Genomic DNA, 85,743 nt, shown 5'->3' with positions numbered 1-85,743 from the left:
CAGCAGATCGTCACTGGAGATGCCAATTTTCGCACCGATTTCCTGAATCGGCTTCTTGTTCGCCTCACGGGCGATTTCGATGTCGGATTTGTAGCTCATTGGGCAGGGTCCCTGATTGAATGCCGTGCGTGCCGACGCAATACGTCGGTGCTGATCAATCCATACCGTCGTGTACAATCGCAATGGATATGAATTCCGACATAATCATGGCGTGAAACGGCGTTGACCCAGTTCTGGCGCTGTTAGCGCAACATTCCGAGGCTTATAAGGGTTCCCACGCGCGCTGATCCGGCACAAAAAGCGAGACGGAGTCGTTCAGCTTCAACGTTCCCGGACGTTCGATCCAGGCCGTGACGCCACGACGGCCCCTGGCAGCGGTTTTGAACGTCTTGCCATAGCCTGGAATGTCAGATTCCATTTCTTTCCCTGGATAAATGCAAGGGCGGTTCTCCATATCAACGGTCATCGTAAGCCCATCGGGGGCCTGCAGCCGCGATGAGGGCGGAATATGGGTAAAATCCGGTATTCCCTTTAGCACGATCGACGCCCCCAAATAGGTGGGGTCGAGCGTTTCCAGCCCCATTTCACTTGCGATATCGTCCAGTTCTTCGGACGACAGAATCGTCAACTGACGCACATTTCGAATTTCAGTATCTTCGGGGTACAGGTTCTTCATACGCATACATGAGGCGCGATTGACCCCTGCGTGACGTGCGCCTGTTTCCCCGGTAAAATCAAGATCCAACCGATCGACCGGACGGGCGCGCAGCGAGCCACCTGACGGGACATGCCCCAACCAGACAACCTGCGCCGAATACTCGGTTTTTCGCATCACCGGCATGTGGGGCCTCGCTCCAAATTCCTGACAACGGCTCTTCGTACCGTACGTATCCCGACTGTGAAGTGAAGCAAAAAAGACCCGGGACAATGCCCGGGTCTGATGTACTTAAGCTGAAGGTTCCGGCTCCATCCCACCATCGGGCGGAGACTTCTTGACCTTTGTCTTGGGAATCGCCGTCACGCTGGGCGCGCTGCCCTCGTCGGGATTGTCACCATCATCATCACCCTCGCTGGGCGATTCACCGTTCATGACGCGCTTGATCTCGTCCCCGGTCAGCGTCTCATATTCCAGAAGACCCTGTGCCAGACGCTCCCATTCCTCGTTCTGTTCGGTCAGAATCTGGTGGGCGCGCTCGTAACCCTGCTGGATCAGACGCTTCACCTCTTCCTCGATCAGCTCTTTGGTATGGGCCGAAACCGAGAACCCGGCGGTATTGCCAGAGTATCCATCATGCGCCTCGGCATAGTCGATATTGCCGACCTTGTCCGACATACCCCAGCGCATCACCATGGCGCGCGCCAATTGGCTGGCCTGCATGATGTCACCGGCTGGGCCGTTCGAAACATGGTCTTCGCCGTACTTGATCACCTCTGCGGCTTTGCCCGCCATGGTCATGGCAAGCTTCTGCTCACATTCGTCACGGTGATAGTTCAGGCGATCCATTTCCGGCAGCGAAACAACCATGCCCAGCGCACCACCGCGCGGGATGATCGTCGCCTTGTAGACCGGATCACACAGCGGCAGAGTCAGGCCGACAACGGCGTGACCCGCCTCGTGATAGGCGGTCTTTTCTTTCTGATCCTGGGTCAGCACCATCGAGCGACGCTCGGCCCCCATCATCACCTTGTCCTTGGCATTCTCAAAATCTTCCATGGTGACAAAGCGACGGCCCACGCGCGCGGCCATCAGCGCGGCCTCGTTCACGAGGTTCGCCAAATCCGCTCCCGAGAAGCCTGGTGTACCGCGCGCGATGATGCGCAGGTCCACATCGGGGCCCAGAGGCGTCTTACGTGCGTGAACGCCCAGAATCTTTTCGCGGCCTTTGATGTCGGGGTTGCCGACGGTCACGTTGCGATCAAACCGGCCCGGACGCAGCAGCGCAGGGTCCAGAACGTCCTTACGGTTGGTGGCCGCCAGAATGATCACGCCTTCGTTGGCCTCGAACCCGTCCATCTCGACCAGCAACTGGTTGAGGGTCTGTTCGCGTTCGTCATTACCACCGCCATAACCGGCACCACGATGGCGACCCACGGCGTCGATCTCGTCGATGAAGACAATACAGGGCGCGTTCTTCTTGGCCTGTTCGAACATGTCGCGGACACGGGATGCACCGACACCAACGAACATCTCGACAAAGTCGGAGCCCGAGATGGTGAAGAACGGCACACCTGCCTCACCCGCAATGGCACGGGCCAGCAGCGTTTTACCGGTACCCGGAGGGCCAACCAGCAGCGCGCCCTTCGGAATCTTACCGCCCAGACGGCTGAATTTCTGCGGGTTGCGCAGGAATTCCACGATCTCCTCCAACTCCTCCTTGGCCTCATCAATGCCCGCGACATCGTCAAAGGTCACGCGACCATGCTTTTCGGTCAGCATCTTGGCCTTGGACTTGCCAAAGCCCATCGCGCCGCCTTTGCCACCGCCCTGCATCCGGTTCATGAAGTAAATCCAGACACCGATCAGCAGCAGGAAAGGCAGCAGCGTGATCAGGAAGGACTGAAACCCGGATTGCTGCTGTTTCACGGCCTGAACGGGAATGTTCTCATCGATCAGCAGCTTGGTGACTTCGGCATCGGCGGGTTTGATGGTGACATAGGTCGCGCCGCTTTGCGTGGAATAGCGAATCTGTTCACCGTCCAGCGTCACATTTTTGACTTCGCCGCTTTCAACTGCGCTGACAAAATCGGAATAGGTTCTTTCATTGCTCTGAAGCGTTCCGCCCTGACCACTGAAGAAATTGAACAGTGCAAGGATCAGCAGAAACAGAACGACCCAGAAGGCGATGTTACGAGCGTTGCCCAAGGAATATCTCCCAAAAGATTTCGGCAGGTGCGGGTCTGCCGGTTTGCCCTATAAAATAGAGATGATTCAAGCATGTTCAATGCGATAAAAGCGAAGAGTAAAACTCGGGCCTTTGTGGGGCCATTTCGGCTGTCCAACCGTTGGAATAATCAACTAGGGGTGCAGCAAGCAGGTTTTCACCGCTCCACACGGCAGGCGAGGCCAAAAGCGCCATACGTGGTTTGCCCAATGCGCGCCATTCCGGCACCTGCGGCAAACCAGTCTCACCCAGCGCACGCACCTCGGCGCCCACGGCCCGAGGGCCGGACAGAACCCAGCGGTCATCCCAAAGCTTTTCCGGGTTGGTGATTTCTGTCGCCACGGCGTTTAGCTCTCTGCAAAACCACATTTTATCGCCGTGTGGGATCAACAAACAGCCCGCCAGTGTCAGGGTCTTTGCATCCCGAACGGCTGCCACAGCCTGATCCACCGCAGCCCCGCGCGGCGGATAGCCCGGTCCTGCAATCCACGCGGTGATTCCAACGATCAGCCGTCGTTGGATCTCTGCCGGAAGCCGTTCAAAGCCGTTGCGGTCCACGCAGACGTCCCCGCCATCAACTGCAGTAACCCGTCGTGCGGATTCCTGCGTATAACGCGCCAGTGCTTCACGCGCTTGTGCAAGATTTTCGGCCACGCGCGACAGCGATTGTGCAGAAATTCCCAGCGGTTCCAGCCCTGTCAGGGCTTCACGCGCTTTGATCCGATCGAATTTGAAGTCCTGATTCGACGGGTCCTCGATCCAACTTGCACCTCTCCGTGACAGGTAGCCGCGCAGGGTTTGCCGGGTGATTCCCAACATCGGGCGCAGCAGCGACACGCCGTTTTGGTCCCGTACCCAAGGCATCCCTGACAATCCCGTCACTCCAGCCGCCCGGCCTAACCGCATCAGAACAGTCTCGGCCTGATCATCGGCTGTATGTCCCAAAGCAATCGCCGGGATGTCATTGCGGTTCGCCCAGTCGGTCAACAATCGGTACCGCGCCTGACGGGCCTGATCCTGCAGATTGCCTGTGCCATCCCACCCCTGCCACCGCAGCGTTTCGTGCGGGATATTCAATCCAGCGGCCTGTTCGGCCACGCAAATAGCCTCAGATGCCGATTCGGGGCGCAATCCATGATCCACGGTGGCAGCGAACAGATCGACCTGCTCGGCCTGAGCGATTTCATGCAACAGATGCATCAGCGCCACCGAATCCCCGCCACCAGACACGGCGATACCCAAACGTGGCGGCAGTCGGTCAGGAAGCCGCTTGCGGAGTTCAGATCGAAGTGTTTCGGCCTCGCCCGTCAAGAACAGCCCAGCGAAGCCATTTCCTGAGTGGCGGCGGATACTGTGGCCGAGGCCGGGAACCGCACGCCAACCTCTGTCAGGGTGATACAAGCCTGTTCGGTTTGTCCCAGACGCCCCAACGCGGCACCCAGTTCAAACAGGGCCTCGGGGGCAAACGCACCCTCGGAATCGCCGGTAAAGCTGGCCAGGAACGCCCGTGCGGCCTCACGCGTGTCGCCCAATCCGTCCAGCGCCTGCCCGCGCTTCAAATGTGCTTCGGGCGCAAGCGGGCTGCCTGGATACGACGAATCGAACTGCGCGAACTGGTCGGCTGCGGCCTGAAAATCCCCTTCAGACAGGGCCAGCGCAGCAGCTTCGAAGTCTGATTGTTCGCCGATCGCCAGTTCCCCCTGCTCACTTACCGAAGAGGGCGTTGGTGAAATGGGTACCGCAGAACCGACCGTAGCTCCTGAATCACCACCCAAGGTCGAGGTTTCGCCAAGCGTACTCAGATCTCCGCCTTCCAGTTCGACCAGACGGAACTCCAGGTCACCGATCCGGTTGGTGCCATCGGTCACGACGTTCTGAACTCGCTGATTTAGCTGCTCGGTCTGGCTCGTGAGGCGTTGCAACTCGGCCTCGATCGCGTCGACCCGTTCCAGAATGGAACTGCCAGACAGGTTCGGCGCCGGAGATCCGGTCGTCGAAAACTCACGCTTTAGGCGTTGAATCTCCACGTGCAGCACTGTCAATTCCTGACGGATATCCGCCAGCGTCTGCTGATCCTGTGCTTGTGCCACACCGGCGGTCGCAATAACTGCGGCCAGAACCCATCCTGCAAGTCTCATCGTTTTACCCCAAGGTTGAACCGGTCAGCACCGTAACCGCGCGGCGGTTCTTGGAATAGCATTCCTCGGTGCTGCAAATCTCAATCGGGCGTTCCTTGCCGTAGCTGACTGTTGTCAGGCGGTTCCCTGCCACCCCGCGCGAGATCAAATAGTCGCGGGCCGCATTCGCCCGTTTCGCGCCCAGACCAAGGTTATACTCGCGTGTGCCTTGTTCGTCTGCATGACCCTCGATAGTAGCCACGAAATCCGGGTTGGCCAAAAGCCAATCTGCCTGCCCCTGCAAGACCGTTTGCGCCAGCGGCGTCAGTGTGGACTGATCCACTGCAAACAATACCCGGTCGCCAACAGTTTGCTGGAAATAGGCGGGCGAGCGCGGATCGCTGGGCGAGCCCGGCGCAATGGCACCATTTGCGCCATTTCCAAAACCGCCACCCAGTGCCGATGGATCGTTGTTGGTGCAGGCGGCGATTACACTCAGCGCGCCTATAGCCAGAACTTTGCCCAATACGTTCATTTCAAGTGCCTCGTTGTTTTATCGGTTTATTGCCGTCTCTGTATCACAGTGCAGGATTTTTGTGAACTTTTCCAACCGCCTGCCCCGATCAATTCTGCAATGGCCCCCAAGACGGATCGCTGCCGCCATCCGGAGTGCGCACCGGATGCAAGTTCCGCCCCGAAATATCCACCGAATACAGCGTCGCCCGCCCGCTGGCCCCCTGCGTTTCGCGGGTGAACATGATGACGCGGCCATTGGGGGACCAGGTCGGCCCCTCATCAAGGAAGGATGAGGTCAGCAGTCGTTCTTCACTGCCATCCGTACGCATGACACCGATGTGAAAACGGCCCTTGTTCTGCTTGGTAAACGCAATCAAATCGCCACGCGGCGACCAGACCGGGGTGCCGTAGCGGCCTTGACCAAAGCTGATCCGTGTCGCCTCACCCCCATTGGCGGGCATGATATAAAGTTGCGGTGTGCCCGAGCGGTCGCTTTCAAACACGATCTGCGAACCGTCCGGGGAATAGCTGGGCGCGGTTTCAATGGCCGTCGTATTCGTCAGTCGAACGCTTTGGCCCGAGGCCAGGTCCATCTTCCACAGGTCGGTATTGCCGCCCTGAATCAGCGAATAAACAATCGAGCGGCCATCGGGCGAAAAGCGTGGGGAAAAGCTCATCGTGCCTTCTTGCGTCTGCAATTCGGTTCTTTTCACTCGGTCGACGTCCAGAACATAGATACGTGGCTGACCGGTTTCATAACTGGTATAGAGCAACCGATCGCCCGACGGCGAAAAGCGCGGGGCAAGGACGATGGCGGCACTGTCAGTCAGGTACTGCACGTTGGCTCCGTCATAATCCATGATCGCCAGACGTTTCAGGCGCTGATCCTTGGGCCCGCTTTCCGAAACAAAGGCCACGCGGCTGTCGAAATATCCGCCCTCTCCCGTGATGCGGCTGTAAACCTGATCGGCCACTTTATGCGCCATGCGCCGCCATCCTTCGGTGGTGCCCGCAAATTGCAGACCGTTGCCCAGTTCCTGACCCGAGAACACATCCCACACCCGGAACCGCACAGTCAGGCGGTTGCCCGAGACATTTACGGCACCCGTCACCAGCGCATCGGCGTTGATGGCTTTCCAGTCGGCAAACTGGACCGGCGCATCAAAACTGCTGACCCGGCTGATAAATGCGTCCGATGAGATTTCGCGGAACAGCCCGGTACCGGTCAGGTCGGCGGCAACGACCCGAGAGATGTCGTTGGCATATTGCGCCGCTGCTGGCCCGTCAGGCACGAAGTTCGGCACCGCAAAGGGCAAGGGTTCGATGATCCCCTGATCCAGTTCCAGACGCAGCGGTCCGCTCTGTGCGTATACCGGCGCTGTCAAAATCGTCAGGCCAAGCAATAGGCTGATCAGAAATCTCATCATTTGATCCGCATCCTCTCGGGATTGAATGTAATCTCAATATCTTGCCACTGAGCATATTTGTCAGCAGGCAGGTCGTAACCTTTGGCACCACAGCGCAATATTGCCCGTCTGGCGGCTTCGTAAGCTTGTTTAGCAGACGCCGTTGTTCCGCCCGAGCTATCGATCATACGCAGGCTACCGCCCTCCACCTTCCCTTCACGAGTCAATGAAAATCCAACGACTACAACCGTTTGCAAGGCATCCGTGGACAATGACCCAACGTTCCAACACTGCGACACGGCCAGACGCATTGCATCTTTCTCACCGCTTGTCAGTGGAGGACCAGAAGGCTCACTACTCTCCTGCAAAGCCTCGGCCAAAGCATCTTCAACGGCGTTTTCGTCAACTTGTGTTGGTGGCGTCGGCTCCTGCTCCTCAGGTTCTGCCACTACCGGATCTGCCGGTGGCGCGGGTCGGTTTGGCCGCACCTGCGGTCGCGGGGACGTACGCGGAGCGTTCTCTTTGGTTTCCTCGGCTTCGGTCACGATCTGATCCGTGGTCTCTTCCGGAGCGGTTTGATCCTGCTGTTCCTGCTGGGAATCGGCACCCTCATCCAGCGACACAGCGGGCGTTTCCACTTCGTCCGGTTCCGCCTCGGGCGGTGGTGGCGCAATGGGTTCCGGTGCAACCTTGTCAGCGGGGCGCGGCTGCGCCTCGGGGCCCGGAGCCACGGGCAGCACTTCGGTCACTGGCTCGGGCTGATCCAGTGTCGGCGCTTCGTCGACCACTTCGGGTTCTGGCGGAACCTCGACCGGTTCGGGTACGGGATCGGGCTCGGGTTCAGCTGGGGTCACAACCTCGGGTGGGGTTTGTTCTTCTTCAACCGGTGCGGGCGGTGTCACATCTTCGGTGGGCACTTCGGGCGGTTGCAGGGCAACGGGTGTCGACACCTCAGGCGCGGTACGCTGTGCGGTTAAAGCATCGAACTGATCAACCGAGACCACCGACACCTCCTGCACAGCCATAGGCAGGGGTTCGGACCGGAACGTACCGCCGAAAAAAGCCCATCCAATCAAGACGACATGGGCAACAGCCGAGATCTTGGTGCCGGTATCCACCGCGCGGCCTCACTCTCCACCTTCGTCCAGGGCCGGCCCGCCGCTATCGGTCACAAGACCCACATTGGAAAACCCACCCGCATTCAACGCACCCATTACCTGCATCACCTGCGCGTAAGGAATCGCCCCGTCGGCCCGAAGGAACACACGGTCACTGCTGCGTTCTGCCGCAATGGCGCGCAGTTTGCCAATCAACTCTTCGCGCACCACGTCCGTCGTCTGGATCTGCACTCGTCCATCCGCGGTCAGTGTTACGGTCAGTGGTTCTTCGTTATCGCCGGGCAAGGCACTGGCCGCCGTTTTCGGCAGGTCTACAGGCACCCCCACGGTCAACAATGGGGCCGCGACCATGAAGATGATCAGCAACACTAGCATAACGTCCACAAACGGCGTCACGTTGATTTCGGCCATTGGCTGCGCCCGGCCGCGACGCCGCCCGCGTCTGCGCCCGTTCCCACCACCGTTTTGCTGAACTGCCGCGCCCATCGTTAGCTGTCCAATTGTCGCGACAGGATGGTGGCGAACTCGTCAGCAAAGGCTTCGTACCCGCCAACGATCCGGTCACTATCCGCACTGAGCTTGTTGTAGAAAATGACCGCCGGGATCGCCGCCAGCAAGCCCAGACCCGTGGCCAGCAACGCCTCGGCAATACCCGGCGCCACAACGGCGAGGTTTGTATTCTGTTGCTCGGCAATCTCGATAAAGGCGTTCATGATGCCCCAAACGGTTCCAAACAGACCAATAAACGGCGCGGTCGAACCGACGGTCGCCAGAATGGGAAGGCCCTTTTGCAGCGTCTCAGCCTCTTTCGCGATGGCAACGTCCATGGATCGGTCGATCCGCGCCGTGGCCCCGGCGATCAGCCCGCCATCAGTGCGATGAGACCGCCGCCATTCGATCATACCGGCGGCAAAAATCTTTTCCGAACTGCCATCAGGCTGCGTTCCAATCTGTTCGAACAGCTCATCAAGGGGGTTCCCTGACCAGAAGCTTTCATCAAACACCTGGGCCTCACGTCGTGCCGCGCGGTAGTTGATCAGCTTTTGAATGATGATGCCCCAGGACCAGATAGATGCGCCGATCAGCATCAGCATCACCAGTTTGACGATAAAGGTCGCGCGGGCATACAGCCCCCACATGGAGAAATCGATCTCCTGCGCCAGCGCCAGCGTTTCAGCTTCCATGAACCTGCTCTTTGTTTTGCCTGTTGGCCGTTCGTTTGGCCTTGTTTTGCCAAACGCTAACCCAGATGGTCCTGAAAAGCCAACAGAACCACCCCAACTCCGCAATTTGTTACAGCAATGCGCGAATCTCTGCCGGAAGCCGCACCGGTTTGCCCTGTGCATTCATGCAAACGGCGGTGACAGTAGCACGAAAAATCTCGGTTTCGCCCCTTTTCACCAACTGCCCCATCGTAAGCCGAACGCCCGAGCGTGAAATGAAATGAGTTTCGATGGTCAACTCATCGTCGAACTTGGCCGGGGCCAGGTAATCCGCCTCAATCCGCCGGATGACCCAAACGATCCCATCATCGCGCATGGCGTTTTGGTCATTGCCCAACCGGCGCACATAGTCCGACCGGGCGCGCTCGATGTATTTCAGGTAATTCGCGTGATAGACCACGCCGCCCATGTCGGTGTCTTCATAATAGACCCGAACCGAATAGATGTGCTTTTGCGGGTCGGTCATACTGGCATTCCATCCTGTTGAAATCTTTGGAACGGGGCAGGACATGCCTCACACAGATGCAGGCCAACGCGCAATCCCTATAAGGTTACAAAAAATCAGATCACCCAACACTTGGTATCGAAATTTATCCCCTAGCTGGCTAGGCTGACCAAATAGAGATTTGAATTTAAAGGGGATCCCATGGCCACCCCCCACCGAGAAGAGGGCAAATTCCCACTGCCCTTCCTGCAGGGTATCGTGCCGATCAAGCGGTCGTCCCTGCCGACTGAGGTTCTTGCCGGACTGACCTTTGCCTGTCTCGCGATCCCCGAGGTGATGGGCTACACCAAAATCGCAGGCACCCCAGTGGTGACGGGACTGTACACGATCCTGATACCGATGGCGCTGTTCGCCCTGTTCGGATCATCGCGGCATCTTGTCGTGGGGGCGGATTCCGCCACGGCGGCCATAACTGCGTCTGCTCTGGCGGGTATGGCGGTGTCAGGATCTTCGGAATATCTGGCGCTGGCCTCTCTGCTGGCGCTGATGGCAGCAGTGCTGTTGATTGCCGCGCGCCTGATCGGCCTTGGCTTTCTAGCCGATTTCCTATCTCGGACAGTACTGGTTGGCTTTCTGACTGGCGTAGGCATTCAGGTCGCCACGGGAGAGGTGCCCGGAATGCTGGGGATCGAGGCGTCGGGCCACGGAACGCTGGCCAAACTTCAGGGCTTGATACAGCACTATGACCAGACAAGCTGGCCAACGATCGCGGTATCCTTGTCCGTTCTGGTCGTCGTCATTGGGTGCAAAAGTTTATCGCCCAAAATACCGGGCCCGCTGATCGCAATTTTGGGCATCATCCTTTGCAGTTGGACTTTCCAGTTCAGCGCGGCGGGCGTCACCGTGCTGGGCGCGGTTCCCGGTGGCCTGCCCGCCCTTTCAATCCCGGATGTGGATTGGAACTGGGCTCTGTTCAAGCAACTGACCCCTACCGCCCTGTCGATCTTTGTGGTGATCCTTGCCCAGAGCGCCGCAACCTCGCGCGCTTATGCGGCCCGGTACGAGGACAAGTTCAGCGAAAACACCGATCTTGTCGGGTTGGGTTTTGCCAATCTCGGCGCGGCCTTTACTGGCACTTTCGTCGTCAACGGCAGCCCCACCAAAACCGAGATGGTGGCCAGCGCCGGAGGCCGCAATCAAATCGCACAACTGACGACGGTGGCGATTGTTCTGGTGGTAATCCTGTTTCTGACCGGGCCGCTTGCGTTCCTGCCAAATGCCGCGCTGTCCGCGGTAGTTTTCCTGATCGGTGTAAAGCTAATCGATTTGAAGGGCCTTGCTGCCATTTATCGTCAGGCACGGTCAGAATTCTGGATCGCGGTGGCCACAGCAGGTGTTGTGGTTCTGATCGGGGTCGAGCAAGGGATCATCCTTGCCATGGTTTTGTCGCTGATCGACCACACGCGCCGGGGGTACCACCCCAAGAACGCGATCATCGCCCAAAGCCCTGATGGCGGCTGGCATGTAAGTCCCGTCACCACGTCAAATCAGTTCAAACCCGGCCTGATGATCTATCGCTTTTCCCACAGCATTTATTACGCCAACACGCAACGGCTGTCGGACGAGGTCGCTTCAATCGTCAATAGGGCCGACCCCAAGTTGCGGTGGTTCTGCATCGAAGCTTCTGCCATTGATGATGTGGATTTCACCGCAGGTTACTCATTGCGAAATATCCACGGCTTGCTGCAGTCCAAGAACATTCGACTGGTTTTTCTGCTAGTCGAACCGGATGTCCGCAAAGAACTGGACCGCTACGGTGTCACCGATCTGGTCGGGCCTGACGCATACTTTGACACCGGCAGCGATCTAATTCAGGCGTTTCAGCACCAGAGCAAACCACCTGCCTAGGCTTTATTGCGGCGCTTGTAGCCGCGCAAACAGCCTCAGCGCGTGTGACGCATCCTGCGCAGCCCCGGGCAGGATCGGGTCATAGGCCGCGCGGATCACCTCGGCGATTTCGGGTCGCAGAACGGTTGTTTCCCCGGCAACAGCCAATGGGGATTGGGTCCGAAATGCGGTGTCCGACCACAGCAAGATGGTCTGCACCACCTGGCTAAGCGCGAGTGTTTCCGCCGGAACCTTGGACAGTTCCTTGTCCATTCTCAGAAAAACAAAAGCCGCGCGGATCGCTCCATCTTCTTCAAAGCGGAAAATCCGGTACTGGTTGGCATCCGCAGCCATCAGACGATCCACCAGGTGTGCCAGATCGGGAATCAGCCGATCCAGATCGGGAACCTCCAGCAGCTCTTTCCAGTCTCGGAAAAAGAACACCATGCAATTGGCACCCAGTTCCGGATCCGTTTCGGCCATCTTGTGCCCGGCTAATGCCACCACGGCCTCGATCGCGCCTTTGACGGTTGCCAGTGTTTCATCCTCAACACCAAAGACAATCGGCACGATGGGGCGCCCCCAACGGGCAAACAGAAACTCACCACTTTCGCGCGTAAAAAGCGCCTCGATCTGATCGGGTGTCACGCCCTGCCCCTTTTCTGAATCAAATACGGCCGCCGGTGGCATAAAATCTAATGGTGCGTACTTCAACCAAACAGATCGCTCTGTCCCTTTGGCGCGGCCATGCCCAGATGCGTCCAAGCCTTTTGCGCTAACATCCGGCCGCGCGGGGTGCGTTGGATTAGACCCTGTTGCAACAAGAAGGGCTCGATCACCTCTTCCAGCGAGTCGCGGCTTTCCGACAGCGCCGCCGACAGGGTCTCGATCCCCACCGGACCACCCGCGTAATTCTCGGCAATCAGCTTCAGATAGCGCCGGTCTGCACCATCCAGCCCCAGATGATCCACGCCCAGCCGCGTCAAGGCCCCGTCCGCCAGTTCGCGCGTGATCCGGCCGTCGCCTTCGACAATGGCGAAATCGACAACTCGCCGCAGCAGCCGCCCAGCAATCCGCGGTGTTCCGCGCGAACGTCGCGCAATCTCGCGCGCACCGTCATCATCCGCAGGTGCCCCCAGTTTTCGGGCGTTGCGGGTGACAATCTCATGTAACTCGTCGACCGTATAAAACTGCAGCCGGGTCGGTATCCCGAAGCGGTCGCGCAGCGGCGTGGTCAGCAGACCCATCCGCGTGGTCGCACCGACCAGCGTAAAGGGCTGCAATTCAATCCGAACGGTCCGGGCAGCAGGGCCTTCGCCGATCACCAGATCCAGTTCGAAATCCTCCATCGCCGGATACAGCACTTCTTCGACCGCAGGGTTCAGACGGTGAATTTCGTCGATAAACAGCACGTCCCGCGTTTCAAGATTGGTCAGGATCGCCGCCAGGTCCCCCGCCTTGGCCAGCACCGGCCCCGAGGTCATGCGGAAATTCACCCCCAACTCACGCGCCATAATCTGCGCCAGCGTGGTTTTCCCCAGCCCCGGAGGGCCGTGAAACAACGTGTGATCCATTGCCTCGCCCCGCTGACGGGCGGATTGGATAAAGATACGCAGATTGGCGCGCGCCTCGGCCTGGCCGATGAATTCGTCCAGACCCTGCGGACGCAGGGCGCGGTCATTATCCTCGGGCATCGGCTCGGGCCGCAGGGTGGGATCTGCATCTACCATTCAATCACCCCTTCGGAGCAAGCAGTTTCAGCGCAGCTCGGATCAGATCAGCCTCACCTGCGTCAGGCAGGTTGGCTGCCGCTTCGGCCACGGCGGATGCCGCGTCAGACGGCCCATACCCCAGATTTGACAGCGCCGACAACGCCCCTGCCGAGGCCGCCGCAGCCCCCGAAGCCTGCTTCACCGCTCGCTTCGGCGCAGGTGCCGGTTCCGCCAGTTCGACAACCTCTAGCTCTGGGCCGTCCATTGCCTCGGTCACGGTTCCACCCATGGCCATCACACCTGGCGCCTTGTCCTTGAGGTCCAGCACTATGCGCTGCGCGGTCTTTGGTCCGACACCCTTGGCCGCCTTAACCGCGCCCCAGTCGCCCAGAGCAATTGCGCGGCTGACCCCATCGGGGCCCAAGGCCGAAAGGATAGCCAAAGAAACCTTGGCCCCAACCCCCTGCACCGAGCACAGCAGCCGGTGCCATTCCTTTTCAACCAATGACAGAAAACCATAAAGCTGCATCAGGTCCTCTCGCACCACCATGTCGGTGTAGATCGAGACAGCCTCACCCACCCCCGGCAGCGCCGCCATCGTCCGGTCCGAGCAATAGACGATGTAACCTACGCCACGCACGTCGATCAGCACGTGATCCGCCGCGCGATAATCTAGCCGCCCCGTCAGTTTCCCAATCATGCCCGCACCTCTTTCATGCGCGCCTGTGGCGCTGTGCCGTAATACGAATGACAGATGGCAATCGCCAGCGCATCCGCCGCATCTGCCCCTTTGGGCTGACACCCCGGCAGCTGTAGTTTAACCATGTGAAGTACCTGCTCTTTTTCGGCATGACCGACACCCACAACCGTTTTCTTGACCCGGTTGGGTGCATATTCCCCCACCGGCAATCCGGCCTGCGCCAGTGTCAGCAAGGCCACTCCGCGCGCCTGACCCAGCTTTAGCGTTCCGGCCCCGTCTTTGTTGACGAAGGTCTGTTCGATAGCTGCCTGATCAGGTTGATGCTCGGCGATGACCTCAACGATCTGATTGTGCAGCGACAACAACCGCTCGCCCAAATCGTCGCCGTCTGATTTGCACAAACCGTTGGCAACATGGGTCAGGCGGCTGCCATGTGATTCGATGACGCCCCATCCCAGGGTCCTTAGCCCCGGATCAATGCCCAGAATTCGCATGTCGTGCCTCGGCCTGCTCGGGTTTTTTGTGATCTTTGTTTCCGATTAGCACGAAGCGTGAACATTTTCCAAGCGAATTGACGCGAAGTCTGAAAACGACACACCTAACCCACCCGCGACAGCGCAGCCTGTTTGCGACAGCGAAATGCCTGAATTCGACACGTTTCATGACCGTTAAATGGCTAATAAATTAAGGCTTTTTTAGAAAGAACCACCCTTGCAAAAATTGCATAGGACACATGCAATTTCTGCTCTTGCGCGGCCAAATCCACGTCACTAGATGCCCGCTTAGTATCAAAACTGTAACACCAACCAGAAGGAAACAGGATATGGCTGCATTGGACACCACCCGCGCCACCACTGGCTCATTCGGCCTCGTCGGCCGTATCGGCGCAACTTTCGCATCGGTCGTAAACGCCGTCGCAGAATGGAATGACGCCCGTGTAACCCGCAACACGCTGAGCGGTCTGACTGATCGCGAGCTGGAAGATATCGGCCTGTGCCGCGGCGATATTGACGTCGTGGTGGAAGGTCGTCGGTAAGACGCAACCATCACTCATTCGCCCCTTTCCTCCCTTAGGGGCACAAAAGAACGCCGCGCATTTCACGATGCGCGGCGTTTCTTTTCAAAGCTGACCGAATTCAGCGAATGAGGCTATTGATATTCGTCGCCAAAAACTCTGACACGGGGTCAATCTGCATGACCCAGGCGCCGGCCTGTTCAACCGACGTACCCTGCGCCAGACTATCAACGCGATATTGATAGGCCGAAGCGCCAAGGCTGGTTAGCAAAAAGGTCTTGAATGCAAACAGCCCAGCAAGACAGATCAAGAGCAGCTTAGCCGGAACCGCAGATTTGACTCGCTGCGGTTTCATCACCACCAGGCCATCTTTGCGCATCGTGGCGCGATAGCCCCGGCTGAGCTTGGCGTGTTTCTTGTTCAGGCGATGAACGCGCTGACCAAATTCCAGTTGTTTTCCCGTCATGGCAGCCTCCAATAAACCGCCCCCGTAACCACGTCCTGACGGTAGTTACAGATTGCGACAAAAAAGAGGCAAGAATCCATGAAACTCCTGAAAATGGTCTAAATTACGCCCTGTTTGCTTAAGATTAGCGTTGTCCATTCACCAATCTCATCTCTTTTAGTTAAATTGAACCCGTTTTGTAGATAAACCGAGATCACATCATCGGCCTGCTCATTGAGGATTCCCGAAAGAATTGCATATCCTCCGGCCCGCAGATTCGCTCCGATTTCAGGGGACAAGGCAACCAATGGACCTTTGAGAATATTGGCAAAAATCAGGTCGTAAGGGGCGTGCGACTGCAGATCCGGGTGATCGAATCCAGCGGCTTCGATGCATTGAACCCTACCGGCCATATCGTTGGCTTTCAGATTGGCTTCGGCCACATCTACCGCAACCTGATCTATGTCGCTGGCGATGATATCACCGTCCCAAACCCGCGCGGCGGCCATGGCCAAAACGGCAGTCCCGCAGCCGATATCGGCAACTTTGGATGCCGTGAATTCATCGTCCAGCAGGAAATCCAGCGCCTTGAGGCAACCCAAGGTCGTGCCATGGTGACCGGTGCCAAAGGCCATCGCGGCCTCAATCAATAGCGGGATGCGCCCTTCGGGCAGCTTATCGGCATCGTGGCTGCCATAGACGAAGAACCGCCCTGCCTCGACCGGGGCGAGTTCGCGGCGCACATGGGCAACCCAATCGGTTTCGGGCAGTTCCGAAACCACAAACGGCTTGGCCTCGAAGGCCGCGGCCAGAACGGCCAATGCGGTGTCATCGGGGGCTTCGGTGAAATAACCGCCAACTTCCCACAGGCCCGAGCCGTCCTCGACCTCGAACACGCCAACGCCCGTGGGTTCCGGGTCTAGCCGCTCCATCGCTTCGCCCAAACCTTCGGCGGCTTTCCTGCCGGTCAGAGTGGTAAGCGCAGTGAATGTGGGCATGGGGGCCTCCTGTCTCAGTTGAAACAGCGCCTAGGGCGTGGGCCCGCCAAGGTCAAGCAGTTGCACTTATTCTGCTGGGGCCGGGGCGTATTTCGACAGGATGGTTTCGTTGCCAGCCTCAGGATGGCGCGGGATCAGCAGCGATAAGCCCAGCGACACCATCGCCATCGCGGCGGCCAGTGCAAAGACCGCTCCAGGCGAGGCCACCCAAAGTAGGCCCAGCAACGCAGGCAGGAACACTGCCGCGATGTGGTTGATGGTAAAGGCCACAGCCGCCGTGGGCGCGATATCGGCCGGATCGGCGATCTTCTGGAAATAGGTCTTCAGCGCCAAAGCCAACGCAAACAAAACGTGGTCGATCACATAGAGGGTTGCGGCCAGTATGACGCCCCAGCCAAACCAGTAGATGCCGCCATATGCAGCGAACACGATGGCCAGACCGGCATATTCAAAGATCAGCGTACGCCGTTCACCGAACCGTGCCACCGCCTTGCCCAGCAACGGGGCGGCCATCATGTTGATCATCAGATTGATCAGATAGAGGCTGGTCAGTTCATGCACTTCAAATCCGAACTTCTCGACCATCATAAAGCCTGCGAAGACGACGAAAATCTGCCGCCGAGCGCCAGCCATGAACTGCAAGGCATAATACAGCCAGTACCGGCGACGCAGGACCAGTTTCTTGGTCTGCGGCGTAGGCGCATCAAACTGTGGGAAAGCGAACAAGCAAAACAGCGCCAGCAGGGCCGTTGCTCCACCTGCCGCCATAAACACGAAGTTATAGGACAGATCGAACCGTTCCCAGGTCAGCACGATCAAACCATACACAACCGCCGTAGCTGCCGAGCCCATTGCAACCAGCCAACCCAGTACCTGCGGTGCGCGGTCCTTAGGCAACCATTGCAGTTGCAGCGATTGGTTGACGGTTTCGTAGTAGTGAAAGCCTATCGAGCTGAACAGGGTAACGAACAGCAGCCCGCCCAAACTTGGGAACCACGCCGTCACCGCCGTTGCCACACCCAGCATCATCAGCGAGATCATCGCCAGCACTTGTTCGCGGATAAAGATGATCACCGCGATCACGCCAATGGCGAGAAAGCCAGGAATCTCACGAACCGTGTGCAACAGGCCGATATCTGCACCGTCGAAATTGGCAACCTCGATCACGAAGTTGTTTAACAGCGCGCTCCACGCGTTGAAGGCAATGGGCATGGTCAACGCCATTACGAACAAGAGCGTCACCGGGCGGCGCCAGAACGGAAGGCTCTGTGCCTCAGCAAGGGGCATGGGTTTCAGCATGAGACCCCTCTACGCCCATTTATGCTGCTTGGCGAGAGGAAAGCTGCACATGCACAATCGCTCTGCGCCAGTGCAGAGTCAGTAAAAGCTCTGCGGGTCGATATCCACAGTCAGTCGGATGTCGCCTTTCAGGCGCAATGGGGCGATCCAACGGGCGATAGCGTCTTGAATAGGCGCACCTTTCGGGGCTTTGACCAGCAGGCGTACACGGTGTCTGCCCCGGATACGCGCGATGGGCGCGGGGGCCGGGCCGAACACCTGCGCCCCAATCTCGCGCAGCGGTGCATCGTTTCGGGCCATGGCATTGCCGATATCAAAGACAGGGCCGACCTCGGGCCCGGACAAAACGATCCCGGCCATGCGCCCGTAAGGCGGCACGCCAGCCGCCTGCCGCCCTGCGGCCTCGGCCTTCCAGAAACCTTCCTCGTCACCCGACAGAATGGCGCGGATCACCGGATGTTCTGGCTGAAACGTCTGTAACAACGCCTGCCCCGGCTTGTCCGCGCGCCCAGCACGACCTGCGACTTGTCGCATCAACTGGAACGTGCGTTCGGCGGCGCGCAGGTCGGCGCCATGCAGGCTGAGATCAGCATCAATAACTCCCACCAAGGTCAGTTTGGGAAAGTTATGTCCCTTGGCCACCAGCTGCGTGCCGATAATGAGGTCGGCATCCCCCTCGGCGATCTCCTCGATCTTGGCCTTCAACGCCCGCGCCGATCCGAACAGATCAGAGCTGAGCATCGCGATCTTAGCTTCGGGGAATGTCGCCTCGGCCTCTTCTGCCAACCGTTCGATCCCAGGCCCGACAGGGGCCAGCTTGCCTTCGACACCGCACGAGGGGCAGGCGTCAGGCATCGGTTTGGTCTCACCACATTGATGGCACATCAGACGCTTGAGAAACCGGTGTTCAACCATCCGCGCATCGCAGTGATCGCAGCCAATCTGTTCGCCGCATGCCCGACACAACGTCACCGGCGCATAACCGCGGCGGTTGATGAACAAGAGCGACTGCTCGCCCCTTTCGATCCGCTGCCCCACCGCCTGCCGCAGGCTCCGAGAAATCCACGTGCCCGGCTGCATCTGCTCGGCCCGCATGTCGATCGGCTTCATCTCGGGCAGTACTGCCGCCCCAAACCGCGATGTCAGGTCGAGCCGCTCATACTTGCCCGCCTCGGCATTGGCCCAGCTTTCCAGCGACGGCGTGGCGCTGGCCAGAATCACCCGCGCACCGCAAATGGCCGACCGCAGAACCGCCATGTCACGGGCGCTGTAATGCACGCCGTCTTCCTGTTTGTACGAGGTGTCGTGTTCTTCATCGACCACAACCAAACCCAAATCCCGAAATGGCAGGAACAACGCCGAACGGGCCCCCACCACCAGTTGCGCGTCGCCCTGCCCGACCATCCGCCAGACCCGGCGGCGTTCGGTCATGGTCGCACCCGAGTGCCACTCGGCCGGGCGCGCGCCAAACCGCGCCTCAACCCGCGTCAGGAATTCGGCGGTAAGGGCAATCTCGGGCAACAACACCAGCGCCTGCCGACCCATCCGCAACGCCTCGGCCACAGCTTCCAGATAGACCTCGGTCTTGCCTGAGCCGGTCACCCCCTTCAGCAATGTCGTGCCATAGTCGCCGGTCCGCTGACCAGTCTGCAACTTTTCAACCGCTGCCGCCTGATCCTCGGTCAGGGTCTTGCCCGGCAGATCCGGATCCAAATGTGGATAGGGCAAATCGCGCGGGCTGTCCTCCTCACGCACGGCACCCTGTTTCACCAAGCCTTTGACAACTGACGATGTCACACCAGCCTGTTCCGCCAATTCCTTCAGCGTAAATGCCAACCCGCCATAGTCCCGCAGAACCTCCAGAACGCGGGTCCGCGCGTCGGTCATCCGGTCTGGCTCACCTTGTCCAAGGCGGTAAATCTTGCGCATTGACGGTGGATCACCCAGTCCAGGCGCGCGCGTCGCCAACCGCAGCATTGATGGCATCGGAGTCAGCGTGTAGTCAGCCACGCGCCCCAGAAACACGCGCATCTCTTCGCGCATCGGCGCAACCTCAAGCACGCGGATCACCGATCGGGCCTTGCTTAGATCAAAGCCGCCCTGCCCTGGCCCCCACACCACGCCTAGAACCTTGCGCGGGCCCAGCGGCACCTCGACAAACGCGCCCAGAAAACACCCGCCCTCGGGCGCCTTGTAATCCAGCGTCCGGTCCAGCGGCTGTGCGGTCAGCACGGCCACCAGCTCACCTTGGTCGAAATACTCCTGAGTGCTCAATGCATATCCTTGGGCCAGGGGGTTTCAGCATGGGTCTCTTTGAGGTAAAGGCATCCGCGACCAAGGCCAACCCATCAAAGGACTGCCCTCATGAAATTCTTCGTAGACACCGCCGAGATTGACGCCATCGCCGAACTGAACGATCTGGGCATGGTGGACGGCGTAACCACCAACCCTTCGCTGATTCTGAAATCTGGCCGCGACATTCTGGAAGTGACCAAAGAGATCTGCGATCTGGTCGACGGCCCCGTGTCCGCCGAAGTGGTTGCGACCGAAGCCGACGATATGATCGCCGAAGGCCGCAAGCTGGCCAAGATCGCGCCGAATATCGCTGTCAAAGTACCGCTGACATGGGCCGGCCTGAAGGCCTGTAAAACGCTGACCGACGATGGCCAGATGGTTAACGTGACCCTGTGCTTCTCAACCAATCAGGCGATTCTGGCTGCCAAGGCGGGTGCAACATTCATCTCGCCCTTTATTGGTCGTCTGGATGATATCAACCTCGACGGCATGGACCTGATTGCCGACATCCGTCAGGTCTATGACAATTATGGGTACGAGACCGAGATTCTAGCAGCCTCGATCCGCACGGTGAACCACGTGACAGATAGCGCCCGCATCGGTGCAGACGTAATCACCGCACCACCCGCCGTGATCAAAAAACTGGCCGATCACCCGCTGACGGACAAGGGTCTTGAAACCTTCCTGGCTGATTGGGCCAAGACCGGTCAGAAAATCCTCTGATCCTGTAACGCACCCGCGCGGCGCCGTCAGGCGTCGCGCCCGGCCCAACTGCAGAATCTGATCTTTTGATCAGGGCATTGCAGGCGGGAGCTTTTCCGACACAGCCCAAGTTTAATTCTACTTTTGCCTGTATTTTTTCCAAGGCAAATGCACCAACCCGTGTTATAAGCCGCTCAACAAAAAAAGACCGGACGGGACATGAGCAGCAACACCAAACTCAAGGATAATCTCCGCGCCGCGATTCTGGCTGAACCGGACGCTGTGCTGGACGACAAAGATCTGATGCAGGCGCTGGTCGCCGCCAACGAACAGGCGCGCGGTGACAATGTCATCGACCTGCGCGGCATCGCCATGCAACGGCTTGAGGCGCGGCTGGACCGGCTTGAGGACACGCACCGTTCGGTCATCGCAGCGGCCTATGAGAATCTCGCTGGCACCAATCAGGTACACCGCGCCATCCTGCGCCTGCTGGAACCGGTCGAGTTTGAAGATTTTCTGCGCGCGCTAGGCAGCGACGTGGCCGAGATTCTGCGCGTCGATCACATCACGTTGGTTCTGGAAACAACAGTGATGCAGGAAGATCAGGCAATCGAAAAACTGGGCGGCGTACTGACCGTGGTCGAGCCGGGCGCAATCAACGCCTATCTCAGCCAAGACCGCAGCGGCCCCGCACGCGAGGTTGTTCTGCGTCAGGTTCCAAATCCAAATCCTCGGATTTTTGGGGCTACGGCCAATCAGTTCAGGTCCGAGGCCTGTTTGAAATTGAATTTGGGCGATGGGCGCTTGCCCGGCATGATTGTCATGGGATCCAAAGACGCCAACCATTTCACTCCGCAACTGGGCACTGATCTGCTGTCGTTTTTTGCCAGTGTGTTCGAACGATCAATGCGCCACTGGTTGTCATGAGCCTGATCTCTCCGGCCTGTCGCGATGCGTTGCAGCATTGGCTGGACAGTCTGGGGGCGTTGGCAGGACGGTCTGAGAATACGCAGACCGCTTATCGCGGCGATATTACAGATTTCCTGTCCTTCATGACCCTGCACCACAGCGAGCGGCAGGGTCTGGCGGCGTTGGCGCGGATCACGGTATCCGACATGCGCGCCTGGATGGCCGATCAACGCGCGTCTGGCGTGGGCGCACGCTCGCTTGCCCGCAAACTTTCGGCCGTCAAAAGCTTTTATCGCTGGCTGTCCGAACGTGAGGGGTTTGAACCCACGGCCGTGCTGTCGACCCGCGCGCCGAAGTTTACCAAGAAACTGCCCCGGCCACTGGCCGAAGACGCCGCCCGCGCCATGATCGAAACGGTCGAGCTGCAATCGACAAGCGATTGGGTCTCCGCCCGTGACGTGGCGGTGGTCACGCTGCTCTATGGCTGCGGCCTGCGCATTTCCGAGGCGCTCACACTGACCGGCGCAGATGCCCCCCTGCCGGAGACCCTGCGCATCATCGGTAAAGGCGACAAAGAGAGAATCGTCCCGGTTCTGCCCGCGGCCCGCGCAGCGGTGGACCACTACCTGCGACTTTGTCCGCACCTGCAGGCCAAGGACAAAGCACTGTTTCGCGGTGTACGCGGCGGCCCGCTGAATCCACGTGCGATACAGGGGGTAATGGCCAAGGCCCGAATGCAACTCGGCCTGCCTGCAACAGCTACACCGCACGCGATGCGACACAGCTTTGCCACGCATCTTCTGTCCGCCGGAGGAGACCTGCGCGCCATTCAGGAATTGCTTGGACACGCATCGCTTTCGACCACACAGACATACACTGCTGTGGATACAGCGCGGTTGATGGAGGTCTACAACCGCGCCCATCCCAAAGCGTGATGTCTCTACATCGTAAAGCTGGGTACTCACTCTAAACTTGCTTTTGGTTTGCATCTGCCGAATGCATCGTACATGAACCCTGCATGACTCTTAGATTCAAAGCCCTTTCCGTCCATCTGTTCACTGCCACAGGTGCTGTTTTCGCAATGCTGGCCATGTTGGCGGCCGTCGAAGAAAAATGGAGCCTGATGTATCTATGGCTGGTGGTCTCGTTCATCGTGGACGGCATCGACGGCCCACTGGCACGGCACTACCACGTCAAAAAGAACGCACCCGAATTCGACGGGGTGCTGTTGGATCTGATCATCGACTATCTGACCTATGTGTTCATTCCGGCCTTCGCGCTGTTCAAATCCGGGCTGATGGATGGCTGGACCGGTTGGTTTGCCATCATTGTCATCACTTTTGGTAGTGCGATGTATTTTGCAGACACTCGCATGAAAACAAAAGATAATTCATTTTCTGGCTTCCCCGGTTGCTGGAACATGTTCGTGATCGTCATATTTGCGTTAGAGCCCAATTTCTGGGTCATCCTGCTGCTGGTGTCGCTGTTGTCCCTGGCGATGTTCCTGCCGCTGAAATTCATCCACCCGGTGCGGACCGAGCGGTGGCGTGCGGTGTCGCTGCCGATGGCTTTTGCCTGGACCTTTTTTGCAGGCTGGGCGGCCTGGGTCGATTTCCACCCCGAAAGCTGGGCGCACTGGGGTCTGGTGATAACTAGCTTGTATCTGGTCTTCGCAGGAATAGCGCAACAGATCGTCCCGCAGCGCAAAAGCGCAGGCTACAAGACCTCTTGAACCTCGAACTCGGTGCCGTTGTGGGTGAACACGTCACCCTCTTGCAGGCCGACCATGGCCAGATAAATCGGGCTTTGTGTTGAGATGCCCATGTAGGTTTTGCCGTCCACATCGAACCGCGTGGTCGAAACGCAGACCACGAAGCGGCGATTGTTGAACTTGACGACGGCCCCGGGCTGCACCCTATCGGTGATACTGAAATCGGTGTTTTCAATCACATCAATCTTGGCGTGATGGGCATGCACAGGAGCATCAAAAGCCGCCGCCAGATCCGCGTTCTCGCGCGAGGCCGCGATATCGTCCTTGTCATGCCCTTCCCGGTCATCCAGCTGAGAATCCTTCAGGAAAGCGTCGTAATGGGCCTGTGCCGTCGCCAATTCCTGTGCTTCCAATGACATCAGTTTATCAATGATGGCCTTTTTTCGGACGGCCGGGTCTGTTGAGGCAGTCATGCAATGCGATCCCTTGAATTCTCTATCTGATACAAGTTGAGCCTCAACCAGCCGGATTGCAACAGATTTCCGTGATCAGATCAGCAGGCCCGCTGCCCGTTCATGGCGCAGCAGGGCGACTTTGGTCTCAATCCCGCCATCCCCCGAAAAGCCACCCAGACTGTTGGCAGCCAGTACCCGGTGGCACGGGATAATCACCGGAATCGGGTTGGATCCGCAGGCCTGCCCCACCGGTTGAGGCGGTTGGCCCAGTTCCTTCGCGATATCTCCGTAAGTCCGTGTTTCGCCCAGCGGGATGGCAAACATTAGATCGCAAACCTGCTTTTGAAAATCGGAACCAGTTATGCGGTATGGCAGGTCAAACTGGTCCAGTTTCCCCTGATCATAGGCCTTCAGCTGTGCGGCGGCCTCTTGCAGCAGCGGGGTCTCGAGTCCCTCATCCCGCCCATTCCACACAAGACGTGTGACGGCGCCATCAGTTTCTTCGACGCCAAGGCGACCAAACTGGGTATCTACAGCAATCATAGGCATGACCGCAGCGTTTCAGATCGCCAGGCTGGGCGCAAGAAGAGAAAACCCCCGGCGTGTGGGCCGGGGGTTCAAAGATTAGCTCAGCGCCTCGTCGCAGCGTCCGCAGACGCCTTCATGGGCGTGGCGGCCCACATCGGGCAGGATTTTCCAGCAACGCTGACATTTGTCGCCCTCGGCCTTTTCGAACAGCACCGCGACGCCTTCGATTTCCGGCACGCGGAACGCCTCGGCCGGGGCCGGGTCGCCAGTGACGGTCAATCCGGACGTGATGCACATGTCATCCACGTCGAAGGTCGCCAGCAGGTCACGGGTGTCGCCATCCTCGACATGTACGATCGGGGCGGCTTCGAGACTGGATCCGATCACCTTGTCCTGACGTTGGATTTCCAGCGCGGCGGTTACAGCCCGGCGCACACGGCGAACCTTGGCCATGTTGGTTTCCAGCTCCGTATCACGCCACTCGGTGGGAGTACCCGGGAAATCCACCAGATGAACCGAACTGTCGTCGCCGGGGAACCGCTCCAGCCAGACCTCTTCCATGGTGAAGACCAGAACCGGGGCCAGCCATGTGGTCAGGCGGTGGAACAGGATATCCAGCACAGTGCGCGCGGCGCGGCGGCGCAGCGTGTCGCCGTCGCAGTACAGCGCATCCTTACGGACGTCGAAATAGAACGATGACAGGTCAACGGTGGCAAAGGTGAACACAGCACTGAACACGCCCTGGAAATCGAAGGACGCATAGCCCTTGCGCACCTGCTCATCCAATTCCGCCAGACGGCTGAGAACCCAGCGTTCCAGACGCGGCATATCCTCGGGCGCGACGCGGTCGGCCTCGGTGAAGTCGGCCAATGAGCCCAGCATGAACCGCATGGTGTTGCGCAGACGGCGATAGCTGTCGGCGGTGCCTTTCAGAATTTCCGGCCCGATCCGCTGGTCAGCGGTATAGTCGGTCTGGGCCACCCACAGGCGCAGGATATCGGCACCGTATTGCTTGACGACCTCTTCCGGTACGATGGTGTTACCCAACGATTTGGACATCTTGTTGCCCTTGGCGTCCAGCGTGAAGCCATGGGTTACCACATTGCGATAGGGCGCACGGCCCTTGGTGCCGCAGGCCTGCAGCATTGACGAATGGAACCACCCACGGTGCTGGTCAGTGCCTTCCATATAGACATCGGCGATACCGTCCTCGGTCCCATCTTCACGGTCTCGCAGAACGAAAGCGTGGGTTGAGCCGGAGTCAAACCACACGTCCAGCACGTCGAACACCTGATCGTAGTCGTCGGGGTTGGCGATACCGTCGAGGATTTTCTCTTTGAACCCGTCGGTGTACCAGATATCCGCGCCGTCTTTCTCGAACGCTGCTTTGATGCGGGCGTTCAGGTCATCGTTACGCAGCAGATAGTCCGCGTCAGTCGGCAGCGCGCCCTTCTTGGTGAAACATGTCAGCGGTACGCCCCAAGCACGTTGGCGAGACAAAACCCAATCCGGGCGCGCTTCGATCATGGAATACAGGCGGTTGCGACCGGTTTGCGGCGTCCATTTCACCAGTTCGTCGATGGACCGCAAGGCACGTTCGCGGATGGTGTCGCCCATCTCGCCCATACCGTCATCCAGCTTGCGGTCGACCGAGGCAAACCACTGCGGTGTGTTGCGATAGATGATCGGAGCTTTCGAGCGCCACGAATGCGGATAGCTGTGCTTGATCTTGCCGCGTGCCAGCAGACCACCGACCTCGACCAGCTTGTCGATCACGGCCTTATTGGCGTCACCTTCGCCACCTTTTCGGGACAAGATGTACTTTCCGCCAAAGAACGGTAGATCGGCGCGGAACGAGCCGTCATCCATTACATTGTAGGTGATGACCTGCTCGAGCATGCCCAGATCGCGGTAAAGCTCGAATTCTTCCATACCATGCGACGGCGCGCAGTGGACGAAGCCTGTACCCTCGGTATCGGTCACGAATTCAGCGGCACGGAAGTCGCGGATGTCATCCCATTCGCCGTCGCCACCTTCGGCACCGGCCAGCGGGTGGGTCAGTTGAACATTGACCAACTCATCCGTCGTCACGTCGCGGACGCGGGTCCACTGATCGTCGTTCAGACGGGCGCGGCCCAACACGTCAGCGGCAAGGTTGTCTGCCAGCAAGAACTTGTCGCCGACACTGGCCCAGCATTCCTCAGGTGCGCCGGTGACTTCGTACAGGCCGTAGGAGATATCCTTACCGTACACGACCGCCTTGTTCGACGGCATGGTCCATGGAGTCGTCGTCCAGATCACGACAAAAGCATCATCCAAGTCGCCTGCATTCACGACTTTAAACTTCACCCAGATGGTGAAGCTTTCCTTGTCGTGATACTCGACCTCAGCTTCGGCCAGCGCGGTCTTTTCGATGGGCGACCACATCACCGGCTTCGAGCCCTGATAGAGCGTGCCGTTCATCAGGAACTTCATGAACTCGTCCGCGATCACGGCTTCGGCATGGTAATCCATGGTGATGTAGGGATCGGGCCAGTTGCCGGTGATGCCCAGACGCTTGAACTCTTCGCGCTGGATGTCGATCCAGCCTTCGGCGAACTTCCGGCACTCCTGGCGGAAATCGACGATGTTCACCTCATCCTTGTTCTTGCCCTTCTTGCGGTATTGTTCTTCGATCTTCCATTCGATTGGCAGGCCGTGGCAATCCCAGCCGGGCACATAGCGCGCATCATGACCCATCATCTGATGGGACCGGACGATCATGTCCTTGATCGTCTTGTTCAGCGCGTGGCCGATATGCAGGTGGCCGTTGGCGTAGGGGGGGCCGTCATGCAGGGTAAAGGGCGTGCGGTTTTCTTTTTCACGCAAGCGGTCATAGACGCCGATGGTCTCCCACCGCTCCAGCCATGCGGGCTCGCGTTTAGGCAGGCCGGCGCGCATGGGGAAGTCGGTTTTGGGCAGGTTCAGCGTGTCTTTGTAATCAGGTGTCTGGATCGTGTCGGCGCACATTGGGGGCGTCCTTTGGATGATCTGGTCGTCTTATGGCTCGAAGCGGTCGGTGCGAAGTCTCAAACACCTTTGCCCGGCGTCTCAATGGGTCAGAGCGCCGGGGATATAATTCGAATAATGATGGCCATCCGGTCATACATGGCCGCGCTTATAGGACGCCCGCCCTCAATGGTCCAGAGGTTCCGGGTCCTGCGGCGAATGGCGCAGCTTGGCCCATCGGTTCAGCCATGCCAGCCCTGCCAATGCCAGGCCCAGCGCCAGCAGCGAGAACACCCGAATCAGCCCACCCAGGCCAGCGATATCGATCAGGAACACCTTGGCCACGGCCAGTCCGATCACCACCAGACCCGCCTTGCGCATCAGGTCGGATCGGCGCGCCAGCGATTGGTAGAACAGCACCGCACCAATCGCCAGCAGAGCCATGGTGTAGGTGTAAAGTTCGGGCTGTGTCACGCCGTTGCCTTCATACATCCCAGCGGCGCCCTGCCAAACATGGCGGATCATCAACCCCAGCCAAAGGGCGGCAAGTACACTGGTCAATCCCCAACTGGCACGCTTTAGCCAAAGCGGGGTTGCGTAAATGCGCCAGACCGAGAAACCGATAATCAGCGCAGGCAGCAGATAGGCCACCGCCAGCGTATTCAGAACCGGCGGTCCCAGAACCGGTGGCACGGCTGTGCCGAGCAGCGGGTTCGCCTCGACCACCGCCTGCGCCAGACGCAACAGGCCGTGGCTGGCAAAGAACGCGGCCAGCAGATAGCGGACGTAGTTCAGCTTACCCCCCAGCTCCAACCGCTGGACTTGCGCGAAGGCCAGAAGCAGCCAGATGATCGCCAGCAAGCCCAACCCCCAGTGGCTGTTGGTGGCGTTGCCTTCGCCAAAGGTTTGCAGCCAGCGCTCCAAAAGCAAGGACAGCAGAATGCCCCCGGTTGCCCAAGCCGCGCTTTCCAACAACAGGCTCGCCACCGGGCGATGCATCGGCCGCAGTAGCAACCACCCGATCACAAATCCCAAAGTGGCCCCGCCATACACCAGCGCCATCTCAGGCACCGGTGCATAGCTGGCCCAGGCAAGGCCCGGTGTCAGAACCAACCGAACGGTGACTGTGAATACGCCTGCCCAGATGAACCAAGTCATCGGTGGCAGATTGAATTGGCGGTCCAGCGCCGCTGCCATCACGACCATCACAACCAGCGCAATGGTTAACGCGGCCGAGCTAAGAACAATGATGCAGGCAAAACTCAGGCAGGACAGGGCTGATATCGTAGCCAGCGCCGGACGCATCCGGTCCTCGCCATCCGCGCGTGCAAAGCGTTCCGCCAGAACGACCATCAGCACGCCCAGCGCAATTGCGTGCAAGGCCCAAGGGTATGCCCCGATGACGTGGGCCGGATGCCAGTCGACCTCAAGCGCGATGGCCAACGCGGGGGCAAACACCGCCGCAGCTCCGGCCCAGATTGCCGCGTATCTTTGCGCGTTCATCGATCGCCATGCCGCAGTGATCGAAATCACCACGCCTAGGGCGATGAGAATGGTTACCACCCAAGGAAAGTCAGCCTCGGGCGTTTCTGCAAAGGTCTCGGCAAACTGGCGCAAAACGATCCCGTTGTCCAAGCCATGCATCAGGACAAACCAGACGAGACCAAGCGCAGGCAGTGCCGTAGCATCCTGCAACGCTTCGGCCCGCTGTGCCCACAACATCAATCCAAGGGTCATCCCGGATAGCAGAACAACGCCCAACCAGAACTCGTCAACACTGTCCGCCCAGTGCAGCGACACAATCACCGAGCTGACAGCGACCGCGCCAAAGCCCAGTCGGGTCGGGAATTCCGGCCATGCATCGCCCTTTTTCCGGCTAACGATTTCGCAGATCATCGACCCGCCATGATTGGGCCAAACGCGCCGGACCGGAATTGCGATGGCGATCACAGCCAATGCCGTCACGCAAATCAAGTATGCGGCCTCGGTCAGGGGCGAAGACAACACCAGCAGCAGGCAGGTTGTGTAGGCCCCAAACAAGGTCAGGACCGAAATCCATGCCCAACGCCGCACCGTGTCGATTCCCAGACCCAGAACAGCGATGACAACGAAATAGGCATACAGCCAGCTTGGGTTCTCTGACGTGCCACCAACCACGAAGGGGGCAGAAAACGCACCCGTTAATCCGACAGCGGCCAGCAAAGGGCCGTGAAACCAGCCCAAAACCAATCCCACCAGCGCAACCGCGACCATTGCAGTCAAAGCGACCTCGGGGCCGATCAGGTCATAAAGCTGCCGCGCGGCCAGAACGCCTCCGAACAGCGTGACCAGCCCAGCACCGGAAAAGACCGACGGCAGATAGGCAGTCGCTGTGCTTTCGTCATCACCATATCTGCGCCGGATGACCTCGCCAGCAACAATCAGCACTGCGCCGAAAAGCAACGCCGCGATCACACGAGCGAATGGCGGCAACAGCCCGCTTTCAACGCCGTACTGAACCAGAAATATCCCCGCCAGCGCCAGCGACAGGGCCGAGACCGCATAGAACCAGTTCTCGCGCAGCCAGATTGTCAGCGCGGCCAGACGATCCTCGCGGAAGACAACGGCTGCGGGTGGCGTTTGCTCGGCCACAGGTTTGACCGATTGCGCCTTGGCTGCAGACCATGGGGCAGGTTTTGATGCCCTGTCCGGCTTTTCGGTCGGTTTGCGCGGCTCAACCTGCTGCGGTTCCGGCGCATCGCTGCCAAGGGACAGTATTTGGCGCTCCAGATGCTCAACCCGTCGACGCAGGCGTGTATGGTTGACTAACAGCACAACGATGGTGACCGGAATGGCCAGCACGATCAATCCGACAAGGACAAGAAGGGATTCCAATGGGTTCTCCGGGCGGTTTCGATGTCAGGCTACCCGAGGCGCACAGTCAGCGACAGCCAGAATTCCCGATAAATTGCTTGTCGGTCTTTAGGGCTACACCCAACCAATCGACGGGCGGGCGATCATCAGCCAGATGATAATCAAAACCGACGCAAAGGCAGGAAATCCGCAAGCGAACCAGATGCGGAACAGACGGTGATAAGCCCAAGGCAGCGGCGCGTCCGCATCTGCAGAGGCCTGCGCCAACCTGCGCAGGCGAACCTGTATCCACACCACCGGCAACCAAAACGCCCCCGCAACCGCATAGAGCACAAGCGAGGCCAAAACCCAACCTTCGGTCAAAGGCCAGCCCAACCGCCACGCCAGCAATCCGCCTGTCACCGGTTGCAGTACAACCGCCGTTGCCGTGAACAGCAGATCGGCCAGCACCACGGTTCCTGCGGTCTGCGCGATGAACCTGGCGTCACCAGAACGATGCGCGATCAGCATGAAAAACGCGATGCCTGCCCCCGTGCCCAACAGGACGCAGGCGCCGATAACGTGCAACCAACGCAGGATCAGGTCAGGGTCCATCAGCGGCTCTGCAACAGGGGCCAGGCGATAAGCGACAAGGTCATCGCCGGCAGGATTTTGATCAACGGGCCAAGCGGGTCCAGCCACAGGCCGGGTACGGTGAAACTGGCCGCCAGCAAATAGAACAAGGCCACCGCGACCTGCGCCAGACAGGCGCGCGCAGCCCAGGGTCGCCACAGGATCGCAAGCCCCAGAAAAATGTCGACCAATGACCAGAACAAAACGCTGGCAACGGCCATTCCGGTGCTCCACCCGGCCACGGTCAGAACCGATGTAGCCTTAGGCAGACCAATCAGCCCGAAAAGGCCGGACAGCAGCCAGAACAGGCTGAGCGCGGCGACGACCAGTGGCATCAGCAAGGACATTCGCGCAACCAGCCGATGTTCACGGGCGCAAGTCAGGCCCGCATAAACCTGGAGCAAGGGTGCCAGTGACCGGCCTGTTGCGGCGCGATATGGTTCCGGATCACCAACCACACCCTCGCCCATCACGGTCATCGCATTGCTGCGCAGAGGCGAGCGCCAACCCAAATGGCCCAACGCATCAGCGCCGCGTGCGATTATGGCTGTAACAACCGCCGGCATTCTCACAGTGAGTCGCGCTGCGGGAAAACCCATCCAGCGCCGTGTCTCGGCCAGGACCTCAGATAGTGGGGCGGGCGTGTCTTCGACCAGATCGTAAGTGCCCTGTGGGACCTCATCGGCCACGGCTGCGGTCACGGCACGGCACAGGTCCGACATGCCGACGCATTGAACCAAAACATGCGGATACGCGATGGGTTGTACCATAGGAACCGCTGCCAGCATGCGCAGCAGCGCTGTTCCGCCATAATCGGATTGCCCGATCACCAGACCGGGTTTGAAAATCCAAAGCGGCACATCACAGGCCCGCAGCGCAGCATCCCCAGCCGCCTTGGTCCGCATGAAATCCGTTTCTGCATCGAGGTCGGCACCAATGGCCGAGATTTGAACCACCGCAATGCCCCTTTGCGCGCAGGCTTGCCCCAAGGCCGCAATGGCGGTGTGATGCACAGCCTCGAGATCATCGGCGGGACCATCCTGCAATGCTCCTGCACAGTTCACGACACAGTCAACGTGCTCCAGATGCGCGACCCAGTCCTTGGGCTGCAGACAAGCCCGCAAATCGCCTTGCACCTGCGTGACATCCGGCAGAACCTGCGCCCCGGTTTTCAAGTTACGCACAAAGGCCGCTACATGCGCGCCCTCGGCTTGTAGGAACCGCGTCACCGCAGCGCCGATAAAGCCATAAGTCCCTAAAACCAGGACGTTTTTATTCTCAATCTGCAATGGTTGCTCAACCCGATGAACCTGTTTACGGCAGCGTAACTGTTGGCCAACAATTGACCAGCCCTATGGGACCCACTGCGACAATCTTGGCCGTCAGGGGTGAAACAGCGAGCCGACAAGATAAGCGATCAAGGCCGCTGCACCGCCGATCAAAAAGGTCTCGAGCCCGGACCGCCACCACGGGGACAGCGACCAATGGGCTTTGAAGGCTCCAATGGCAAAAAAAACTCCCATCGTCATGCAGGCCGAGATGGCAAAGGCATGATCGACCGATAAAAGGAATGGCAGCAATGGCACCATGCCCGCGACAAGAAAGGCGATGAAGGTCGCCATGGCAGCTTTGAACGGATGGGGGTCAACGCTGCCCAACCCGTATTCGCCTTCGACCATCAGGTTGATCCAATTGTCGTGGTTGGCGGTGATTGCATCGGTGGCCTCATCCAGAACGTCGCCCGACAGGCCCTTTTGGGCTAGTATCTCGCGCACTTCGCGGCGTTCGCCCTCCGGGTAAAGGCTGATGTGGCGTTCCTCGATGGCGCGGATGCGGCGGATGTTATCCAACTCGGCCTTGGTGCCCGAGTAATTCCCGGCAGCCATGGAAAACCCGTCGGCCAGGACATTGGCAAGCCCCAGCGCCACGATGATGAACGGCGAAAGCCCCGCTCCGGCAACCCCGGCTACGATGGCAAAGGTGGTGACCGATCCGTCGATACCGCCATACACCACGTCCCGCAGCACCCCTCGCCCCGGAGGCGCATTGATCCGCGCGGCGATTTCCTGCTGGCTGTGTCCGTGATCGGTCATGGCTGGCTCCGGCTTTGTTATGCACACCAGCGGGCCACAGGACTTTGCGTCAGGTCAAGTTTTGGAAAACAACCCGCTGAGCGCGCGTTTGATCATCCCGCGCGTAGATGGCTTGTGCCGGTCGGAAAACGGCAGTGGTCGGCAAACCTCCATCGCAGCCACACCAACCCGCGCGCTGAGCGCGCCGTTCACCAGCCCCTCGCCAAACCGGCGCGACAGTTTACTAAGGACCGATCCGCCCAGAATAGGTTCCAGCAGATCATCACCAACGGCCACGGCCCCGGTCGCTACCAGATGCACGAACACTGCACGGGTCAGGCGCCAGCTGCCCAGAAATCCAGCGCGTCCGCCATAAATCTCAGCAACCCGACGGATCATCCGCAATGAGGCCGCAAGCGCCGTCACAACATCGGCCAACGCTAAGGGCACCAGTGCGGTCACCGTGGCAACCTGACGGGCGGCGGCCTCGACCTCACGGCTGGCGGCAGCGTCCAGAGGGGCCAGCAATTCGTCCTCGGCCAAGGTCAGCAGGGTTGTAGCGTCGAATTGCTCTTCCATCCGTTCAGCCAGACGGTCACGGCCCCACCGGGTTTCTTCGCGCCCTTTGTAAAACGCGATCAGGCGGTTGGTGACTGCACGGGCCTGTGCCAAATCCGCCTCAGCCAACGCGGCATCTGCGGCGCGGCGCATCCCATCCACGCGGGACAAGCGCCCGATGGCTGCCAGCTCCCGTAGGGCGATGATCAGGGCGACCAGAACCAACGCACCGATCAGACCAGTTACAACCCAGCCCAATATCGGTGACCGCAACAACAGCGAGGTGGCGAAATCCCATGCGGCAACAGAAACCACCGCGCCAATCACGGCCAGCGCCAGACCCCAAAACCATCGTGATAGAACCGAGGGTTTCCGCGCAGCCAAGCGGGCTGCCGCTTGCATCGCCTGACCTTGAGGTGGCTCAATATCGGGGACCGGCGGAGCCTGTGCGACGTCGGCAGCAGGTTCTTCCGTATCGAGATCAATCAGTACCGGACCTTTAGCCATCCGCCACCCCTTTCCGCCGCCAGACATATTTGATGTCTGGCAGATTTTCATCGTTATCGGCCCCGTCGCTGCGGGCAACTTCGGCAAAACCGTTGCGCTCATAGAACCGGCACGCCCCGTGGTTGGCCTGAAACGCAAAAAGGGACAGTTCGATCTGATCGGACTTGGCGTGGTCCAACAAGCGCTGTCCAATCCCCTGCCCGCATATTGGCGGCGTCAGATACAAGGAATGAACTTCCGTCCCGTTGAGCGCTAAAAACCCCACAACGTCAGTATCGGTTTCGGCCACGGTGACCCAACCCCGATCAATCATCCAACCGCAAAAGGCGATGGTTTCAGCGCAGGTATGTAGCTCGGGCATCCAATCGTTTTCGCGCGAAAAGCCGTGCAGGATCTCTCCGATCTTTCCGGCATCCGTGGTACGAGCGGGGCGGAGAGTCACGGTCACAGGCGGTCTCCGATCAGAAACTGCGTGGCGCGGTCCAGCCGGATATGGGGCGGGCCATCGCCCGGACGCAAGGTCAGATGCGCAGGCGCAAAGGCCATGAAGCCGAAATCCTTATCCAACCAGCTTTCAGCCCCGTTTCGGGCCGGACCCAGTAAATGCGCTGGGTCATCAGGCAGATCACCGGGGTAAAAGGCCGCCTGTTTGCCGTTCAGCAAGGTCCCACGCACACAAGGCAGATCCGCCCCGTTATGCGTCCGGATTTCCTCGGTCGTGGCACGCAGGGCGGCCAGCGACAGCGCCGCCGTCTCGGCCCCGGCAAAGCTGGCCCGGTCGCGGGCATCGCGGGTCAGAGCCTCCATGATATGGGTTAGGCGAGGATGCTGCGTGTGATGCAGGTGATCGGCCTTGGTGGCTGCGAACAGGATACGTTCAACCCGCTTGCCCAACAGCAACTGGCTGAGCCACGCATTGCGCCCCGGTCGAAAAGCCGACAGGATATCGGCCATCGCGCGTCGCATATCCTCAACCGCTTGCGGCCCCTTGTGGATTGCACCCAGCGCATCGACCAGAACCACCTGACGGTCGATCCGCGAGAAATGATCGCGAAAGAAGGGTTTCACCACTTGCGATTTATACGCCTCATACCGCCGCGCCATTTCGCGGTGCAGGCTGCGGCGCGGTGCGTGGCCCTCCACTGGCAATGGCGCAAAGGTCAGCACCGGAGAACCCGCCAGATCGCCGGGCAGTAGAAACCGCCCCGGCGTACAGTCGTAAAAGCCTGCATCCCGTGCGGCGTTCAAATACGCAGCAAAGGCTTTGGCCAACGCCTGCGCCGTGGGTTCGTCATGAGCATCCGCAGGGTTTGCCACCCTGGCCTGCGTCAAATACGCGGCCGCTTCGGTCCGCGTTTCGATACGGTTGAAGGTTTCGGCTGACCAGACCTCATATGATTTGTCCAGTAGTGCCAAGTCCAGCAGCCACTCACCCGGATAGTCCACAATATCCAGATGAACCGTGCGCGGCCCCTGCAGACCCGCAAGCAACCCTGCCGGACGGGCCTTGAAGGAAAGGCGCAGCTCGGACACGGCGCGCGTGCTATCTGGCCAATGAGGCTGCGGCCCGATCAGCGCAGCCAGGTGGTTTTCATAATCAAAGCGCGGCACCGTATCGTCCGGCTGGGGTTGTAAGTAGACCGAATTGATGCGGCCCTCCTGCTGCGCGACCAATCCTGGCATACGCCCCCGGTCCAGCAGATTCGCAACCAGGGATGTGATGAACACCGTCTTGCCCGACCGGGCCAACCCGGTAACGCCCAGACGGACGACCGGTTCAAACAGAGTTTCAGACACACGGTCACCCACGGATTCAACACCGCGCACAAGACTGTCTGCCAAGGATGAGATGACCAAACTGTCGCCCCGCTTTTTTCGTTTCGCTCAAGATAGGTAGAGGTCAGCAGACATACCAGCGCTTTCCCACTCTTGCCCGTCCCCGCGCGGCGCGTTACCAGCAGCCCATGCCTAGATACGCGCTGAAAGTCGAATACCAAGGGAAACCGTTTGCCGGATGGCAGCGGCAAAAGGAATTGCCGTCTGTGCAGGGAGCAATCGAACAGGCCTTGTCGCGAATTCAACCCGGTGATCACACCATTGCTGCAGCGGGCCGCACCGATGCGGGCGTTCATGCGCTGGGTCAAGTCGCCCATTGCGATCTGGTCAAGGATTGGGACCCTTTCCGCCTGTCTGAGGCGCTGAACTATCACCTCAAGCCGCAGCCGGTGGCCATCGTCAAAGCCGCACAGGTTGACGATGACTGGCACGCCCGGTTTTCCGCGTTAGAGAGGCAATACCTGTTCCGCATCCTGATGCGTCGTGCGCCCGCGCCCCATGACGCCGGGCAGGTCTGGCAGATCAATCACCAGCTGGATGTCGATGCCATGCAAGCCGGGGCGGATATGTTGATTGGGCGGCATGATTTCACCACCTTCCGCTCATCCATCTGTCAGGCCGCCAGCCCGGTCAAAACGCTCGATGAGCTGCGGGTTGAACAGGTTGAGGGCTTTTCCGGACCCGAGATACATTTCCACGTGCGCGCCCGGTCGTTCCTGCACAATCAGGTGCGCAGCTTCGTCGGGACGCTGGAGCGTGTCGGCGCGGGCGCGTGGACGCCCGAAGATGTGTGCCACGCGCTGCAGGCCGCTGATCGCGCCGCCTGTGGGCCAGTATGCCCGCCGCAGGGCTTGTACCTGGCGCGGGTCGGGTATCCCGAACCGGTCTTCGGTTAAATCGCGCGCAGCAGCAAACCGCTGGCAATCACTGCAATCGTCAGACCCGCCACCAATTCAATGGTCGGGGCCAGCACAGATGCAAACCTTGTGGCCGAGGCAGAGGCCAGCAATCCCCCGCGCAACCCGAACGACGTCCACCCGACCAGGGTCGTGACCATCGCCGTACCCAACGCCATGGCAAACGCCCCAGCGATGCCAACCATCGCGATCCCCATCTGCCATGTCAGGATCAGCACAAACAGCGCCCCAGTACAGGGTCGGGCCGCGATACCCGCAATCAGCAACAACGCCTCGCGCAGGCTGCCGACCTGTGCAACCTCTTCCACTGAGGGGCCGTGGCGATGGCCGCAATCTGAACAGACATCGTGGTCGTGATGATGGTCGTGACCATGGTGATGATCGTGGTCGTGATGCGCTTGCGCTGTGTTACTGCGGTGTCTGCGGGCAAAGCTGCGAATGGCGCGAAACACCAGCCACAGACCGATCGCGGCAATGGCACCATAGCTGATCGGGGCCATGACCTGTTCGGTTGTTCCCACAAGGCTTTCGCGTGACATCTGAAACACCAGAACGCCAGCGTAAACCAGCACGACCGCTGTCACCGCCTGCCCCAGACTGGACAGCACGCTGATTGCGGATAACCGCCAAAAGGCGACCCGACGACCCAGCCCGTACCCGCCGATCAGCACCTTACCATGACCTGGACCGATGGCATGAAAGAACCCATAGGCGAAACAAACCGTCAGCAGGGTGGCGACGGCCTCGGGCTGTTCCGCCCGTGCGGCGCGTAAGGATCGGGCGATCTGGTTCTGAAACTCGCGCTGCTCACCCGCCGCCCACGCGGCCAGACTGTCAAACCCACCGCTGCCCCAAAACCACAGAAGCAACGCAATGGCGATGGCAACCGGAACAATCAGGTATTTGGACATGAAACGAAAATCTCGGTCGCAAAGTTTTCCCCGACCAGCGGGATATCGTTTTCCTCAAGGTCGTAATCGGCGTCCAGTGTCAACAAAAAGGCCTGCATCTGCGCCAGCTGACCATCGATATCGGGGTCGATCCGATCCATCTGACAGGACGAAGGGCCACTCACCGTCACCGGGCGGGTCAGTTCATAGGCAATGTAGAACGTCTCATCAAAAGCCTTCGCCGTCAGCGAAGATGCAGACACCGCGTCGCCATCAATCGCGCGCAAATGGGTTGTCACGATACGACCATCTTCGGTGGTTGCTGTCGGTTCCAATGGGCCGGACAGCGACACGGGCACGCCATCTGCAAAGACAACCAGATCGCCATTGTACCCTTCGATCCACTGTGCGTCGAAACCGGCCAGGAATTTCTCTTCATTTTCAGTGAGAACTCCGTCGAAATCCTGATCCAATTTCATGTCTTCAAGTTGATACAGCGAGTAAAGCTCATCATAAGCCCAGGTCACCCGCACATGGGTCAGTTGGCCGGCGTCATCCACAATGAATTCCAGCCCGGTGTCGATAAAGACATGCGGGTGCGCCATGGCCGGGATCGGCAGGCAGCAAGTCAACAGGGTTACGATCCAACGCATGCGTGAAAGATAGGGCCTGCGTCCGCGCGCGGCAATGCGATTCAATCAGCGCCCGCAGAAAACGGCCAAAGGGTCATTTTGGCGGGAACAGAACCAGTGTTTGCAAGGCTGTACCGACAGGACCTTGCGTGTCATACAATACGGACTGGGACATTCCGATCCCCGACGGTTGCCAATGGCACAGCGATTCTGAGGCCAGCCAATCCGACCCCGGCTCGCGATGGATTTGCACGGTCAGATCGGTGTTCATGAACCCCATCTCGGTCGTCGGTGCATTCCACGAGATGCCGTTGCCACAATCGGCCAGCGGGCACAGTGCCTGAATCGGCGAAGGGTCCTCGCCCTCAAGCAAAGCCGGGGTGCGCATCCAGACCGTCTTGGGACCGGCGCCCTGATTGCCGTCTTTCGGGTACAGCACTTCTGTGTGGTTGGCGAAGCCCGGCAGACCGTGACGTATCTCACCGATCGGAAATGGCCCCGTCACCGCGTCTTCCAGCCGCGGTGGAGTAATCGTGACATTCGGGACCGGTCCCAGGTTACGGCGGGCCAAGTGCATCGTGGTCGCAGTGGCGCAGAGCGAGTCATCCAGATCGTGAACCGTTACCCGCGTGGTCGCCAGCGTCTTGGTGTGGCGCGTAGTCTCGGCAGCCACGCGCAGCCCTGCCAAGGGTTGTGGGCGCAGCAGATCGACCGTGAGGCGGGTCAGCATCTTTTCCGGTCCCACCTCGGTTTCCGCGGCACGCACGATCAGACCGCTGACAGGCCCGGCGTGGCAGTGATCGGCCGACCACGGCCCCCGGGCGGGGTCATTGCCGACAAAAGCGCCATCAGGGCGCAGATGAAAATAGGCCTGTTGGTTCAGGTCTTGTGTCCCGTTCATACGCTGCCTCAAAAGTTTTCTGTGCGTGTCTGGTCATCCGAGCCGATGACCGGGCTTTACCTTGGGCCAAAGAATGACTTAGCTGCGGCAACGATGTCCAGTTCAGTGACGGCACGTCATCACTGGCAAATTGAAGCAGAGGGGGGCGCGACATGGCGTTGCTGATCGAAACCGGGTTGTTCGACTGGATAAGCGACAACGACATCGCTCAAGACATTCGGCGGCTGCACCCGGACATGGATGTACGCACGCCTGAAACCCTTGGTGATCCGACCGACATCACGATGGTCGCCGTCGTCGCGCTGTGCAACGATCACCCCAAGCGGCTGCCCAACCTGAAACTGGTGCAAAAACTGGGCGCCGGAGTCGAAACCATCGTCAGCAATCCGCACCTGCCAGCGCATGTGCGTATCACACGGCTGAAACCCGATGCCCCCGCGCAGGGTATTGCCGAATGGTTCGTCGCTTATGTTCTGCGTCATCAGCGACACATGACTTTTCATGAAAAGGCGCAAAACCGCGCGGAATGGGCCCCCAGAGCACCGCTCTATTCACCTGACACCGTGGTCGGCGTTCTGGGGCTGGGCCATATCGGTGCCCGCAGCGCCAAAATGCTGCGTGCGGTCGGGTTTCAGGTGATGGGTTGGAGCCGCTCAGCCAAGCAGATCGATGGGGTTACCTGCCTGCATGGCGACGCGGCTCTGCCAGAACTGCTGGGTCAGTGCGACCATGTCTGCGCGATCCTGCCTTCGACCCCGCAGACAATCGGTTTGTTCGATGCAGGGATGCTGGCGGCAATGAAGCCAGGTAGCCAGTTACTGAACGCGGGTCGCGGGGATCTGATTGAAGAAACCGCCCTGATCGTCGCGCTGGACCATGGTACACCCGGTCATGCGGTGCTGGACGTGACTTCGACCGAACCACTTCCGTCAGACAGCCCGCTCTGGGCGCATCCCAGTGTCACCATCACGCCGCACGTGTCGGGCTGGCATCTGGGCGAAGCGCTGGCTGATGTGGGCGAGAATTTCCGCCGCCTGAGCGCCGGAGGCCCTTTGCTGCACGAAGTCGACAGGGTCCGCGGTTACTAGACCCAGATCAGGGTGTCAGGATCCAGTTTCCGCCTGCGTCGCGACACCGGCGGGTTCTGACCTCGCGGGTCTGATCCGATCCTTCGGGTCGAATGAAATGCTGCAGGTGTACGCAGTTGTCACGTACGTCGCGGACGCGAATCGTGCCTTTCGAACCGGTGGCATCGTTCACCCAGGAACTTTCCTCTCCCACCCGGGGCGTCGCGCCTGACAGCATCGCGTCAGCGGCTGTGTTCACGACCTCGAAATCTGCAGGTGTCAGCCCCATTTCTGCGATGATTCGGGAAAGCGGCTTGGCCTGCACGGTCGGGATTGCCGCCAGAACAACAACAGCCACCAATGTAGAAGAAATCCAGGCTTTCATGATCGCCTCACCTTGCTGAAATAGATTTGCATTCAAGACTATACCGGCAGCGAACGGGGGCCAAGCCCTGTTGGGCAAACGCTAATACTATCCAGAACAATTCTTTTTACAGTCTAAGGCCGCTACTGGCATGGCATTCCATTCGTGGCGTTCGCCCGGCACAACTGAGTTACCCCGCACGAATGCCCCCTATGGTGCGTGGGCGGACCGAAACAACCACGATCAACTGTGCAAAGACGCGAACCAGCAACCACCCCGTCACTGGCTAACCACTTACGCCGATTCAGTTTTTCCCGCGCAGGGGTTCACAGAAGCGCTTGAATCTGGTGAAATAGCACCGTTTTTAGCACTGGAGATTGTTCAATGGTACTGCGCGGATCCCTGCTGGCACTGGCAGCTGTAATTGGCCTGACGGCCTTAGAGGCGACCCCTGTAGTCGCCAAAGAGGAAACCAAATCGGTCTTCGTCATGAGCCGCACATGGGCCGTTACGCAGGTTTCGGATGCTCCGGTCGTGTACCGCGCCACGCGTGACAACAACAATCTGAACCCGTTCGGTCCGCCACCGCGCCTGCGCACCATTCAAGCTATGGCCGCCATTCAGGCAGCCACCGGATGCAAGCCTATTCGGGCCAGCATGTATCAAAACATCTCAGGCCAGTTCTTTTCGCAGGTCAGCTGCAATTGATCTTGCCGCGAAACGGGCATTGAGGTCAGCGCGGCCCACTGCCATAGCTTGCGCATGAAACTTGCAATCAATGGATTCGGCCGTATTGGCCGCACGATCCTGCGGCAGCTGCTGGCTTTGCCGTGGGGCAAGGATATTGAGCTGGTGCTGATCAACGATATCGCACCGCTGGAAACCTGTGCCTACCTGTTCAAATACGACAGCACGTTCGGCCCCTACTCTGGGCCTGTCGATACCGGCGACGGAACCCTTGTCATCGACGGCCACACAATCCCGGTGACCCACAGCCCCGACCTGTCCCGCGTCGACCTGAGCGGCGTGGATGTCCTGATGGATTGCACCGGCGTCGCCCGTACCTCGGATGTTGCCAGCCAGGGGCTGACCGCCGGGGCGGGCAAAGTGCTGATCTCGGGCCCCTCGCCCGCAACCGAAGTCACGATCGTTCTGGGCGCCAACGAAGCGCAGTTGGGCAACGCCCGGATCGTTTCGAACGCGTCCTGCACCACCAATGGGCTGGCCCCACTGATCAAGGTGCTGGATGGAATCGGCGGCATCGCCTCGGCCCATATGACGACCATCCATTGTTATACCAACAGCCAACCCATGATTGACGCCCCGCGCGGCGATCTGGCCCGGTCACGCGCCGGGGCGCTTTCCATGGTGCCCACCACCACCAGCGCCACGCACTTGATTGATGAGGTCATGCCGCATCTCGCGGGTCGCATCTCGGGCGCGGCGGTGCGTGTCCCCACAGCCAGCGTGTCTGCGGTGGATTTGGTCGCAACACTTGAGCGCGGTATGTCCGCCACTGACTTTGAAGCCGAGCTGCGCAAGGCGGTCGCGCAGTCTCCCATTCTGGGATGGACCGATCACCCGCTGGTGTCGTCAGATTTGCGTACACGACCGGAATCTTTGGTCATTGCAGGCCCCGAGACGCGGATGGTCGGCGACCGGCAGGTTCGCATTTTCGGCTGGTATGACAATGAATGGGGCTTTTCCGCACGTATGCTCGACGTCGCCCGCCTGATGGCACAGCCTTGAATTCGCGGAACCGCAGCGCGCGGGCTTGCCCGGGCGCTGCCCGGCCCAACGGATCACAAGCATCTTTGATGCGATGGGATCGGGCGGGAGGAGCCCGTCAATGCGCTCATGGGTTGGCGCCACATTACCGCCCCGCAAACGGGGCTGACGGGGCACACAAACCGGTAATTTGGCATCTCATTCGATAAGTTCTTTCCCTGTGTGGAAACTGATGCTCTAACATGAACGGTATCAGCCGTTGTTTTTCATAAGACGGTGAAATTGATTTCGACTTGGGGCAGTTGGAGCCATTCGATGCGGGGAAGCAGGCCACAGGCCTTTGTGAAATATTGTCTGCTTGGCGTTATTGCCGCCGCTCTGCCCTCATCTCTGGCCGCGCTGGAAACATCCCTGTCCGCGCCCGGTGCGCCACAGGACGTGGTTGAACGTATCGAAGAAACCTCCTCGGTCCTGACGGCAGATGAACGTGGCTTGGATACCCCGCTCGAGGTTCTGTCTGCTGCCCTGTCGGATTACCGCACGCTCGTACAGATACTGTATGACGAGGGCTATTTCAGCCCTGTCGTCAGCATCAAGCTGGATGGCCGAGAAGCGGCTGACATCAGCTCGCTAACCGTACCCAACACGATCAACCGAGCGGTTATCACGGTAAATACCGGACCGACCTTCACTTTTGGAACGGCTATCGTCGCCCCTGTTACGCCGGAGACAATCCTGCCAGAGGAGTTCGCTCCCGGAAAACTGGCCACGACCGGTGCCATCCAACAGGCGGCCTCGGCCGGGGTACAGGGCTGGCGGGACGCCGGTCACGCCAAAGCCCAACTTGAAGACCAAACCGTTATCGCTCGCCATGCGCAGAGAAAGCTGGATGCTGAAATCGACCTTGAACCCGGTCCGCGCCTGACCTTTGGCAAGATGTTCATCAAAGGCGATACAGATGTACGCCACCACTCGATCAACAAGATCGCCGGCTTTCCCTCGGGCGAGGTTTATTCGCCAGCGGATATACAGAAAGTCGGCACCCGTTTGCGTCGGACAGGCACGTTCAGCATCGTTTCGATCGAAGAACATGAGACGCCCAATCCCGATGGCACGTTGGATTTCGATGCAACTTTTGAGGACATGCCCAAACGCCGCCTGACCTTCGGGGTAGAGCTGGCCTCGAATGCTGGGCTGGATGTCACCGCGACCTGGACCCATCGCAACGTCTTCCGCCGCGCGGAACGGCTGCGGTTCGAAGCTGCTCTGCGCAATATCGGCGGAACCGAGGATTTGGACGGCCGCATTGGTTTGCGCCTTGATCAACCCGACCGGCTGGGCCCGGACGACAACACCTTTTGGAGCGCCCTGCTGGAGCGCCGCAACACTGACAACTACAACGTCTCAATTGCGTCGCTGGCTTACGGTGCAAGGCGCACCTTCTCTGATCGGCTTTATGCCGAAGCTTCAGCCGGGTTTCAGTGGTCGGATGCGGATGACGCCTATGGCAGCGGCCGTAAGTTTCGCTATTTTATCATCCCGACCCGGTCGGAATGGGACAAGCGTGACAGTAAAGTCAGCGCGACCCGCGGGTTCTATCTGGATGCGCAAATCATGCCCTTTGTAGGTTTTTCCGGCACAGACACGGGCATCAGGCTGTTCGCCGACACACGCGCCTATACCAGCCTGGGCACGGGCGGGCGGCTCGTTTTGGCTGGTCGGGCTCAGATAGGATCGATAATCGGTCCTTCCCCAAGCAATGTGACGCCGGATTTCCTGTTCTTCTCGGGTGGTGCCGGCACAGTGCGTGGGCAGCCGTTCGAAAGCCTCGGCATTCCAGTCAACGGTGGTGAAGCAGGCGGCAAGTCCTTCCTCGGTCTGTCGGGAGAAGTCCGTGGCAAGATCACCGACACGATATCGCTTGTCGGGTTCTATGATTTCGGTACTGTGGACACTTCTTCTTTCATCGGCAGCGGTGCAGAATACCATTCCGGTGCCGGGCTTGGGGTGCGGTATGATCTTGGGGGGTTCGGCCCTCTACGCGTTGACTTAGCCCTGCCGGTTCAGGGCGACACTGGCGATGGTCTGCAATTCTATATCGGGATCGGACAAGCGTTTTGATACGGCAGTTTTCATATCCGGTTGTGACAACTGTGCTGATCCTGACAGCGCCGCCCGTACTCGCGCAAGAGGATGACGGCGGCGGCAGCATGCTGGAACGTTTTCTGCAGGACACCCTGTCGGGGGATGATCAGAACGTCACCGTTAAAGGCTTGCAAGGCGCGTTGAGCGCCCGCGCGACGATTGAAGAGATCACCGTATCGGACGACGAAGGTGTCTGGCTGACCATCAAAGACGCTCAGCTGGACTGGAACCGGCTGGCCCTGATCCGAGGTCGATTTTCCGTCAATGCCCTGACCGCGCAGGAAATCGACATCGCCCGCACGCCGGGCACAACCACCAAGGACACGCCTGCGCCGACAGCCGAGACCAAACCGTTCGAACTGCCGGAACTGCCCGTTTCCATCGAGATCGGTGAAATCAGGATTGATGAGTTGTCACTGGGTGAACCACTGATTGGGGTTGCCGCCGATTTGTCGGTGACTGGGAACTTGTCGCTGGCGGATGGTACATTGGACACCAATCTGGATGTCACGCGCCTGGACCGCGGAGGGGATGAGGTGACACTGACCGCCGGGTTCCAGAACACCTCGCGTGAGATCAATCTGGACCTGCAGGTGAAAGAGGCCGCAGGCGGTGTGATATCAACGGCGCTGAATATTCCCGACAGCCCACCGATCGGCCTGTCGGTCACAGGCTCGGGCCCAGTGACCGATTTCACTGCTGATATCGCCCTGAGCAGCGACAATCAGCAACAGGTCACAGGGCAGATACAGCTGCGCGCCGCTGAAACCGGTGCGGCAGACGGGATCGCCTTTACCGCCGATCTGGGTGGCGACCTGACCCCCTTTATGGCCGAGGATCTGGACCCGTTCTTTGGCCCGAAAACACGCCTGTTCGTGGACGGCCAAACCAAACCGCAAGGCGCGCTGGACATCCCCGATCTGGAATTGACCACCCAAGCCCTGGACCTAAAGGGTGAGTTGCAATTGGCCGAAGGCGGCACGTTGCAATTGGCGGCCTTGCAAGGTCGGATCACCCCGCCCGACGGAACAACGGTCGTATTGCCGGTCAAAGGCGGCGAAACCTCGATTGAAGCGGCGCAGATTTCCGCTTTGTTCGATCAGAAAAACGGCAATTTGTGGGACCTGAGCCTGACGGCGAATGCGTTTAAATCTCCGCAAGCGAAACTGGACACGGCCCGCATCACCGCGCAGGGCACGTTGGAACAGGGCACTTCATTCAGTGTAACGGGAGACCTTCAGGCCATCTTGGACGGGATCGATCTGAATGATAAGGCCCTGAACACGGCCTTAGGTGAGAACATCACGCTGGATGGACAGTTCGATTACGGCAGCGATCAGTCGCTGAACCTGTCGGGGTTCGAACTGGTGGGAACCGACTATACCCTTGGGCTGGATGCGTTGATCGACGGATTGAATAGTGGCCTGACGGTTGACGGTTCGGCCACGCTTGAGGCATCGGACCTGTCGCGTTTTTCGGACCTGGCGCAGCTTGATCTGGGCGGTAGTGCCTCGGCCCGCGTTGACGGCACAGGCTCACCATTAGAGCGTAGCTTTGACGGCAAACTGGTGCTTGAGGGCAGCAATCTGGTCACCGGGCGCGACGATATCGATCCCGTCATCAAAGGCGAAACCACCATCACATTGGATGCCAGCCGAGGCAGCGACGGCATCACCATTCGCGAGTTTGACCTGAACAGCGAAGCTGCGCAGGCAAAGGCCAGCGGCGAGGTCACGACACCTGACGGCAACCTGACCATTGACGGCAAGGCCCGCGTGAATGCGTCTGACCTGTCGGTCTTTTCCGGTCTGGCCAAGCGTGAACTGGGTGGCGCCCTGCGGGTGGAAATGGACGGCAAAGGCACCGTGCAGACTTTGGAATTCGACGGCACGGCCAGCGTGATCGGACAGGATATACAAACCGGCATGTCCGACATCGATCCGCTGCTGACCGGCAAGACCACGATAACCTGGGACGGGGCACGCACGACCGATCGGATTGAAATCCGCGAAGCGACGGTCAACGGTACCGCCTTAACTGCAAAAGTCGCCGCAACGGTGGATGACCCTACCGGAGAGCTTTCGGTTGACGGCAACGCTCGTGTGAACGCCCCGGATCTGTCGCTGTTCTCGGAGTTGGCCAAGCGGGATCTGGGCGGCTCGGTCACCGCGAATGTGCAGGGCAACGGAAATCTCGCCAATCGTGTCTTTGACGTTCAGGGCAATGTGGACGCTGACGACCTTCAGACCGGGATTGATTTGGTCGATAAATTGATCCAGGGCCGCACGACCCTGAACATTGATGCCGACAAAGACGACGACGGTATGGAAGTCCGTACATTTAGCCTGAGGGGCACTGCCCTATCGGCTACAGCATCGGGCAAACTGGACCGAGAGGCGGGTGGCCTGACCTTCTCGGCCCAGCTTGACGACCTGTCCCGTGTCATGACGTCGATGTCCGGCCCGCTGACGTTGGACGGGAATGTTGCCCCAACGGGATCGGGACTGGAAGGGGACATGCGCCTGAGCGGCCCGGACAGTTCCTATGCAGCCCTGACCGGAACAGTAGACACCGATGGTTCGGCCGATTTGGATTTCGACGCCAAGTTGAACAGGATCGAACGGTTCGCGCCCGAATTCCCTGGCACCGTTGCGGCAACCGGCACAGCCAAGCGCGACAACGGCGTCTGGACCATTGACGGGTCAGCCAATGGTCCGGCCGAGATCAACAGCACTATCGCTGGAACTTTCGATGAAAACAGCGGCGAGGCCGATCTGCGGGCGCAGGGTGGCATCAATCTGGGCGTCGCCAACATCTTTATCTCACCCAACAAGATCGAAGGATCGGCCCGGCACAATCTGCGCCTCAAGGGAAAGCCCGAGCTAAGTTCGCTCAGCGGTTCTATCACCACTTCAGGCACGTCAATTGCGATCCCTGAGATCGGACAGACAATAACCGGCATCAGCGGCTCGGTCGAATTGGCGCAGAGTCGCGCCAATATCTCGTTGAATGGTGGCATGCGCGCGGGCGGCACTTTTACCATCTCGGGTCCATTGGACCTGACACCGCCGCTGAACGCGAACATTGTTACGCGGCTCAATCAGTTGGTGCTAACAGACAAGCTTCTGTATGAGACCACGCTGAACGGTGAGATCGCCATGACCGGAGCGCTGGCGGGCAACAGCGCCATTTCCGGTCAGATCACGTTCGAGGAAACCAATATCAACCTCGCTGCCGCAGCTGGTGCCGTGGGCGCTGCACCGATCCCCGAGATCAGGCATGTCAATGAAAGCGCGGCTGGTTACCTCACACGGGAACGCGCGGGCCTTGTTGTCGAGGAAGGCGCGGAAAAAAGCGATTCACGTATCGCGCTGGATGTCAGCCTACTAGCACCGAAAGCCGTTTTCGTGCGCGGCCGGGGTGTGAACGCCGAACTGGGGGGTCGGCTGAATATCGGCGGCACGACTACTGCAGTTATCCCATCCGGCCAAATCGAACTGATCCGGGGAAATTTCGACATTCTGGGCCGCAGGCTGGCCCTGACAAAAGGCATCGTGACACTGCAAGGCGACCTGACGCCCTATATCGAGTTCGCCTCATCCACCAGCACGTCCGATGGCACCGCCACAATCGAAATCGCGGGCCCGCTGGATGCACCCGAGGTGGACGTTTATTCCGACCCTGAACGCCCCGCCGAAGAGGCGCTGGCCATGCTCTTGTTCGGTAACCGCTTCTCTCAAATTTCACCCTTTGTCATCGCCCAGATGGCGGCGTCTCTGGCGCAGCTCAGCGGTGCCGGGGGAGATGCAACCAAAGGGCTTCGCGATTCGACCGGCGTTGACACGGTGGATATTGGCGCGTCCGAAGGCGGTGCGGGCCGACTGGGGGCCGGCGCGTATCTGAGCGACAATCTCTATACCGATTTCACCGTCAATACCGAAGGTGACACCGAGGTGAACCTGAACCTTGACGTGTCGGACAATTTTACTGTCCGCGGTTCAGTCGACGGGCGCGGAGAAACCGGGGTTGGCGTGTTTTTCGAACGGGATTATTAATCGCTGCGGCGGATGCCAATGGTGTGCCCAACCTGCGGCGCGGGGTCCAATGGTGCATGATCTTGAACCATCCGGGCCAACCGCGCGACCGCCCAGTCCGGATAAGGGGTGGAACGCCCGGTCGTATGACTGACGTTCATGAACAGCGCCTCTTGCGTCGCACAGAGTTCGCCATCATCGGACAGCATCTGTGCAAAGTAATGCCCCCGTTTCTGATCGGAATCCAACATCCGAAAGCGAAACCAGAACGGTTCGTCCTGCCTAATCTCGCATAGAAAATTCATATGCGACTGCAGGATGTAAGGCCCCTGTCCCAATGCGTCGACCTGCGCCTCGCCCAGACCCAGATGATCATCCATCAAGTGATCCAACGCGCGATCGAAGGCCACGCCATAGAACCCCACATTCATGTGGCCGTTATAGTCGATCCACTCAGGCAAAACTATAAACCCTCGTATTTCAATCGGGGCGTCATAGGGCCCATCGTGACCACTGAGGGGGTTAGTCATCTGGATCTTCCTCGAATATTGCGACGGCGCGCACAAAACCCGCCGAGGCGCCCTTGATCTTGAACGGAAAACACGAAATTTCGAAACCTGTTGGTGGTAGGTCTTCCAGATTGGTCAATTTCTCAATGTGGCAATAACCGATGTCCATCGACGCCCGGTGGCCCTCCCAGATAATCGACGGGTCGCGCGTTTCGGCATATTCCTGGGCCGTCAGCGCAAAGGGTGCGTCCCAGCTCCAGGCGTCTGTGCCAGTGACCCTTACGCCGCGTTGGGTCAGATACAACGTCGCTTCACGCCCCATACCGCAGCCTTTCATCAGGTAATCGGGTTTTCCGTATTGCGTACCGGCTGAGGTGTTTACGACCACGATATCCAACGGCTGCAAGGTATGCCCGATCCGCTTCAACTCGGCCTCAACATCGGCGGCAGACACCACATAGCCGTCGTCGAAATGGCGAAAATCCAGTTTTACGCCGGGGTTCATGCACCATTCCAGCGGCACCTCATCGATGGTGATCGCCCTTTCGCCATTATTCATGGTCGAGTGGTGGTGATACGGCGCGTCCAGATGGGTGCCGTTATGCGTGGCAATTTGCAGCCGCTCGATGGCCCAGCCTTCGCCGCCCGGTAGGTCCTGTTTTTGCAAGCCGGGAAAGAAGGACATGACCTGTTCTGCGGTCTGATCATGGGTCATGTATTCGATTTCGGGCAGCATGATTGGCGGGTCCGAAACGATCCCGGTTTCCAACGGAACGGACAGATCGACAAAACGGCGGGTCATGTAAAACTCCTGCACCAGTGACGGCGACAGGGTTGGCTGCAAGTAACTTACTGTCAAGGAAAGAAAAAAGGCGGCCCAATCGGCCACCTTTCATGCTGCGTACGCAACAAGGTTATTCTGCCGCGACCGCGTCTTCGATTTTTTCAACCCGGATAGCCGAGAACTTGAACTCGGGGATTTTGCCAAACGGATCGATGGCCGAGTTGGTCAGGATGTTCGCCGCCGCCTCGACATAGGCGAAGGGAATGAACACCATGTCCTCGGCAATGGCCCGGTCCGCGCGTGCCATGATCTCGATCGAACCACGCCGTGTGGTCAGACGGATCATTTCGCCCGGTTCGATCCCCATCAGCTTGAGCGTTCGGGGGTTCAATGAACAGTTCGCTTCCGGTTCTACCGCATCCAGAACCTTAGCACGGCGGGTCATGGACCCGGTGTGCCAATGTTCCAACTGACGGCCGGTCGTGGCGATCATCGGGTATTCGTCATCTGGCGCTTCGTCCGGTGGGATGACGCTGGCAGGGGTAAACCGCGCACGGCCATCGGCACGCGGGAAACCATCGCCAAACACAATCGCCTGACCCGGATCGGTTTCGCTGAGCGACGGGTAGGTGATCGTTTCTGTTTCCAGACGCTCCCACGTAATGTTATCCAGCGACGCCATGGTCAGCTTCATCTCGGCAAAGACCTGAGACACATCCGTGTAATCCCAGTTCAGACCGATGCGCTGCGCCAGTTCCACCGTGATCTTCCAATCCTCGCGCGCCTCACCCGGAGGCGTCACAGCGGGGCGCACCCGCTGCACCTGACGGTTAGTGTTCGACACGGTGCCGTTTTTCTCATACAGCGCCGAGGCGGGCAGGATGATGTCAGCATAGTTCGCCGTTTCGGTCAGGAAGATATCCTGTACGATCATCAGATCCAGCTTGGCCAATGCCTCGCGCGCGTGACCCACATCCGGGTCGGACATGGCCGGGTTTTCACCCTGAATGTACATCCCCTTGATGTTGCCCGCATACGCCTGATCGATGATCTCGGTAACCGTCAGGCCCTTCTCGTTCGAGAAATCCTCAGAATCCCATACGTTGTTGAACTTGGCGCGGATATTATCATCAGTAACCGATTGATAATCCGGCAAGAACATCGGGATCAGACCCGCATCAGAGGCGCCTTGCACATTGTTCTGACCGCGCAGCGGGTGCAGGCCCGCGCCCGGCTTGCCAACATTTCCGGTCATCAGAGCCAATGAGATCAGGCAGCGCGAGTTATCCGTGCCGTGGATGTGTTGGCTGACACCCATGCCCCAGAAGATCAGACCGGCTTTGGCCTGCGCAAAGGTGCGGGCGACGCGGCGCAGCTGGTCCGGTTCAATACCGCAGATCGGCGACATCGCTTCGGGTGTGAACTGGCGCAGATGTTCTTTCTCGGCCTCCCAGTTCTCGGTCCAGCGGTGGATGTATTGGCTGTCATACAGCTCTTCCTCGACGATCACATTCATGATCGCATTCAGCATCGAGACATCGGCACCCGGGCGGAATTGCAGCATCTCATCCGCGAACTTGCGCATTCCGACGCCGCGCGGATCCATCACGATCAGCTTGCCACCGCGCTTGGTGAACTGCTTGAAATAGGTCGCTGCAACGGGGTGGTTTTCGATCGGGTTGGCCCCGATGATGATCGCCACATCCGCGTTTTCGATCTCGTTGAAGGTCGCGGTCACCGCGCCCGAACCCACGTTTTCGATCAGCGCCGCAACCGACGACGCGTGGCACAGACGGGTGCAGTGGTCGACGTTGTTGTGGCGGAAGCCCTGACGGATGAACTTCTGGAACAGATAGGCCTCTTCGTTGGTGCATTTGGCCGAGCCAAAGCCCGCAACGCTGCGCGGGTCCTCGTCGCGCATCGCCTTCAGCTTGGTGGCCGCCAGATCCATCGCCTCTTCCCAGGTCGCTTCGCGGAAATGGGTCGATAGGTTGCCGGGATCGACATTCAGGCCCTTGGCAGGCGCATCCTCGCGCCGGATCAGCGGTTTGGTCAGGCGGTGCGGGTGGTGGATATAGTCGAAGCCAAAGCGGCCTTTGACGCACAGACGGCCTTCGTTTGCGGGGCCGTTGATGCCTTCGACATACTTGACCTTGCCATCCTTGACCTTCAGCGAGACTTTGCAGCCAACACCACAGAACGGGCAGACGCTTTCGGTTTCAGAGTCGTAATCCTTGCTGTCCCCCTGTTGCTGATCGTCCAGCACGGTGGCCGGCATCAAGGCACCCGTCGGGCAGGCCTGAACACATTCGCCACAAGCTACGCAGGTCGAAGTCCCCATCGGGTCGTTCTGATCGAACACCACCTGCGAGGTATGTCCGCGACCGGCCATTCCGATCACGTCGTTGACCTGCACGTCACGGCAGGCGCGGACACAGAGGTTACAGTTGATGCAGCCGTCCAGATTGACGCGCATCGCAACGTGGCTGTCATCCAGCAGCGGGATCTTTTCGGCCTCTTTGGCCGGGAAGCGGCTGTCGCTGACATCGTTCAGCTTGGCCATGTCCCAGAAGTGGCTGGACACATCATGCGGCTGTTCGGGCTGGTCAGCGACCAGCAGTTCCATGACCATCGCACGCGATTTTTCGGCGCGGTCGGTGTCTGTCTTGACAACCATCCCCTCAGCCGCCGGACGGATACACGAGGCGACCAGAGTGCGCTCGCCTTCCACCTCGACCATACAGGCGCGGCAGTTACCGTCGGGTTTATAACCCGGTGCCGGTTTGTGGCACAGATGCGGAATTACCAGTCCACGACCGTTGGCCGCGTCCCAGATCGTGGTGCCTTCGGGCACGGTGACGTCGTCGCCGTTCAGGTTGAAGGTGACGGTCTTGGTTGGGCTTGCATCAAGCATGGCTCTGTCTCCCTCAGATTTCGTCAGCGAAGTGTTTCATGACCAGGCGGATAGGGTTCGGGGCCGCCTGCCCCAGACCGCAGATGGACGCGTCGCCCATAACCTGGCACAGGTCTTCCAGCAGGTCTTGATCCCACTTGTCGGCCTGCATCAGCTTGACCGCCTTTTCGCAGCCCGCGCGACAAGGCGTACATTGGCCACAGCTTTCATCCTCGAAGAAGCGCAGCATGTTCAGCGCCGCGTCGCGGGCGGTGTCCTGGTCGGACAGAACCACCACGGCCGCCGAGCCGATGAAGGTGCCGTGAGGCTGCAACGTGTCAAAATCTAGCGGGATATCGTCCATCGACGCTGGCAACAGGCCCGAAGACGGTCCACCCGGCTGATAAGCCTTGAAGGTCTGGCCCTCGGCCATGCCGCCGGCAGCCTCGATCACATCCAGAATGGTCGAGCCTGCGGGCAGCAAGTAAACGCCAGGCTTCGCTACGCGGCCCGAAACCGAATAGCTGCGTAGACCCGTGCGACCGTTCTTTTCAGTGCTGTTGAGGCATTCCGGCCCTTCACGGCACACTTTGGTGACCCAATACAGCGTCTCAACATTGTGCACCAAGGTCGGGCGGTTAAAGACCCCAACCTGCGCCACGAACGGAGGACGGTGACGCGGCAGGCCCTTTTTGCCTTCGATCGACTCGATCATCGCGGATTCTTCACCGCAGATATAGGCGCCAGCCCCCCGGCGCAGGTCGATATAGCCTGGCTCAACGATCCCGGCCTCTTCCAGCGCTACAATCTCACGGCGCAGGATTTCCAGCACTGCCGGATATTCGTCGCGCATGTAGACAAAGCAGGTCTGGGCCTCGACCGCCCAAGCGGCGATCAGCATGCCTTCGAGGAAGACATGCGGCGTACGTTCCAAATAGTAGCGGTCTTTAAACGTGCCGGGTTCGCCTTCGTCACCGTTCACGGCCAGATAGCGCGGGCCTTCGTTCATGCGAACAAAGCCCCATTTCTTGCCAGACGGGAAACCAGCGCCGCCCAGACCACGCAGGCCCGAGGACAGGACGTCTTCCTGCACCTTCTCCCAATCACCATTGTCGCGCAGCTCTTTCAGTATGGCATAGCCGCCGTTTTCGGCATAGGCAGCGAAGGTTTCATAGTCGGGCAAATGGGCGTGGGTATCACCGGCAGCAATCGCGGCCTGCACCTTTTCCGGCGTCGCATGGTCGATATGGTTGTGACCGATCTCAAGCACGGGGGCCGTATCGCAGCGCCCCATGCAGGGGGCACGGACAACGCGAACCTCGGACGCGTCCAGACCATCCTCAAGCGCCTTCTGCAATTGCTGAGCCCCGGCCATTTCGCAGGACAAAGAATCACAGACACGAATGGTCAGCGCGGGCGGAGGGGCCTCGTCTTCTTTCACCACATCGAAATGGGCATAGAAGGTTGCCGTTTCATAGATCTCTGCCTGCCCCAACCGCATTTCGACCGCCAAAGCGGCAATGTGGTCGGCGCTGATATGGCCGTGTGCGTCCTGAATCAAATGCAGGAATTCAATCAGCAGATCGCGACGGCGTGGGCGGTCGCCCAGCAGACGTGCAATTTCCGCCTGTGCCTCATCCGTGAATTGACGGCCTTTGGGCGTGTGCCGCCCCTTGCCTTTACCTGACTTCCAGACGCCCTTGGGTGCGCCTGATGGCTTGGTGTCTAATGGTGCCATGATGCCCTCCGATTGAGGCTCCGTGTCTCATCAGATTAGCATATCGTCAAATCGCATATTTCAATCGCACGATAACGACAGTTTATCACCGCAAAGACGTCACCACGGCACGCAGCGCTTCGACTGTTGGCAATTCGGGATCCCGTGTAAGGGTCGCAAGACAAATCGGCTTGCTGACAACGGGATCGACCAGTGGCAGCACCTTTGTTCCCTTAAGATCACCCAGCGCTCGCACCAGCACCCGAGGGACCACGGTGGCCGCCAACCCCTCGCGCGCCATGACCATCGAAGCGGTAAATCCGCTGGTTTCGGCGACGACATCCGGGTGCAGGCCCTGTTCAGCGAAAATCCGGTCGAGGATACGCCGGTTCTGCATCTGTGGCTCTAGCAGGCTGAGTGGGAATTCGGCCACACGTGCCCATGGTATGGGGCCGGTTTCATCCGTCATATGCGACGGCACCAGCAAGACATAGGTCTCTTCGTACAAGGGCTGCACCTGCCGCAGATCGGTTCCGATGCTATCCCCATAGGTGATGCCCGCGTCCAGACTGCCCTCGTCCAGACGGTGCTGGATCGCTGTGGCAGACATTGTCTCGATGCGCGTAATGATGCGGGGATGCGCATCCCGCAACCGTTTGGTCAGCCGCCCGGTAAAGGCAATCGCGGTCGGGATCACACCCAGTATCAGGGTGCCGGTGATCTCACCCTTGGCGGCCAGCACCTGCTGTTCCAGCGCCTTGGTGTCATCAAGGATACGCCGTGCCCGCTGGACGATCATCTCGCCCTCTTCGGTCAGGCCCTGAAACCGGTTGGCGCGGCGGACGATCGACACGCCCAAGCGATCTTCGAGGTTGCGGATACGCATTGAAAAGGCGGGTTGCGATATCCCGCATTCCTCGGCCGCTTTGGCAAAATGACGGTGCCGCGCCAAAGCGCTAAGCAGTTGCAGGTCACGGATTTCGATCATGCCGTTCTTCTTCTTAAGATCAGAAGCGCAGAGTAGCGTGTTTGCGGCCCGGTGAAAGCACAAGTTGCGATCCAGCGACCCGCAGACGGCACTTTCCGCGATGGCCCGGCGCGCGCTATCGTAAACTGGTGTCGACATGACTGACGGAGGAAGCCAATGACCAGACAGCTCACCGGCTTGGCAGGGCGTATTTTGACGTTAACAATACTACTGACAATTGCGGCAGGAGGAAACGTGATGGCTCAACAGAATGATAACTCCGCAGCAAAAAATCTGTCACGACAGGCTGTTGAAATGTGGGCTGCGGATTCCACTATTGACCGATCAATTTTCGCTGACGAGTATCAAAACCATCAGGCACCATTAGCAACCGGTGGAACCGGAAGCGTCGATTTGATCACCTGGACCGAAATTGTCGAGGCAAACCACAAAGCCTTTCCTGATTTAAAGGTCGAGATTTTTGGGCAGATCGCTGAAGGCGACCGGGTATCCACCCATTGGCGCTTTTTCGGGACCCAGAAAGGCGCATACCTTGGTGTGCCCGCGACTAACCGGCCAGTAAACTGGACCGGCGTTCAGATCGACCGGATCGCCGATGGAAAGATCGCGGAAAGCTGGGTTGTCTGGGACTATTTCACCCAACGGCAGGAACTGGAATCCGGAAACTAACCCCGGCGTCCAAAACGCGCCCAGTCCCAGATGGACCGGGCACACAGAGACCTCTTAGGTGTTGAACAAGAAGTGCATTACGTCGCCGTCCTTGACGATGTAGCCCTTGCCCTCAGCCCGCATCTTGCCGGCCTCTTTCGCGCCCTGTTCGCCATTTGCCGAGATAAAGTCGTCATAAGCGATGGTCTCGGCGCGGATAAAGCCTTTTTCGAAGTCGCCATGGATCACACCAGCAGCCTGTGGTGCGGCGGTGCCCGTGCGGATGGTCCAGGCGCGGGCCTCTTTCGGGCCGACGGTGAAATAAGTCTCAAGCTTCAACAGGTCGTAACCAGCTTTGATCAGACGGTCGAGACCGGGTTCCTCCAAACCCATCTCTTCCAGGAACATCTGCGCTTCGTCCTCTTCCAACAGGCCGATTTCTTCTTCGATCTTGGCGCTGATGATGACATGGGCATTGCCCTGCGCCGCGGCCATCTCGGCGACTTTCGCAGAGTATTCATTGCCGTCAGCTGCTTCTTCTTCGGACACGTTGCAAACGTATAGCACTGGCTTGGTGGTCAGCAGTTGCAACATCTTCCACGCTTTGGCGTCTTCGTCCGAGACCTCAACCAGACGCGCGGGTTTGCCATTTTCCAGCATCGCCTGCGCCTCGGCCAGCAAGCGTTCCTGCTGCTGTGCTTCCTTGTCGTTGCCTTTCAGCTTGCGCACCAGATTGGCGCGGCGCTTTTCGATGCTTTCCAGATCGGCCAGCATCAGTTCCGTCTCGATCGTGTCGGCATCGGCCACGGGGTCGACGCGGCCGTCCACATGGGTCACGTCACCATCTTCGAAACAGCGTAGCACATGGGCGATGGCGTCGGTCTCGCGGATATTGGCCAGAAACTGGTTGCCCAGCCCTTCACCCTTGGACGCGCCTTTAACCAGACCGGCGATGTCCACAAAGGTCATCCGTGTTGGGATGATCTGCTTAGAGCTGGCAATCGCCGCTAGTTTGTCCAACCGGTCATCAGGCACGGCCACGTCCCCCACATTGGGCTCAATGGTGCAGAACGGGAAATTTGCCGCCTGAGCGGCTGCGGTTTTGGTCAGCGCGTTAAAGAGGGTCGACTTGCCCACATTCGGCAGACCCACGATTCCCATTTTAAAGCCCATAGCGGCCTCCTGATGCCATTCGAGAGGTGCTTCTATGCAGGTCCGGATCAATGCGCAAGCCAGACTGCGGAAACGAGGAAAAAACCAATTTACAACATCACGAAATCGTTCGTCATTCGTGAACTTGCCCGGATTGAAATTGGCACACTAAGATCACCACGTAAGGTGTTGCAAACAAACATATAGTGAATGTGTAATATGAAGTTTACCTCTGCAATTTTGGCGCTGCTTTTGGCCGCACCAGCAGCGCAAGCTCAATCCCTTGTCTTTGGCGCAGGATTTTCAGATTTCTCGGAAAGCCAATCCGAGGACGAGGCTGTGTTCTCACTCGAATATCAGCACAGCCCCTTTCACCAGGCCTCCCGTTTTTCCGCAACATGGGGTAGTGCCCTGACTGTGGATACCGCAGGTGATATTCATATCGGTATCGGCCTGATCGGAACCTACGGGTTTGCCGAGCGTTGGTTCGTCGAAGGCAGTGTCATGCCGGGGTATTTCTCAGAGGGCGAAGGCCGCAACGATCTTGGGGGAGAGTTCCAGATTCGCACCCTGTTGGGTCTAGGATACACCTTAGAAAGTGGTAACAAAGTGTCCTTGGCGATCACCCACAAATCCAATGCCAGCACACAGGATGACAACCCGGGTGTCAATTCGGCGCTGGTGCGATATCATTTCGCATTCTGACGGTATCCCGCGGGACCGGGATTGATTTTCGCGCAAAGTTTCTGCACATCAGGTCCAAACCTGACTGCAAGGACATCCGATGACCCGTATCGACGCCAAGTTCGCCGCCCTGAAGGCCGAAGGGAAAAAGGCTTTTGTCGCCTATATCATGGCAGGGGACCCCGACTATGAGACCTCGCTTGAGGTGGTCAAGGGGCTGCCGGGCGCTGGCGTCGACGTAATCGAACTGGGTTTACCGTTCACCGATCCCATGGCAGATGGTCCGACCATTCAGGCCGCCGGGCAGCGGGCACTAGACGGTGGTATGACCCTGCAGCGGACGCTGGATCTGGCGCGGGCTTTTCGTGAAACCGATGACACCACCCCGATTGTTCTTATGGGCTATTTCAACCCGATTTACAGCCGTGGCGTCGAAACCTTTCTGGCCGATGCGCAAGCTGCCGGTATCGACGGTCTGATTGTCGTCGACCTGCCGCCGGAAGAAGATGAGGAACTGTGCCTGCCGGCCCAGGCCGCAGGTCTGAATTTTATCCGCCTGGCGACGCCGACCACCGATGACAAACGCCTGCCCCGCGTTCTGCAGAACACTTCGGGCTTTGTCTATTACGTCTCGATCACCGGCATCACCGGTGCAGCCGAAGCGCAAGCCACAAATGTCGGCCCCGAAGTGGCCCGGATCAAATCCGCGACCGACCTGCCCGTGATCGTGGGCTTTGGCATCAACACACCCGAGAAATCCAAAGCCATCGCCGGCGTTGCCGACGGCGCGGTTGTCGGCTCGGCCATTGTCAGCCAGATCGGAGCGGGAAAGCCCGTGGCCGAAGTTCTGGACTTTGTAAAAACACTATCCGACGGCGCCCATTCGGCCTGATCGACCAATCACACGATCGTATAAAACAAAACCGCGGCAAGCCACCGGCCTGCTGCGGTTTTTCGCGCCTCAGCCAATTGCGCCCTTGATGTTGCGCCAGTAGAACTATCTGACCGACCAATCAAAGGCGCAGCCCCATGCCCGTAATCACCACCATCGAAGACCTTCGACGTATCTATGAAAGACGGGTACCTCGAATGTTCTACGACTATGCCGAAAGCGGCAGCTGGACCGAGCAAACCTTTCACGACAACAGTGCGGATTTCTCGGATATCCGTCTACGTCAACGGGTGGCCGTGGACATGGCAGGACGATCGACCGCTTCGCAGATGATCGGTGAAGATGTGGCGATGCCGGTCGCGCTGGCGCCGGTTGGATTGACGGGCATGCAGCACGCAGACGGCGAAATAAAGGCCGCCAAAGCCGCTGAAGAGTTCGGTGTGCCCTTTACCCTGTCGACCATGTCGATCAATTCAATCGAGGACGTGGCCGAGCACTCGTCAAAACCGTTCTGGTTCCAGCTTTATACGATGAAGGATCAGGACTATGTCAGCCGCCTGATCCAACGGGCCAAAGATGCGAAATGCTCGGCTCTGGTCATCACGTTGGATTTGCAGATTCTGGGCCAACGGCACAAGGATCTGAAAAACGGCCTGTCTGCACCGCCAAAACTGACCGCAAAAACGATTGCGAACCTGATGACCAAGTGGGCCTGGGGCATCGAAATGCTGGGGGCGAAACGGCGTGAATTCGGCAATATTGTCGGCCATGTCGAGGGTATCTCGGATGCGTCATCCTTGGGTGCGTGGACGGCTGAACAGTTCGACCCCAGCCTCGACTGGGCCAAGGTTGAAAAGCTGATTGACCAATGGGGCGGCAAGGTTATTCTAAAGGGCATTCTGGACGCCGAAGACGCTAAAATGGCCGCGAAAATCGGCGCTGATGCCATTATCGTTTCAAACCACGGCGGGCGTCAATTGGACGGTGCGCTCAGCTCTATTCGCATGCTGCCGCAGATCATGGATGCCGTCGGCGGTGACATCGAGGTTCATTTGGACAGTGGAATCCGCTCGGGTCAGGACGTGCTGAAGGCGCTGGCTCTGGGGGCCAAGGGCACCTATGTCGGTCGCGCCTTTGTCTATGGGCTGGGTGCGATGGGCCAGAAAGGTGTCACCACTGCGCTGGACGTCATTCAAAAGGAACTGGACACAACCATGGCGCTATGTGGCGAGCGCAATGTTGGCGACTTGGGACGTCACAACCTGCTGATCCCCGAGGATTTCGGCGGCCTCTGGCTAAATACACCGCCTGCGAGCTGACCCGCAGCAGGACTACGGACTTTACAGCCGCCTCCACTGTGTCATTCAGGCCAGATGAACCCGGAATCACTTGTTCACCTGGCCCAAAATACCTCGGAGCGCGAGGCAGAGCCTCACTAAAAATTATTCGGGTGAACCCCTTTCCAAACCCAATGAATCGAGATAAGGACGCGGCTTCACGCGGGCATACAGCCTTGGAGGATGCCCGCCCTAACATTGGAGAATTATCATGGCTGGAGAGATTCCTGATCTCGTAGCTCTGGAACGGACGGGGACAGGCAAGGGCGCCGCTCGTCAAGCACGCCGCGACGGCATGGTTCCGGGCATTGTTTTTGGTGGCGATAAAGAGCCGCTGCCGATTCAGATCCCGTTCAACGTCCTGTTCAAGCGCCTGAAAGCAGGCCGGTTCAAGTCGACCCTGTGGAACCTGAAGGTTGAAGGCCACGAAGACGTTCGTGTCATCTGCCGCGACGTTCAGCGTGACGTTGTCAAAGACCTGCCGACCCACCTGGACCTGATGCGCCTGCGTCGGACCACTAAGATCGCGCTGTTCATCCCAGTTGAGTTCATCAACGAAGAAGAAGCACCCGGCATCAAAAAGGGCGGCGTTCTGACCGTTGTCCGTCCGGAAGTCGAACTGATGTGTACCGCAGGTGACATTCCTGAGAAGATCACCGTCGATGTAACCGGCATGGAGATCAACGACGTTGTCACCATCTCGGCCGTGGACCTGCCCGCAGGCACTAAGCCGACCATCGACCGTGACTTCGTGATAGCCAACGTTTCGGCACCGACCGGTCTGGCGACCGACGACGATGAGGAAGAAGGCGAAGAAGTGGCAGTTGACGAAGTTGAAGTCGTCGGCCAGGAAGAAGCAGAAGAATAAGTCCGGACCCAACAATTCGGATTTGGAAACGGGGCCTTGATCGGGCCCCGTTTTCTTTTGGCGCACATGGGCTAGAAAACCGGTGGCATTCCGTGTCATCAACCACCTGCACATGTTGCAATGCACAAGGACGAGACTATGAAATTGTTTGTCGGATTGGGGAACCCGGGATCGAAATATGCCCGCAACCGGCACAATATCGGCTTTTTGGCTGTTGACCGCATTGCCGAGGATCACGGCTTTGGGCCGTGGAAATCCAAGTTTCAGGCCGAGATCTCCGAAGGTCGGTTAGGCCGCGAAAAGGTACTGCTGATCAAACCGCAGACCTTCATGAACCGTTCTGGTCAGTCCGTGGGTGAGGCGATGCGGTTTTACAAGCTCGACTCGACCGATGTGACGATCTTTCATGATGAGCTGGACCTCGCCCCCGGCAAGGTGCGCGTCAAGGCGGGCGGCGGGCATGCCGGGCACAACGGGCTACGTTCAATCCACGAACATATCAGCCCCGCCTATGATCGAGTACGGCTGGGGATCGGGCATCCGGGCCGAAAGGAAATGGTCTCTCCTTACGTCCTGGGCGACTTTGCCAAGGCCGACGCTGACTGGCTTGACGACGTGTTGCGCGGCGTGTCGGACGGTGCAGGCTATCTGGCCGACGGGGATGGCGGCAAGTTCATGAACGCCGTCGCCCTACGCACAGCCCCGCCCCGGTCGTCAAAGTCACCGGCCGAGGCGCCCAAAGCAACCGCCAAACCTGCTGCAGAACCAGAGGTCGATACGCGCTCGGCCATGCAGAAGCTACTGGACAAGTTCAAATAAGACGGGTGACCTTGCCGCAACGTCCCAATTGCACAACGGCTTTTGGCGCGTTCCAATGCAGCATGGATCAGGGAGGCGACATATGAGATCTATGTTGAAATGGGTGCTGCGCATCGTGTTGATGCTGGTGCTGGCAGCGGTCGTTGTCGGGTTCTGGAAACGCGAAGAACTGCAACGCCTTATGGCCGTGAACTCGTTGTTTTCCGAGGAAAAGATCGTTCACAACTTCTCTCATATGAACGACGCTTTCCTGACGGTCGACTTGCCCCGTGGCGACGGGCCGACCTGGGAATTGCCTTACGGACCCGGCTTTGATCTGCCCGAGGATACCGATGCGTGGATCGAAGATCGCGCTGTCACCTCTCTTCTGGTGATGCAGGACGGGCAAATCCGGTTCGAAGAATACTATCTGGGCACCACGCCCGAGGATCGCCGGATTTCGTGGTCGGTGGCCAAAAGCTATCTGTCCGCGCTTTTCGGCATCCTGTTGGCCGAGGGCGCAATCGACTCGCTGGACGATCCCGTGGTGAAATATGCGCCGCAGTTGGAGGGCACCGCTTATAACGGCGCGTCGATCCGCAATGTGTTGAACATGGCCAGCGGAGTTACTTTCGATGAGGATTATTTCGACCCGAATTCGGACATCAACCGAATGGGTCGTGTCATCGCCTTGGGCGGAGAGTTGGACGATTTCGCGGCCTCACTGCAGGATACGTTCGCCACGCCGGGCGAGACCTGGCAATACGTGTCGATCGACACCCATGTAATCGGGATGGTCATCCGTGGGGCCACGGGGCGCAGCGTGACGGAATTATTGGTCGAAAAGATCATTCAGCCACTAGGGCTGGAACACGACGGCTATTACGTGACTGACGGTACCGGGGTTGCTTTTGTGTTAGGTGGATTGAACTTCACCACGCGCGATTTCGCACGCTTTGGTCAGATGATCCTGCAAAATGGCGTCCATGACGGCCAGCAACTGGTCCCGGTCGACTGGATCACCGAATCCGTCCTGCCCAGCGCACCGACTGCGCCCGGCGAGATCGGCTATGGTTATCAGTGGTGGATTCCCCTTGGCGCGCATGACGGTGAATTTCTGGCCCGTGGTGTGTACGGCCAGTACATCTATTTCGACCAGCCGCGCGGCGTGCTGATCGTCACAACCGGCGCAGATCGCCAGTTCCGCGATCCCGGCATCAACGAAGCAAACATAGAAATGTTCCGCAAGATCGCCCAAAGCCTGTAAGGTGGTCCTATGCAAAAACAAGACAGTATCAATGTATTGGGCGGCGTTCTCAGCCCCTGTTCCCGTGATCCGCTGACTGGTTTCTTTCGGGACGGGGCTTGCAATACCTGCCCCGAAGATCAGGGCAGCCACACGGTTTGCGCGGTGATGACGGCCGAGTTTCTGGCCTTTTCGAAATACGTTGGAAACGACCTGAGCACCCCGCGCCCGGAGTTCAACTTTCCGGGTCTGAACCCCGGTGACAGTTGGTGCCTGTGCGCCGCGCGCTTCCTGCAGGCCCATGACGAAGGTTGCGCGCCCAAGGTGCATCTTGAGGCGACCCATCAGCGGGCGCTTGAGATCATTCCGCTACGCCTTCTGAAAGAAAACGCCGCTTCAGAGTAAGCGGACCGGCCCAGGAAACCCCGGACCGGCCCTTATTCGGGATCACTCCCGCAGTTTGACAAGGTCAGACATCAGCCCTTCAGTCCCGTTATGGACCGTCAGCCGCTCGACCTTCCCGGCGATGGTTTCCAGAGCTTCCAGCTCTTTCAACCGCAGCATCACCGGGTTTTCCGCCATCACCTTCGCGGTGTTCAGTAGGGACCGCGTGGCGTTGGTTTCTTCCCGCCGCCGGATGACGTTGGCCTCAGCCTGTTTCTCGGCGGCGACCACGGCGGTCAGGATCTCCCGCATCTCCCCGGGCAGGATGACGTCTTTCAACGCGATCTCCCCCACTTCGATACCGATTCTGGCCATCTGTGTCCGCACCCGATCCGCGGCTTCGCTGTCGACGGTCACTTTCTCAGCAAGCAGCCGGTCCAGCGTCATCGCCCCCAAGGTCTTCCGGAACGCCAGTTGCAGCGCCCGGTGCAAGGCCTGATCGAAGTCCTTGACCGACCCTACCGCCGTGACCGGATCAATGACCCGGTAATCGGCAGACAGGTTGACCCGGATGGTAACCCGGTCCTTGGTCAGGATCTCTTGCCCTGTCACCTCATGGGTCCGTTGCCGCAGGTCGATCTGTTTAACCTCGACGTTTCGCCCCACTTTCCAGAAGGCATGCGCCCCAGGGTCCAGTTGATCCACCAGTACCCCGTCAACCGTCAGCAGCCCGGTATGCCCTTCGGCAACCTCGACCTGCGTCAGGTTCAGCCGCAGCCCGGCCCGAACCAACCGCTGAGCCGCCACTTTGGGAATAACCATGGTCTCGGTCAGCGCGTGATGCTCGACCTTCCACGGCCCTGCGGCCTTCCAGACCAGCGCCCGCGCTTCGGGGTTCAGCACCCGAACAGGGACCCCATCCCGCAGCAGAACCAGAACCTCGTCAGGCCCAGCCCGGAACTCGGTCAGATGCTTGGCGGCCAACTCGGGCCGGTTCTGCATCAGTGCCCGTTCATAGGGCGACACGAAAAAGAGCTTCTCCAGATCGTGCAACTCGGTCAGCACATCCTTGCGCGGCAGCCGGTGTTTCCCGGCACCCAGGATTGCATCGAACACCCCGTTGCGCAGGACCAGCATCCGCTGGGTCTCGGTCAGGGTCAGCCGCCGGTGGCCAGTCAGCCGGTCAATCAGATCTTGGAACAGTGTCATTTCATTTCTCCTTTTCGTCTCGCTCTATCGTCGTCGCAAATGCGAACTCCTTTTCATGTTTTCAGTGGGTTGCACCCCGGACGGGTGACAGGTGTGAGGCCTTCGGACGAAGGCAGGAAAGATCCGAGCATCCCCCGCGCCATGCCCCTGCGCGGGAAGGTCAGAGAGAGGGGCGCGGGACCGATGCGCCACCTTGCCCAAAGGGCTAAGCGGGGCACCGATCCGGCGGCACCGTCATCTACCCTCTGGCCCAAGACCAGAGCAGCGAAGACCCCTGCCCCGCCCGGCCAAAGCCTGGCGTTGCGCGGTGTCACCCCTGCTGGGGAACACCCGGACCCTTATGATTTTGGACCGTTTTCACGGGCCGGCGTGGAAGGCCGGTGCTGACTTAACAGCTTTGTCAAATGACGGGATTCGAACCCGTTACACATCGATTTGCGGTCGATTGCTCTCACCAGAATGAGCTACATTTGGAGCTTTGGAAGGAATTGAACCTTCGCCTACAGATGGGAAACCTGCCGCTCTATCCAACTGAGCTACAAAGCGTACCAATCCCCGGTTTCGGCCCTGGCATACGGTTTCGGCAGCGCCGTCCGCACCGAGAGAGTGATCACCTCTGCCCGCTAGGGTCCGGCCCGATGTGACCGGTAACGGCGGGTTTAGGTGAAGCCGCTGGATTCGCTCAATAATTTTTTGAGGACCGAAATCAGACCTGTGGCTGTCGCGCAACAAAATTACCCAGTTGCGCAATATTTGAAAAGGCCTGTATCTAAAAACAAAACGGCGCACCCGTTTCAGCTGCGCCGTTCTTTTCAAAAATTTCAAATTTTACCGCTTGGTCAGTCTGCGCTGCGGCCTTCGGTATCCGACATGTCGAAGTTCAGATATTTGGCCACGGTCTGTACGTCCTTGTCGCCACGCCCACACATGTTCATGCAGATCAGGTGATCCTTGGGCAGCTCCGGCGCAATTTTCATCACATGCGCCAACGCGTGGCAGGGTTCCAACGCCGGGATGATGCCCTCGGTCGCGCAGCACAGCTGGAACGCTTCCAGTGCCTCTGTGTCAGTGATCGAGACATAGTTCGCCCGGCCAATGTCGTGCAGCCACGAGTGCTCGGGACCGATACCCGGATAATCCAGACCGGCCGAGATCGAATAGCCTTCGAGAATCTGTCCGTCATCATCCTGCAGCAGATAGGTGCGGTTGCCGTGCAACACGCCCGGACGCCCGCCAGTTAGCGAGGCGCAGTGCTCCATCTTTTCGTTCACACCCTTACCACCAGCTTCAACGCCGATGATGTTGACGTCTTTGTCATCAAGGAACGGATAGAACAGACCCATCGCGTTCGATCCACCACCAATGGCGGCAATGATCGTGTCGGGCAGACGACCTTCGGCCTTCATCATCTGTTCCTTGGCTTCCTTGCCAATGATCGACTGGAAATCGCGGACCATCGCTGGATACGGATGCGGCCCCGCGACGGTGCCGATGCAATAGAACGTGTCGCGGACATTGGTTACCCAGTCGCGCAGCGCGTCGTTCATCGCGTCTTTCAGTGTGCCACGGCCAGAGGTCACCGGAATCACCTCAGCCCCAAGCAGGCGCATGCGGAACACATTCGGAGCCTGACGCTGCACGTCATGCGCGCCCATGTAGACCACACATTTCAGGCCGAATTTGGCGCAGACAGTCGCGGTTGCTACGCCGTGCTGCCCTGCCCCGGTTTCCGCGATTATCCGGGTCTTGCCCATGCGCCGCGCCAGAATGATCTGGCCCAGAACGTTGTTGATCTTATGCGCGCCGGTGTGGTTCAGCTCATCGCGTTTCAGGTAGATTTTCGCACCGCCCAGATGCTCGGTCAGGCGTTCCGCGAAATACAGCGGTGACGGGCGGCCCACATAATTCGCCCACAGGTCGTCCATCTCAGCCCAGAAGGTGGGATCGTCCTTGGCCTTTTCATATTCCTCTTCCAGCGACAGGATCAGAGGCATCAGCGTTTCGCTGACGAACCGCCCGCCGAATATGCCGAAACGGCCCTTTTCGTCGGGACCGGACATGAAGGAATTGAAAAGATCGTTGGCCATGGGTGTCTCCCTCGTCGTACCCGTTGTTCATAGGAGGTGACGACAGGATTTGCCATGGCAAAACGCATCATTCCGCCGCTTGAACATGCTGTGCCCAAATCTGTAACGCCTGCTGGTTGCTGGGCACGGCAATACAGGGAAAGTGATAGAACTGATTCACATCTGCCAGTCGATTGGCCGCTAGAACGACCTGGCGGTGGGGACCCGACTGGGCAAAGGTTAACATGGCTTCGAGGTCGTGCCAGACGCTTAGCGAGAAATACAGCCCCTGGTGTGGGAACACGCCAGCATGCAGGCACAAGGGGTCACCGCGCGCTTGTAGTAAAGCCTGACGGGCGCGCCAGAAGAACTCTGGCCCATAGTACCATCGTTTCAATGAAACTCCGCCGATCGCCGCCAGCATGATTACGTCCTCCCCTATCGGGGATACGCAGGTGTTTGCCGATCAGATCACCGGGTCGCGTCGATAAAAGCCCGGACCAATGCCGAATCCTTGACGCCGGGTGCGCCTTCGACTCCTGACGAGACATCCACCTGTCGCGCGCCGGTCATGCGGATCGCCTCGGCGACGTTCTCGGGCGTCAGCCCCCCGGCCAGCATCCACGGACGTTGCCAGTATTTGCGTCCCGCCAACAAACGCCAGTCAAACGCCAGACCATTGCCACCCGGCAATTCCGCGTTACGTGGCGGCTTTGCGTCGATCAGCAGCTGGTCGGCAACTTCGGAATAGAGATCAATCGCAGCAAGGTCTTCTGCCTCGGCCACGCCGATAGCCTTCATCACCGGCAAACCAAATCGGTCGCGAACCTCGGCCACCCGATCCGGGCTTTCCTTGCCGTGAAGTTGCAACATGTCCAGCGGTACATTGGCGGCGATCCGGTCTAATTCCTCATCCGTCGCATTCACCGTCAGGGCGACCTTGGCAACCCCGGCGGGCACCAAATGGGCCAGTTCTGCTGCGGCCGGGACCTCAAGATGGCGGGGCGATTTGGGAAAGAAGACAAACCCGACATAGCGTGCGCCAGCATCCACCGCTGCGCGCACGTGATCAGGGGCGGTCAGACCGCAGATTTTGACGGAGACATCAGACATAAAAGGGCCTCAGCTGGCCTCGTCCAACAGCGCCAGAACTTCGTCCTGACCTTCGTTCTGCTTTTTCTTGAGCTTCTTAACCTCACGCTCAAGCTTGCGCACTTCGCTCTTCTTTGCAGTCGCATCACGGCGATGCTTATGCTCGCGCAGCCATTCCCACAGGAAGCCGATGATCAGGCCCGCAACCACACCGCCCAGCACCACGACAAACAGCGGCAGCGACGTGCTGAGGTTAAAGCCCAAAAGCTCGGCAAAAGCTTCGGGCATCAGGGTCAGTTCAACCGTTTCGCGATTGGCCAGCGAGACGGAGATGAGAACGATCCCGAGGATCGCCAGAAAAGCATATCGAAGGTAGCGTATCATGCCCTAGGCTTTACCGTTCAATCGGTCCCTAAGCAACTTGCCAGTTTTGAAAAATGGAACACATTTTTCTTCGACCTGAACAGTTTCCCCGGTGCGCGGATTGCGGCCAACGCGCGCGTCGCGCTGTTTTACCGAAAAGGCACCAAAGCCACGTAGCTCTACGCGGTCACCGCGTGCCATGGCATCCGTCACTTCCTCGAACACGGTATTCACGATCCGCTCGACGTCGCGTTGATACAGATGCGGGTTTTCGTCGGCGATTTTCTGAATCAGTTCTGAACGGATCATAAGCGTTACCCTCCCAGGCGACCGGTTAGCCATCTCTATTTATTTGGACAGTATAGGAAAAAACCGTGATCGGGGGAACGTAAACTCTGTGTGCAAAGCCTTCATTTTCGCGCCAAGTCACGCGTTTTTTTGCTTGCGAGCGTGAAATTCACCGCAAAAGCGTGAACGACAGCCGGAATAAGCCCAAATTTTGGAACATATTGATTCGCAACAAAAACGGCCCCGCGCGGATACGCGGGGCCGTAAATTCGGCTAAGGCTGAGGCCCGGGCTTAGTCGCCCGATTTCAGCGCTGCACCCAGGATATCGCCCAGCGATGCTCCCGAGTCGGAGGAACCGTACTGTTCCACGGCCTCTTTCTCTTCGGCGATCTCGCGTGCTTTGATCGACAGGCCCAGACGACGAGTCTTGCTGTCAACGTTGGTGACACGGACGTCGACCTTGTCACCAACCGAGAAACGCTCGGGCCGCTGCTCTGCACGGTCACGCGACAGGTCCGAACGGCGGATGAAGGACTTCATGCCTTCGTATTCCACCTCGATGCCGCCATCTTCGATTGCGGTCACTTCGACGGTCACGATCGAGCCACGCTTCACGCCGCCCACGGCTTCGGCAAACTTGTCACCGCCCAGGGCTTTGATCGACAGCGAGATACGCTCTTTTTCCACGTCAACTTCCGAGACAACGGCTGAAACCATGTCGCCTTTGCGGTAGTTCTGGATCGCATCCTCGCCACGCTCGTCCCAGGACAGGTCCGACAGGTGAACCATGCCGTCGATGTCGCCTTCGAGGCCAATGAACAGACCGAATTCGGTGATGTTCTTAACTTCGCCTTCGACCTCGGTGCCCTCGGGGTGTGTTTCTGCAAACACTTCCCATGGGTTGCGCTGAGTCTGTTTCAGGCCCAGAGACACGCGACGCTTGGCGCCGTCGATTTCCAGAACCATGACGTCGACTTCCTGGCTGGTCGAAACGATCTTGCCGGGGTGGACGTTTTTCTTGGTCCAGGACATCTCGGACACGTGCACCAGACCTTCGACACCGGCTTCCAGCTCGACGAACGCGCCGTAGTCGGTGATGTTGGTAACGCGGCCCTGATGGACCGAGCCCAGCGGGTACTTGGCAGCAACCAGATCCCATGGATCTTCCTGCAGCTGCTTCATACCCAAGCTGATGCGGTGGGTCTCTTTGTTGATCTTGATGACCTGAACCTTGATGGTTTCGCCGATCGTCAGGATCTCGGACGGGTGGTTCACACGGCGCCATGCCATGTCGGTGACGTGCAGCAGGCCGTCAACGCCGCCCAGGTCAACAAATGCACCGTATTCGGTGATGTTCTTGACGACACCCTCGACGGTCTGACCTTCGGACAGGTTGCCGATAACTTCGGCACGCTGCTCGGCACGCGATTCTTCCAGGATTGCGCGGCGCGAAACAACGATGTTGCCACGGCGGCGGTCCATTTTCAGAATCTGGAACGGCTGCTTCAGACCCATCAGCGGGCCAGCGTCGCGCACGGGGCGAACGTCAACCTGCGAGCCGGGCAGGAACGCAACTGCACCACCCAGATCGACGGTGAAGCCACCTTTGACGCGACCAAAGATTGCACCTTCGACGCGCTGGTCGTCGGCATATGCTTTTTCCAGACGGTCCCATGCCTCTTCACGGCGGGCCATCTCGCGCGAGATGACAGCTTCGCCACGGGCGTTTTCTGCGGCGCGCAGGTAAACTTCGACCTCGTCGCCTACAGCGATTTCAGGGGCTTCGCCGGGATTTGCGAATTCTTTCAGATCAACGCGGCCTTCCATTTTGTAGCCTACGTCGATGATGGCTTGGCCGGCTTCGATCGCCAGAACCTTGCCTTTGACAACAGAACCCTCTTCGGGTGTGTCCATTTCGAAGCTTTCGTTCAGGAGGGCTTCGAATTCCTCCATGGATGCGTTAGCCATGTGGCGTTGTTTTCCTTTACATAACGTTTTTACTGGCCGAGCGGTTGTTTCCGCCGGTCTTGTTTCATGATGCCTTCGGGCGTGATCCGGGGCGCATCTGACTACACAAACACAAAGGGCCGAGGTAACCCGGCCCTGCTCAGATACGTCATCCGGACGTTGACCGCCCTTGTTCAGACGCGTGCTCTATAGCGAGTCTGCTGAAGCACTGCAAGTCAAAGCCGGAAAGCGACCCAGTTGTCGCAAGTTGAAGTCCTCCGTCGGCGAAACGGTGCTAGGTTCAATCCAGCGATCAAGGAGCAGACGATTTGAATTTTCTGGTCATAATTTCAGACGAACACCGTAAGGACGCGATGGGATGCGCTGGCCACCCGATCGTCAAAACCCCCAATTTGGATGCCTTGGCGGCGCGGGGTACGATGTTCACCTCGGCCTATACGCCGTCGCCGATGTGCGTCCCCACCCGCGCTGCGTTGTCTACCGGAGACTGGGTACACACCACTGGTCACTGGGACAGCGCGACACCCTATGCCGGGCATCCGCGCAGTTGGATGCGTCAACTGCGAGACGCAGGGCGCGAGGTCGTCTCGATCGGCAAGCTGCATTTTCGCTCGGCCGAGGATGACAACGGGTTCTCGAAGGAAATACTCCCTATGCATGTCGTTGGAGGAATCGGTTGGGCCGTGGGCCTGCTGCGCGAGAACCCGCCCGCGTATGATTCAGCCGCCGAACTGGCGGGTGATGTCGGCACCGGGTCCAGCACCTATACCGACTATGATCTAGATATCACCGCCGCATCTGAGGCATGGCTGACCGATCCGAAACGTCACGATGCACCATGGGCCGCCTTTGTGTCCCTGGTCAGCCCGCATTATCCGCTGACTTGTCCCGAGGAATGGTACGACCTTTATGATCCCGCGGATATGGACCTGCCGGTGGGCTATGGCCAAGGCCTCCCTGATCACGCAGAGCTGCAAAACATTGCGTCGTTCTTCAACTATGATGACTATTTTGATGAACAAAAGATGCACGAAGCCAAGGCCGCATACTACGGGCTAACATCCTTCATGGACGATTGCGTGGGGCGCATCCTGACAGCTCTGGCCCAAAGTGGTCAGGCCGAAAATACGGTCATTGTCTATGTTTCAGACCATGGCGACATGATGGGCGATCAGGGGTTCTGGACCAAACAGGTGATGTATGAGGCCAGCGCCGGGGTTCCGATGATCCTCGCCGGGCCCGGTATTCCCAACGGCAAGCAAGTCTCAACCTGTACAAACCTGACAGACATTGCAGCAACCGCGCGGGACGTCTGCGGTGTTCCTGATGATGCAGGCAATGCCGATCAACCGGGCGTTTCGCTTATCGATCTGGCCACGGCACCGGATGATCCAAACCGAACCGGGTTCAGTGAATATCATGACGGGGGGTCAAAAACCGGCAGCTTTATGGTGCGCTGGGACAAGTGGAAATATGTCTATTACGTTGGGCATGACCCCCAACTATTTGATCTTGCATCGGACCCGAATGAACAGACCAATCGCGCCACGGACAGAGTTAACGACCCCGAAGTTCAAGCGGCGTTGGTCGAAGGCGAACGCCGTCTGCGCGAAATATGTGATCCCGAAGAGGTCAACGCGCGTGCCTTTGAGGATCAGCGTAAGAAGATTGCCGAGCTGGGCGGAGAAGAAGCCTGTCGAACGGCATTCGTCTTCAACCACACTCCAACCCCGTCCGAGCAAGAAAAGCAGCGCGAAGGATCCGCGCTCTAGTTCAGAATTCCTCACATTTTTTTGAGAAGCTCGTATCAGCTCACATTGAAGGTCACTGCGCCCGAACTGATCCGTGTCGCCGCAATCGCGCGCCTAGAGCGTCAAAGAGCCATTCTGAGGGTAGAGATATAACACTCCACCCTCAGTTTCACCTCAAGCGCCCTCAGTAGCGAACGCAAAGAAGGTCTAGAACAGTTGCAAATCCTTCGCGCCGCTTTGGATTTCGGCAAAGTTCGGCATGTTTTGGATCGGTACGGATGATGGCGCCGCGCCCGGCATCGTAACTGTCGGCTTCGTCGCCATTGTCTTGCCGAATGCTGGTCGCTGCAACTCCCCTCGGATATCATGCAACAGCATTTTGTGATCCGGCATTTTTGTGAGGATCTGCGCAAGATGCGCTTTCGCAGTCTTCATACCCTGGAACCAAATCTGTCGCTTTAGTGGCCGCAGACGATCACGGATGCCGGTCCCGTAACCGGTATCATAAACCTGTTTACCCAATAGAACCGTTTGGTAAACGCGAAAGTTGAACAACGTCGCAAATTCGATGTCATGTTCCATTGGCAGACGATGCTGCCATAGCTCCAGGTTTTCGGCCAACCGATCCGGTATCTTCATCTCTGTCCGCGCATCGATCCAATACTGATCGTCAGTGCGGTTACCCAATCGATAGTGAAGACAGATGAACTCCAGAACCTCATCATAAAGCTTATTCATCTGCCGGTTATACCGCGTCCGCAAGGATGGCTCGATGTCTCGCGTGGGCAAGTGTTCCGCAAACCACCGCACCGCATGATCGACCATATGAATCGCCGTACTCTCTAGCGGTTCAATAAACCCGCCGGACAGGCCGATCGCCAAACAGTTCTTAACCCAGGCATTGCGCACACGCCCAATGCGCATGGGGATCACGCGCGGCGTCGCGCCCTTGCCGCTGTCACCCAGCCATTTGAGGTATTCATCCGCCGCCTGATCATCCGTGCGATGCGCGGATGAGAACACATAACCCGTTCCCACACGGTTATAGAGAGGCACCCGCCAGGTCCAACCTGCGCCAAGAGCGGTCGAGCGCGTGACGCTTTCAATCTTCTTTGGGTTGGGATGCTCAATCTGCAACGCCATGGCACGATCATTTGGCAAATAGTCCGAGTAATCCATAAACGGTTCGCCAAGCGCCTGGTTGATGATCAAGCCGCGGAACCCTGTACAGTCTATGACCATCTCGATGTCATGGCGGCCCTGGCGTTCCAACATAAGATGGCTGACGTTGCCCTGTTCATCCAGTTCGACCGATTTCACCTCATCTTGAATATGCTCCACACCGCGCTTGGTGCAGACTTTGGTGAGCATGCCGGCAAATTTCACAGCATCCAGATGATACGCATAGCCAAACCGCTGTTCGTATTCAGGCTGCCCCAACTGCCGTGCGCCTTTGCACAGACGAGCCAGATCATCATGTGGTGAGATGGACCGCGTAAAATCCCGATCCCCATTGCCAAGGCGCAAGAAATACTCGGCTGTTTCCAACCCTTCCAACAATTGGCCATGCGCAAAGGGGTTCACATAATCGATGCGATTGCCTTTGCGGTCCTTGTTCCAGTTGCAAAACTTCACACCCAGTTTGAACGACGCGTTGGTTTCGCGAAAAAAGTCCCGCTCGGAAATACCCGCCTGACGGAGCGTGACCGGCATGCGCGGCACTGTCGCCTCGCCCACACCCACTGTCGCGATATTGGGGCTCTCGATCAGGCATATGCGAGGGCGATCCTTTTCCGCTGACGTGCGTGAAAGCACCATTTCCAGTATCAGCGCGGTCATCCACCCTGCTGTGCCGCCACCGACGATGGTGATCTTGCGCAAACGATTATTCATGTTTTTTTGTCCCTGTTGGCTCAAGGGATATTATAGCTACGTGCCCATTTTTTGTGTTTTGGACTTAGATCGCAGCTTTCCCTTATGGCGTATCGAAGACTATAACAGCTTTATTGCGTCCAGCTAGGGCCTATAACACTGGGAAACTCAGACCTATCCTACAGGATTGAGACCTGTGGGGTGGGCAGGTATCATCACAGGCTCGAATCCTGAACGCTCGTCAAATCTCCTCACCTTTTTTCAGAAGATCTTCGATCAATTGTCGCTGCAATTCGTTGCTGTCACCGCCACCAAATTGAATCGCCCCTCCGGTGTAGGACGTGCCGTAAGTTGCAGCGATATTCACTGTCTGCGCCAAGCCAGAGATCAGTTGGTCCTTCTTCAAAGACGAAAGCGGATGAATGAATGTTGCCCAAACGATTCCGTTGGCAATCGCATAGCGCGCATCCAAAGCGGTGTCGAAATTGGCCTGCATCATTCTGTGCAATTCCTCTTTTGACAGTTCATCAGCACTACGAACCGCCACCATCGCACGCATGCGATCAGTGCTGATATCCGTGACGACCAGAACAGGCACATCCGACAGCGTCAAAGCAAAGCCCGGCCCCTGCGGCTGTGCCTCGGGATCAAGCGCAAAGAGGATCTTGCCCAGACGTTCATAGTCCATCGGTGGCTCGGTCTCAGGCGCATCTTGGGCCGCCAGACCTCCGGCCAGAAAAATCAACACTAGGGCTAGTCGGATCATGGCATCTCTCCTGCAGGCTACTCCTTTACAATAGGTACCTGCCTGCACCCTGACCAAACAAAGCTTAGTGAAGAGTATGTCGTGCGCCGCCACAAGTTTGAACGATCTGCAAGGTTTGCCGATCTTACTGCGATAGCCCGTTCAAAACACTGCCACTAACTTTGTTTCAGCGGTTGGCTCCCCCGCCGACCCGAACCTGAACAGGAAAGGAAAACACAATGAAATCTCTGGTTCTGACAACCCTGATCGCCACTTTGCCCCTGATCGCCGCACCGGCCTTTGCAGCGGATGAGATCAATGTCTCGAACGGCATCTCGGCTGCTGGCGCGCCCTTGGCAGCACATGGCGTCGATCTGGTGGCCCTGGTCAACGAAGGTAACCCGGTCGAAGGGTTTGCCACCCATTCCTCGACCTACGACGGGGCATCGTACTACTTCACCAGCGCCGCCAATCTCGAGGCGTTCGAGGCCAACCCCACCGCGTATCTGCCACAGCACGGCGGGTTCTGTTCCTTCGGCGTGTCTGTCGGCAAGAAATTTGATGGCGACCCGGACCAGTATCTGGTCACAGACGGCAAGCTGTATCTGTTCCTGAACGCTGAAACTCGGGCTGCGTTTCTGAAAGACGTGCCAGCCACAGCAAAAACCGCTGATGATCAGTGGGCGCAGATCAAATCCGTCGCCGTAGGCGAGCTGTAATTACCACTCCCCGCGGCGTTAGGACGTTGCGGGGCGTTTGCTTTCGACAAGAGCTACGGCCTGGGCCAAAGCAGCTTCGATACTCAGATCAGACGTATCCAACAGCACAGCATCTGCGGCAGGCTTCATCGGCGCAGCACTGCGTTCGGCATCCCGCACGTCGCGTTCGCGCACATCTGCAAGCACAAACTCTCGGGTCACATCAGCGCCCTTTGCGCGCAGTTCCAAAAAGCGGCGCTCTGCCCGTACTTCGGCACTGGCGGTAACAAACAGTTTCACTTCGGCCTCGGGGCAAATCACCGTTCCGATATCGCGCCCATCCAGCACAGCCCCCCCTGCCCGACGGGCAAAGGCGCGCTGGAAATCCACCAACGCCGCGCGCACCTCGGGGATCACTGCCACTTTCGAGGCCGCCTGCGCAATCTCGGCCGTACGCAAATCGCCTTGTTTCAGTTCTTCCGCAGTCAATGCCTGCGCCGCCTCGATGGGGTCAGTCCCGTCCAGCGTTCGGCGCCCGACCGCGCGATACAGCAGCCCCGTATCCAGATGCGCAAATCCGAACAGCGCCGCCACCCCTTTCGAGATCGTCCCCTTGCCCGCCGCCGCAGGGCCGTCGATGGCGACGGTGAAACTCATGTGCGTTGGACCTTGGCACCCAGGGCGGCCATCAGCGGCTCGAAAATCGGGAACGAGGTCGCGATTGGTCCGCCGTCATCCACGGAAACCGGAGACTTCGCACCCATCCCCATGACCATGAACGACATGGCAATGCGGTGATCCAGATAGCTTTCGCAGGTGCCGCCACCGGGGACGTTACCGATGCCCAACCCTTCGACCGACCACCATTCTTCGCCCTCATCCACGGTCACACCATTGGCCCGCAACCCGCGCGCCATGGCGTCAATCCGGTCGCTTTCCTTGACGCGCAACTCTTTCACGCCACCCATCATCGTGGTGCCGTTGGCATTGGCCGCAACCACAGACAACACAGGATATTCGTCGATCATCGAGGCCGCGCGTTCGGGCGGCACATTGATCCCCTTCATATTCGGAGAGTATTTCGCGCGCAGATCAGCGACGGGTTCGCCGCCCTCTTCCCGCTCATTTTCGTACGTCAGATCCGCACCCATTTCGCGCAATGTGGTGAACAGCCCCGCGCGAGTCGGGTTCAGGCCGATGCCCGGCACCAACACGTCCGAGCCCGGCGTGATTAGTGCCGCACATACCGGAAAGGCCGCGCTGGACGGGTCGCGCGGCACAGCGATGACCTGCGGTTTCAACTCAGGGCGGCCGGTCAGCGTGATCACCCGGCCTTCATCCGTATCCTCGACGTTGATTTCGGCCCCGAAACCGGCCAGCATCCGTTCCGAGTGGTCACGGGTGGCCTCTTTCTCAATCACAACGGTCTTGCCCGGCGCGTTCAGACCGGCCAGCAGCACCGCGGATTTCACCTGCGCCGACGGCACCGGCACCTCATATCGCACCGGTACAGGCTCTGCCGCACCCACGATGGTCATCGGCAGCCGCCCGCCTGAGCGCCCAACCGATTGCGTTCCGAACAGTGCCAGTGGATCGGTGACGCGGGCCATCGGTCGCTTGTTCAGGCTTGCATCACCCGTGAAGGTCGCTGAAATCGGGCAGGTCGCCATCGCGCCCATGATCAGCCGCACACCGGTACCCGAGTTGCCGCAATCAATCACCTGATCGGGCTCGGCAAATCCACCAACGCCCACGCCATGCACACTCCATTCACCGTCGCCGTGATCCGTGACCTCAGCCCCGAAGACACGCATGGCCTTGGCGGTGTCCAGAACATCCTCACCTTCCAGCAGGCCCGAGATTCTGGTCTCACCCACCGCCATTGCACCCAGGATCAGCGACCGGTGCGAGATCGACTTGTCACCGGGCACTTCTGCCGTGCCGGTCAACGGGCCGCAGGGATGCGAGGTCATCGGGATGGGCGTGCCGTGTCCGGACATGGGGGCTCCTGTTTTCGCTATCAGTTCAAGGCGGATTAGCGAATTGGGGCCGGTTGGTCCAGCGGCAATCAGTCTTTGCGCCGGAAGGTCAGGTAATGTGGCGTCCGGCCTTCACGCAAAGCCTTTTGTTCATAGCGGGTGGAAATCCAGTCATCCCACGGTTCGCGCCAATCAGCGGGGCGTTCGGCCAGCCATTCAAACCCGGCACGTGGAACCTCCTCCAACGTCTGGCGGACGTAGTCGGGAATGTCGGTGGCAACGCGAAAAATCGAACCGGGCTTTAGCGCGCGGGCAAGTGGCTCCAGATGTTCCTGCGTCACAAATCGCCGACGGTGATGACGCGTCTTGGGCCATGGGTCAGGATACAAAAGAAACGCCCGTGAAATGCTGGCCTCGGGCAGCACATCGAACAAATCCCGCGCATCGCCGGGATGAACGGCCAGGTTTTCGACCCCGGCCTTGCGGATCTTGCCCAGCAACATGGCGACGCCGTTGATATACGGCTCGGCCCCAATGATACCGATATCGGGGTTGCTGGCGGCCTGATGGACTAGGTGCTCACCACCGCCAAAGCCGACCTCAAGCCAGACATCTTTACCGCCGAACAGTGCCTTTAGGTCCAGCGGATGACGTTCAGGATTCGCGTCCCAATCCACCGCACCAGGCGACAAAGCATCGAGGTCTTCGTTCAGATACGTCTTTTGACTCTGCTTCAGGGCCTTGCCCTTAAAGCGGCCATAGAAGTTTCTGCGGGGACGTTGGGGTGTCTGGGTGCTCATGGCGGTGCCCATACTGCGCAGGCGGGGTCAAAGCAAGGGGCGGTCGCGTCAGTTCTGCCGACACGCCGCCCCAAATTGCATTTCCTACAATAGAGCGCGCCCGCAAGGGCGCACCGTTTCATTGTGGAACGGTCAGACTGCCGACTTCAGAGCGTCGGTCAGATCCGTACGCTCCCAGCTGAAACCGCCATCCGCATCAGGCTGACGACCAAAGTGGCCATAGGCCGCCGTACGCTGGTAGATCGGCTTGTTCAGTTGCAGATGCTCACGAATACCGCGCGGTGTCAGATCCATCACCTTATCAACGGCTTTCTCGATATCCGCATTCTCCACCTGACCCGTTCCATGCGTATCCGCGTAGATCGACAGCGGCTTGGACACACCAATCGCATAGCTCAGCTGAATGGTGCAGCGCTCTGCCATGCCCGCAGCAACCACGTTCTTGGCCAGATAGCGCGCGGCATAAGCAGCCGAACGATCCACCTTGGTCGGGTCTTTGCCCGAAAACGCGCCGCCGCCATGCGGTGCGGCACCACCATAAGTGTCCACGATGATCTTGCGCCCAGTCAGACCGGCGTCGCCATCAGGACCGCCAATCACGAACTTGCCGGTGGGGTTCACGTGCCATTCGGTATCAGCGTTCAGCCAGCCGTCGGGCAGGGTTTCAGTGATATAAGGTTCGACAATGGCGCGGATGTCGTCCGAGCTCAGCGACTCATCCAGATGCTGGGTCGACAGCACGATCGAGCTGACGCCGACCGGCTTGCCATCCCGATAGATCACGGACAGCTGCGATTTTGCATCCGGGCCCAGCGCGGGCTCAGACCCGTTCTTGCGCACCTCCGCCAAGCGCCGCAGGATCGCATGGGAATACTGGATCGGCGCGGGCATCAGCGCGGGGGTCTCGGTGGTGGCATAGCCGAACATGATGCCTTGGTCACCGGCGCCCTCGTCCTTGTTGTCCGAGGCATCAACACCCTGTGCGATATGGGCGGATTGTTCATGCAGCAGGTTCGTCACCTCGACGGTTTCATGGTGAAATTTGTCCTGCTCGTAACCGATATCCTTGATACAGGCGCGCGCGATCTCGTCGATACGGCCCATATAGTCGTGCAGTTTTTCCTGATCAGACAGACCTACTTCACCGCCAATGACGACACGGTCGGTGGTCGCAAAGGTTTCGCACGCCACGCGGGCTTCGGGTTCTTCGTTCAGAAATGCGTCAAGTACAGCATCCGAGATTCGGTCACAAACCTTATCCGGATGCCCTTCGGATACGGATTCCGAAGTAAAAGTGTAGTTCTGTCGGGACATGAAAGTGCTCCATTAAGATTTCCCCATCACGCCAGGAAGCCGTTGTGACGAGCATGCGAGGAGATACGCCCACACAAACACAGGGTCAATCGGTAATTATGCATGCGCCCGCCGGGCGTTGCGCCAAAACAGCGCGAAGAAAGCCGCCAGTAGGACAAAGACCGGAACATCCCCATTCCTGGAATACACCGTTGAGACAAACGGAGCAGGCAGTTTTGCATCGAAAAATCCAGCCTGACCCAATGGAAGCGCCTGCGTGATGCGCCCCAAGGGGTCAATCATCGCCGACACGCCGGTATTGGCTGACCGCATCATCGGCAGGCCTTGCTCAATCGCGCGCATCTGAGCCTGGGCTAGATGCTGATAGGGTCCAGACCGTGTGCCGAACCACGCATCGTTGGTGATCTGCAACAGAAAATCCGCGCGCCCCGGCGCGGACAAAACATCCTGCGTGAACACAGCCTCATAACAGATCAACGGCAGCGCCTTGCCCAGCTTGCCCGCATCCATCAAAGCTGCCCCGGGCCCAGCGCTGAACCCATTGCCGGTGGTCGCCGCCATGCCAAAGATACCAAATTTTGCCATCACCTCGCCGAACGGTACATATTCCCCAAACGGGGCCAGGTGGTGCTTGTCGTACAGACCCTGCTGGTGGCCCTTCTCATCCAGATAGATCATCGAGTTATAGATACGCGGTCCGTCACCACGCTGAATGCCCAAAAAAACCGGCGTGCCCTGCGCCGCATCGGCAATGGCATCCAGATAGGGTTGCGCGCTGCTCAGCCAGGCAGGTACCGAGGTTTCGGGCCAAACAATCAGATCGGGCCGAGGCTGCGCCGCAGTAAACTCTATCTGGCGTGCAAAGAACAAAGGCGCGTATTCGGGGTCCCATTTTTGATGTTGCGGCGCGTTCGGTTGGATCAGGCGCACGACATGATCGGTTTCCGTAACCGCCGGGCGCGCGGAGGCATAGCCCAGCGCCAAACAGGCCGCGCCTACTGTCAGTCCAAGCGGTAATGCAAATCCACCGCGTTGCGCCAGTGCCGCCCCCAAGGGCAACGTCGCCAACAGGGTCAATGCGCCCAAACCATAGGGTCCGACCAATGACAACAGCTGGGCCACCGGAGAGCCGACCCAAACCTGCGTCAGCCCCGCCCATGGAAATCCTGTCAGCACATAGCCGCGGGCGATTTCCGCCAGCGACACGGTCACAACCAGAAAAACAGCTTGTGTGATTGCGCCACCCGCAGGCCGCCGCGCGACCCAGAAGGCCAGCGCCCAGAACAACGCCAACCCTCCGGCCATGAAGATCAGGGCAAAGGGTGCCATCCAAGCGTGACGTTCTGCGTCCACCAAGAACGGCTCGACAATCCAGCTGAGACCATGTGCGAAATACCCGGTGGCAAAAGCCCAGCCCAGCCAGGCGGCCCTGCCACGAGTCTCGGTTGACAGAAACAACGGCGCCAGCAGCACCAGAGCAACCAGCGTTGCCGCCCACAAACCAAACGGGGCAAGGCCAAACGCCGCCAGCGCACCCAGCAGCGCCGCCAATGCACATTTCAGCCAAATGGACCAACCCTGTGCAGGGTTCATACAACGAGATCCGGCAACATGACGCGCAGACGCTTGATCCGGCGTGGATCGGCGTCGATCACCTCGAATTCAGGGCCTTCAGGATGCAAGACAACCTCACCCCGCGCGGGCACCCGGCCCGACAGCATGAAGACCAGACCGCCCAGAGTGTCGATCTCTTCCTCATCCACGTCCTCGTGACTGGTCAGCGAGCGCCCGATCTCGGCCTCAAACTCTTCCAACGGGACGCGGGCCTGAACGATGTAACAACCCGGCTTGTCCTGAACCCAAAGCTGATCTTCATCCGCGTCATGTTCATCCGCGATTTCACCCACGACCTGTTCGATCAGATCCTCAATCGTCAGCAGCCCGTCGACACCACCATATTCGTCGATCACCAACGCCATATGGCGACGTTCCGTCTGCATCTTGGTCAGCAGAACCCCAATCGGCATCGAAGGCGGAACGAACAGCAACGTCCGCAGCATCTTGACCAGATCGAATTCACTGGACCCACCGTTGAATCCGTGGGTTAGGGCAAAGTCCTTTAGGTGGACGAACCCCAAAGGCGTGTCCAGCGTGCCCTCATACACCGGAATCCGCGACAGACCGCTTTCGCGGAACACCTGCGCCAGCTCATCCTTGGTGATTGTTGAAGGGACCGAGATGATCTCGGCCGTTGGGATGGCCACGTCCTCAACCCGCATCCGCCGCAGGTTGATCATGCCGCGCGGCTGTGCCTTGTCGACCTCGTGACCGTTGGTCACCTGGCTTTCCTCATCCTCGCCCTGCGGCGAAAACGCATCCACAATTCGAGAAAAGAAACCGGCTTTCTCTTTACTATCTTCACCGCTGTTCCTGGATTGCGCGCCCTGCGCCGCCATAGAACTGCCGTCTGTCTCGCCCATAATCCTATTCCAAATAATCGGCCTTGATGGCCCGTCTACACATTATATGGGTCATCGATACCCATTTTGCCAAGTATAGCGACCTCAACCGTTTCCATCAAAGTGGCGTCGGTGTCACGAATGTGATCATAGCCCAGCAGATGCAAGGTCCCGTGAATGATCAGGTGCATGACGTGATCATTCATTGATTTCCCTGCCTCATCCGCCTCGCGCGCGCAGGTGTCGTAGGCAATCGCAATGTCCCCCAACGGGATTTCACCGGTGAAGTCCGGCTCAGGCGGCGTCGGGCTCTGCCCCGATTCCTCGGCTGCCAAATCCTCGGCGGGCCAGCTGAGCACATTGGTCGGTGTGGGCTTTTCCCGAAACTCCGCATTCAGTTCGGCGATGCGCGCATCATCACAGGCCAAAAGGCTGACTTCACACAGGTCAGAGTCCAGACTGCAATAGTCCAACACCGCCTGAATGGCACGCGTGGCCAAGGGTTCCAGCCCCTGCCAACGTGCGTCTTCAATTGTCAGTTCAAGGTTCATGTCACCACGTCCAAAGCCTGCGGCTGCGGACGATTACCCCGTCTCACGGCCCGAGTCGGCCTCATACGCTTCGATAATGGCGGCGACAAGCGGGTGGCGGACCACATCTTTCGAGGTGAAGTAGTTAAAGCTGATATTCGGGATCGTTTTCAGCAAACGTTCCGCATCTTTCAGCCCCGACTGAACCCCGCGCGGCAGGTCGACTTGCGAGCGGTCACCTGTGATCACCATGCGGCTGCCCTCACCCAGACGGGTCAGAAACATTTTCATCTGCATGGTCGTGGCGTTTTGCGCCTCATCCAGCACTACAAATGCATTGGCCAGGGTTCGCCCGCGCATAAAGGCCAGAGGAGCAATTTCGATTCGTTTTTCCTCGATCAGCTTGGCCAGTTGTTTGCCGGGCAAAAAGTCATTCAGCGCGTCATACAACGGCTGCATGTACGGATCGACCTTGTCCTTCATGTCACCGGGCAGATAGCCCAGCTTTTCACCGGCCTCGACCGCGGGGCGGCTGAGGATAATCCGATCCACATGCCCACCGATAAACATCGACACGCCAGCGGCAACAGCCAGGTAGGTCTTACCCGTGCCTGCGGGACCGATCCCAAACGCAAGTTCATTTTGGAACAGCGACTGAACATAGGCCTTTTGCGCGTCTGTGCGCGGCTCGACCAGCTTTTTGCGGGTCTTGATCTCAACCGTGCCGCCCTTGAACATCTCAAGCTGATCACCGTCGCGGCTGCCGGTTTCCTGTTCCGATCCGCCCATCCGCAATTCGCGATCCACATCGGCGGCCTCAACATCGCGCCCACCTTCCAGACGGGTGTAAAGTGCCTGCAGCACCTCTATCGCCTGCTTCTGAGCGTCTTCGTCACCCATGACAACCAACTGATTGCCACGGCGCACGATCTGGACAGACAGCTTCGTTTCGATTTCGGTCAGGTTGCGGTCATACTCGCCGCACAAATCAATCAACAACCGATTGTCAGGGAATTCAACAAACGCCTCACTTTGGGGCATGTCATCTTGCGGTGGGGTAAGGGCACCGATGGCCAATCCGTTCTCCTGTCTTGGCGTTTATACCCTGAGCGTAGACAACATTTCTCGGTGGGCGCAAGCCACAGTTTCATTTTTTCCCAAACAGATGGTAAAACCGCCGAAATCAGACGCAGCCGAGCACCACCCCAATCGCAGGCAGCTTCAGAAGGTGTAATTCAATCCAAAACGCAAACCACGGTAGCGAGGGGTGGATTTTGTTGAGAACCCGTTGTCGAATTCAACCTCGCGCGAGTCGAATTGCACGTATTCAAACTCACCCGTGATCGACCAGTTGTCGTTCAGACTGTGTTCTGCACCGATACTGGCTGAAAACCCATTGCGAGAGTCACTGTCTTCAAAGGATTGAACCGTGCCGCCCGTGGACAGGCTGCTTGACGTTGTGATGTCACCCTGCACGTACCCGACCGAGACAAAATACAGAACGGTGCCGCTCTTGTTGGTCAAACCGTTGCGAAAACGTAGGGAAATAATGTCCGAAACCTCAGATCCGCCAGTAACAGCTACAGTGCCAATATCCATCGACACCTCATCGTCGATCTTTCCGAAGTCATAGCCGAGTTCGAACCCATAAACATAATCCCGGCCGCCGATTGCCGGCAGAACACCACGCCAACCGCCACGGATACCACCGTAGCCGCCACTCAGGTCCAGCTCTCCGATTTCGAAAAGATCCGTCTGGGTACGCAGTCCGAATCGGTCCGTGCCACCCGATGCATAGGCCCCGCTCAGGCCCAGATAGAACGCGCTGACGTCGCTGCCCAAACGCTTGGGACTGACAACCGGGGGATCCGTCACCCCCTGTTCAAGGTTACCCGCCACCGTTGCGCTGGAAAAAAGTGAAAGCACCAACACCGCCGGAAAAACAAACCGGCCGTTTGGCCCAAAGAAACGTGTTAGGAATTTCACTCGTACCCTCCATCGTCCTGGCCCGAAAACAGGGTCAGCACCGACCTGAATTTTAGGAAACAGAAACCCTTTTCCCCAAATACGTCTGGCTTTTGTCCGAACATAGTTGCTGGCGATAAATCAAGGGTTAATTTTTGAAACAATTACCCACTATGGCTTTCAAACAGCACTTTGGGAGGGGCATCAGATCAGCGCACCGGCCAGCGAATTTGCCCCTGAGGCGGTGATTTGAACACCTCGCAATTCTCCGACCGCGACATCGGCGTCAGACACGTGAACCGAATGTAAATACTCGGATTTCCCGACCATCTGGCCTGGCAGCCGTCCAGGTTTTTCAAACAGAACCTTGACCTTGCGCCCTACCATTGCGTCCTGAATTTCCCGCTGATGCCGCGTGATCAGGGCCTGCAGGCGCTGAAGACGGTCATCCGCCGCATCAGGATCAACCTGAGGCCGCTCGGCTGCAGGCGTTCCCGGACGTGTCGAGTATTTGAAGGAATAGGCATAGCCGTATTTGACCACTTCCACCAAATCCATGGTGGCCTGGAAATCCTCTTCGGTCTCTTCAGGGAAGCCAACGATGAAGTCCCCAGAGATCACGATATCGGGCCGCGCAGCGCGGATACGTTCGATCAGGCGCAGATAGCTTTCGGCGGTGTGGCTGCGATTCATGCGTTTGAGGATTCGGTCCGAGCCTGACTGCACCGGCAGATGCAGATACGGCATCAGTTTCTCGCAGGTTCCGTGCGCCTCGATCAGGTCGTCTGCCATGTCATTGGGGTGCGAGGTGGTAAAGCGGATGCGCTCCAACCCATCAACATTGTTCAACTCCCAAATCAGCCCGGCCAGTGTCATGTCTCCGTTTGCACCAGCCCCGTGATAGGCGTTGACGTTCTGACCCAACAGAGTGATCTCACGCACGCCGCGTTCAACCAGGTCTTGCGCCTCGCGGATAATACGATCTGCGGGTCGGCTGACTTCGGCACCGCGGGTATATGGCACCACGCAGAAGGCACAGAACTTGTCACAGCCTTCCTGCACGGTCAGAAACGCCGTCGGACCACGCTTGGCCTTGGGACGGTTTTTGAGCTTTTCGAACTTGTCCTCTTCGGGGAAATCCGTGTCCAGCGCCTTGGCACCGGTGCGCGTCTTCGCCTCCATCTCGGGCAGGCGGTGATAGCTTTGCGGCCCCACAACCAGATCAACCAGAGGCTGACGGCGCATAATCTCATCGCCCTCGGCCTGTGCCACACAC

Annotated in this window: 79 protein-coding genes, 1 tRNA gene and 1 riboswitch (1 of these 81 running past the window's edge); of the genes, 22 read left to right on the top strand and 58 right to left on the bottom strand. The window is 58.8% G+C overall.

All coding sequences use genetic code 11. The features are described from left to right. Window positions 1-262: 262 nt before the first annotated feature. The 10 genes from ACR0JB_RS18700 to ybgC form a co-directional block, all read right to left on the bottom strand. Complete coding sequence (locus ACR0JB_RS18700; protein ID WP_480637417.1) at window positions 263-841, bottom strand: MOSC domain-containing protein; 579 nt, start codon at window positions 839-841, stop codon at window positions 263-265. Between the two features lie 105 nt (window positions 842-946). Further along, window positions 947-2,863 carry an ATP-dependent zinc metalloprotease FtsH gene (gene ftsH, locus ACR0JB_RS18695; protein ID WP_170362401.1) on the bottom strand — a complete coding sequence of 639 codons (1,917 nt, stop codon included), beginning with the start codon at window positions 2,861-2,863 and terminating at the stop codon, window positions 947-949. 76 nt (window positions 2,864-2,939) lie between these two features. Continuing rightward, complete coding sequence (gene tilS, locus ACR0JB_RS18690; protein ID WP_367648219.1) at window positions 2,940-4,112, bottom strand: tRNA lysidine(34) synthetase TilS; 1,173 nt, start codon at window positions 4,110-4,112, stop codon at window positions 2,940-2,942. A gap of 77 nt (window positions 4,113-4,189) precedes the next feature. After that, window positions 4,190-5,020: a tol-pal system protein YbgF gene (gene ybgF / locus ACR0JB_RS18685; protein ID WP_170399274.1), complete on the bottom strand. Its 831-nt coding sequence runs from the start codon at window positions 5,018-5,020 to the stop codon at window positions 4,190-4,192. A gap of 4 nt (window positions 5,021-5,024) precedes the next feature. Then, window positions 5,025-5,534: a peptidoglycan-associated lipoprotein Pal gene (gene pal, locus ACR0JB_RS18680; RefSeq protein ID WP_170399271.1), complete on the bottom strand. Its 510-nt coding sequence runs from the start codon at window positions 5,532-5,534 to the stop codon at window positions 5,025-5,027. A gap of 88 nt (window positions 5,535-5,622) precedes the next feature. Next, window positions 5,623-6,942, bottom strand: a complete 1,320-nt coding sequence (gene tolB, locus ACR0JB_RS18675; protein WP_170506525.1) for a Tol-Pal system beta propeller repeat protein TolB — start codon at window positions 6,940-6,942, stop codon at window positions 5,623-5,625. Next, window positions 6,939-8,039, bottom strand: coding sequence for an energy transducer TonB (locus ACR0JB_RS18670; protein WP_170399265.1), 1,101 nt, complete (start codon window positions 8,037-8,039; stop codon window positions 6,939-6,941). Before ACR0JB_RS18670 ends, tolB begins: the two co-directional genes overlap by 4 nt. Window positions 8,040-8,048: 9 nt before the next feature. Then, window positions 8,049-8,525: a protein TolR gene (tolR, locus tag ACR0JB_RS18665; RefSeq protein WP_170351708.1), complete on the bottom strand. Its 477-nt coding sequence runs from the start codon at window positions 8,523-8,525 to the stop codon at window positions 8,049-8,051. A gap of 2 nt (window positions 8,526-8,527) precedes the next feature. After that, window positions 8,528-9,223 (bottom strand): protein TolQ, encoded by a 696-nt coding sequence (tolQ, locus tag ACR0JB_RS18660; protein WP_170351709.1) that lies wholly within the window; start codon window positions 9,221-9,223, stop codon window positions 8,528-8,530. A gap of 109 nt (window positions 9,224-9,332) precedes the next feature. After that, window positions 9,333-9,728, bottom strand: a complete 396-nt coding sequence (gene ybgC / locus ACR0JB_RS18655) for a tol-pal system-associated acyl-CoA thioesterase (protein WP_170351710.1) — start codon at window positions 9,726-9,728, stop codon at window positions 9,333-9,335. A gap of 180 nt (window positions 9,729-9,908) precedes the next feature. Between ybgC and ACR0JB_RS18650 the strand changes: the two genes are divergently transcribed. Beyond that, window positions 9,909-11,615: a SulP family inorganic anion transporter gene (locus tag ACR0JB_RS18650; protein WP_480645387.1), complete on the top strand. Its 1,707-nt coding sequence runs from the start codon at window positions 9,909-9,911 to the stop codon at window positions 11,613-11,615. A gap of 3 nt (window positions 11,616-11,618) precedes the next feature. Here the strand turns inward: ACR0JB_RS18650 and ACR0JB_RS18645 are convergent, their stop codons facing one another. The 4 genes from ACR0JB_RS18645 to ruvC form a co-directional block, all read right to left on the bottom strand. After that, window positions 11,619-12,242: a hypothetical protein gene (locus ACR0JB_RS18645; RefSeq protein ID WP_480645385.1), complete on the bottom strand. Its 624-nt coding sequence runs from the start codon at window positions 12,240-12,242 to the stop codon at window positions 11,619-11,621. A 62-nt stretch (window positions 12,243-12,304) separates the two neighbouring features. Continuing rightward, on the bottom strand, window positions 12,305-13,324 hold the full coding sequence (gene ruvB, locus ACR0JB_RS18640; RefSeq protein ID WP_170506535.1) for a Holliday junction branch migration DNA helicase RuvB: 1,020 nt from the start codon (window positions 13,322-13,324) through the stop codon (window positions 12,305-12,307). A gap of 4 nt (window positions 13,325-13,328) precedes the next feature. Then, window positions 13,329-14,006 carry a Holliday junction branch migration protein RuvA gene (gene ruvA, locus ACR0JB_RS18635; protein WP_170578408.1) on the bottom strand — a complete coding sequence of 226 codons (678 nt, stop codon included), beginning with the start codon at window positions 14,004-14,006 and terminating at the stop codon, window positions 13,329-13,331. Beyond that, complete coding sequence (gene ruvC / locus ACR0JB_RS18630) at window positions 14,003-14,500, bottom strand: crossover junction endodeoxyribonuclease RuvC (RefSeq protein WP_170351714.1); 498 nt, start codon at window positions 14,498-14,500, stop codon at window positions 14,003-14,005. Before ruvC ends, ruvA begins: the two co-directional genes overlap by 4 nt. Before the next feature lie 329 nt (window positions 14,501-14,829). On the opposite strand from ruvC, the gene ACR0JB_RS18625 reads away from it, so the two are divergent. Continuing rightward, on the top strand, window positions 14,830-15,042 hold the full coding sequence (locus tag ACR0JB_RS18625) for a DUF1127 domain-containing protein (RefSeq protein WP_170351715.1): 213 nt from the start codon (window positions 14,830-14,832) through the stop codon (window positions 15,040-15,042). Window positions 15,043-15,142: 100 nt separating this feature from the next. Here ACR0JB_RS18625 and ACR0JB_RS18620 read toward each other — a convergent pair whose 3' ends face one another. From ACR0JB_RS18620 to ACR0JB_RS18605, 4 genes are all read right to left on the bottom strand, one after another. Next, a complete protein-coding gene (locus ACR0JB_RS18620; protein WP_170351716.1) occupies window positions 15,143-15,487 on the bottom strand; it encodes a hypothetical protein in 345 nt (114 codons plus the stop codon). A 98-nt stretch (window positions 15,488-15,585) separates the two neighbouring features. Next, on the bottom strand, window positions 15,586-16,464 hold the full coding sequence (locus ACR0JB_RS18615; RefSeq protein ID WP_170379054.1) for a 50S ribosomal protein L11 methyltransferase: 879 nt from the start codon (window positions 16,462-16,464) through the stop codon (window positions 15,586-15,588). Window positions 16,465-16,530: 66 nt separating this feature from the next. Continuing rightward, window positions 16,531-17,763: an MFS transporter gene (locus ACR0JB_RS18610; RefSeq protein WP_170399256.1), complete on the bottom strand. Its 1,233-nt coding sequence runs from the start codon at window positions 17,761-17,763 to the stop codon at window positions 16,531-16,533. 78 nt (window positions 17,764-17,841) lie between these two features. Beyond that, complete coding sequence (locus ACR0JB_RS18605) at window positions 17,842-20,037, bottom strand: primosomal protein N' (protein ID WP_480790178.1); 2,196 nt, start codon at window positions 20,035-20,037, stop codon at window positions 17,842-17,844. Window positions 20,038-20,127: 90 nt separating this feature from the next. Between ACR0JB_RS18605 and fsa the strand changes: the two genes are divergently transcribed. The 4 genes from fsa (at window position 20,128) to ACR0JB_RS18585 (ending at window position 23,401) form a co-directional block, all read left to right on the top strand. Then, window positions 20,128-20,781 carry a fructose-6-phosphate aldolase gene (fsa, locus tag ACR0JB_RS18600; protein ID WP_170578404.1) on the top strand — a complete coding sequence of 218 codons (654 nt, stop codon included), beginning with the start codon at window positions 20,128-20,130 and terminating at the stop codon, window positions 20,779-20,781. 198 nt (window positions 20,782-20,979) lie between these two features. Continuing rightward, window positions 20,980-21,687, top strand: a complete 708-nt coding sequence (locus ACR0JB_RS18595) for a DUF484 family protein (protein WP_170399251.1) — start codon at window positions 20,980-20,982, stop codon at window positions 21,685-21,687. Then, entirely contained in the window at window positions 21,684-22,604 is a 921-nt protein-coding gene (locus ACR0JB_RS18590) for a tyrosine recombinase XerC (protein ID WP_170399248.1), read from the top strand. The genes ACR0JB_RS18595 and ACR0JB_RS18590 overlap by 4 nt, the downstream gene beginning before the upstream one ends. A gap of 83 nt (window positions 22,605-22,687) precedes the next feature. Further along, window positions 22,688-23,401, top strand: coding sequence for a CDP-alcohol phosphatidyltransferase family protein (locus ACR0JB_RS18585; RefSeq protein WP_170351723.1), 714 nt, complete (start codon window positions 22,688-22,690; stop codon window positions 23,399-23,401). On the opposite strand, the gene ACR0JB_RS18580 is transcribed toward ACR0JB_RS18585, so the two are convergent. From ACR0JB_RS18580 to ACR0JB_RS18535, 10 genes are all read right to left on the bottom strand, one after another. Continuing rightward, window positions 23,386-23,853: a hypothetical protein gene (locus tag ACR0JB_RS18580; RefSeq protein ID WP_170362413.1), complete on the bottom strand. Its 468-nt coding sequence runs from the start codon at window positions 23,851-23,853 to the stop codon at window positions 23,386-23,388. The genes ACR0JB_RS18585 and ACR0JB_RS18580 overlap by 16 nt on opposite strands. A 75-nt stretch (window positions 23,854-23,928) precedes the next feature. Continuing rightward, window positions 23,929-24,384 (bottom strand): methylated-DNA--[protein]-cysteine S-methyltransferase, encoded by a 456-nt coding sequence (locus ACR0JB_RS18575; RefSeq protein ID WP_170399245.1) that lies wholly within the window; start codon window positions 24,382-24,384, stop codon window positions 23,929-23,931. Window positions 24,385-24,459: 75 nt separating this feature from the next. After that, the gene (gene ileS / locus ACR0JB_RS18570) at window positions 24,460-27,372 is read right to left on the bottom strand and encodes an isoleucine--tRNA ligase (protein ID WP_170399242.1); all 2,913 of its coding nucleotides are present in this window, start codon (window positions 27,370-27,372) and stop codon (window positions 24,460-24,462) included. Window positions 27,373-27,537: 165 nt separating this feature from the next. Beyond that, the gene (locus ACR0JB_RS18565; protein WP_480645373.1) at window positions 27,538-30,225 is read right to left on the bottom strand and encodes a DUF2339 domain-containing protein; all 2,688 of its coding nucleotides are present in this window, start codon (window positions 30,223-30,225) and stop codon (window positions 27,538-27,540) included. Between the two features lie 93 nt (window positions 30,226-30,318). Beyond that, window positions 30,319-30,798 (bottom strand): DUF2269 family protein, encoded by a 480-nt coding sequence (locus ACR0JB_RS18560; RefSeq protein ID WP_170578398.1) that lies wholly within the window; start codon window positions 30,796-30,798, stop codon window positions 30,319-30,321. After that, window positions 30,798-32,105, bottom strand: coding sequence for an SDR family oxidoreductase (locus ACR0JB_RS18555; protein ID WP_480790177.1), 1,308 nt, complete (start codon window positions 32,103-32,105; stop codon window positions 30,798-30,800). Before ACR0JB_RS18555 ends, ACR0JB_RS18560 begins: the two co-directional genes overlap by 1 nt. Window positions 32,106-32,198: 93 nt before the next feature. After that, window positions 32,199-32,909 carry a VIT1/CCC1 transporter family protein gene (locus tag ACR0JB_RS18550; RefSeq protein WP_170399235.1) on the bottom strand — a complete coding sequence of 237 codons (711 nt, stop codon included), beginning with the start codon at window positions 32,907-32,909 and terminating at the stop codon, window positions 32,199-32,201. A 54-nt stretch (window positions 32,910-32,963) separates the two neighbouring features. After that, window positions 32,964-33,953, bottom strand: a complete 990-nt coding sequence (locus tag ACR0JB_RS18545; protein ID WP_170399232.1) for a YcjF family protein — start codon at window positions 33,951-33,953, stop codon at window positions 32,964-32,966. Continuing rightward, window positions 33,946-34,401, bottom strand: coding sequence for a GNAT family N-acetyltransferase (locus tag ACR0JB_RS18540; protein ID WP_170399228.1), 456 nt, complete (start codon window positions 34,399-34,401; stop codon window positions 33,946-33,948). The genes ACR0JB_RS18545 and ACR0JB_RS18540 overlap by 8 nt, the downstream gene beginning before the upstream one ends. Beyond that, complete coding sequence (locus tag ACR0JB_RS18535; protein ID WP_480790176.1) at window positions 34,398-35,810, bottom strand: YcjX family GTP-binding protein; 1,413 nt, start codon at window positions 35,808-35,810, stop codon at window positions 34,398-34,400. Before ACR0JB_RS18535 ends, ACR0JB_RS18540 begins: the two co-directional genes overlap by 4 nt. Window positions 35,811-35,917: 107 nt before the next feature. Here ACR0JB_RS18535 and truA point away from each other — a divergent pair, with 107 nt between their 5' ends. After that, on the top strand, window positions 35,918-36,685 hold the full coding sequence (gene truA, locus ACR0JB_RS18530; RefSeq protein ID WP_170506549.1) for a tRNA pseudouridine(38-40) synthase TruA: 768 nt from the start codon (window positions 35,918-35,920) through the stop codon (window positions 36,683-36,685). Here the strand turns inward: truA and ACR0JB_RS18525 are convergent. The 3 genes from ACR0JB_RS18525 to ACR0JB_RS18515 all read right to left on the bottom strand — a co-directional run bounded on the left by ACR0JB_RS18525 (window position 36,682) and on the right by ACR0JB_RS18515 (window position 39,129). Then, window positions 36,682-37,617, bottom strand: coding sequence for a nickel/cobalt transporter (locus ACR0JB_RS18525; RefSeq protein ID WP_170399219.1), 936 nt, complete (start codon window positions 37,615-37,617; stop codon window positions 36,682-36,684). The genes truA and ACR0JB_RS18525 overlap by 4 nt on opposite strands. Further along, window positions 37,602-38,249: a DUF1007 family protein gene (locus tag ACR0JB_RS18520; RefSeq protein ID WP_170506552.1), complete on the bottom strand. Its 648-nt coding sequence runs from the start codon at window positions 38,247-38,249 to the stop codon at window positions 37,602-37,604. Before ACR0JB_RS18520 ends, ACR0JB_RS18525 begins: the two co-directional genes overlap by 16 nt. Before the next feature lie 73 nt (window positions 38,250-38,322). Further along, window positions 38,323-39,129 carry a thioesterase family protein gene (locus tag ACR0JB_RS18515; protein ID WP_170506554.1) on the bottom strand — a complete coding sequence of 269 codons (807 nt, stop codon included), beginning with the start codon at window positions 39,127-39,129 and terminating at the stop codon, window positions 38,323-38,325. Between the two features lie 152 nt (window positions 39,130-39,281). Here ACR0JB_RS18515 and ACR0JB_RS18510 point away from each other — a divergent pair, with 152 nt between their 5' ends. Then, a complete protein-coding gene (locus ACR0JB_RS18510) occupies window positions 39,282-40,217 on the top strand; it encodes a 2-hydroxyacid dehydrogenase (protein ID WP_170506557.1) in 936 nt (311 codons plus the stop codon). A gap of 7 nt (window positions 40,218-40,224) precedes the next feature. Here ACR0JB_RS18510 and ACR0JB_RS18505 read toward each other — a convergent pair whose 3' ends face one another. Further along, window positions 40,225-40,581, bottom strand: coding sequence for a hypothetical protein (locus ACR0JB_RS18505; protein ID WP_170399210.1), 357 nt, complete (start codon window positions 40,579-40,581; stop codon window positions 40,225-40,227). A 363-nt stretch (window positions 40,582-40,944) separates the two neighbouring features. Between ACR0JB_RS18505 and ACR0JB_RS18500 the strand changes: the two genes are divergently transcribed. The 4 genes from ACR0JB_RS18500 to ACR0JB_RS18485 all read left to right on the top strand — a co-directional run bounded on the left by ACR0JB_RS18500 (window position 40,945) and on the right by ACR0JB_RS18485 (window position 48,488). Beyond that, entirely contained in the window at window positions 40,945-41,268 is a 324-nt protein-coding gene (locus ACR0JB_RS18500) for a hypothetical protein (protein ID WP_170351739.1), read from the top strand. A gap of 54 nt (window positions 41,269-41,322) precedes the next feature. After that, window positions 41,323-42,309 (top strand): type I glyceraldehyde-3-phosphate dehydrogenase, encoded by a 987-nt coding sequence (locus ACR0JB_RS18495; protein ID WP_170399207.1) that lies wholly within the window; start codon window positions 41,323-41,325, stop codon window positions 42,307-42,309. A 294-nt stretch (window positions 42,310-42,603) separates the two neighbouring features. Then, on the top strand, window positions 42,604-44,409 hold the full coding sequence (locus ACR0JB_RS18490; protein ID WP_170399204.1) for an autotransporter assembly complex protein TamA: 1,806 nt from the start codon (window positions 42,604-42,606) through the stop codon (window positions 44,407-44,409). A gap of 32 nt (window positions 44,410-44,441) precedes the next feature. Continuing rightward, entirely contained in the window at window positions 44,442-48,488 is a 4,047-nt protein-coding gene (locus ACR0JB_RS18485; RefSeq protein WP_480790175.1) for a translocation/assembly module TamB domain-containing protein, read from the top strand. Here the strand turns inward: ACR0JB_RS18485 and ACR0JB_RS18480 are convergent. The 5 genes from ACR0JB_RS18480 to ACR0JB_RS18460 all read right to left on the bottom strand — a co-directional run bounded on the left by ACR0JB_RS18480 (window position 48,485) and on the right by ACR0JB_RS18460 (window position 55,358). Next, window positions 48,485-48,997, bottom strand: coding sequence for a thioesterase family protein (locus tag ACR0JB_RS18480; protein ID WP_480790174.1), 513 nt, complete (start codon window positions 48,995-48,997; stop codon window positions 48,485-48,487). The two genes, ACR0JB_RS18485 and ACR0JB_RS18480, sit on opposite strands and share 4 nt — an antisense overlap. Then, window positions 48,990-49,778 (bottom strand): cyclase family protein, encoded by a 789-nt coding sequence (locus ACR0JB_RS18475; RefSeq protein WP_170379005.1) that lies wholly within the window; start codon window positions 49,776-49,778, stop codon window positions 48,990-48,992. Before ACR0JB_RS18475 ends, ACR0JB_RS18480 begins: the two co-directional genes overlap by 8 nt. Before the next feature lie 112 nt (window positions 49,779-49,890). Next, window positions 49,891-52,674: a formate dehydrogenase subunit alpha gene (gene fdhF, locus ACR0JB_RS18470; protein WP_480790173.1), complete on the bottom strand. Its 2,784-nt coding sequence runs from the start codon at window positions 52,672-52,674 to the stop codon at window positions 49,891-49,893. 13 nt (window positions 52,675-52,687) lie between these two features. Then, a complete protein-coding gene (locus tag ACR0JB_RS18465; RefSeq protein ID WP_480790172.1) occupies window positions 52,688-54,391 on the bottom strand; it encodes an NAD(P)H-dependent oxidoreductase subunit E in 1,704 nt (567 codons plus the stop codon). 85 nt (window positions 54,392-54,476) lie between these two features. Next, window positions 54,477-55,358 (bottom strand): LysR family transcriptional regulator, encoded by an 882-nt coding sequence (locus ACR0JB_RS18460; RefSeq protein WP_170399292.1) that lies wholly within the window; start codon window positions 55,356-55,358, stop codon window positions 54,477-54,479. A 237-nt stretch (window positions 55,359-55,595) separates the two neighbouring features. Between ACR0JB_RS18460 and ACR0JB_RS18455 the strand changes: the two genes are divergently transcribed. Then, window positions 55,596-56,027, top strand: coding sequence for an ester cyclase (locus ACR0JB_RS18455; RefSeq protein WP_170399191.1), 432 nt, complete (start codon window positions 55,596-55,598; stop codon window positions 56,025-56,027). Window positions 56,028-56,081: 54 nt separating this feature from the next. Here ACR0JB_RS18455 and ychF read toward each other — a convergent pair whose 3' ends face one another. Beyond that, window positions 56,082-57,179 (bottom strand): redox-regulated ATPase YchF, encoded by a 1,098-nt coding sequence (gene ychF, locus ACR0JB_RS18450; protein WP_480790171.1) that lies wholly within the window; start codon window positions 57,177-57,179, stop codon window positions 56,082-56,084. A 198-nt stretch (window positions 57,180-57,377) separates the two neighbouring features. Here ychF and ACR0JB_RS18445 point away from each other — a divergent pair, with 198 nt between their 5' ends. The 7 genes from ACR0JB_RS18445 to ACR0JB_RS18415 all read left to right on the top strand — a co-directional run bounded on the left by ACR0JB_RS18445 (window position 57,378) and on the right by ACR0JB_RS18415 (window position 63,388). Continuing rightward, the gene (locus ACR0JB_RS18445; RefSeq protein ID WP_170399185.1) at window positions 57,378-57,863 is read left to right on the top strand and encodes an acyloxyacyl hydrolase; all 486 of its coding nucleotides are present in this window, start codon (window positions 57,378-57,380) and stop codon (window positions 57,861-57,863) included. Window positions 57,864-57,942: 79 nt separating this feature from the next. After that, on the top strand, window positions 57,943-58,734 hold the full coding sequence (trpA, locus tag ACR0JB_RS18440) for a tryptophan synthase subunit alpha (protein ID WP_170399181.1): 792 nt from the start codon (window positions 57,943-57,945) through the stop codon (window positions 58,732-58,734). A gap of 137 nt (window positions 58,735-58,871) precedes the next feature. After that, window positions 58,872-60,053 (top strand): alpha-hydroxy acid oxidase, encoded by a 1,182-nt coding sequence (locus ACR0JB_RS18435; protein WP_170399178.1) that lies wholly within the window; start codon window positions 58,872-58,874, stop codon window positions 60,051-60,053. A gap of 229 nt (window positions 60,054-60,282) precedes the next feature. Next, entirely contained in the window at window positions 60,283-60,939 is a 657-nt protein-coding gene (locus ACR0JB_RS18430) for a 50S ribosomal protein L25/general stress protein Ctc (protein WP_170399175.1), read from the top strand. A gap of 138 nt (window positions 60,940-61,077) precedes the next feature. Beyond that, a complete protein-coding gene (pth, locus tag ACR0JB_RS18425) occupies window positions 61,078-61,758 on the top strand; it encodes an aminoacyl-tRNA hydrolase (RefSeq protein WP_170399171.1) in 681 nt (226 codons plus the stop codon). 82 nt (window positions 61,759-61,840) lie between these two features. Next, window positions 61,841-63,004: a serine hydrolase domain-containing protein gene (locus tag ACR0JB_RS18420; protein WP_170399168.1), complete on the top strand. Its 1,164-nt coding sequence runs from the start codon at window positions 61,841-61,843 to the stop codon at window positions 63,002-63,004. A gap of 9 nt (window positions 63,005-63,013) precedes the next feature. Next, on the top strand, window positions 63,014-63,388 hold the full coding sequence (locus ACR0JB_RS18415; RefSeq protein WP_170351755.1) for a DUF2237 family protein: 375 nt from the start codon (window positions 63,014-63,016) through the stop codon (window positions 63,386-63,388). 42 nt (window positions 63,389-63,430) lie between these two features. On the opposite strand, the gene ACR0JB_RS18410 is transcribed toward ACR0JB_RS18415, so the two are convergent. The 8 genes from ACR0JB_RS18410 to rpsA all read right to left on the bottom strand — a co-directional run bounded on the left by ACR0JB_RS18410 (window position 63,431) and on the right by rpsA (window position 70,354). Next, window positions 63,431-64,576: a slipin family protein gene (locus ACR0JB_RS18410; protein WP_480790170.1), complete on the bottom strand. Its 1,146-nt coding sequence runs from the start codon at window positions 64,574-64,576 to the stop codon at window positions 63,431-63,433. A 473-nt stretch (window positions 64,577-65,049) separates the two neighbouring features. Beyond that, window positions 65,050-65,122, bottom strand: a tRNA-Gly gene (locus tag ACR0JB_RS18405). 293 nt (window positions 65,123-65,415) lie between these two features. Continuing rightward, window positions 65,416-66,663 carry a tryptophan synthase subunit beta gene (trpB, locus tag ACR0JB_RS18400; RefSeq protein WP_170351757.1) on the bottom strand — a complete coding sequence of 416 codons (1,248 nt, stop codon included), beginning with the start codon at window positions 66,661-66,663 and terminating at the stop codon, window positions 65,416-65,418. Between the two features lie 67 nt (window positions 66,664-66,730). Continuing rightward, window positions 66,731-67,066 carry a hypothetical protein gene (locus ACR0JB_RS18395; protein ID WP_170399161.1) on the bottom strand — a complete coding sequence of 112 codons (336 nt, stop codon included), beginning with the start codon at window positions 67,064-67,066 and terminating at the stop codon, window positions 66,731-66,733. 47 nt (window positions 67,067-67,113) lie between these two features. After that, window positions 67,114-67,755, bottom strand: a complete 642-nt coding sequence (locus ACR0JB_RS18390) for a phosphoribosylanthranilate isomerase (RefSeq protein ID WP_170399158.1) — start codon at window positions 67,753-67,755, stop codon at window positions 67,114-67,116. A gap of 9 nt (window positions 67,756-67,764) precedes the next feature. After that, window positions 67,765-68,118, bottom strand: coding sequence for a lipopolysaccharide assembly protein LapA domain-containing protein (locus tag ACR0JB_RS18385; RefSeq protein WP_170351760.1), 354 nt, complete (start codon window positions 68,116-68,118; stop codon window positions 67,765-67,767). 3 nt (window positions 68,119-68,121) lie between these two features. Continuing rightward, the gene (ihfB, locus tag ACR0JB_RS18380) at window positions 68,122-68,406 is read right to left on the bottom strand and encodes an integration host factor subunit beta (RefSeq protein WP_037310872.1); all 285 of its coding nucleotides are present in this window, start codon (window positions 68,404-68,406) and stop codon (window positions 68,122-68,124) included. A 271-nt stretch (window positions 68,407-68,677) separates the two neighbouring features. Continuing rightward, entirely contained in the window at window positions 68,678-70,354 is a 1,677-nt protein-coding gene (gene rpsA / locus ACR0JB_RS18375; RefSeq protein ID WP_010438032.1) for a 30S ribosomal protein S1, read from the bottom strand. Window positions 70,355-70,662: 308 nt separating this feature from the next. On the opposite strand from rpsA, the gene ACR0JB_RS18370 reads away from it, so the two are divergent. After that, window positions 70,663-72,126, top strand: coding sequence for a sulfatase family protein (locus ACR0JB_RS18370; RefSeq protein WP_254437470.1), 1,464 nt, complete (start codon window positions 70,663-70,665; stop codon window positions 72,124-72,126). Window positions 72,127-72,312: 186 nt separating this feature from the next. On the opposite strand, the gene ACR0JB_RS18365 is transcribed toward ACR0JB_RS18370, so the two are convergent. After that, entirely contained in the window at window positions 72,313-73,998 is a 1,686-nt protein-coding gene (locus tag ACR0JB_RS18365; protein WP_480790169.1) for a tryptophan halogenase family protein, read from the bottom strand. A 220-nt stretch (window positions 73,999-74,218) separates the two neighbouring features. Continuing rightward, window positions 74,219-74,743, bottom strand: coding sequence for a hypothetical protein (locus ACR0JB_RS18360; RefSeq protein WP_170378974.1), 525 nt, complete (start codon window positions 74,741-74,743; stop codon window positions 74,219-74,221). 218 nt (window positions 74,744-74,961) lie between these two features. On the opposite strand from ACR0JB_RS18360, the gene ACR0JB_RS18355 reads away from it, so the two are divergent. After that, window positions 74,962-75,441, top strand: a complete 480-nt coding sequence (locus ACR0JB_RS18355; protein WP_170351763.1) for a YHS domain-containing (seleno)protein — start codon at window positions 74,962-74,964, stop codon at window positions 75,439-75,441. Window positions 75,442-75,459: 18 nt separating this feature from the next. Here ACR0JB_RS18355 and ACR0JB_RS18350 read toward each other — a convergent pair whose 3' ends face one another. The 10 genes from ACR0JB_RS18350 to miaB all read right to left on the bottom strand — a co-directional run. Beyond that, window positions 75,460-76,077 carry a (d)CMP kinase gene (locus ACR0JB_RS18350; RefSeq protein ID WP_170399155.1) on the bottom strand — a complete coding sequence of 206 codons (618 nt, stop codon included), beginning with the start codon at window positions 76,075-76,077 and terminating at the stop codon, window positions 75,460-75,462. Further along, window positions 76,074-77,420, bottom strand: coding sequence for a 3-phosphoshikimate 1-carboxyvinyltransferase (aroA, locus tag ACR0JB_RS18345; RefSeq protein ID WP_170399154.1), 1,347 nt, complete (start codon window positions 77,418-77,420; stop codon window positions 76,074-76,076). The genes ACR0JB_RS18350 and aroA overlap by 4 nt, the downstream gene beginning before the upstream one ends. A 68-nt stretch (window positions 77,421-77,488) precedes the next feature. Continuing rightward, on the bottom strand, window positions 77,489-78,199 hold the full coding sequence (gene trmB / locus ACR0JB_RS18340) for a tRNA (guanine(46)-N(7))-methyltransferase TrmB (protein WP_170399150.1): 711 nt from the start codon (window positions 78,197-78,199) through the stop codon (window positions 77,489-77,491). A 132-nt stretch (window positions 78,200-78,331) separates the two neighbouring features. Next, entirely contained in the window at window positions 78,332-79,513 is a 1,182-nt protein-coding gene (gene metK / locus ACR0JB_RS18335) for a methionine adenosyltransferase (RefSeq protein WP_170399147.1), read from the bottom strand. A 5-nt stretch (window positions 79,514-79,518) separates the two neighbouring features. Next, a riboswitch (SAM-SAH riboswitch) is annotated at window positions 79,519-79,567 on the bottom strand. Window positions 79,568-79,609: 42 nt separating this feature from the next. Then, on the bottom strand, window positions 79,610-81,106 hold the full coding sequence (lnt, locus tag ACR0JB_RS18330) for an apolipoprotein N-acyltransferase (RefSeq protein ID WP_170399144.1): 1,497 nt from the start codon (window positions 81,104-81,106) through the stop codon (window positions 79,610-79,612). Then, window positions 81,103-81,993 (bottom strand): hemolysin family protein, encoded by an 891-nt coding sequence (locus ACR0JB_RS18325; RefSeq protein WP_170399141.1) that lies wholly within the window; start codon window positions 81,991-81,993, stop codon window positions 81,103-81,105. Before ACR0JB_RS18325 ends, lnt begins: the two co-directional genes overlap by 4 nt. Before the next feature lie 35 nt (window positions 81,994-82,028). Next, the gene (gene ybeY, locus ACR0JB_RS18320; RefSeq protein ID WP_170399138.1) at window positions 82,029-82,523 is read right to left on the bottom strand and encodes an rRNA maturation RNase YbeY; all 495 of its coding nucleotides are present in this window, start codon (window positions 82,521-82,523) and stop codon (window positions 82,029-82,031) included. Between the two features lie 33 nt (window positions 82,524-82,556). Then, window positions 82,557-83,579, bottom strand: coding sequence for a PhoH family protein (locus ACR0JB_RS18315; RefSeq protein WP_170351771.1), 1,023 nt, complete (start codon window positions 83,577-83,579; stop codon window positions 82,557-82,559). Between the two features lie 144 nt (window positions 83,580-83,723). After that, on the bottom strand, window positions 83,724-84,488 hold the full coding sequence (locus tag ACR0JB_RS18310) for an outer membrane protein (RefSeq protein WP_170351772.1): 765 nt from the start codon (window positions 84,486-84,488) through the stop codon (window positions 83,724-83,726). A gap of 183 nt (window positions 84,489-84,671) precedes the next feature. After that, window positions 84,672-85,743 carry the 3' portion of a tRNA (N6-isopentenyl adenosine(37)-C2)-methylthiotransferase MiaB gene (gene miaB, locus ACR0JB_RS18305; RefSeq protein WP_170506569.1) on the bottom strand. Its footprint extends 248 nt past the window's final position, so only the last 1,072 of its 1,320 coding nucleotides appear in the window; its start codon lies off the right edge, out of view — the gene reads right to left on this strand; its stop codon occupies window positions 84,672-84,674.

Source organism: Ruegeria sp. BI7 (genome assembly GCF_056537925.1).
This window is presented reverse-complemented; position numbering and strand designations above follow the sequence as displayed.

Coding starts and splice junctions, on each gene's coding strand:
- ACR0JB_RS18700 (WP_480637417.1), bottom strand. CDS start 841: ATGCCGGTGATGCGAAAAACCGAGTATTCGGCGCAGGTTGTCTGGTTG.
- ybgF (WP_170399274.1), bottom strand. CDS start 5,020: ATGAGACTTGCAGGATGGGTTCTGGCCGCAGTTATTGCGACCGCCGGT.
- pal (WP_170399271.1), bottom strand. CDS start 5,534: ATGAACGTATTGGGCAAAGTTCTGGCTATAGGCGCGCTGAGTGTAATC.
- tolB (WP_170506525.1), bottom strand. CDS start 6,942: ATGATGAGATTTCTGATCAGCCTATTGCTTGGCCTGACGATTTTGACA.
- tolR (WP_170351708.1), bottom strand. CDS start 8,525: ATGGGCGCGGCAGTTCAGCAAAACGGTGGTGGGAACGGGCGCAGACGC.
- tolQ (WP_170351709.1), bottom strand. CDS start 9,223: ATGGAAGCTGAAACGCTGGCGCTGGCGCAGGAGATCGATTTCTCCATG.
- ybgC (WP_170351710.1), bottom strand. CDS start 9,728: ATGACCGACCCGCAAAAGCACATCTATTCGGTTCGGGTCTATTATGAA.
- ACR0JB_RS18650 (WP_480645387.1), top strand. CDS start 9,909: ATGGCCACCCCCCACCGAGAAGAGGGCAAATTCCCACTGCCCTTCCTG.
- ruvB (WP_170506535.1), bottom strand. CDS start 13,324: ATGGTAGATGCAGATCCCACCCTGCGGCCCGAGCCGATGCCCGAGGAT.
- ruvA (WP_170578408.1), bottom strand. CDS start 14,006: ATGATTGGGAAACTGACGGGGCGGCTAGATTATCGCGCGGCGGATCAC.
- ruvC (WP_170351714.1), bottom strand. CDS start 14,500: ATGCGAATTCTGGGCATTGATCCGGGGCTAAGGACCCTGGGATGGGGC.
- ACR0JB_RS18625 (WP_170351715.1), top strand. CDS start 14,830: ATGGCTGCATTGGACACCACCCGCGCCACCACTGGCTCATTCGGCCTC.
- ACR0JB_RS18620 (WP_170351716.1), bottom strand. CDS start 15,487: ATGACGGGAAAACAACTGGAATTTGGTCAGCGCGTTCATCGCCTGAAC.
- ACR0JB_RS18615 (WP_170379054.1), bottom strand. CDS start 16,464: ATGCCCACATTCACTGCGCTTACCACTCTGACCGGCAGGAAAGCCGCC.
- ACR0JB_RS18610 (WP_170399256.1), bottom strand. CDS start 17,763: ATGCTGAAACCCATGCCCCTTGCTGAGGCACAGAGCCTTCCGTTCTGG.
- fsa (WP_170578404.1), top strand. CDS start 20,128: ATGAAATTCTTCGTAGACACCGCCGAGATTGACGCCATCGCCGAACTG.
- ACR0JB_RS18595 (WP_170399251.1), top strand. CDS start 20,980: ATGAGCAGCAACACCAAACTCAAGGATAATCTCCGCGCCGCGATTCTG.
- ACR0JB_RS18590 (WP_170399248.1), top strand. CDS start 21,684: ATGAGCCTGATCTCTCCGGCCTGTCGCGATGCGTTGCAGCATTGGCTG.
- ACR0JB_RS18585 (WP_170351723.1), top strand. CDS start 22,688: ATGACTCTTAGATTCAAAGCCCTTTCCGTCCATCTGTTCACTGCCACA.
- ACR0JB_RS18580 (WP_170362413.1), bottom strand. CDS start 23,853: ATGACTGCCTCAACAGACCCGGCCGTCCGAAAAAAGGCCATCATTGAT.
- ACR0JB_RS18575 (WP_170399245.1), bottom strand. CDS start 24,384: ATGCCTATGATTGCTGTAGATACCCAGTTTGGTCGCCTTGGCGTCGAA.
- ileS (WP_170399242.1), bottom strand. CDS start 27,372: ATGTGCGCCGACACGATCCAGACACCTGATTACAAAGACACGCTGAAC.
- ACR0JB_RS18560 (WP_170578398.1), bottom strand. CDS start 30,798: ATGGACCCTGACCTGATCCTGCGTTGGTTGCACGTTATCGGCGCCTGC.
- ACR0JB_RS18550 (WP_170399235.1), bottom strand. CDS start 32,909: ATGACCGATCACGGACACAGCCAGCAGGAAATCGCCGCGCGGATCAAT.
- ACR0JB_RS18545 (WP_170399232.1), bottom strand. CDS start 33,953: ATGGCTAAAGGTCCGGTACTGATTGATCTCGATACGGAAGAACCTGCT.
- truA (WP_170506549.1), top strand. CDS start 35,918: ATGCCTAGATACGCGCTGAAAGTCGAATACCAAGGGAAACCGTTTGCC.
- ACR0JB_RS18525 (WP_170399219.1), bottom strand. CDS start 37,617: ATGTCCAAATACCTGATTGTTCCGGTTGCCATCGCCATTGCGTTGCTT.
- ACR0JB_RS18520 (WP_170506552.1), bottom strand. CDS start 38,249: ATGCGTTGGATCGTAACCCTGTTGACTTGCTGCCTGCCGATCCCGGCC.
- ACR0JB_RS18515 (WP_170506554.1), bottom strand. CDS start 39,129: ATGAACGGGACACAAGACCTGAACCAACAGGCCTATTTTCATCTGCGC.
- ACR0JB_RS18510 (WP_170506557.1), top strand. CDS start 39,282: ATGGCGTTGCTGATCGAAACCGGGTTGTTCGACTGGATAAGCGACAAC.
- ACR0JB_RS18505 (WP_170399210.1), bottom strand. CDS start 40,581: ATGAAAGCCTGGATTTCTTCTACATTGGTGGCTGTTGTTGTTCTGGCG.
- ACR0JB_RS18500 (WP_170351739.1), top strand. CDS start 40,945: ATGGTACTGCGCGGATCCCTGCTGGCACTGGCAGCTGTAATTGGCCTG.
- ACR0JB_RS18495 (WP_170399207.1), top strand. CDS start 41,323: ATGAAACTTGCAATCAATGGATTCGGCCGTATTGGCCGCACGATCCTG.
- ACR0JB_RS18490 (WP_170399204.1), top strand. CDS start 42,604: ATGCGGGGAAGCAGGCCACAGGCCTTTGTGAAATATTGTCTGCTTGGC.
- ACR0JB_RS18480 (WP_480790174.1), bottom strand. CDS start 48,997: ATGACTAACCCCCTCAGTGGTCACGATGGGCCCTATGACGCCCCGATT.
- ACR0JB_RS18475 (WP_170379005.1), bottom strand. CDS start 49,778: ATGACCCGCCGTTTTGTCGATCTGTCCGTTCCGTTGGAAACCGGGATC.
- fdhF (WP_480790173.1), bottom strand. CDS start 52,674: ATGCTTGATGCAAGCCCAACCAAGACCGTCACCTTCAACCTGAACGGC.
- ACR0JB_RS18465 (WP_480790172.1), bottom strand. CDS start 54,391: ATGGCACCATTAGACACCAAGCCATCAGGCGCACCCAAGGGCGTCTGG.
- ACR0JB_RS18460 (WP_170399292.1), bottom strand. CDS start 55,358: ATGATCGAAATCCGTGACCTGCAACTGCTTAGCGCTTTGGCGCGGCAC.
- ACR0JB_RS18455 (WP_170399191.1), top strand. CDS start 55,596: ATGGCTCAACAGAATGATAACTCCGCAGCAAAAAATCTGTCACGACAG.
- ychF (WP_480790171.1), bottom strand. CDS start 57,179: ATGGGCTTTAAAATGGGAATCGTGGGTCTGCCGAATGTGGGCAAGTCG.
- ACR0JB_RS18445 (WP_170399185.1), top strand. CDS start 57,378: ATGAAGTTTACCTCTGCAATTTTGGCGCTGCTTTTGGCCGCACCAGCA.
- trpA (WP_170399181.1), top strand. CDS start 57,943: ATGACCCGTATCGACGCCAAGTTCGCCGCCCTGAAGGCCGAAGGGAAA.
- ACR0JB_RS18435 (WP_170399178.1), top strand. CDS start 58,872: ATGCCCGTAATCACCACCATCGAAGACCTTCGACGTATCTATGAAAGA.
- ACR0JB_RS18430 (WP_170399175.1), top strand. CDS start 60,283: ATGGCTGGAGAGATTCCTGATCTCGTAGCTCTGGAACGGACGGGGACA.
- pth (WP_170399171.1), top strand. CDS start 61,078: ATGAAATTGTTTGTCGGATTGGGGAACCCGGGATCGAAATATGCCCGC.
- ACR0JB_RS18420 (WP_170399168.1), top strand. CDS start 61,841: ATGAGATCTATGTTGAAATGGGTGCTGCGCATCGTGTTGATGCTGGTG.
- ACR0JB_RS18415 (WP_170351755.1), top strand. CDS start 63,014: ATGCAAAAACAAGACAGTATCAATGTATTGGGCGGCGTTCTCAGCCCC.
- ACR0JB_RS18410 (WP_480790170.1), bottom strand. CDS start 64,576: ATGACACTGTTCCAAGATCTGATTGACCGGCTGACTGGCCACCGGCGG.
- trpB (WP_170351757.1), bottom strand. CDS start 66,663: ATGGCCAACGATCTTTTCAATTCCTTCATGTCCGGTCCCGACGAAAAG.
- ACR0JB_RS18395 (WP_170399161.1), bottom strand. CDS start 67,066: ATGCTGGCGGCGATCGGCGGAGTTTCATTGAAACGATGGTACTATGGG.
- ACR0JB_RS18390 (WP_170399158.1), bottom strand. CDS start 67,755: ATGTCTGATGTCTCCGTCAAAATCTGCGGTCTGACCGCCCCTGATCAC.
- ACR0JB_RS18385 (WP_170351760.1), bottom strand. CDS start 68,118: ATGATACGCTACCTTCGATATGCTTTTCTGGCGATCCTCGGGATCGTT.
- ihfB (WP_037310872.1), bottom strand. CDS start 68,406: ATGATCCGTTCAGAACTGATTCAGAAAATCGCCGACGAAAACCCGCAT.
- rpsA (WP_010438032.1), bottom strand. CDS start 70,354: ATGGCTAACGCATCCATGGAGGAATTCGAAGCCCTCCTGAACGAAAGC.
- ACR0JB_RS18365 (WP_480790169.1), bottom strand. CDS start 73,998: ATGAATAATCGTTTGCGCAAGATCACCATCGTCGGTGGCGGCACAGCA.
- ACR0JB_RS18360 (WP_170378974.1), bottom strand. CDS start 74,743: ATGATCCGACTAGCCCTAGTGTTGATTTTTCTGGCCGGAGGTCTGGCG.
- ACR0JB_RS18355 (WP_170351763.1), top strand. CDS start 74,962: ATGAAATCTCTGGTTCTGACAACCCTGATCGCCACTTTGCCCCTGATC.
- ACR0JB_RS18350 (WP_170399155.1), bottom strand. CDS start 76,077: ATGAGTTTCACCGTCGCCATCGACGGCCCTGCGGCGGCGGGCAAGGGG.
- aroA (WP_170399154.1), bottom strand. CDS start 77,420: ATGTCCGGACACGGCACGCCCATCCCGATGACCTCGCATCCCTGCGGC.
- trmB (WP_170399150.1), bottom strand. CDS start 78,199: ATGAGCACCCAGACACCCCAACGTCCCCGCAGAAACTTCTATGGCCGC.
- metK (WP_170399147.1), bottom strand. CDS start 79,513: ATGTCCCGACAGAACTACACTTTTACTTCGGAATCCGTATCCGAAGGG.
- lnt (WP_170399144.1), bottom strand. CDS start 81,106: ATGAACCCTGCACAGGGTTGGTCCATTTGGCTGAAATGTGCATTGGCG.
- ACR0JB_RS18325 (WP_170399141.1), bottom strand. CDS start 81,993: ATGGGCGAGACAGACGGCAGTTCTATGGCGGCGCAGGGCGCGCAATCC.
- ybeY (WP_170399138.1), bottom strand. CDS start 82,523: ATGAACCTTGAACTGACAATTGAAGACGCACGTTGGCAGGGGCTGGAA.